The organism is Agrobacterium sp. H141, assembly GCF_057158725.1.
The window spans coordinates 3575431-3689184 of the sequence record NZ_CM169893.1 but is presented as its reverse complement, the minus strand read 5'-3'; the positions used below and the strand labels follow the sequence as shown (position 1 = coordinate 3689184).

Genomic DNA, 113754 nt, shown 5'->3' with positions numbered 1-113754 from the left:
ACATGCCATCTTCGGATGTCCGCTTTCGAGCGACTCAGCGGATCGCCTGAACATCCGACTTGACGGCGCAATCGCGGCGCTTGACGGTCAGGTCCACTTTCCCGCAAAATGCGGGACATGCTGTCCGGTCCTGCCGTCACCCATCGCTCACACCATGGCGCACCGCAAGGGGGTGCAACCCTCTTTGCTCCCATGCCTGGAACATATCGCTCTGCCACCCGTTTCTTATGGAGAGCGAATAGGCGCGGCGCGATGACGTGGACTGGACTTTCCCGGCATTTGACCGGATAGCAATGGCCACCGCGCCGCGTGGCTCTTCTCCTTGCAAAGACCGATATCGCCATGAAAACGCGACATCCGCTGATCCTCACCGCCCGCATTGCCGACGATGATCTGGCACCGTTCGACCGGCTGCGCAAAGCCCATTTTCCGCCGGAGCGGAATTTTCTGCATGCGCATCTGACCATGTTTCACCGGCTGCCCGGCGAATATGCGGGCCGCATCGTCGAGACACTCGAGCGGGTCGCAGCACTGCAAAAGCCGATCAGTGCACAGGTCACGGGTCTGCGTCATCTGGGCGCGGGCGTTGCCTTTACGATTGCCAGTCCTGAGCTTTATGAGGTCAGGCAGGCCTTGAGAGGCGCCTTCGTCGCCTGGCTGAATTCGCAGGACATGCATAAATGGCAGCCGCACATCACCATCCAGAACAAGGTTTCCAGAGGTGAGGCAGATCAGCTTTTCAAGGCGCTTCAGACACGTTTCGAACCGCGCCCAATCCGCATCGTCGGCCTCGACCTGCATGCCTATCTGGACGGCCCCTGGCGTCTGGACAAGTCCGTGACCTTTGGCGCTTAATCCTGAACTGGTCGCGGTCGGCTTGCCCTCAGTCGGCAAGAACCCGGGGTGAGGGGAAGGTGATTTCCACGAGCGTGCCTTCATTGGGCGTCGAGTGGATGGAGAATTGCGCGCGGTTGGCGTCGACCATGGCTTTGGTCAGCGGCAGGCCAAGGCCGGTTCCGTCGCCGCGGGCCTGCATGCCCGACGAGATCTGGCGAAACGGCTTCATCGCCTGTTCCAGTTCCGAGCGGGACATGCCGATGCCGGTATCGCGAATGCGCAGGCTCACGCTGCCATTCATCTCATAGGCCGTCGACACGATGATCTGCCCGCCCGACGGGGTGAAGCGGATCGCATTGGCGAGAACATTGAGCACGATCTGCTTGATCGAGCGCATGTCGGCCACCACCGACGGCACGGTCTGCGACAGCGAGGTGCGGATGATGACGCGCTGGCCATTGGCCTGCGGCTGCACGATGGAAACGGCCTGGGAGACCGTTTCGTTGAGGCCGACCGCGGTGAAATCGAGATCCATCTCGCCCGCCTCGATCTTGGAAATATCGAGAAGGTCGTTGACGATATCGAGCACATGGCGGCCGGAGCGGACGATATCGGTGGCATATTCGCTGTAGCGGGTATGGCCGATCGGTCCGAAATGCTCATTGGCCATCATGTCGGCAAAGCCGATGATCGCGTTGAGCGGCGTGCGGATTTCGTGGCTGACCCGGGCGAGGAAATCGCTCTTGTGGGAATTGGCGGTTTCGGCCGCGCGCTTGGCATTGCGCAGCTCTTCTTCGGTGCGCTTCCACTGGGTGATATCGCGGATCACCGCGCAGTAGCCGTTGGACGAGGTCAGCCTGCCGATGGTCATGAACAGCGGCAGGAAGCCGCCGGAAGCCTCGCGGCCGATCACTTCGCGCCCGTCGTTCAACACGCTGGCCACGCCATGACCGGCCAGGCCTGACAGGTAATCGAGAATGGCCTTCTGGCTTTCATGGGCAAACAGCATGACGAAGGGCTTGCCGCGCACTTCGGCATCTTCGTAATTGAACAAAGCGCCGGCCGAGCCGTTCATGGAGCGGATCTCGCCCTCGGACGAGAGGATCACCACGCCATCGGTGGCCGTCTCCAGGATCGAGCGCATCTCGTCCACTTCGACCTGGACCCGCGCCAGTTCGCTGGCCATGTCCTGCCTGCCCAGATCCTGGTTGGCAGCATCCGGCCTTGCGAGGTCGCTTGCAGGTATCGTCGTTTCCACGGGCACCAGCGACAGCATCAGCGCGCTTGCCCCATCCCAGCGGATCGATTGCAGCCTCGCCGAGACAGGCACCAGTTCGTCATCGGAGCGCACGGCCACGATGCGGCTTGCGGTCTCGGAGGCGCCTTCCAGATCCTGTCGCTGCAACAGCACATCCAGCCCGCCGGCCTTGCCGAGCGCCTCGACGCTGTCATAGCCCGAAAGTTTCAGGAATTCCGGATTGGCATGGATCAGCCGGTCGCCGACATGGACCAGCAGGGCCACCGGCATGGCATCCACCAGCTCGGCACTGAAGCCCACTTCCTTGCGGTTGACGGTGGAGGCAAAGACGGAGAAGGAGCGCGTATGCTCATCCTGCTCGTCTGGCGCCTGAATGGTCTCGTCGTGGTCTGCGTCGGACCTGCCTGCCTCGTCGGCTGGCGCGTCCACCGCGTCCGATGGAGCCTCCGTCGTCGCGGTGTCGTCGCGTTCATCGACGGTCGGTGTCTGGGCGGGAATGTCGTTGCGCTCGCTCGCCGCGTCGGCACTCTGGTCGCCTGTCATGACATCGTCTTCGGTCTGTTCGGCCGGTGCCTGTGTCCTGCTCGCGGCTGCCTGATCGCGAAGACCATGCGGATCGAGCTTGCGGGCGATCTCGCGGAAGGCGGCTTCCTCGCCGGGTGACAGACCGTCGCGGTTGCGGACACGATGATCCTGGAACCGGATGACCTTGTCGGACTGACGGCGGTTGGGCGTTTCAGCGAGCGTCAGGACCGGCGGTTCATCGCGCACGATCCCGGCGTCTGGCGCGTCCGCAGCCGGTGCGGTGTCGGTGTCGGTGTCGGGCTCGGCCTCTGCCGCGACATCAGTCTCGGTCTGCGCCGCAGTCTCGTCAGGCACTTCCTCGGCGTTCACCGCGGCGTCTTCGACATTCTGGTTGGCTGCAGGCTGGTTGGCTGCAGGCTGGTTGGCTGCAGGCATCTCGTCCGTCGCCGCTGCGGCGGAAGCCTCGGTTGGCTGAGCATTATCAGAGACGAAAGTCTTCGCCTCGGTCTCAGCCTCAACAATGCTGTCCGTCTCCTCTGCTGCGACCGTGTCCGCAGTGGCATTGCCGGCAAGCGTCAGGCCGGCGCCATCGGCATCGTCCACGGCATCGCTGATGCGCACGACGCCAAAGCCGCGGAAACCGTCGAAATCGCGGTTGCGGGTATAGGTGGGCAGGGCGGCAAGATCGACCGGCACGCGAAGGGCGGTTCCCTCGATCGGCCACAGGATGGTCTTGCCCGACCAGGTGTCGCGCTTGTTCAACAGGGCGCGCACCGTGCCTTCCGGGTCGAGATCGAGGCGTTCTGCCAGCTCGGCAAAGGACACGCCGTTAATGGCGGCCGCACGCGGCCCCACGGCTTCGGCAAATTCGTGGGAGACCTCGCTGAAACGGCCCTCGGCATCGATTTTCCAGACAAAGCGCGTGGCGCGGCTCTTCGGGTCGAACACGAAAGCCGGCACATCACCGGCGGCCTCCGCTTCGATGGCCTGCTCGGCCTTTGCGGCTTCCGGCTCGGCATCATCCGGCTCGACCGCAGTGGCAGGCGCATCCGCGACGGGGTCTTGCTCTGGCGCCGCGTTATCCTCATCGGCCGACATCATATCGACGACGGTGTCGATCAGCGACGAGGCAGGCTGCGCCGCGTTAACCATTTGGGCATCGGCATCTGTGGAAAACGTATCAAGATTAGCTTGCGGCGCAATCTCATTTTCGGACGAATCAATGTCATCCGGGCCGGCCTCGATGGTGTCGGAGCCGGTGTCGGTGTCGCGGTCATCGCCATCATCTGCGTCGAATGACGAGGCCGGTTCCAGCCTCTGATCGTCTGCGGGAGGTTGCGAGCTGTCGTCTTCGGCAAAGGCGGCGACGTCGTCGGTCTTGTCTTCCTCATCCGGCTCGACAGCTTCAGGCTTTGCCGCGAAAGGCGCGTCGCTTGGCACCTCCGGTGCCGCATCGGCCACGGCCGTGTCGGGCTGAGGGGCGGCACGCACTTCCGTTTCCAGCGCCTCGTCTGACGGGCCGAAATTGCCGAGGATGGTTTCCACCACGAACAACAGGTTGAGCGACGGTTCCTCGGAAATCTTGCCGATGGCAGCCGGCAGATAACCAAGCCGGGTCTGGATAGGACGCTTGAGCAGGCGGCTGCCCTCGCTATCGACCATGGTGACGAAACCGCGCGCGGTCTGGTCGGTAATGTCGAGCCTGGCAAAGCCCTCGGAGGCCGAAATCACCATGCCCTGATTGTCCAGCACCGCCATATGGGTATCGGGATCGTCAAAGCCCGACAACAGGCGGCGCGACAGTTGAAGCGGGCTCTGGGCGCTTTCGCCGGGCGGCAGCGAAAACAGGATGGCCGGTTCGCCGCGCCTGATCTCAATCATCTCCACCTGCGCCTGCACCGCCACACGCTGGAAGCCGGAGGGCACGCGCACGACCAGCGAGCGCGTGTCGCCGACAGCCTTGATCTGGCCGGCCGTCACGGCCAGCTGGCGGAAGGAGAGGTCGTTGCGGTTGGGGCCGTTCTCCAGGAATTCATAGATCAGCGGCGTGCCGAAAAAGGCAGCACCCGTGCCGTTTGCCCACAGCACACTGGCCATGTCCGGGGCAAAAAGCACCAGCGCCGAACCACGGGCAAGCTGGTCGCGAACCGCCGGGTGGACGGCAATATCGATGAATGGATACTGGGCAGCGGGCATGTTTGAACCTGTATTCGTAAAACAGCCTTATGGTGGCTTGTTAACAGATTTTTAATATCGACGCACGCCCTCCCGGTCCAGAACATGGGGCGTCATTTCAACGAACAGAGTTAATCGTGAAAATTTTAATTATTGTGCGATGCACAAAAGATGTTGCAATGCACAAATAATCGCCTATATTAGCGTCATGGACGATATATGGGGCGTCAACAGCGGCCCCGCAACCAATAGGAGATTTGATCCATGGCAGCGAAGACAGCAGACGTATTTTCCTTCTCCACCTTCGATCCGTCGAAGCTTCAGGAAAGCTTTCGTGACTACGCCGAAAAGGGCGCAGCCCAGTCGAAGGAAGCCTATGCCAAGATGAAGTCGGCAACCGAAGAAGCCACCAAGACCGTTGAAGCCACAATGCAGACCGCCCAGGCTGGCAGCGTTGAGCTCGGTCTGAAGGCCATCGACGCCATGCGCACCAATGCCGAGATGTCGCTCTCGCATATGGAAGCGCTGATGGGCGTGAAGTCGATTTCCGAATTCGTCGAATTGCAGTCCAATTTCTTCCGCAAGCAGGCCGAAACCACGGTCTCCCAGGCGAAGATGATGCAGGAAACAACCAAGAAGGTTGTCGAGACGACGGCACAGCCTGGCAAGAAAGCCGCCGAAAAGGCAATGGCGAGCATGAAGTCCGCCTGATACAGGCTCGATCCTCCCAAGGATGAATTGGGACCGGTGCATGATGTGCCGGTCCTTTTTTCTTGTCCTGAAGAAAGGGCTTGAAAATTCGTTCGTCACCCCGTATGTGACCCCTCACAAGCCGTTCGCGGCTTTTGTGCGGTTGTAGCTCAGTTGGTTAGAGCGCAGGTTTGTGGCACCTGAGGTCGGAGGTTCAATTCCCCCCAACCGTACCATTTTTCTCCCGAAATGTTCAAAACAGTAAATTCGCTCTGGTGCGAATAGGCTTCGCTTCGACGGCGGATTTCCGTGATCGGTGTGGCCAGTCGGATTAGTCGAATCCGCAGCAAGGCATTTACCCCACCTCACTCGCCCGAATAGGTTCCGCGCCGGATATAGGCGTCGGGGACGCAGCGGCGGGCGGTGTTGAGCACTGTCCTGGCCTCGGCCCTGGTTTCATAGGCGCCGAGCAGGAAGGTGTTGAAGCCGGGGCGGAAGCCGGAGAATTTGGCGGAAAAATCGTTGAACGGTTCGAACCCGCAGGCCCTGACCCGATTGCGGATCGCCTCGGAGGCGGTGTTGTCATAATCGGTTTCAAGCAGATTGCCGACGATCACCCAATAGCCGTCATCGCGGTCTGCGCTGGCGCCACCGGTGGTGGCGGCAAGCAGCAGGCTCGCAGAAAAGATGCGCTTCAACATCCTTGCCCCTTTCGATTCCCCTGAAAAATTTTTAGCCGATCAGGGCAGGGGGGTGAAGGCTTGGTCTATCAGAATAGAAGAAAATAGATGCCGCTTGCTGCAATCGCGCCGCCCAGAAGGCGCACCAGCTTGCCCTGCCAGATGCGGCCAAGGCCGTAACCGATGCCGATGCCGAGAATGTGGATGACGCCGGTGGAGACCACGAAGCCGACGGTAAAGGCGGCGGGATCGGCAGCGCGAAGCGTCATCTGTCCGTGCGGATAGCCGTGAAACAGCGCGAAAATGGCAACGATTAAAATGGCGGCCCAATCGGGCGCGCGCCATTGGGCGGCGATAGCGCCGCCCAGCACCATGACCGAAATGGCAATCACCGTGGTGATGACCGGATCGGGCACCAGACCCAGCATGCCGCCGACACCGCCCACGCACATGATGAGCGGAAAGGTGGCGGGCAGCATCCACACGGTGCGCCCGCCCATCTGCGCCCCCCACAGACCGACGGCCAGCATGGCCAGAAAATGATCGGCACCCGCCAGCGGATGGCCGAAGCCGCTGCCGAAACCGCCCATGGGGCCGCCAAGCACATGGGCAAAGGCAGGGGAAGGCAACATGCCCGTGGACACAAGCGCAAGGCCAAAGCCTGCCAGCCGGGCCAGAGCATGCTGAAGTCGGGATTGGCGTGTCATGGCAAGTCCTCGTTTTCCGCTCCGGGCATTAGGCAGCGATTTGGTCTACAAAGCGGCACAGTTCGGATATAGTCGAGCCGCATGCCTGAGCGCAATGTGGTTGGACAACCGCTTGTCCCGAACCCCATTGGCGAGAAGGCCTGACGAAATGGAGATCTGATCAATGGCTGTGTCGAAAGCCTCATCGCATATCGCTTGTCTGTCCCTTGCAAGTCTCATGGCGCTGGCCATGCTGCCCGGCACCGCAAATGCCCATATCCTGCAGGGTGAGACGGGCGGCTTTCTCCATGGTTTCGAGCATCCGCTCTCCGGCCTCGACCATCTGCTCGCCATGTTCTGCGTGGGCCTGTGGGGCGCGCAGATGGGCGGGCGCACCGTCTGGAGCCTGCCGATTGCCTTTCCGCTGATCATGGTCGCCGGGGGTATCATGGGCATTGCCGGCGTGCCGCTGCCGGCGGTGGAAAGCGGCATTGCCATGTCGATTATCGTGCTGGGCGCGGCCATTGCCTTTGTCTGGCGTCCGCCGGAATGGGTGGCGCTGGCCGTGATCGGCATTTTTGCGATTTTCCACGGCTACGCCCATGGAGCAGAATTGCCGACAGCCACCGATCCGGCCGATTTCGCCATCGGCTTCGTGGTGGCGACCGGCCTGATCCACATTGCCGGCATTGCCGTTGGCCTGGGCTTCCAGCGCATTCACGCCGGCAAGCTGTCGCGCGCGCTGGGCGGGCTGATCGGCATTGGCGGCCTTTATTTCCTGATCGCCTGACGGGCGTCTGGAACCGTGCCTTTATCCAAGCATGATGGACAATGGCGCCCTGTTGCCGGCACGAGCGCGCTGGCAATGGGGGCGCTTGTTCTCGTGGCATCGGCAGCACTGACCGCGCTTGCCGATGGCAGTCTCGATCACTGGCTGTTGTCGACGACGCTGACGGCGGAACGACTGCTGCCGCTGGCCGGGCTTGGGCTTTTTCTGGGGCAATGTCCGCAGACCCGGTTGAAGCCGGCAATCCTGCTGCTGCTTGCCGGTTTCGTCGGGGGCTATCTCGGCCACCAGCCGCTGATGCGGCTTTTGGCACCGTTGCCGTCAGCGCCGACCCATTATTTCCTGGTGGGCCCGATGGCCTGCCTGTTGACCGGCGCGCTGCTGGCGCTGCCACCTTCCATGCGCTTCCGGCCGGGCGTTTTCCTGCTGCCGGTGATCGGTGCAAGCCTTGCGCTGGCAATCCGGCTGTCGGATCCAAGCCTGCATGACTGGCGCTACCCGCCACTGGCCATGCTGCTGTCGGTCTGGCTGGTGTTTGCCATTGCCGGCCTGGCCCGTCTGGTCAACGCGCCCTGGAGCCTGATTGCCGCGCGCGTATTCGGAAGCTGGCTTCTCGCCATCGGCGCGCTCTATGGCGGGGCCTATATGGCGGCCAAGACGGTTGAACTGACGCCGCCGCCTTTCGTGCAGCCGGTTCGCGGCAGCGGCGACTATCCGGGCTTCGGCGCGGTGCTCCATGCCTTCGAACCTGCGGCGGGGGAGGGGCAATGATGCGGCCTGTCACGGCATTTCGAGGCTGGCGGAGAGCCGGATTGGCGGGCCTGATGCTGGCGCTAACGGCCATGCCGGCCGCCGCCCATCCCGATATCGCCGTGACCCTGCGCCTGCTCTTCAACCTGAACGGCGCCGCGCTGACCGGTATCGGCGAAAGCTGGACCTTCGACACGAGCTATAGCCGCGCCCTGATCGACCGCTTCGATCACGACCGCGATGGCGCCTTTGCCGAGGATGAAAAGCAGGCGCTGCGACAAAGACTGGTGGCGGATCTGGGCGGCGGTGCGTTCCTGAACACGCTGACGGCCGGCGATGAGACGGTGGCGCTTGGCGATCCCGCAGGATTCGATGCCGCAATTCATGGACCGGCTGTGACCGTGACCTTCGCCTTCAATCTCGACGCGCCGATCGGACTTGAGAACAGCCAGGCGAGCCTGATGGTGCGCGACGAGAGCTATATCGCTGCCTTTCGACTGGCAGACAGATACCCGGTCATGTTGCGCGGCGATCGAAATGGCAGTTGCCTTGTCAGGAGCGAGGCGGCACCCGACGCTGCCTATTTCGCCGGTCTGGTGGTGCCGGACCGTTTCATCCTTTCCTGCAAACCTGCCCGCTAGCCGCTGACGGTCGTGGTGAAGGTCGGATCGGAGCGGATGGTGTTGGAGACGGTGCAGACCTCGTTTTCGGCGCGCTCGGCAATCGCCTGTCGCGTCCGGTCATCGAGATCGCCGACAATGGTGAAGGCGATTTGGAAATGGCCGATCCGCGATGGCCCGTCCTCTGCCTTGTCGCCGGAAACGGCAGCGGTGATTTCGCTAATCCGATCCATGACGCCCAGTTCATGGGCGGCGATGCGCGCGCTCATGGCAAGGCAGGCGGCAAGCGAGGCATAGAGCAGATCGAGCGGGTTGAAGCCGGGCTGCGATGCGCCGGTGACAATGGCAAGCTCGCCTCCGGTTGCGGACGTGACCTGCGGAAAGCCCTGGCGCCCGAGAACGGCAGTGGCACCGACAGGGCGGGCTTTGAGTATGGCAGCAGTCATGGTGAGGGTCCTGACGGTCTGGGCGTGACGATGCCGGGGCGAGCCGGGTTACAGAAAAATTGCCCGTTCCGCATCGACGATCTCCTGCAGGAACTGGGCAACGGTGCGCACCCGCACAAGGGCGCGGGCATTCTCGTGATAGGTGGTCCAATAGGCGCGCGAGATTTCGATCTCCGGCAGAATGCGAATGAGATCGGGATATTGCCGGGCGATATATTTGTGCAGGATGCCGATCCCGGCACCCGAGCGCACGGCCTCGGTCTGGCCGGTGGCGCTGGAAATCTCGAAGCCGGCATTCCAGTTGCGCAGGATCTCGCCGGTATAATTGAGCGAGGCGGAAAAGATCAGGTCTTCCACATAGCCGATGCGCCGGTGTGCGGCGAGTTCGTCCACGGTGCCCGGCGCGCCATGGCGGTCAACATAATCGCGCGCGGCATAAAGGCAGAGCGCATAATCGGTAAGCTTGCCGGATATCAGCCGGCCATGCTCGGGCCGCTCGAGCGTGATGGCGATATCGGCCTCGCGGCTGGACAGCGAAAAGGCGCGCGGCACCGGCACCAGCTGGATTTTCAGCGCCGGATAACGCTCGGTCAGTTGCCCGAGGCGCGGTGCCAGGAAGGCCACACCGAAGCCGTCCGGCGCACCGATGCGCACGGTGCCGGCCACCGCATTATCGACATGGCCGATGCCGGATTGCGCCGCAAGCATTTCCATTTCCATGCGCTCGGCCGCATGCAGAAAGATCTCGCCCTCCGGCGTCAGCTCGCAGCCATTGGTGCGCCGGGTCAACAGCTTGGTCTTCAGCGTATCCTCAAGCGCCGTGACACGGCGCGACAGCGTGGCGTGATTGACGCCCAGCCGCTTTGCCGCTGCCAGAAACTGGCCTGCACGGGCCACGGCCAGGAATATGCGCACGTCATCCCAGTTCATGGGCAGTATCCGTTCGGGCGTGGGCAGGAAGGTTCGCGCGCAAATGCATCCCGTCCGTTTCAAGAAAATTGCACAACAATCGATAGTCTGATTGGCTCGCTTGTGCAATTGCCGCAATCAACACCGAGGCGTATCGCATGCGTCAGTCTCGATGCGGCGGGAGACCGAGCGCTGCCATGCGTTGCTCGAAATCGTCGGCGATATCGGAGAGGCGGATGCCGGCGAAGCGGTCGAGGAGGAGCGTCTCCGCCTCCAGCCGCGCCGATTGCAGCGCATCGTTGACGGCAATCTCGACCAGACAATTGGCATGATCGGAGGAGGGCACAAGGCAAAAGAGTTCGGGCCGGTCGAGGGCATTGTAGACATCGAGAAGCGTGATCGCGTTCAGGGGCTTCAGCAACGCCCAGCCGCCGCCATGGCCCTTGACGGACTGCACATATCCGCGCTCGCGCAGGCCCGCCATGGTGCGCCTGACCACGACCGGATTGGTGTTCAGCATCTTGCCGATCATCTCCGAGGTCATCGCTTGACCGCCGCGTTCCAGATGAATGAGCACATGCAGCATGCGCGATAGACGGCTGTCGCCTCGCATTTCGTTTTCCCGTCAGCTTTGAATTCCGGCCGTCACCCTAGCAACCGGAGGCTTTCGCAACAAGTGATGTTACGTGTATTGACGAGGGCAAAGATTCGTAACATAAAAAGATACATGAAAACGAACTGGAGCCATCGCATGTCGCAAACCCATGATGTCATCATTGTCGGCGGAAGCTTTGCCGGCCTTTCGGCGGCCCTGCAGCTGGTACGGGCGCGAAAACATGTGCTGCTGATCGATGCCGGTGCGCCGCGCAATCGCTTCGCCCCTGCCTCCCATGGTTTTCTGGGCCAGGATGGGTCAGCGCCGGCGCAGATTGTGGGCATCGCCCTTTCCCAGCTGCGTCGCTATCCGACCTTCGTCAAGATCGACGGCGAGGCGATGTCGGCGACTCCGGCGGAGAGGGGTTTCGAGGTGGAACTGTCCGACGGCCGGTGCGTGCAAGGCAAGCGGCTTGTTTTGGCCATCGGGGTTCGTGACCAGCTGCCGGAGATCGAGGGATTGGCGCCGCTCTGGGGCAAAAGCGTGCTGCACTGCCCCTATTGCCACGGTTATGAGATCGACGGCGGCCCCATAGGTCTGCTGGCCTCTTCGCCCCTTGCGCATCATCAGGGGGCACTTCTTCCCGATTGGGGCGCAACGACCGTATTTCTGCAGCCGGGTGTCGAATTTGCCGAGGAAGACACGGCCATGCTCATGAAACGCGGCGTGTCGATCCTGCAGGAGCCCGTGAGCCGGCTGATTTCTAAGGGCGAGGCGCTGCAAGCCGCAGAACTGGCCGATGGACGCCGCGTGCCGATCAAGGCCCTGTTCGTGCAGACCCGGGTCAAGCCGGCGTCGCCGCTGGCCGATCAGCTGGGCGCTGCCATGGAGGAGGGGCCGCAGGGCCCCTATATCAAGACGGACGAATGGGGTGCCACCAGCATTCCCGGTCTCTTTGCCGCCGGCGATGCCGCAACCCCCATGCACAATGCCACCTTCGCCAGTGCGGCTGGCGTGAAGGCAGGGATCATGGCGCATCGATCGCTGATCTGGCAGGGATGAGGGCAATTCCCGCAAACGGTTGCGCTCAGTTATCCCGTTCGGCGCGCGCCAGGCCATGGGCCACCAGGCGGTCGATGATATCGGCATAGCCGACGCCGCTTGCCGCCATGGCCTTGGAATACATGCTGATATTGGTGAAGCCCGGAATGGTGTTCACCTCGTTGACGAGGAACCGCATGTCCTCGGTCAGGAAGAAATCCACGCGCGCCATGCCGTCGCAGCCGAGCGCACGAAATGCCTTGGCGGCCATCTCGCGCATCGCCGCCTCGATCTCCGCTGGCACGTCTGCCGGAACCGTCAGGGCGGCACCGCCCTCATCGACATATTTGGCATTGTAGCTGTAAAATCCATGGCTTTCGGCGGGCGTAATCTCGCCGGGCCGCGAGACGAACAGACCGCCTGCCGGATCTTCCAGAACGCTGAATTCAATCTCGCGGCCGTCGATGAATTCTTCGGCGAGCAACGACCGGTCATATTGGAAACCTTCCGCAAGCGCGGGCAGAAACTCCTGACGTCCCGAGACCTTTCTGACGCCCACTGAAGACCCTTGCCGGGCCGGCTTGATGAAAAGCGGAAGCCCGATATCGTCTTCCAGTAAGGCAATATCGGCAGTCGCACTGTCGGTCAGCGTGGCGGATCGGGCAACCGGGATTCCGGCGGCGCGCAGCAACTGCTTGGCTATGACCTTGTCCAGGGCCGTTGCCGAGCCGAGAATGCCGCAACCCGCCAGCGGAACGCGTGCGACATCTGCCAGTCCCTGAACCGATCCGTCCTCGCCATAGGGTCCGTGCAGCACGGGAAAGAGGATGTCGATGATACCGGCTTGCGCCATTGCTCCGCTGCTGTCGATGGCGACCATGCGCCCGCGACCGCCGGGGATCAGGCAGACCTCCGTTCCGCTGTCGGGCTGCGACAGGGTGCCGTTTTCAAACCGGCTCATCAGCCAGCGCCCCTCGCGCGTCACGAAGATCGGGACCGGATCGTATGTGTCGGGGGCGAGGGCACTCATGACATTGGTGGCCGACAGGACGGAGACGTCATGCTCGGCTGAACGGCCGCCGAAAAGCACGGCAATTCGCAGCCTTTTGTTGGAAACTGTCATCTGGGGCTCCCGATCGGGGTGAGGAAAAGACGGTGGGAAAATATGGTGGCGTGGCGGGTTTCAAATCCGTGCTTGAAAGTGGATCGATAAAAATGCAATTTATTCCCGATTTGAAGGGCCACTTTGCATGCGGCGCCTGGGCCACTTGACGGGATGAGGCATGGATCTGAAGAGACGCCGGGAAAGTCCATCGGCTGGTTTTCACCCGAATATCGATCCCTCGTCGCCGGCCTCTCTGGCGCGGCAACTCTATCTCGATCTGCGGGGCGCGATCGCGAACGGACGTTTGAATGCCGGCCAGCGCCTGCCCTCCACCCGGCTGGCATCGACGGAATGGAGACTGTCGCGGGGGACGGTTGCCGAGGCCTATGACATCCTGATTGCGGAGGGCTATGCCGTCGCCCGCCACGGGTCCGGCACCTATGTCGTATCGGTCTCTCCGGAGACCTTTATCGGGACAGGCAAGCGCAAGGAACCGCCGCCGCATTCCACGCATCGCGGTTTGTCGCAGGGGGTGACACATGTGCTGCGGACTGGCCCCAGTCTGGAGCCGCAAAAGCCGTTGCCATTCGTGACCGGCCGGATTGCCCATGATGATAGAACGGCCGGCCTGCTCACCCGCATTGCAGGACGCCACATGAATTATGCCTTTGAAGGCTATGGCGATATTCAGGGCTTTCCCGAACTCCGGCAGGCCATCACCGCCCATCTGGCGGTATCGCGCGGCGTGACGTGCAAGGCCGATCAGGTCTTCATCACGGCTGGAACGCAGCAGGCGCTCGATCTGGCCTTTCGCGTTCTGGCCTCGCCCGGCGACACCGTTGTCGTTGAAGATCCCTGTTATCCGCCCGCCCGGCAGTGCTTGACGCTCAATGGCGCAAACATCATCGGCCTGCCCGTCGACCAGGACGGGGTGGTGACGGAAACGCTGGCAACAGGTGCCTTGCCGCCGCCCGCCTTGTTTTATGTCACGCCATCCAACCAGTATCCGGTCGGCTCCGTCCTATCCCTGCCGCGGCGGCTGGAGCTTCTGGCCTATGCAAGCGAGCATGGCTGCTGGATTGTCGAGGACGATTACGACAGCGAATTTCGCTATGACGGCCATCCGATTGCCTCTCTGCAGGGCCTCGATCAGGCCCGTCGCGTTCTCTATACGGGTACGTTCAGCAAGGCATTGCTGCCCAGCCTGCGGCTCGGCTATCTCGTCGTGCCGGCCGATCTCGTGCCGGTGTTCCGGGCCATTCGCCCGGCGCTCGACCGCTGTCCGCCCACCTTTCAGCAGCGCGTGGTCGCCGATTTTCTGAACGAGGGCTATTTCCCCTCGCACCTGCGCCGACTGAGGGAACGTCTGCGGGGTTCCAGAGATCTGCTGGCGGGTCTCCTGAAGGAGCGGGCCGGCGAACATCTTTCCGTCGTGCTTCCGGATCAGGGGATCAATCTGACCGTGCGCAGCACGGGCACCTGGGGGGATGACACAGCGGTCTCGGACGCCGCGTTGAAGCGCGGCGTTGTCGTCATGCCGCTCTCGCGCATGAATGTGGTCTCGCGCGACACCTCCAGATTGATGTTGGGTTTTTCCGGACTGTCTGAAGAGGAAGCGGATCGCGGCACGATGCTTCTGGCGGAGACATTCAGGCGAAGAGAGTTTTGAACACGGTCGGGCGAAAGAGGCACGTCTTGCGGCGACACTTTTGCGAAGGCGAAGCGGCTTGTTGGGGAGCGTTCACAGCGTGTTCAACGGGGCGGCTATGCCGCGATTGAGTGAGTTGGCGATGGTGCAACCCCCATGCACAATGCCACCTTCGCCAGTGTGGCTGGCGTGAAGGCAGGGATCATGGCGCATCGGTCGCTGATCAAGCCCGTGACCCAAAGTCCCGATTCGGAAAGGGTGCGCGGGGAAGGATGATTGGCGAGGCGCGTGGTCACGTCGTTTTCTGACTTTGATCAACGGCCATGGGGACTACCTGGTTCGCGAATGTCCGGGCTCGAGCGTTCCCCGATAATGCACGAGCAGGTCGCCTGTGATCGGTGCGGACAATTTTACGTCAAAATGAAAACGGCCATCGCGAACATATTCCTTTGCCTCGGAAACGGGCAGAAGCCATCGGGGCAGCGGGAGAGGGCCGAGCCTTCCTGATAAGACGGGGTAGTGCAATGCCTGGTCGCTTACTTCAAGTCCAAGCAGAAATGTGAACGGTCCGAAACGCTCGGTCATGCCCTTGCGCGTTGGCGTGAGTTTCGAGGTGAAGCGATAGTTTCCAAAGCAGCGGATCCAGATCTCGCCCGACGCTATGACGCGCTTAGTCACCTCGATGGTTGTCTGGTCAGAAGCCTTGGGAAAGCTGAAAATCCGAGCGATGAGGCGGCTCCACAGACTGGTGCCACGTTCGACACTGGCATGGCCGTTCCAGTAGGCGGTGTCCGCTGTCATGTGGGTGTTGCGGATGATCTGTGGAAGGGTCGCGAAACCTGACCCGAGCACTTTCGCAAAAATGGGCTCAAAAGTTTCGGACACGCGTTCGATTGAAACGTTGAGGTCGGACATCGCCGCCTCCGCTTCTTCCAATGTTATTGCACACAGTGCCGGGCCAGCGCCTACAGGGAGAATGTCACGGCGCAGCAAGGCCCGGGCGGCGATTGCCGGAATGAAAGGCCCATTGCCATCCTCTACCAACAGACGCCAGTAGCGCTTCTCTCCGCCGGAGATCACCATCACAGACATGCCGCCTGTTCCGCTGCCAAAGGGGGCCAGCAATTCGGCTGCATGTTTGACCGCATGCGCAATCGGTCCTGTCACGGGAAAGGGAAAAACGCGGCGAAACGCGGCGAAGAATGCGAGACCGTAGCGCATCACCGCCAGCTCGAGACCGGCACGGAAGAGTACCGTCCCTGCCTTAAAATAGCCGGGGAAGAGCACGATGTCTGGAACGGATATTTGCCAGCCTTGCCGGATTGTGCCGTCAGGTAACTTATAGTCTGCTGGATCCGACCAGCCGGTGGTTGTCAGCCACGAACCGCCGCGCCAGACCTGCATGGGGCTTCCCGCTTGCGTGAGAATGGAATGGATCACCGACAGCCCGCGCGGGCTGCGATTGCCGGGTAGGATGGCGGTGTCGATCATAATGGGAGCGTCGTTGGCCGCCAAGGCCCGGACGGCGGCGCTGGACAGCGCAGGCACAGTCGAAAGGCCAGACAGAACACAAATCCCGGCAGTGCGCGCCGCAGCGTCGAGTTCCGCAATGCCCGCGCAGAACCCGGCATCGTCGGACAGGTCGAGATAGTGCATTTGCGCTGTAATTGCGGCCTGCGCCAGCCGGTAGCGTTCGTCACCGTAGGAATGGAATGGACCGGCAGCATCGATCACCACCTGATGGCCCGCCAATTCCGTCAAATTGCCCTTGCGATCCATTTGGACGGCGGCACAGTCCAGTTCGGCAGCCAGACGTTTCGCCGCTCTGAGATCGCGTCCCGCAATGGTGACGGTATGACCATCGCGCACCAACAAGCGTGCGAGTCGCTCTCCGAAAACGCCATAGCCGCCTAGCAGGAGTACTTTCATCGCATAAGTCGTTTTTGCAGTCTGGGATCAGGAAGGGCACACAGGTCACTACGACCGAATATCGCATAGCGATTGCGCGCCAGCCAGTTATAGAGTTTGTGCCGCACACCTTTTGGAAACAGCCTCAAGATGGCGGTCATGTGCCCCCATCCTCCGAAGGTTCGACCTGCATGTATCACGGCTTCGAAATCCGTGTGTACAATGCCGTCATCGAGAAAGAGCCAGCTTGACGGGTCATCCGCTTTGAAGCCGTAATGGTGCAGCAATGCGGAACCCAAAGGTGACTGGATCGGGCATATCCGCACCGTACCCGAGCGGTCGAGCCGGTTGATCATGCGGGCGCCCCACGAACAGATTGCGCATTGGGCGTCCATCACAGCAACCGGCGCACTATCGTCGAAATCAGGAACTGTGGGGTCATCCCTGTAGGAAAAACGTTTGGTCATGGCAATTACGCTATCGATGTGGAAATGAGCGACTATAGCGGAGAGGTGGAGAAGGTCTAGCGCGCTGGAGAAAGCCGGCCCCATTCGGTGGGATGCGCCCGTCTCGACCGGGGAGACGGCTGCCGATGGGTGCAGTCGAGGCACGATGCTTCTGGCGGAGACATTCAGGCGACGAGAGTTTTGAACACGGTCGGGCGAAAGAGGCACGTCTTGCGGCGATACTTTTGCGAAGGCGAAGCGGCTTGTTAGGGAGCGTTCACAGCGTGTTCAACGGGGTGGATATGCCGCGATTGACTGAGTTGGCGATGGTGCACCCCCCATGCACAATGCGACCTTCGCCAGTGCGGCTGGCGTGAAGGCAGGGATCATGGCGCATCGATCGCTGATCTGGCAGGACTGACGATCATCGATGATGATGATGAGGGCGGCAGGCGTCCAAAGCTGCCTGTCCTGTCTCCTTCTATGTCGCGGCGTCGCCGGATCGATGCTAGTTTCCGCTGGGGAGGCAGCATGCAATCGTGCCCTCCCCAGCCGGGAGGAGGAGGCGGCCGGGCAGCCACCCGCCGCGTATGCGAGAGGAGCGCGAAAAAGATGGCAATGGCAAAGAACACGATTTGCCTCTGGTATGACAGGGACGCGGAGGACGCTGCCCGCTTTTATGCCGAGGTCTTTCCCGACAGTTCGGTCGGCACGGTATACCGCGCGCCGGCCGACTTTCCCTCCGGCAAGGCGGGCGATGTGCTGACCGTCGAATTCACGGTCGCCGGCGTGGCTTGCATGGGTCTCAATGGCGGCCCGGCCTTCGCCCCTGACGAGGCCTTTTCTTTCCAGATCTCGACCGAGGACCAGGCCGAGACCGACCGCTACTGGAACGCGATCGTCGAAAATGGCGGCAAGGAAAGCGCTTGTGGCTGGTGCAAGGACCGATGGGGCATTTCCTGGCAGATCACGCCGCGCGTGCTGATGGAAGCGCTGGCCGCCGGTGGCGACGAGGCCCGGCGCGCCTTCGCCGCGATGATGGAAATGGGCAAGATCGACGTGGCGAAGATCGAGGCGGCCAGACGCGGCTGATGCTGGGTGACGGGCGTGGCCCTGCGACCGCGCCCGCCGGCTCCGGCCTTATCGCGCCGTCACCGCAACGGCCGGCCGCAGGCCCATGACGACAAGCGCGCCGAGCGCATAGAAGCCGATCACCGACAGCCAGATCGCGCCCGGCCACTGGTCCCGGACGCTGAAATAGAGACCCGAAAAGATAAGCGGCGCTGCAATCGATGCCAGGCTGACCAGCGAGGCGAGCACGCCCTGGAACTGACCCTGTCGATCGGCGTCGACCTGGCGGGTGGCGAGCGATTGCAGCGCCGGCATTCCGACGCCGCCAAGGGCAAAGACCGGCATGACCGCGAAGATCACCCAGCCTTCGGTGGCGAAGGCCATGACGCCAAGCGCAAGGCAGACGCCGGCAGCACCGCCGAGCACCGCGCCGCGCTCGCCGAGCCGCTTGACCGCCAGGCCCGGAAGAAAGGCCTGGACAAGCGTCTGGCAGAGGCCAAAGGCGCCGAGCGACAGGCCGATATGCAGGCCGTCCCAATGAAAGCTGTCTGCACCCCAGAGCGCCCAGCAGGTGCCATAGGCCTCGCCGGTCGCGCTGAACAGCAGGAAGACGAGGATGAGCGGCAACAGGTGTTTCATGGCCAAGGCCCAGCGCAGCGGTGCCAATGGATTGAGGGCGGCAAGATCGATCTTGCGACGACCCGCTGTGCGCGATTCCGGCAGGGCAAAGACGGCGACGAGCAGGTTGGCGGCGTTCAGCAGCGCGGCGGCGATGAACGGCAGCCGCATCCAGATGTCGCCAAGCACGCCGCCGAGCACGGGACCGATGATGAAGCCCATGCCGAACATGGCATTGGTCAGGCCGAAGCGCCGGGCTCGCTCGTCTTCGCGCGAGATGTCGGTGATATAGGCCATCGAGACCGACATATTGGCGCTAGTCAGGCCGGCGATGGCGCGACCGACGAACAGCATCCAGAGGCTGGGCGCGAATGCCAGGACCAGATAATTGACCGCAGCCCCGGCAAGCGAAATCAGCAGGACCGGGCGGCGGCCGAGGCGGTCGGACAGGGCGCCCAGAACCGGGGCGCAGAGAAATTGCATGGCCGCGTAGAGCGCGGTCAACGTGCCGATCAGGGTGGCGACATTGCCGCCCTCGGCGACGTCTTTCAGCAGGGAAGGGAGGATCGGGAAGATCAGGCCGATGCCCACGGCATCGAGCAGGATTGCGGTGAAGATGACAAACAGGGGCTTGGTCATGACGGTGTGCTCCGGCCGATCGGCGCGGCACCGCAAAGCGTCCACGGCTTTGCTGCCCGCCCGAGCGGCGTGAAAGGGTTCAGGTTTTTTCGGAAGCGCTGGCCGATCCTGCGCCAGGGCAGGGCCGACGTGTACTTGACCGCCTGGACGCCAATTCGTCCACCGTCTTACTCCGCCATTGGCGGATCATGGGAAGCGGTCGCTTTTCGCGACGGCGGCTTTTTACGCCGGATCGGCAATCCTGGCAAGCCTTCGGTTATAGGATGCCGGTCGGATGCAATCCGGGCGCCATTGTCCCGCCTTGTGTTTGTTTTCGCACAACGGATGCGTAAAGCCTCGCGTTGCGTTGTGCGCGTGAAAGCGCATACTGGCCCCAACGAAATCCAAGGAGGGATCATTCATGTACGAGATCGGTCATTTTATCGGCGGCAAGAAGGTTGCCGGCACCAGCGGACGCACAGCCGACGTCTTCAATCCGGCAACGGGTGAAGTTCAGGCCAAGGTTTCTCTGGCAAGCGACGCGGAAATCCGGGCCGCCGTCGAAAATGCCAAGGCGGCGCAGCCGGCATGGGCCGCCACCAATCCGCAGCGCCGCGCGCGCGTGTTCATGAAATTCGTCGAGCTTTTGAACCAGAACATGGATGAACTGGCCGTGATGCTCTCCAAGGAGCACGGCAAGACGGTGGAAGACTCCAAGGGCGACGTCATTCGCGGCCTGGAAGTCTGTGAATTCGTGATCGGTATTCCGCATCTCTCCAAGAGCGAGTTCACCGAAGGTGCCGGTCCGAACATCGACATGTATTCGATCCGCCAGCCGGTTGGCATCGGTGCCGGCATCACCCCGTTCAACTTCCCCGCCATGATCCCGATGTGGATGTTTGCACCCGCCATCGCCTGCGGCAATGCCTTCATCCTGAAGCCGTCCGAGCGCGACCCGTCCGTGCCGATCCGCCTGGCCGAACTGATGATCGAGGCCGGTCTGCCGGAAGGTATTCTCAACGTCATCAACGGCGACAAGTCGGCTGTGGATGCGCTGCTGACGGACCCTGATGTCGGCGCGATCTCCTTTGTCGGCTCCACGCCGATTGCCCGCTATGTCTATGGTACCGCGGCGTCCAACGGCAAGCGTGCCCAGTGCTTCGGCGGCGCCAAGAACCACATGATCATCATGCCCGACGCCGATCTCGATCAGGCTGCAAACGCCCTGATGGGCGCCGGCTACGGTTCGGCCGGCGAGCGCTGCATGGCGATTTCGGTGGCGGTTCCCGTGGGCGAAGAGACAGCCAACCGGCTGATCGAAAAGCTGACCCCGATGGTCGAATCCCTGCGCATCGGCCCCTATACCGACGACAAGGCCGATCTCGGCCCTGTGGTCACCAAGGAAGCGCAAAAGCGCATCATGGGCCTGATCGACAAGGGCGTCGAGGAAGGCGCAAACCTCGTGGTCGACGGTCGCGATTTCAAGCTTCAGGGCTATGAAGACGGCTATTTCGTCGGCGGCTGCCTGTTCGACAATGTCACGCCCGACATGGACATCTACAAGACCGAGATCTTCGGTCCGGTCCTGTCGGTGGTGCGCGCCAAGAACTATGAAGAAGCGCTCGAACTGCCGATGAAGCATGAATATGGCAATGGCGTTGCCATCTACACCCGTGACGGCGATGCCGCCCGCGATTTCGCCAGCCGTATCAATATCGGCATGGTCGGCGTCAATGTGCCGATCCCGGTGCCGCTGGCCTACCACTCCTTCGGCGGCTGGAAGTCCTCCTCCTTCGGCGACCTGAACCAGCATGGCACGGATTCGATCAGGTTCTGGACCCGCACCAAGACGGTCACCAGCCGTTGGCCATCGGGCATCAAGGACGGTGCCGAATTCGTCATGCCGACGATGAAGTAAGGGTTCAGCCGCGCTTTCCATGGACGGACAGACAATGGACGGACAGGGCTCTCTCCCCGCATCGGGGCGAGGGCCTTTTCCGTGTCCGGCGTGAGGGGCGAGCCGGCCCGGGCCTTGATCGAGCGGCCAATGTGGCGTAGTCCTGGTTCTGAGGTACGTACATCATGTTGTTGGGCGGCTGTAGATGCTGACGGGAGCGCGGCCAGCCGGGAGGAGAATCCAATGGAGAAAATGACGCTCGATCCGGCGTTCGATATCGAGGATTTGCAGGCACTTGCCGGACTTTACGGGCCGACGCACGAGATGGCGCTTTTGAAGTGTCAGCCGACGCTCGGCACCCATGCGAGGGAATTCATTTCCCGCTCGCCCTTTTTATGCATCGGTACCCAGAGCGCCGAGGGCAAGGCCGATATCAGCCCGCGCGGCGATCCGGTGGGCTTCGTGCAGGTGCTGGACGACAAGACGCTGGCGATCCCCGACCGGCCCGGCAACAACCGCCTGGACACGCTGAGGAATATTCTTTCCAACCCGACTGTCGGGCTGCTCTTCATGGTGCCGGGTTTCGATGACACGCTGCGGGCAAACGGTCGTGCGCGCCTGAGCCGCGATCCGGCGCTTCTGGCAAGACTGCAGGTGAATGGCCGGCTGCCGACGCTGGCAATCGTGGTGGAGGTCGAGGAGGTCTTCATGCATTGCGCCAAGGCATTCCGGCGCTCGAACCTCTGGAACCCCGGGCATTATCAGGATCGCAAGTCGATGCCCTCGCTGATGAAGATCATTCTGGACGAGACGAAGGGCGCGCCGGCGGATGAGGGGCAGATGCGCAAGCTCGACGACGACCTGGAGGTCGAGTACCGCAACACGATGTATTGAACCTGGGCGGCGCCGGCGATCCGGGGGGTATCACATCCGGTCGGCGAGGCTGGTCTCGCTGAGCGGCTGCTTGTTGTGCCGGTGTTCGCGCCAGACGATGTAGAGACCGCTTGCCATGATGATGGCGGCTCCCACCAGCACCGCGAATCCGGGTTGTTCGCCCCAAAACAGCCAGCCGAGCAGGGTCGCCCAGAGAAGGGCGGTATAGTCGAAGGGCGCGATGATTGCCGATGGTGCGAAGCGGAAGGCCTGGGTGACCAGCGTCGTGCCGATCGTGCCTGTCAGGGCGAGGGCGGCAAAGAACGGCAGATCGCTGCTGGCGACCGGCTGCCAGACGAATGCCGATACGATGCCGCTAAACAAGGCGCCGAACATCACCAGATAGAGCATCAGCGTCCACACGCTGTCGCGCGGATCGACGAAGCGGGCGCCCACCATCAGGAAGGCATAGAAGAAGGCGGTGCCCAGCGACAGAAGCGAGGCGAGCTGGAAGGTGGCGCTGCCGGGCTGGACCGCGATCAGCACGCCGACAAAGCCGGCAATCACGGCGCTCCAGCGGCGCCAGCCCACCTGCTCGCCGAGGAAGAGTGCCGAAATGGCCGTGATGATGGCCGGCGCGATAAAGACCAGGGTCGTCGCCTCCGCGAGCCCGAGATAGCGCAGGCTGGTGATGAACTGGAAGGCGGCACCCAGCCAGAGCAGTCCGCGCAGAAGATGCGCCGAAGGACGGTGCGATATCAGCGCCGCCTTGCCGCCCAGACCGAAGGCGATGAGCAGCGCGAAGGGCAGGGCGATCATGTTGCGGATGAAGAGGATCTGAAAGACGGAGTAGCCGCTCGTCAGGTTTTTCGCCAGCGCATCGTTGACGGTCAGCAAGGCGATGCCGATGCACATCAGAAGAATGCCCTTGCCCGCTTCCGAACGTGTGTTCCCAGCTTCTGTCTGCATCACGCCTCCCCCTTATTCCTCGCCGGGACATTGAGCAGAAAGCGATCTTGCCGACAAGGCCGGCGACGGCAGAAGCCGTGCAAAGGAAGACACAAAAAAACCGGCCCGATTGGGCCGGCTGGTCACAGATGAAATCGTGTGAGCTGACGTCGATCGTCAGTCCTGTGGGCCGTCGTTCAGCCCCACCTTGTCCACCAGTTCGGAGGCAAGCTTGCGGTTGGCGGCGATTTCGGAAAGAGCCAGCGTATCGGGCTTGATCTTGCCGAAGGACTTCACGATCTCGGACGGTTCCACGCCCGGCATGACCGGATATTCGAACACCTGCTCGCCATACAGCTTCTGTGCCTCGCCCGATGACAGGAATTCCATCAGCTTGATGGCATTGTCCTTGTTGGGGGCATATTTGGCCAGCGACATGCCGGAGATGTTCACATGGGTTCCCCGGTCGCCGGAATTGGGAAACAGGATCTTCATCGCTGCGGCCCAGTCCTTTTCTTCCGGATCCTTGTCGTTGGTCATCATCAGGCCGACATAATAGGTGTTGCCCAGCGCAATATCGCATTCACCGGCATAGATGGCCTTGGCCTGGCTGCGGTCATTGCCATCGGGCTTGCGGGCCAGATTGTCGCGCACACCCTTCAGCCAAGTTTCGGTGTAGTCGGCATCATGATGGGCGATCATCGAGGCAATCAGGCCGATATTGTAGGAATGCTGGCCATCGCGCATGCAAAGCCGGCCCTTCCACTTGGGATCGGCGAGTTCTTCATAGGTGATTTCGGTTTCCGGAACGCGCTCCTTGGAGGCATAGACGACACGGCCACGGGTGGTCAGCCCGAACCAGTCCCCATCGGGATCGCGAAAGTGGGCCGGGATATCCTTGTTGACCAGCTCATCGACCAGAGGTTGTGTGACGCCGCCATCCTTGGCCTCGACCAGACGACCGATATCGACGGTGAGAATCACATCGGCCGGCGAGTTCTGCCCCTCGGCCGCCATGCGCTCGACCAGTCCCTTGTCGAGGAAGAGCACATTGGTCTCGATGCCGGTTTCCTTGGTAAAGGCATCCAGAAGCGGCTGGATCAGTTCCGGCTGGCGATAGGAATAGATGTTCACTTCGCCGTCAGCGAGCGCTGTGCCGGTACCTGCCAGCAAAGCGACAGGCACAAGAGCGGCACGAAGGGTGTTGATCGGGTTCATGGAAACCTCCGGGTAGAAAGCAATTCTTGAGTGTGGTTTTCATGAATTTATGCTAGGTGTCAACGACGACTCGGCGTCTCACGGAGACGTGATGTCAAAAGTTGAGTATTTTGGAATTGTTCAAAACTACAAAGCACGTTATATAAGTGCTCAACGGAATTAGGGAGTTCAGCATGCGTTTGACAAAGCAGACAAATTACGCGGTGCGCATGCTTATGTATTGCGCGGCCAATGATGGCAGTCTGAGCCGTATTCCCGAAATTGCCCGAGCCTATGGTGTGTCTGAACTGTTTCTCTTCAAGATTTTGCAGCCGCTCAACAAGGCCGGTCTGGTGGAAACCGTGCGGGGCCGTAACGGCGGCGTGCGCCTTGGGCGTGCAGCCGACAAGATCACCCTGTTCGATGTGGTCAAGGTCACCGAAGACAGTTTCGCCATGGCGGAATGCTTCGAAGACGACGGCGATGTGGAATGCCCGCTGATCGATAGCTGTGGTCTCAACTCGGCGCTGCGCAAGGCCTTGAACGCGTTTTTCGAGGTCCTGGCGCAATACACGATCGACGATCTGGTGAAGGCCCGTCCGCAGATCAATTTTCTGCTTGGCATTGACGAGCTTGCCCCGCGCACTGTATCGCCGGCTGCCTGATCTTAATTTTCGAAGAAGCCCGATACAGTCAATGTCTTCCCAATCCGTTCTTCGCCGCCCATGCGCGGTTATCGTCATGGGCGTCAGCGGTTGCGGAAAGTCATCCGTCGGTGCGGCAATTGCCGAACGTCTGGACCTGCCCTTCATCGAGGGCGATGTCCTGCATCCCCGGGCCAATGTGGAAAAGATGTCGCGCGGCGAGCCGCTGAACGACGATGATCGCTGGCCCTGGCTGGAAGAGATCGGCACGCGCATGGCAGACGCGCTCGACGCCAATGCCGGCATTGTGGTTTCCTGCTCGTCACTGAAGCGCATTTATCGCGACCGCCTGCGCGACGCCACCGGCAACCGCCTGACCTTCGTCTATCTCGACGGCAGCCGCGAACTTCTGACCGGCCGCATGGGCGCTCGCACCGGTCATTTCATGCCGCTGTCACTGCTCGACAGCCAGCTCGCCACGCTGGAAGTGCCGACCGGCGAACCCGGCGTGGTGACGGTCAGCATTGATCAGAGCGTGGATGCGATTGTCGAAGACGCGCTCAAGGGTTTGGCTGCGGTTGCCGAGTAAGGTCGATCTCGACTGATCCGCAGGCGAAACAGCGCAGGCCGGCTCATCCGCCTTCAGGAGCCAACACGCCACGAATACGCTCGAACGCGTGGGCAATTTTGCCCAACGCGGCTCTTTTCCAAGGTTCGCGGCTGCGATGCTTGGCTTGACGCTTTCCCTTATACGCCGAGCTTGTCGCGCATGCCGTACCACCAGGCACCGAGCATGGTGAGCGGTACGCGGAAGGTCTTGCCGCCGGGGAAGGGATAGGCCTGCAGCGAGGACCACACGTCGAAACGGCTGGCATGGCCGTTGACGGTTTCGCCGAGGATCTTGCCGAGCAGATGCGTGGTGGTGACGCCGTGACCGCTGTCGCCGTGGGAGAAGAACACATTATCGGCAAGCTTGCCCATATGCGGAATGCGCGTGAGCGTCAGCGCGAAATTGCCGGACCAGGCAAAATCGATCTTCACATCCTTCAATTGCGGGAATGTCTTCAGCATATTGGGGCGGATGACGCCGGTCAGATTGGCCGGGTCCTGGCCGCCGTAACCGATGCCGCCGCCATAAAGCAGGCGGTTGTCGGCGGTGCGGCGATAGTAATCGAGCACGTAATTGGCATCTTCCACGCAATAATTGGCCGGCAGAAGGTCCTGGATGAATTTGGCATCCAGCTGTTCGGTTGCCATGACCTGCGAGGACACCGGCATCATCTTGTCGGTGATCTTCGGCAACAGGCCGGTCATATAGGCATTGCCACAGACCAGCACATATTTGGCGGTGACCTGGCCCTTGTCGGTCTTGACCACCGGATTGGCGCCCATCTTCAGGTCAATCACGCGGGAGTTTTCAAAGATCCTGCCGCCGAGGCTTTCGACAGCGGCCGCTTCGCCCAGCACCAGATTGAGCGGATGGATATGGCCACCACGCTTGTCGATCATGCCGCCGGCATAGCGGTCGGACTTTGCATATTTGCCGACATCGGACTTCGACACCATTTCCAGTCCGTCATGGCCGTGCTTTTCCCAATGGGCTTTCACATGGGCCATTTCGCGGATCTGCTTGTCGGTGAAGGCGGCAAAGAAGCCGCCATCGACGAGATCGCATTGGATGCCGTATTTCGCCACGCGCTCGCGGATGATCGCGCCGCCTTCCAGTGACATCTTGCCCAGAGCATCGGCCTTGTCCTGGCCGTAGCGTCTGGCGATGGTTTCCAGATCGCGGCTATAGCCATTGACGATCTGCCCGCCATTGCGCCCTGACGCGCCATAGCCGACGCGTTCACCCTCGACAACGATGACGGAATAGCCGTTTTCGGCCAGCTGCAGGGCTGCCGAAATGCCGGTAAAGCCCGCACCGATGATGCAGACATCGGCCGACAATTCGCCAACCAGCGGATCGCGCACACGCTTGTCATTGGCCGAATGGGCATACCACGACGGCGCGTGGCCCGGATTGGTGGCAGAGGTTCTGTCAGTGCTCATGTCATACCGTCCTGATATAGGCGTCGTATTCGACGTCGGTCACGCGCAGGGAAAATTCGGAGATTTCCTGCTGTTTGCAGGCCGTGTAGAGGCCGCGATATTTCTGTCCGAGTGCCGCATAGGCAAAGCTCGATTTGGCGAAGCGCTGAACCGCATAATCCCAGTTGGTGGGAAGCGGCTCATGATTGATCGCATGGTCGTCACCGGTGATGGCGCCGCCGGGTGCAAGCTTTTCCTTCATCCCGGCAAGCGCTCCCGACAGGATCATGGCCAGAACCAGGTATGGGTTGGTGTCGGATCCGGCCACGCGGTGCTCGATACGGGTGGCCGGCTTGGGCGAGGGGATGACGCGCACCGCCGCCGAGCGGTTATCGATGCCCCAGGAGGCATAGGTGGGTGCGTGTTCGGAAGGGCGCAAACGCCGATAGGAATTCTGGTGCGGAGCAAACACGGCCATGCTCTCGCCCATGTTTTCCAGAAGGCCGCCGACCGCATGCATCAGCTTTTCCGACGGACCGTTGTCACCGGCAAAGATATTGTTGCCCTTCTCGTCGAGAATGGAAAAATGCACATGCATGCCGCTGCCGGCCTGCCGGCCATAAGGCTTGGCCATGAAAGTGGCATCCAGATCGCTGGCGCGCGCCACACCCTTGACGATGCGCTTCAAGAGAACTGCATAATCGGCAGCCGCAAGTGCATCGGGCACATGGTTGAGATTGATTTCATACTGGCCGGGGCCGTTTTCGCGCAGCGTCGTATCGGCGGGCACGCCTTGCGCGCGGGCCGCTGTCGAAATGCCGTGAAACACCTCCTGGAAATCCTGCAATTCGGAAATCGACAATACCTGCGTCTGGCCGGTATGCCAGCGACCGTCACGCGTATTGGGCGGACGCACCGGATCGAGCGCCGAACGCACCGGGTCGATCAGGTAGAATTCCAGTTCGGTTGCCACGACAGGCGTGAGCTTCAGTGCCTTGTAGCGGTCCAGCACATTGGCAAGCGCCCGGCGCGGATCGGCATAAAAGGGCTTGCCGTCCACTTCCATATGCAACAGCACCTGGGCAGTGGGGCGCGACAGCCAGGTGACACGTGACAATGTGCCGGGCACCGGGAAACACATGCCATCGGGATCGCCGGTCCCTTCGGCAAGGCCAGCGGCATTCACGTCGCGGCCCCAGACATCGAGCGCGAAGACCGAGCGCGGCATGGCCATGCCCTTGGTCAAAACGTCGAGTGCCCGTTCGCGCGGGATCCACTTGCCACGCGGCATGCCATTGACATCGATCACGAAGGCTTCAAGCACTTCGATATCGGGATTGGCATCTAAAAAGGCTTTGGCTTGGCTTTCAATGTCCATAAGGCACCGGGTCTTGAGTCAATGATCTGATTTGAAACGCAAATGAAGCGCAGGCGCAAGCAGCGCCGCTAACGGTCGGCAACGTCCGCGTTGTAAATCAGAAATCGACGCATGTCCCACATATCGCCCCGGAGAAAACTGGTCGAATGACCAGAAATGACGGTAGCATGGTGCCAGCCACTTTGCCAACCCGGGGCAGGACAGCCCGGCCATTCCGATTGCGCCGACCCACGAGTGACGCCTCTGGGTGTGCATTCGGCGCTTTGCAACCTCGGGCTTTACGGTTAAATACTGACACAATTGGGTCGGCATCAAAATTACTGTCGTTACGCGTCCTTTCGCACCAGCGGAGGACACCGGGGCCCGCCCGCTATGGCTGGAGCGCTTCAACGCCTTCGACGATGTCTTGCATGATCTGAACGAGAGGGAGAATTTCCGTGGGCGAGACGGATCATATGTCCAACGACAGACGCACGCATGTGGAGCGAGGGTACGATCACGACCTCTCCGTCACCCGCAGCTTCGATGCCCCGGTCAGGCGAGTGTTCGAGGCTTGGGTCGCACCGGCACTGTTCAAGCGCTGGTGGGCACCGAAATCTCTCGGCATGACGATCTTGTCCTGCGAGATGGATGTTCGAACCGGAGGCGGCTACCGGCTTGAATTCGGCCATCCGGACGGCGAGCAACCGATGGTCTTTTACGGCAAATATCGCGAGGTGGTCCCCGGGGTGCGCCTCGTCTGGACGAATGAAGAGAGCGAAGACGGTGCCGTGACGACCGTGACCTTTGAAGAAAAGGACGGCAAGACGCAGCTGGTTCTGCATGAACGCCACCGCACAAGGGAAGCGCTGGAGGAGTCCTTTCAAGGCATGGAAAGCTGCATGCCGGAGCAGTTCGACCAGCTGGACGCATTGCTGGCGAGCCTGAAGGCGGGCTGAGTGATGCGGCTGAAGCCGACGGACGGTTTTCACGCGCGGCGCGTGAACCATGCTCCCCAGAACAGGCTGGCGAAGAACCGCAAGGGCGGCTCGAAACCGGCTTCGGTCAGCAGGCCTGAAACGGCCTCCTCGGATTGCGGCGGCTCTGCCCCTTGCAGGATTTTCGCGCGCCGGGCTTCGACCTCGTCCGGCCCTGCGCCATGCATGCGCCAGCGATTGGCCCAGGCCGCCATCAACAGCGGCTCGGACGCGTAGGCGCGGTAATTGCCCGCCAACACGAGAGGCGCGCCCGGTTTCAGCCTGGCAGCGAGATCGCTGAGCAGGGCCTGCTTGGCGGCATCGCCGGGAATGTGGTGAAGAACGCCGATCATGATGGCGGCATCGAAGGTGGCATGCGCACCGATCCTTTCGAGATGCCCCTCGATCGTCTCCACCCGTGCGGACAGTCCCTCTTTATCGAGGGCGGCGCGGGCAAGTTCAAGCATCGGCGGCGATGGATCGACGGCGACGAAGCGCCAGCGATCTTCCAGCCTGGCCGCTGCGATGATCTCCCCTGCCGTGCCGCCGGCGCCGACGACCAGCACGCGCGCCCCGGATCCGGCGCCGAGCGCTGCCGAGAGCATGCAGGCCGAAAGCGCATGGCAGGCGTCGTAGCCGGCGAGCGCGATGCGGCTCTGCTCGGCATAATCTGCGGCGCGGGCCGGGTCGAATTTTGCAGCGGAGGAGGAGGTCATGTTCGGTTCCCGAGGTGGATTCGACGGCTGGCTTGAAGATGGGGTAAAGAATATGTGCTTTTGAGCGTTTTTTTGAGAAATTCCATAATCCAGATTCAAACATGACAGCAAAGCATGATCGCCTGACTGCATTTCTCGACGCTTTCCCGCTCGATGGCACCGAAACAGATTGCTGGGATGGAGTAGGATCTCAGGCCGGGGCAATTTGAGGGCCTTTAATCCTTTTTGGTGTGCTTCGCTGGTGATGTCTATATAATAGAGAAGTGTTAATTGTGGAGATAGGTCATGTCCAAGAAAGGGCAGCATGTTGTACCCAATGGCGCCAAATGGAGCGTAAGGTCTGCGGGGGCCGAGCGGGCGAGCAAAACCTTCGCGACCCAAAAGGAAGCCATCGATAACGCCAGACAAAAAGCGCAAAAACAAGGTACGGAACTCTATATCCATGGCAAGGACGGCCGCATCCGGGAGCGTAGTTCCTATGGCCGTGATCCCTTTCCGCCGAAGGGATGATGGTCGCGCCTGAGAACTTCGAGCAATCGGTCTTCGTCAATTGTCCCTTTGATGAGACGTATGCGCCATTGTTGGAAGCTGCGCTTTTTTGCATCACATATTTTGAATTCGTTCCGCGCCTTGCGAACGAGAGTTTGGAAGCTGGAGAAAACCGTCTCGACAAGATTGTCGGGATGATACGTGGTGCGAGATACTCCATCCATGACCTGTCGCGATGCAGAGCGGACGAGCAGGGCGAATATTTCCGAATGAACATGCCGTTTGAATACGGTATCGACGTTGGTTTTCGCCGCAGCGAGGATCCCGGGCTTCAGCAGAAGAAATTTCTGATTTTTGAGCGCAAGCCGTATGATTTGAAGCGCGCGTTATCCGATATCGCAGGGCAAGATGTTGTTAGCCATGGCGACAGTTTCGAGGCTGTCATAAAACACGTCAGGGAGTTTTTCCGGGTGGAAGTCGGTGTCAATGCTCCCGGACCTGCGAGACTCGAAGCAGATTATGCGACCTTCCAGGGGTGGATGATCGAAAAGAAGATTGCAGAAGGCCATGCGGAGGCCGAGGCTTTGAAGCTGCCGACCAGAGAGCGCCTGGATGAGATGAAGGCTTGGGTCGCTCAAGGCAAGCCAAGCCTGTTCAAGTAAAGCTCTCGCCAATCGCTCATGTCCTGTACCGGAACGTTCGGAGCGGTAAAAAGCGCTGAAGACCTCCGGTCCTGGCCTTAAGCCTTGAAACGTTCCGGCCGCCATGCGCTGATGTCGAGGAAGGGTGTCTCACCGGTCATCGCTTCTGCGATCAGGCGGCCGGTGACCGGTCCAAGCGTGAGCCCGTGATGGGCGTGGCCGAAGGCGAACCACAGGCCGTCATGGCGCGGGGCCTTGCCGATGATCGGCATCATGTCGGGCGTGCAGGGGCGCGACCCCATCCACGGCTCGTCGTCCAGCCGGTGGCCGAGCGGAAAGATGGTGCGGGCCACGCGTTCGGCGCGTTCCACCTGAACCGGGGATTTCGGCGCATCGCGGTCGGCGAATTCGGCGCCGGTGGTCAGCCGAATGCCCTTGACCATGGGGGCGAGGAAATAGCCGCGCTCCTTGTCCATGGTCCAGTTGTTGAGGACGGCATTGCCGGCCGGCGAATAATGCATGTGATAGCCGCGCTTGACGCCGACGATGAAGGAATAGCCGAGCTTGCGGGTGACATCTTCCGACCAGGGACCGAGCGCCAGAACCACCTTTTCCGCCTGGACCAGGCCATCTTCGGTGGTGACCTGCCAGCCCTTGCCGCTGGCGCTCTGGCCAAGCGTGGTCGCATCGCCGGTGACGAACTGGCCGCCCAGCGACTGGAAATAGGCCAGATAGGCTTTGGTCAGCCCATGCGGATCGGTGACCGACCAGGGGTCGTTCCACTTCAACCCGCCGACGAACTTGTCTTTGAGATGCGGCTCGGCTTTGGCAAGGTCTGCCGGGGTAAGCACGGTGTAGTTGATCTTCGCCACCTTTGACAGACGCTCGGCCTCGGCCAGTTCGTCGTCGCGCACTTTCTCGGTGCGGAACACTTCCATCCAGCCATCCTTGCGGATCAGGTCGCCGGCACCGGATGCCTGGATCAGATCGTCATGTTCGGAGACGGAGTTCTCGATCAGCGGCGCATAGGCATTGGCAATGGCGTTGTGCCGCACCTTGTTGGAATGCCACCAGTAGCGCGACAGAAACGGCACCAGCTTGGGCATGGCGGCAATGTGGTAATGCGCGTCGATCCGGTTGTTGAGACCGTAGCGCATCAGCGTGGAGACTTCCTGCGGAAAACCGTAAGGCACGATGCCTTCGCGCTGGATCAGTCCGGCATTGCCGAAAGAGGTTTCCTCGCCGGCGCCGCGCCGGTCGACCAGAACCACGGACTTGCCGCGCCGCTGGAGGTGGATGGCGGTGGACACGCCGACAATGCCGGCACCGAGCACGAGGATATCTGCAGTCATCTGAAAGCTATTCCGTTGAGAATGTGAACAGATCCGATGATTGCAGGTGGCATGGGTGCAGTGCAAACGAAAAAAGGCAAGTGCCCTTAATTTCACAGGGATCGCGCGAAAATGTCGCTGGCAGATGCTGTGTGTCGTTCAGCAGGTGTCCGGTGTGGGACCGCAATTTGATCAATGGCAGTGCACGCGACCGACGCTGTTGTCCATATGGCAGCATTGTCCCGGCGGTGAACTCTTGCGGCAGCCTCCGCCATGGGCAAAGGCCTGTGCCGCAAACGTCGTTATGGCAATCGTCAGCAGGATTTGTCTGATCATGACCTGGGTCTCCCTATGCGGCAAGGGTGGCGATCAGGGCGGTGAAAAGCAACCAGGAATGGCGATTATGGTTACTGGTGCGCCTCGACGGAAGGCAATTCGATCATGGACGCTCCCCGCCCAGCAACAATTCGATCTGCATCGCCAGTTCCTCCGGTCCGGCGTCGAGCGTTTTCAGATGCAGTTCCGGCGCAAGGGGTGGTTCGTAAGGCGAGGTGATGCCGGTGAAATTCTGGATCTCGCCGTTCATGGCCTTCTTGTAGAGGCCTTTCGGATCGCGTCTGGCACATTCCTCCAGCGGCGTGTCGATGAACACTTCCATGAATTCGCCGGGCACCATCATCTCGCGGGCAAGGCGTCGTTCGGAGCGGAAGGGCGAGATGAAGGAGACGATGACGATCAGTCCGGCATCGGCCATCAGCTTGGCCACTTCCGCCACCCGGCGTATGTTCTCCACCCGGTCCGCATCGGTAAAGCCGAGGTCGCGGTTCAGCCCATGGCGCACATTGTCGCCGTCCAGCATATAGGTGTGATGCCCGCGCGCGTGCAGCAGCTTTTCCAGCCGGTTGGCGATGGTGGATTTGCCCGAGCCCGACAGTCCGGTAAACCAGATGACGGCCGGCTTTTGATGTTTGAGCGCAGCGCGTGCGTCGCGGTTCACCTCCAGCGCCTGCCAATGCACATTGGCAGCACGCCGGAGCGGATAGTCGATCAGACCGGCGCCGACTGTGCGGTCGGTCAGCCGGTCGATCAGGATGAAGTGCCCCGTGACGCGGTTGTCGTCATAGGCATCGAAGGCAAGCGGCGCCTGGGTGGAAAGATTGCAGACACCGATATCGTTCATCTGCAGAGACTTGGCAGCGATATGGGCAAAACTGTTGATGTCGACCCTGTGTTTCAGCGTGGTCACCGTGGCCGTCACACTGTCGGTTTCGGTGCGCAGGACATAGCTGCGACCCGGGATCAGAGGGTCGGCGTCGAACCAGATGATGCGCGCCTGAAACTGATCGGCAATATGGGGCCGGTTGTCGGGCGCCACCAGCATATTGCCGCGCGACACATCTATCTCGTCCTGCAGCACCAGCGTGACCGCCTGACCTTCGATGGCGCGGGCAAGCGCTCCGTCGAAGGTGACGATGTCGCGGACGATTGATGTCTGGCCCGATTTGGCAACAGCGACAGCATCGCCGACGACAATGCTGCCAGAAGCAATCTGACCGGCAAAACCGCGGAAATCGGCATTGGGGCGCGATACATATTGTACCGGAAAGCGGAACGGCTTTTCGCAAGGCCGCGGTTCGACATCGACCGTCTCCAGATGCTCAAGCAGCGACGGGCTGTCATACCAGGGCGTTTTCGGTGAGCGTCCGCTGACATTGTCGCCGTGCCGTGCCGACATCGGAATGGCGCAGAGGCTTTCAAAGGAGAGCCCCTCGGCAAACTCGCGGAAGTCTTCGACTATGCGGCAAAAGGCCTGATCATCATAGCCAACCAGATCGATCTTGTTGACGGCCAGCACCATGTGGCGAATGCCAAGCAGGCTTGCGATCGTGCTGTGCCGGCGCGTTTGCGCGAGAATGCCGCAGCGGGCATCGGCCAGAACGATGGCAAGATCGGCGGTCGAGGCACCGGTTGCCATATTGCGGGTATACTCCTCGTGACCCGGTGTATCGGCCACGATGAACTTGCGCCTTTCGGTCGAAAAATACCGGTAGGCCACATCGATGGTGATACCCTGTTCGCGCTCGGCCTGAAGCCCGTCGACCAGAAGGGCGAAATCGACCGCGTCACCCGCCGTGCCATGTCGGGTGCTGTCTCGCGCCAGCGTTTCCATCTGGTCATCGGGGATCTGGCCGGTGTCGTGAAGCAGCCGCCCGATCAGTGTCGACTTGCCATCGTCAACCGATCCGCAGGTGAGAAACCGCAGCAGTGTCCTGGGTTGTGCGCCCGATCCGTCTGCGCTGTGGCTGAGGGCTGTTTCGATATCGCGGTTCGCCATCAGAAATAGCCCTCGCGCTTCTTCTTCTCCATGGAACCGGCCTCGTCGCGATCGATCATCCGGCCCTGACGCTCGGAGGCCCTGAAGGTCAGCATTTCGCCAATGATGTCTTCGACCGTTGCGGCAGTGGAGGCGATTGCGCCAGTGAGGGGATAGCAGCCCAGCGTGCGAAACCGCACCAGCCGCTCGGTCACTGTTTCATCTGAGGCAATCGGCATGCGCCCGTCATCCACCATGATCAGCATGCCGTCGCGCTCCACCACGGGCCGGGGGGCGGCGAAATAGAGCGGAACCACCGGAATGGCCTCACGCTCGATATACTGCCAGACGTCGAGTTCGGTCCAGTTGGAGAGCGGAAAGACGCGAATGCTCTCGCCGGGCCTGACCCTTGTATTATAGGTCTTCCACATTTCCGGGCGCTGGTTCTTGGGGTCCCAGCCATGGCCCTCGCTGCGGAAGGAGAAGATCCGCTCCTTGGCTCTGGACGCTTCTTCGTCCCGGCGTGCGCCGCCGAAGGCTGCGTCGAAACCGTAATGGTCAAGCGCCTGTCTGAGGGCTACCGTCTTCATCACATGGGTATGGGTGGACGAACCATGGGTGAAGGGCGAGATCTTCTCGGCAAGGCCATCCGGATTGACATGGATGAGAAGCTCAAAGCCGAGTTCTCCAGCCATGCGGTCGCGAAAGGCGATCATCTCCTTGAACTTCCAGCCCGTGTCGACATGCAGAAGCGGGAAGGGCAGTTTGCCCGGATAAAAGGCCTTGCGCGCAAGATGCAGCATGACGGCGGAATCCTTGCCCACCGAATAGAGCATGACCGGCCTGGTAAAACTGGCCGCGACCTCGCGGAAAATGTGGATTGATTCCGCTTCCAGACGGTCGAGATGGCTAAGAGACATGGGCACGCGCAATACTTCGTCTTCGAGTAAAGCATCTTTTATAGCACAGGCGGACTTGCGCGAGGCAAAAGGGATAAGGCGCGATCACTGGACATGAAAAGGCCATCGCCGCGATCCCTCACGGCAATGGCCTCATTCTGTAGCGGCAGTCTCTGGTATCAGGCAGCCAATGCGCCGGGCAATTTGCTCCAATCGGCATACCAGCTGTTGAACAGCGTGAACTGGGCCTCGACATAGCCGCGCTGGCTTGGGCTCAATTCGTCTGTCTCATAGAAGTTCAGGCTGTATTCGCTCTCGCCCTTCAGCACCAGCATATGCTTGAAATAGAGAACCAGATCCGGGCCTTCGTCGAAGGACGACAGCACGCCGAGGGCCGCTTCCAGTTCCAGCGCCCGCGTGCGGGCCTGGGCATCGCCCTTGGCAGCGGCTTCGCAAAGCGCCACCAGGTTCAGCACTTCCTTCGGCAGCACATTGCCGATGCCGGTGATGGCGCCGGTTGCGCCGCAATTGACGAAACCGTGGAAGACGGCCGTATCGACGCCGACCATCAAAGACACATCGTCATCCTGGCTGGTGATGTTTTCAGCTGCATAACGCATGTCGGACGGGCCGCCGAATTCCTTGAAGCCCACCAGATTGGGATGCTCTGCGCGCAGGGCGAAGAACAGGTCGGCGCGGGTGGCAAAGCCGTAATAGGGGCTGTTGTAGATGACCGCCGGCAGATCCGGAGCGGCAGACAGGATGGCCTTGAAATGGGCCTTTTGCGCCGCCATCGACGGACCACGCGACAGAACCCGCGGAATGACCATCAGGCCCTTGGCGCCAACCTTCTGGGCGTGCGCTGCATGGGCAACAGCGAGCCTGGAATTGACCGCACCGGTGCCAACGATCACCGGAATACCGGCTTCGACCAGGCGTTCCACGCCCTGCATGCGCTCGGCATCGGTCAGAAGCGGCCAGTCGCCCATGGAGCCGCAATACACAACCGCCGACATGCCCGCCGCCATCAGTGCCTTGGCCTTGGTCACCAGCGCGTCGAAATCAGGGGTGCGGTCAGCCTTGCAGGGCGTCATCAGTGCCGGAATGCAGCCGGAAAAAATTGCGGAAGTCATGTCTTGCTCCTTGAGGGCGGATCTTTCGCGGGCCTGGTCCTCTTGACCGATCATGCCCGTTTCAGTGTTCCGTTTGATCGGCGTTATCGTTGTATATTATTTGTCGACAAGAATTTCAAGCCGTGTTTTGCGTCCGCCGAAAATGGCGCAGCTGCGCGGCGTCGGCAAACGGGCGAAATGGGAATCAGGTTGCTAAAGCGGGATCGTCACCCGTTCGTCGCGGGCAATCATCGCCTGGATCTGGCGGACGATCTGGTCGGCATGGGCAGAGGCGATCCGGTCGCAGGCGTCGATATCCCGTGCGGCGATGGCCGAAATCATGTCCTCATGCTCGGTGACATATTGCCGGGGAAGGCTGTCGTTGAACGAGCGATAGTAAAACCTGAGGATACGACGGCCTTCATCCAGCAGCCGGCAAAAGAGCGTGGTGAAATAGGGATTGCGCCCGGCTTCGGCGATGGCCGCATGGAATTCCCGGTTGGTGGCAATCATCTCCAATGCGTCGCGTGCCTCAACGGCCCTGGTGAAATCGGCCTGATGTTTGCGGATAATCTCCAGATCGGTCGGCACATGGTATTGAGCCGCAAGGCGCGTGGTCACCCGGTACATCAGCGTCATGGCATCGAAGAAGGTGTGCAAATTGAGGAAGTCGATATTGGAGACCACGGTCGAGCGGTTGGGAAGTGTCGTCACCAAACCGTCCGAGGCGAGCCGCACCAGAGCTTCGCGGATCGGCGTGCGCGACATGGCAAACCGCTCGGCAAGATGAATTTCGTCGATCGGGCTACCCGGCGGCAGGACCATGTTCAGGATATCGGTGCGCAGCACGTCATAGACATGCTTGACGCCAGATCCGCGCTTGCGCTCCGCCTTGTCGATTGCCTGCTCGTCGTCCATTTCGAATATCCTCTCGTCGCATGAGGAACCGCAGCATCCCATACAGTCTGCAATTCCGGTTTTCGGCCGCCCATTCCGCTGAATTGCGGCCCTATGCACGGCCAGGCGCAATGCCGGATCGTTATGCCCGTGTTGCGAGTGGCGCAAGTAGGCGGGCCGTTTTCGCGACAATGACCTTTTGTATTTTTTATGTCGACAAGAAAAATTTTAATGGTAGTCTTTGGCCTGCGACGGCGACGGCCGGGTGGTTCCGCGTCAAAGCGAGATGCCATTAACGGTCGCGAAACGCGCCAAAGGGAAACGACTTAACTGGAAGGTTCTGACGATGAAACATCTGAAAATGCTGGCGCTTGCGCTGCCTCTGGCGCTCTCCGCCTTTCCGCTTGCTGCTCAGGAAGTGACCTGGCGCGTACCGACATCGGTTCCCGAAGGCTCGCCATTCTACGTGAACTTCCTTGAACGCTTCGAGAAGAATGTCGACATGATGACCGGTGGTCGCGTCGACATTGAACCCTTCGGCGCTGGCGTTCTGGTGCCGGCACTGAAAGTCTATGACGGCGTGAAGGACGGCATTGTCGAGGCAGGCCATTCCAGCCCGAGCTATCTGGTCAACCAGGACCCGATCAACGCGATCTTCGCCGGTTTTCCAGGCGGCATGGGTCCTGAAGCCTTCATCACATGGATCTATGAGGGCGGCGGCAAGGAAAAGCTCACCGAACTGCGCGCCAAGGACGGCCTGAAGAGCCTGATCGTCGGTATCGGTTCGTCTGAAATCATGGCCCATTCGAATGTGCCGATCAAAACCGCTGCCGATCTGAAGGGTCTGAAATACCGCACCTCCGGCCCATGGGCAGAAGTGATGCGCGATTATTTCGGCGCCGTGCCGACAGTCGTGCCGCCGGGTGAAATCTACACCCTGCTCGAGCGCAAGGGCGTGGACCTGATCGAATGGGGTCCGCCGTCGGCCAACCTTCCCGAAGGTTTCCATCAGGCAGCCCGTTACGTCATCGTTCCAGGCGTCCACCAGCCGACCTTCCTGTGGGAAGTGGTCGTCAAGCAGGAAACCTGGGATGCGCTGCCCGACGACATCAAGCCGATGATGGAAACGGCTGCCGAACTGACCACCATGCAGGCGCTCTATAACTTCTACGATCTGGACATGAAGGCGATGGAAACCTACCGTTCCGGCAAGAACGAGGTCATCTCGCTCGATCCGGCCTTCATCAAGGAATTGTCGGACGCGGGCGTCGACTGGATCAGCAAGAAGGCGGAAGCCCAGAAGGCCGAAGGCAAGGGCGATATGTCCGAAGTGCTGGCCGACTACACAGCCTACCAGAAGCGCTGGTCCGCCGAGAGCGATTATCTCATCCGCAACAAGGATTGATCGCAATTAACTGGAGGCTGCCGGAATGACCTTTCTTTATCGCTTGGCCGATGGACTGTCGTCCGCTCTGGCCCGGCTGGCCGAGGCTATCGTCCTCATCCTGGTGGCCTCCATGATCTACGAAGTGGTGGCGCGTTATGTCTTTGACGCGCCAACCGTCTGGGCCTTCGATATTGCCTATATGGCAACGGGGGTTCTCTTCATCTTGGGTGCCGCCCAGGCCCTTCGGGAAAACGCCCATATCCGCATCGACTTTCTGGCGTCGCGCATGCCAAAGCGGCTGCAGGGCATGATCGAAGGCGCGATCATGCTCCTGGGTGTTACGCCGCTATTTGCCGCACTTGCCTTCGTCGCAACCACGCGGGCCCTGCGCGCCTATTCGTCTGGCGAAGTCGAGACGGTCAGTCCCTGGGCACCGCTGATGTGGCCGTTCTATGCCTTTCTGGCCCTTGGCCTTGCGGCGCTGGCGCTGCAGATTTTCGCCAATGGCCTGCGTGACCTTCTCGGCCATCATTCGCACAAACAGTCGGGAGAAATCTGAGCGATGCTGATTGCCGGATTGATGTTTCCAGCGCTCTTCGCGCTCATTCTGCTTGGCCTTCCGATTGCATTTTCTCTGGCGCTGGTCTCGGCCGTTGCCGGCTGGATGGCATTCGGGTCCAGTGCCATCGCGCAGCTTTACGGCGCGTTTTATTCCGCCGCGACCAATTTCATCCTCTCCGCCATTCCGATGTTCATCCTGATGGGGGCATTGCTGGAGCGCTCGGGCATCGCCGAGCGGCTGTTTCGGGTGATGAATATCTGGCTTGGCCGGCTGCCCGGCGGTCTGGCGATCGCAACGATCGCCATGGGCGCGATCTTTGCGGCTGCCGCCGGTGTGGTCGGTGCGGTCGAGGTGATGATCGGCATGATGGCCATCCCCGCCATGCAGCGCGCCGGTTATCCCAACAGTCTGACGGCCGGGACGATCTGCGCCGGCGGCTCGCTGGGCACCATGATCCCGCCATCGGTGATCGCGGTCATGTATGCCGCACTGGCACAGCTTTCCATTGGCGAAGTATTGGCCGCCATGGTCCTGCCGGGCCTGCTCATGGTCGGTCTTTTCATTCTGTACCTGATCGTCTACGGCGCGACCTTCAAGATTTCGGAGCGCGCTGCCGACGATCCGGATCGCAATTTGCCGCTGTCACAAAAACTGCGGCTTACGGTCACCTCCCTGCTGCCCGTCATGGCACTGATCGTGGCGGTTCTGGGCTCGCTGCTGAAAGGCATTGCCTCGCCCACAGAGGCGGCTGCCGTGGGCGCGATGGGCGCACTGATCCTCTGCTTTGCCTATGGCCGATTCAGCATCGGCATGCTGCGGGAATCGCTGCGCATCACTGTGCGGATCTCGGCCATGATCCTGCTGATCGTCGCTGCCGGCACCATGTTCATGGGCGCCTTTGCCGCCAATGGCGGTGCCAAGATCGTGCGCGCCTTCGTGGAAAGTGCCGGCCTTGGCCCCTGGGGCATGATTGCCTTCTTCCTGCTGGTGGTCTTCATTCTCGGCTTCGTGCTCGACTGGACGGCCAATGTACTGATCTGCGTGCCGCTGTTTACGCCCTTTATCCGTTCAGCCGGCATCGATCCGATCTGGTTTGCGACCATGGTGATCATCGTCATCCAGACCGGCTATCTGACGCCGCCAATGGCCTCGTCGATCTTCTACCTCAAATCCATCGCCCCGCCCGACATGACCTATGGGCAAATGTGCCGCGGCGTCCTGCCCTTTATCGGTCTGCAGATTGTCACGCTGCTGCTGGTGATGTTCTGGCCGGAACTCGCCACATGGCTACCGGGACAGATCGTCGGCTTTTAGCGGGGCTGCCAAAAACAGCGAAGGGGGCCTTTCTTTGGCCCCCAACGTCATCGGTCCTGTTTGCATGCCTGTCCGTTCAGCCTTGCGCGGCTTTCAGGATGGTCTTCAGGCCGTCCTCGTCCAGCAGGACCGGATTGCCACCGGCACAGGGGTCGGCGACGCCCATGCGCGCGACCGTGTCGGTGTCGATATCGACAAGGCCGATCTCTTTCAGTGTCGCGGGAATGTTCAGGCTATCGCGCAGTTCCCCGACCCATTCGATCACGCCGGCTGCATTGGGCATTGGCAGACCGAGGAAGCGCGCAAGCACATCGAGCTTGTCTTCGACCGCAGGCGCATTGAATTCCAGAACATAGGGCATCAAGACTGCATTCAGCAGACCGTGATGGGCGTCGTAGAGGGCGCCCAGCGGATGGGCCAGTGCGTGGATGGCCCCAAGGCCCTTTTGCAGGGCAACGCAACCCATGCCGGATGCGATCAGCATCTGTCCGCGGGCTTCCAGGTTATCGCCTTCCAGCGTTGCCACAGGAAGCCAGGTCTTGATGAGACGCATGGCATTCAGTGCCACGCCTTCGGCCATCGGATGGAAGGAGGGTGCGCAAAAGGCCTCCAGGGCATGCGAAAGCGCGTCCATGCCGGTGGCAGCGGTTATGTGGGCTGGAAGGCCAGTCGTCAGTTCCGGGTCCATGATCACGACATTGGGCATCATCTTCGGATGGAAGACGATCACCTTGCGCTTGTCGGCCTCATGGGTGATGACCGATGAACGGCCAAGCTCGGAGCCTGTCCCCGCCGTCGTCGGAATGGCGATCACCGGCACCAGACGGGAGGTGTCGGCGCGCTTGAAGTTGTCGCCGATATCTTCCAGATCCCACATCGGTATCGTCTGGCCGGCCATCAGGGCGATGGCCTTGGCCGCATCGAGCGCACTGCCGCCGCCAAGCGCGACAACCAGATCGTGGTTGCCCGCGCGCAAGGCGTCGACGCCGTCTTCGACATTGGTGCCGGTGGGGTTCGGCTTGACGTTGTGAAACAGGCCGGCATCAAGGCCGGACGCGCGCAGCATCTCCAGCGCGCGCTGCACGGGATAGAGATCCTTCAAGCCGTTATCGGTCACCACCAGCGGGCGGCTCGCGCCGAGGTCGCGCACAATGGCAGGCAGTTCCGCTATCCGGCCATTGCCGAAGCGGACTGCGGTTGGAAAGCTCCAGTTGCTGGAGACAGCTTTGGTATCGAAAGACATGGTCATTGCCTTCTGGGTGGGATGTCACGAAGTGGGATTGGGCGCGCTCAGCCGTTTCAACGCTCTGCGGCGCAGGAATTCGGCCAGTCCGACCAGCACGATTGCGGGTATGAAATTGAGGGTCGCCAGCGCCGGATAGATCGGCGAGGACCCGACTGCGATGCCGCTATAGACGAAGACCGGCAATGTGCGGGCGGTTCCGGCCAGCGAATAGGACACATAGAAATTGCCCCAGGACAGCAGGAAGGCGAAGGTGGCGGCGGAAAAGATGCCGGGCCACAACAACGGGAATGTCACCTCGCGGAAGACCTCCCATCCGTTGGCGCCGGCATCGCGGGCAGCGTCTTCAAGGGTTTCGTCGAAGCCATAGACCTGCACGGCAACGATCACCAGGGCAAAGGGCGTGATGTAGACGACGTGGCCGATGATGACGGTGGTGAGGCCCGTGGAAAAACCGAGCCAGTTGCCGAGAACCGAAAACCACAACAGCATGACCACGCCAAGCAGCAGCTGCGGGAAGAGCAGTGGCGCAAAGGTTATGGCGCGAAACAGGTTCTGAAAGCGGAACCGGTAGCGGATCCAGGCCACGGCGCCTGCCGTTCCGAGCACGGATGCAAAGATCGTCGAGATGGCGGCAACCGTTGCGGAATTGATCACGGCCGGGAAGAAGTCCGGCTTGCGCACCAGTTCGCCATACCATTCGAGCGAAAAGCCATCGATGGGCAAGGTCAGCACCCGGCTCGAGGTGAAGGAAAAGGCGACCAGCGTCATGATCGGCGCATAGAAGAACAACAGAAGCAGAACCACACTGCCCACGAGAGCCACATCGACGACGGCATTCTTGAAGCGTTGCGACATCATGCAGGCGTCCTCTCGCTTGTGGCCTGGCGGCGCAACACCAGGGCAGAAGCCAGCGCCAGAGTGAGCGCGCCAATGGCAATCAGGACGATGGTGAGCGCAGCACCCAGCGGCCAGTTGACCCGGGTTTCGAAGCTCTGGCGGATCAGTTCGGAAGCAAGCGGCGAGGTGCCGCCGCCCAGAACCTTGGGTTCCAGAAAGGCACCCAGGCTAAGGACGAAGACCAGAACCGCACCGGAATAAAGTCCCGGTCGCGACAGCGGCAATGTCACCTCGAAAAAGGTGCGAAGGCGCGATGCGCCGGCATCGTAAGAGGCAAGGATCAGATCGCGATCGATCCTCGCCAGCGACAGATAGATGGTGAACATGGGATAGACGGCGAGATTGTAGATCATGCCGATCATCGTTCCGGTTGGCGTAAACAGGATATTCGTCGCCTCCGGTCCCATGCCGAGATAAGACAGCATCCAGTTGGCCACGCCGTTCTTGTCGAGCACCAGGATCCAGCCGAAGGTCTTCAGCACGGCGTCGGTGAGAAAGGCAAAGATGATCAGGATCTGGATCTGCGCGTTATAGGTCTTCAACCGTGTGGTCAGCGCATAGGCAACGGGAAAGGCGATCAGCACAGAGATCACCACGCAGACCGCCGCCATCCACACCGTGCGCAGCATGATGGTCCAGTAATGCGGTTTGGAAAAGATCTCGGTCCAGATCTTCAGATCCCAGGTCCAGTGCAGCCGATAATATTGGGTTGTCTGGAATGTCAGCAGCACCGTCATGACAAGCGGAATAAGAAAGAACACCACCATGACGATGGCCAGCGGCGCGACTGCGGCCACCAGCACCGGATCTTTCCATGTCTTTGCTTCGGTCTTCATGGTCACTCCGACAACAGGAAGGCGCGTGACGGTTCGAACCCGATCCGCACCTGATCCCCGACACGAGCCGGCAGTTCGAGCGAGCCGGGCAGATCCATGACGACAGGTGCATCGAGACCCGCGACACGAATACGGTACTGCGTCGATGATCCCTTGATGAAATATTCCTCGACCGTGCCAGACAATGTCCATTGGCCCGGTTCGGGCTCGCCCGATACGAAGCCGATCGTCTCCGGCCGGATCAAAAGCGCCGTTTTTCCCTCGCCGAGGAATTCCGACACATTTGCAGGTGCCATGGCCGTGGGGCTGCCCGTGACCAGTGCGCAATGGACATGAAGTGCGCCGTCGGCTGAACGGATGACATCCACAGGCAGGAAATTCGTCTCGCCGATGAAGCCCGCGACAAACATATTGGCCGGACGATAATAGATGTCCGACGGCGTGCCGATCTGCACAACCCGGCCGGCGCGCATGACACAGATCCGGTCGGCCAGCATCATCGCCTCTTCAAGGTCGTGGGTCACCAGCACGAAGCTGGTGCCGATTTCGCGGTGGAGCTTCTTCAGCTCCGCCTGCAGCGATTTTTTAAGCTTGGCGTCGAGCGCGCTCATCGGCTCGTCGAGCAGCAGAACGCTTGGCTGCGAGACCAGCGCGCGCGCAAGCGCCACACGCTGCTGTTCGCCACCGGACAATTGCGCCGGGTAGCGATCCAGATATTCCGGCTTCAGATGCATCAGTTCCAGCATGGCGGCGACGCGATTGTCGATCTTCGCCTTCTCCACCTTCTGCAGCTTCAGCGGAAAGCCGATATTCTGGGCAACGGTCTTGTGCGGAAACAGGGCGAGCTTCTGGAACACCATGCGCGTCGGGCGACTGGCTGCGGGAACACCGTGCATGTCCTTGCCCTGGATTTCCAGCCGACCGTCTGTGGCGTCCTCGAAACCCGCCAGGATTTTCAGGAGTGTGGTCTTGCCGCAGCCCGAGGGCCCGACCAGAGCGACGAATTCGCCGGCTCCAACCTCCAGGGAGACGCCATGAAGCGCACGCGCCTGACCGTAGTCCTTGATGATTGCGGACGCATCAATGATCGGAGTTGCCACTGCCAGCATTCCTCGCTCTGCTCGATAAATCAATTACGGTCCCGTCCGCTTGCATGCGGACGGGTTGTTTTAGCATGATATCCCGGATCAGCGGGCTGCGAGTTCTTCCTGCCAGATCGCCAGCATGTCATCGATATTCGGCGCGACCGTGTGGAACTGGCTGTTGTCCCAGGCCGTCCACATATAGTCCATCTGCAGCGCCTTCTTCTCTTCGTCGGAAAACAGCGCTTCGGCCTTCTGGTTTGGCACCAGATTGCAGGTGGCTTCGGTGATGGCCAGTTCCTTGGCGACGTCCGGAGATACGATGTATTTCAGGAAGTCGGCGGCAATGGCGGAATCCTTGCCATTGTCGATGAGGCCGGTTGCCTCCATCCAGATGATGCCCTGCTTGAGGCCGTTCTTCGGCTCAGGCACGATCGACTGGATATAGTCGTGACCCTTGAGACGAAGCGATGAGGTGCAATAGGTTCCGCCACCGATGAGCGCGCGGAAGGAGCCGTCCAGCAGACCCTTCTGTGCGATTGCCAGATCGCCGACAATGGCGCGGGTATTCTTGAAGGCCGCGCGAAGAACCTTGCGAACTTCGCCAAGGGCAGCCTCGTCGAGTTCCTCATAGGGATTGACGCCGGCATAAAGAGCGAGCGGCATGATGGGCCAGTCACCCCAGTCCAGCAGGCAGATCTTGTCCTTGTAGGCGCTGTCGAAGACCGGCGCATAGCTGGACCAGGTCTCCAGCTTGTCGAATTTGGTGTTGACGGTCGGGCCAACCCAGCCCCAACGCGTCGGCAGGCCTGTTGCCTTGCCGTCATATTGCAAGGGCTCGAAAGGGGCGCGGAACTGCGGATAGAAGTCGGCATACTGATCGGCGAAATCGGCCTCGTCGATATAGCGGCAGAAGCCGGCAGGCCCCATACGCTGAATCCACGGGCTGTCGGACGAGACGAGATCGAAATCGCGCGAGGCACCGGCGGCAAGCTTGGCAAAGCCACCGGCAGAATCGGTGATCAGGTCGATGGAAATGTTCACGTCCTTGGACTTCTGGAAAGGATCGAGGATCGAAGGCGCGTTGTAGCCTTCCCAGCACATGTAGTTCAGGCTCTCGGTTGCCGACGCGCTACGCGGCGCGCCCAGAAAACCGGCGCCGGCGGCTGCCAGTCCCATGCCGCCCATGCCCTTCAGCACCGAGCGACGGTTCATGCCGTCCATAAATCTGCTCATATTGACTGTTCCCTTTTTCATTGTTCGGTCCTTCCTGTCGTCAAACACAAGGCATGAGGCGCATCAGACGATGCCGAGATAGCGTCTGAGTTCCCACTCGCTCACATGCTTTTGATATTCTGCGTATTCGAACTGCCGTGCGCCCACGAACCACTCGATGAAGTCTTCGCCGAAGATCTCACGGGCGACAGCGCTGCGGTCGAGCCGCGTCGCGGCCTCGCCCAGATCGCGCGGAAATGCTGTTTGTGCCGATGGTGTGGCAGCATAGAAATTCTCGTCGCTGCCGGCCGGCGGCTCGATCTCGTTGCGGATTCCGTAAAGCCCGGCGCCAAGGCACAGGGCCAGCGCCAGATAGGGATTGGTATCAGCCGATGGCACGCGGAATTCCACGCGGGTGGCTTCCGCGACATCGTTGATGACACGAACCGCTGCGGTGCGGTTCTGCACGCCCCATGTGGACGATGTCGGTGCCCATGCACCCGGAACCAGCCGCTTATAGGCGTTGACCGTGGATGCGCACAGCGCCAGCAGTTCCGGCATCAGCTTGATCATGCCGCCAATGAAATGCCGCGCCGTCCGGCTCAAGCCATCTGCCGCATCGGGGTCGGAGAACACGGGATTGCCCTGGCGATCACGCATCGACACATGCAGATGCCCGGACTGGCCGGACAGTGCCGGAGACAGCTTCGACATGAAGCTTGCCGTCAGGTCATGCCGGGAAAAATATGCCTTGGCGAAATTTTTAAACAGCATGGCATCATCGGGCGATTTCATCCCCTTGGCATAGGTGAGGGGGGCCTCGAAGCAGCCGGGACCAAGCTCGGTGTGGATCGCATCCAGCCCGATGCCCATGGTCTTCATGGTGTCATCGAGCCCCTCGAGCAGATCGCCGTGCAGGGCCGATGTCTGCAAGGAATAGGTACGATTGCCCTGGGCAAAATGGGTGAGATCGCGGTAATCCTTGGCGCGCAGGCTTTCCGGTGTCTCGTCGAAGACGAAGAACTCGAATTCGAAGGCCGAAAACACGTCGAAGCCCATCTCGGCAGCCTCGGCGATCAGCGCCATGCACACATTGCGCGGCGAACGCTTGCCGAAAGCGCCGGTGAAATCGGCAAGACACAAGGCCTCACCCTCGGCAAAGGGATAGGGGCGTACCGTGTCGGAAAAGAGAGCGGCCGGACGGTCGATGAAGGCGCCATCGCGATAGGTCTTTTCGGCAATGTCCCAGAAATACAGGACCTCGCAAAACGGATAGCCAGTCTTGCCAAGCTTGACGGCCTTGTCGGCCGAGATCAGCTTGTCGCGAAACTCACCCTCCGGATCAACCAGGCCGATATGGACCGATCTGGCATTGATTTCCTGAAGTGCGGCTTGCAGACTAGCGGTCATGTTGCTTGATCTCGGCATGGCTTTTATTGCAATTACCAGCGAAGACTAGGCGCGCATCTGGGGCAATGAAATATCCCGATGGGGATAGACCGACAGATTTAATATTTGGCCAGCGATGGACTGGCCGGCATGGAAGGACGGGTGTTGGACAACAGGTTTTCCGCGTGGAACGGAGCGATTGCAGAGACAATCGACGCGGTGGGGAAGAGCAATTTCGCCAACCGGATCGAAGCCGCGCTGAAAACGATCGTCGATTTCGACATCCTGATGGTCTTTGCCTATTCGGGTAAGGAAAAGCCGGTCTGCTGTTATCACAACATGGTGGCGGCGCGGGCACGCACCGTGATCGATGCCTATACTTCCGGTCCTTATCTTCTGGACCCTTTCTATGGTGCTGCCACCGACCCGTATGTGACAGGCGTCATACGCTTGCGTGAAATGGCACCGGATCAGTTCCGCAACTCGGAATATTACCGGAGGCATTACGTGCTGACCGGCATCCGCGACGAAATCGGCATCGTTTGCAGACCGGCGGGCTGCACCGGTCTTGTCATCAGCTTTACCCGACCGGTCTCCGGGCCTGCCTTCGGACGTCGCGATCTGGCCACGGTTCGAGCCGCAGAACCGATGATTGGAACACTTGCCAGACGGCACTGGCACAATGGCGTGGAGACGAACCTGCCGGACGAACGGGCGGTCGAGAAATCCGGCGATGCCATCAACGAGACGCTCAACCGCATGACCGATGGTATCTTGACCCCCCGCGAAATCGAAATCACCTCCCTTGTATTGCGCGGCCATTCCAGCGGATCGATTTCAAGGCGCCTCAGCATCGCCGAAGGCACCGTCAAGATCCACCGCAAGAACATCTATCAAAAGCTCGACATTTCCAGCCAATCCGAATTGTTTGCCCGGTTTATCACGCAACTGTCGGGACGCTGATGGCGAAGGCTTGTGAAGCCGAAACGGCAGAGGTGGCCCGAAGAATGGATGCAACAGCTTCACATGCGATCCCCGCACCAGTTCTGATGCCAAGAAGACAAGCTTAACAACGGTTTACCGTCTCAACTGACAAAATATTAAAGCATCTCCCTTACAAGATCCTGGAAGCTGCAGGTCTGCGACAGGTCGCCGATTCTTATGAACCAGGAGGTTGATGTGCGAGACAGAGAGACCGACGAGGTGTTCAAGACGCTGGTGTCGGAACTGACCTCGACGATCACCCCGACAACGATCATGAGCCTGACGATACTGGCCGTCGGTCTGTTTGCATATGAGAACCTGGGCAGCGCTGGACTGATGCTGGCCACGATCAGCGGAAGCCTTGCATCCCTTGCCAAGCTTGTCGTGACGATGGCTCATCGGCACTCGAATGCGACCAAGAGCGTAACCGTTGAGGATGCCGCCCGCTGGGAGATGGTACATGGGTTGCTCACCTTCGTCATTGCCGCCTCGGTCGGTTCACTGGTCACCGTGGTCTTCACCTATCGCGATCTGTCGGTCCAGGTTCTCGCAACAGCGCTCCTTTTTGGATATTCCGCCGGTGTGGCCGTGCGCGTTTCCGTTCGGCCATGGATTGCCGCGACTGCAATTCTGATTGCAGGCCTGCCAACGACAATCGCGATCATGCTTTACGGCGATACGGCCCACTGGATATTGGCCGGGATGTGTGTGGCCTTCCTTGTGGCGGCAATGCAGAGCGTCCGGCATGTCTATAGCACGGCTACCAGACAAATCTGCCTGCGTCTGGAGATGGAACATCAGGCCCGCCACGATCCGTTGACGGGTCTTCGTAATCGCACGGCGCTGAGTGAGGCATTCAAGACGGTCAGCCGCGCTGAAGATACTCTGACCTGCGTGCATTGCTTCGACCTCGACGGTTTCAAGAGTGTCAATGACCGCTTTGGTCACGCAGTCGGGGATGAGCTGCTGGCGGCCATCGGACTGCGGCTCAGGGAGAACCTGGACCAACCGAATATCGCCGTGCGTGTTGGCGGCGATGAATTTGTCATTCTTCAGCCGGGTGTTCGGCAGACCGTTGAAGCAGACGTCCTTGCCAGCAAGATCGTCGATGTTCTGAGCCAGCCCTACGGCATTTCCGGTGAAGAGATCGCCATCGGCATCAGCCTGGGCTACACGATGGCCCTCTCAGGCTCTGCAAAACTGGAAGCCATGATGGCGATTGCGGATAAGGCCTCATACCGCGTGAAGCGGAACGGCGGCGGTATCGATCGCGAAATCCCCGCAACCCTTGACCTCGGCCCCTTCTCATTCGCAGCGTGAGCGCAGCTTTGGCAAGTCAGAGCCTTGGCCATGGCCTTCCGCTGCTGGTTCCAGGTGGCCGCGTGATACCGGAAAACCGGGTTCGCGGGCCATAGTTGCCGAATGATCGGCCGCGTTCAGCGCTCTGTTCAGGACACCGCCGAGGCGGGGTGAGGCCCGGTGACATGCACCGATTGGTGCTGCCTGATGAAATTCAGCGTCTCGTGAGCAGGCATGGCCTTGCCGAAAAGGTAGCCCTGGCCAATATCGCAGCCCTGCTGAAGGAAATAGGCGAGTTGGGCGTTTTCCTCGATACCCTCGACGGTGGTCTTCAGTTTGAGATTTCGGGTGAGTCCCAGGACAGCCTGCAGGATCTTTTTCTGCGATTCATCCTTGTCGAGATCTGCCACAAAACTCTTGTCGATCTTGATCTTGTCGAACTTGTAGCGCGTCAATTGCGACAGGCTGGAATAGCCGGTGCCGAAGTCGTCCAGGGCCACCTGTATGCCCGAGTGGCGAAACTTGTCCAGGATTTCGACGGCCAGATCGGGATCCTGAATCAGGGCATTTTCGGTGATCTCGACTTCGAAACGGTGAGAGGGAAGGTTCGCTTCCGCCAGCACATCGAGGATGCGGGTGACCAGCAGCCTGTCTTCCATCTGTACCGGCGACACGTTGAAGGACAGTACCACGTCATCCGGCCACATCATGGCGTCAAGGCAGGAGCGGCTCAGCAATTGCTGAAACAGGGCCGTGATCAGGCCGGTCTCTTCAGCGACGCCGATAAACACCTGTGGCGGGATCGGGACCCCGTTTTCGTCCGTCCAGCGTGCGAGGGCCTCAAACCCGCAGACATCGCCGGTCTTCAAGTCGATGAGAGGCTGGTAGTAAGGCTCGATAACCTTGCGCTCGATGGCCTTTCGCAGCTTGTCCTCCAGCAAGGCCCGCTGTGCCACCTTTTCCTGCATTTCAGAGGTAAACAGCAAAGCGCCGTTTCGCCGGGTCGACTTGGCTTCGTAAAGGGCAATATCGGATTTGTGAGAGACCTGCTCCAGCGTGGCACCGTGATCGGGCCACCGCGCATAGCCGACGCTGGCGCCAACCTCGGTCCAGATCTCCTCAATCTGGATCGGGCGCGTGATCGACTGGATCAGGAGCTGGGCAAATTGCTGCTCTTTTTTGTGATCGAGATTGAGCGCCAGCACGATGAATTCATCGCCGCCGAACCGGAAAACCTCGGAAGAGCCGGCGAATTGGCAGAGCCGGCGAGCAACCTGCTTCAGCAGTTGATCGCCTCCGCCATGACCCATCAGGTCATTGACCTTTTTGAAGCCGTCGAGATCGAGTGAAAACACGGTAACGGAGGGTTTGCTGATCTCGACACCGTTGCAGTCGGACTCTCCGGAAAATGCCGTGGCATCGACCCGTTCGAACGCATAGCGATTGGGCAGCTGGGTCAGGTGATCATGGGTCGCGATCCAGTCGGCCTTGTGCTCGGCCTGCCGCCGGATGACCATCTCCTTGCGCAGGTCATAGATACGCAGGACCGAGTAGACGGAACCGACCATGCCGGCGATCAGCAAGGCCAGAAGAATATTGGCGGCATTGCCGCCCACGACATTGACCAGCAACGCGAAAAAGTTGGCCTGCAGTGCCACGCCGCACGCCCACACACCAAGCGCGAAGGCGCTCAAAAGCAACAGCTGCTTGCCCGCGCGACTGCGAAAGAACTCCCACATCTTACATCCCTCCATCGCCATTATGGACCGAGGGACTTTAAATTTACCTTAAGCGGTTGAAAGGCGAATCCGAAATTGCGCGTAAAAATTGAGATCTTCTGGCCGCGAAATCTTCCCGCTGTCGTCAAGCCTGCCACCATCGATAGGCCGATTGCGGTCCCTCGAACGCCTCTGCGGACACCACCATGGCTGCAAGCAGGGGCTCGACGTGGTCAGAGACGTCGACAGGCTTTACAACCCCGAAGCGCAAACGGGTCCGAAATCCAGGGCCGCCGCCCGCAGAGCCAAAAACGCGGCATAAGACATGGCCCGACAGTGTCAACGAGCGCGCGCCTGTTCAGGAAGAGCTGGCGGAAACGATGGCGACGGCACAAAGGACGACGCGAAAATCGGGATGTTGCCGCCCATCCGGCAGTTTGATCGATGCATGCCCAACATCGCAGTGTCTCAGGAACAATTCGGATGGAGGGCGGTTTCTTGTCGCGCACTCAAGCGCTTCGAGGAGCAACGGATGTCGGACCTTTCACTGCATGACCTGTCGAAGAAAATGGCGAAACTCGACTTCGCCATGCTGAACACGGCGGCCGCCCACGGAGGCCTGAATTCCAGGCCGATGAGCAATAACGGCGACGTGGAATACGATGGCGACAGTTATTTCTTTGCCTACGAGCAGTCGCGCAAGATCTCCGAAATTCGCGCTGACAGCAAAGTTAGTCTGACCTATACCGGGGCTGTCGGCATGTTGGGCGGCCCGCCCTTGTTCGTGTGTGTCGAGGGATCGGCATCGCTGATCGAGGACAGGTCAGCATTCGAAGATCACTGGACCAAAGATCTCGATCATTACTTCCCGGATGGCATGGACACCCCCGGCGTGGTGATGATCAAGGTCCAGGCGAAAACAATCCGCTACTGGGATGGCGGCGACGAAGGGCAGATCTCGCTGTAAGCTGCAACGCGGCGGTGGGCGTTTTGCGCCTACCGGCTTTCGCGTGGACGCGATCAGTTCGCCTGTTTTGCCGTCGTAAGCGATGAGGTCGTCAGATTGAACTCCGCCATCTCCTGCGGCGTCAGGTAGTAAAGCCTGTCCGGTGGCGTTTCCAGCGCGTGGATCCATAGCCCGCTGCCGATGCCCATCTCGTCCAGATGGCGGGCGATGCGTGCCGTCGTGCTCTGGGCACCGGACATGGCCTGTTCAGGAGAAGGCTTCTTCTCGCCAGCATTGAAGACCTGATGGACGCCGAGAATGGCGTCCTTTTCAGCCGTGCGCGCGACCCCGCCGGCAAAGACCAGGGGACAGGACGAGGCGCAGAGCGCCTTCGTCGCCACCATGGTATTCAGGCCCTTTTCGCGGATCAGTTTCGACATTGCGAGCGCGTCCTCGACGGAGCCGCCCGGCGAATTCAAGGACACGGCCTTCACATACTCGCCGCGCGCGGCGATTTCCGCGTTAAAGCGATCGGCGGCACCCAGATCGATCGAGCCTTCTGCCTTCAAAAGGCCGCCGGGCTGCAGGTCGAAGCGCATGGGCTGGCGCAAGACTTCGGGCGAGCTCTCCGGTTCTGCAGCAGGTGCCTGCGGAACGCCATCGGTAAGGGCAGGCGGTAGCACAGGCGCATCGGTGGTCATCGGGTCATAGACGGGAAGCGATGCGTCCGCGACACGCATTTCGCGCAGGTCCACAAAAAGGAAGGCGCCTGCCGCCGCCAGAAGCGCGAAGAAGGCGCCCCGCATCAAAACGCCATCGTCGGCGCGCAAAATACCGGTCTTCAGGCTGAGGGCGAGCGACGACGGTTTCACGCGGGCGGGCCCTTTCGCGGCGTCTTCGTCGATATGTCGAGGCTGGTGATGTTGGAATCCGCCCGACTGCGCTCATCTTCTGTTTCAGCGGTTTGCAAAGCCTGTTCCACGTCGATCCCTTGCCGGCCGAGCGCTCGCTGCACCTCCAGCGCCTCCAGAAGTTCTGCCGCCGTGATCCGCTGCGCAAAGGGCAGATGCTCCTCCTCCCGCCGGATCGCCCCATGAACGACGGCCAGGATGAAGACGAGGACGGCAGGCAAAAGGTCGATGGAGATGGCGCCTGCCCAGGCCGGAATGAAATCGGCCGCATAGCGCAGAACGGCTTCGGCCGAAGACAGCGGCACGAAGCGGCGTTCGGCCACCGGCGCACGCGCCAGAATATCGTCGGCGGCTTGCGACAGCACCTGTGACTGGGCGGATACCGAAGCGCGGATCGTCTGCATGACCTCGTCCTGCCGGTTGGCGAGATCGGCAGCCCGGCCATCGGCGACCGGCGCGATGAAGCCAAGCGACAGATCTTCGGCCGCGCGCTTCACCGAGGGCGCAATCGAGGTCTGTTCCAGCGAGGTGATGACGCCGGAGAGCGCCACGACCTCGGCCGAGAATTCATCGCTGCGGGGGGCTATAGCCCCTGGCGCGGAGACCAGCGTGCGCATGGTTGCCAGATGCGCCCGCCCCTGGTCGAAGAGTGTCGTGACCCGTTCGCGCGAGGCAATGATACCGGCTTCGAGTTCGCTCAATTGCGAGGACATCTGCGACAGCAGCTGGACGACACTGCCGGAACCAGTCGTTCCCGTCAGTGCCCCGTTCTGGCGCTCGTCTTCTGCTAGCCTCGAAAAGCGCTCGGATGTGCGCTGGATATCGGGCAGCAGGCTTTGGGCGGCGAGCGCGTTTTGATGGGCCTGGTCGAGATCGGCGGTATAATCCTGCACCGTCTCCGCCAGATGCTGCTCGAGCGCGGCCGAACCGGCAAGCGCTGCCGCATTCAGCCAGCTCGACATGGCGATGATCATGGCGCAACCGAGCGCCATCACGCCGATCAGGGCGCCGCGGGAGGCTGCACCGCTGACATGGGGATAGAAGCGCGCCATGTAGGACCAGAACGCGTAGATCGCCACCGAGACGGAAGCCGAGTAGATGATGGCGGCAAAGAAGACCGATGTTGCTGAACCGTCGAGGAGACTGCGAACGCCGAGATAGGTATAGACACCGGACGCGAGAGCCAGAACAGCAAGCGCAAAGCGGGTCATGGTTTCGACGGCAATGACGCCATCCTGCAAACGATGCGATGCGCCAAGCGCCATGAAGACCTCCGAAAGAATTGTTTCTTAACACGCTCTGAAGAAGGGGGCAAAATGAAGGCCGTGGCCCGGCTTCTGCATCTTCGCGGTCTGCTTCAGATACTTGCCCGGCGACCCATATGAGGGACGCTCCGGGAGACTGCTGATTGCGCTCCTGCCGGCTTTCACCCTATTGCTGGGCTTGCCACCCGCTGGCGTTGGTGGGCTGCTGGCAAACGCGCTTCACGGGAATTCGCGCCAGGCCAACGCCCTTGCTTGCGCCGGCGATCTAAGAGGTTTTCTTCATCGCATTGTCCTTTTCAATATTCTGTGGCCCTGCTTTTTGTAAGCAGGGCCTTATCGGTGGACGGGATCAGGCGGCGGCGCGGCTTGTCGCAAGGCGGAGCGCGGGCAGCATGTCTTCCGGCTCGGGACGGCGGGTGTAGTCCGGGTTCACCTCGGCATAGAGGATCACGCCATCCTGACCGACGACAAAGCGAGCGGGCATCGGCAGGGTCCAGCTCGCATCGCCATTGAAGGCTGGCAGATCATTCTTCAGCGACGTGTAGAGCCGGATCAGGTAGTCAGGCATCTCGAAGCGCAGGCCGAAATCCATGGCGACCCTATTCTGAGGATCGGACAGGATCGGGAAGGTCAGGTTGTTTTGCCGGACGGATTTGCGACTGTTGACCGGGTTCTGCGGCGAGATCGCCACCAGTTTTGCGCCGAGTGCCTCGAATTGCGGCAGGGTTTCCTGAAGCGCCTGGAGCTCCATGTTGCAATAGGGGCACCAGACACCCCGATAGAAGCTGATGACCAGCGGACCGTGCGCGAGCAGATCGGCGGACGAGACGGCCTTTCCTTCCGGGTCAAAGAGCGTGAAGGCAGGCAGGTGGTCGCCGGCCTTCAGCGCATGCTGGGCCGCACCTGATGCGATCAGCTCCGCAGTAGCCCGGTGCATCGTGTCGATGACGGATTGGGGAACGTTGTAGGGCGGTTTACCGGCTTCGAAATCGGCCTTGAAGGCATCGAGCTTGGATTGCAGTGTCATGATCTTGATCCTTCGAAAGGTGACTGCGCTTCAGGATGAAGTCTGAAACGCAGTGATTGGTGAGGGACAGGTCAGCCCTGGGCTGCCATCGAGCGGGCGACCTCGGCGGCGCTGATGCCTTCGAGCGCCAGGCCGTAGCCGGCACCTTCGTCGACGATGCGGCGCAGTTTTTGGGTGAGCGCGATGCGGGTGTAGCGGCTGGTGAGCGGCGGCAATGCTGCTATACCCTCGGCAATCTCGTGGGCTCGGGCGAGCAACGTGTCGGCCGGCACGATCTCGTTGACGACGCCCCAGTCCTTGGCGGTGGCTGCATCCAGCAGCTGACGGGTCAGGATAAAGTAGCGACCGCGGATCGAGCCGATCACTTCCGGCCAGAGCAGGTTGACGCCGTCGCCGGGCACGATGCCGAAATCGAAATGCGGCTTGTCCTGGAAGACGGTTTCCGGCGTGGCGAGGACGATGTCGGTCAGCAGCGCATATTCCGAATGCAGCAGGACAGGTCCATTCAAGGCCGTGATCATGGGCACCTCGATATCGAGGATGTTCATCAGCACCTTCTTGCCCTCCCGCAGGATCTTGTCATAGCCGACGGGCGAGAAGAAATCGAAGCCTTCCGGGCTGATTGCATCCATGAAGGCGTCGCCCGAGCCGGTCAGGATGACGACACGGTTCTCGGCGTCGGAGCCGATCTGGTGGAAGAGGTCGACGAACTGCTCATGGGTATGGCCGTTGAAGACGAGCTTGCCACCGTCTGTGTGCAGCGCGACTTCAAGGACGCCGCTTGGCGAGCGGGTCAGGCGGGCATTCGCAAAGCTGTTCTTGTAGGTATCGAAACGGGACATGGCTGTTCTCCTTTGAACTGGGATGGAAGTGGTATGGTTGTGGGAGGGGATCAGGCGGCGGGCACGAGGGCTTCGACGCGGGCGATAGCGCGCTGGACGGCCGGGCGTGCAGCCACCGTGTCGTACCAGCGGGAAAGGTTGGGCCGGTCGTCGAGCGTCACGCCTGGGAACTGCCGACGCCACAACCAGCCGAAATGGGCGATGTCGGCGATGGTGAAGTCCTCGCCGGCCATGAAGGCCTGACCCGCAAGCTTGTCGTCGAGGAGACCGAGGATGCGTTCGGCTTCGCCCGAGAAACGCGCTTCGGCGATAGGCTGTGGCTCCGGCGAGGAGCGCTTGAAGAAGCCGGCATTGCCGAAGGCTGGGCTCAAGGCGGAGGCGTGAAAGAAGAGCTGTTCGAAGACGCGGGCGCGGGCTTCGCCGTCACGTGGCAGAAGCTTGCCGGTCTTCTCAGCCAGGTAAACCAGGATGGCGGCGCTTTCCGTAAGGACCAGGGCTTCATCGACCAGCACCGGCACCTTGGCGTTCGCGTTGAGCGCCACGAAGGCCTCTGCCTTCTGCTCGCCCTTACGGACATTGACCGGCTTCAGCTCGTAGGAAAGGCCCAGTTCCTCAAGGGCAATCGGCACCTTGACGCTGTTGGGGGTGGCAAAGGCGTAAACCTCGATCATTGCTCGTCTCCATGAGATCGTGTTGGCTGAAGAGAGTTATGGCCATTCCTGGATACTTGCGGCAGGCAGCTTGAAGCGATAATGCTTATTCCAAATAGGAATGAGCGATGGACAGGCTGCAGGCGATGACCGCCTTCGTGCGGGTGGTGGAAACGGGATCCTTCTCTCAGGCCGCCCGGCAGATCGGCGTCGGGCAGCCGGCGATCTCGAAAACGGTCGCGCAACTGGAGGAGCGCCTGCAGGTGCGCCTGCTCATCCGCTCGACGCATGGCCTGACGCCCACGGATGCCGGGATGCGGTTTTACGAACGCGCCAAGGCCGCGATCCATGAAGCGGACGAGGCGGAGCTGGAGGCAAAGGGCGCAGGATCGGGATTGTCGGGACGTCTTCGCGTCTGTGCCGCGACCACATTCGCGCGGTTGATGGTCATTCCGCACCTGCCTGCGTTCATGGCGGATCACCCGGATCTGGACGTCGATATCGTTCTCGACGATCGGGTAATCGATCTGGTCTCCGAAGGCATCGACATCGGCTTGCGCATGGGAGAGCTGGCGGACTCGTCTGCCGTCGCGCGACGACTTGCAGCCGGACGGCGATCGGTGGTGGCGACGCCGGCCTATCTTGAAAAGCACGGCACGCCGAACGTGCCTGCCGATCTGTCTCTCCATCAGGCCGTGGTTTATACCCAGCTCGGCAAGACATGGACCTTCAACAAGGATGGCACCGAAGCGTCTGTGGCCGTTTCCGGGCGGGCTCAGTTCACCGCCGCTGAAGGCATTCGCGCAGCGGTCATGGCGAATATGGGACTGGCCGTGACGTCGGACTGGATGTTCTGGCCCGAGCTGCAGCGAGGCGAAGTGCGTCGCGTGCTCGAAGATTGGGCGCTGCCCGATGTCGACCTCTGGGCGGTCTTTCCAACCGGACGGCTGGCAAGCGCCAAGGCGCGCGCATTCGCGGACTTCGTGCAGGCTGTCTTATGATGTGACGGCGGTGAGCGATGGCCATTTCGATGCGAGGCATCGTGACGGTCCGATAGCAGCGGACGCTGCCATCCCCGTATTCTTCAATCGGTTTGGATTGCGCAACCTTTCCCCTTCAGTCGCGGAGACTTCAGCAAATGCCCGGTCGCAAGGCCGATGACTGGCGTCTTGTCGCCGCTCCGGCGGGGCGCCACCCACAATTTACTTGCGGGCAGCGCCTGCTCCAGGACGTGCCGGAGACCGGCAACATGGATATTCCAAAATCCGGCTGCGGCAGATTTTGCGATGCTTGGAGGGCGGTTAGACGTCGATGATCAGCTTGCCCTTGGCGTCCCCTGCTTCCAGCTTGCGATGGGCGTCAGCAGCATCTTCGAGGGCGAAGCGCTGCGGATCGATCCGCGGCGTGAGCTTGCCTTCCTCGACGAGCAGGGCGATCTTTTCGAGTATTTCGCCCTGTTGCGGTCGTGCCGTGCCGAACATGATCGGAACGAGGACCAGAACCATGTGCAGATTGGCACCCTTCAGATAGAGCGGCGCAAGGTTGTGGCTTGCAGCCCCGACCACGGTCACCACATCACCTGTCGGCTTGATCATCTGGAAGGCCGCGTCGAGCGTGGCGCCACCGACCGTATCGAAGATCACGTCGAAGCCCTGGCCATCCGTGTGGTTCTCGACAATTTCCTGCGCTGTGGTGACAGCCAGATCGACGCAGGCGCGGGCACCGGCAAAGATCGCCGCTTCGGCACTCTCGGCGGACCGCGTGACGGCAACGACGTGTGCGCCGGCGGCATGGGCGAGTTGTACGGCCGGATACCCGACGCCACCCGCGCCACCCGTGATCAACACCCGGCTGGCGGGCGTGATCCTCACCTTGTCAAACAGCGCCATCCAGGCAGTGGTTGCCGTGAGTGGCAGGGCAGCAGCGGTGCGGAAATCGACATTGCCGGGCTTGCGGGCAATGAGATCCGCGTCGACCACGGCATAGTCTGCAAGCGCTCCGGGAAGATCGCCGTTCGGGCCGCGGAAGCCGCCGGCAAAGCCATAGACGTCATCCTGCGCAGAAAAGCGCGTAACGCCGGGACCGACAGCCTCGACCGTTCCGGCAAAATCGGTGCCGAGCACGGCGGGAAACGAGGCCGGCGTCATCGGCAGCTTTGCCTTTCGCACCTTGGTATCGATCGGATTGACGCTCGTCGCCCGGATCCGCACGAGCACCTCTCCGGGGCCGGGTGTCGGTTTCGGTAAATCGGTGAGACGAAGCACGTCCGCGCTTCCCTGTTCGGTCGCGATCACAGCTTTCATGGGTTTAGTCCTTTTTGTTGTAGATGGCGGCAGGGTATTCATCTACGCATAAATAACAATTCGATCAGAATTCAGGAGACTTGTTCCCCATGGTCAGCAATCGGCGTTTGCAGCACAAGGCCGCCGGGATGGAGGAATTCCTGCGCGTCGCGGAAGCGTTGAGCTTCAGCCGGGCGGCGGAATCGCTTGGTCAGGCATCCTCGGCCACGTCCAAATCGATCGCCCGCTTGGAGGACAGGCTGGGCGTGCGCCTGTTTCACCGCACCACGCGCAGCGTAAAACTGACGGAGGAGGGGAGCCTGCTTTATGCGCGGGCCAGCAGGTGGGCGGATGAACTGGACGACATGCAGAGCGCGCTTCTGAAAGACCCGGACGAACTCAGTGGCGTGATCCGCCTCGAAATGCCGGTCTCGCTCGGGCGCGCGCTCATCCTGCCCTTGCTCGGTCGCTTTCTTGCGGATCATCCGAAGCTCAAGGTCGAGGTTCGCATGAATGACCATCATGTGAACCTTATCGCGGAAGGCGCCGATCTGGCTTTGCGCGTGGGCCATCTCTCAAACGAGGATCTGGTCGCAAAACCGCTCGGATTTCTGCGTCAGGGAACCTATGCATGCCCGGACTGCCTGATCCGCCATGGTCGTCCGCAGGTGCCGAACGACCTTCTTTCGCATCGGCTGATCGCCTACCTGCCGCCCTCTGGCCGGCACCGACCCATGGTCTACGCGGCTGCCGGACGCGATATTGCAATCGACACCCGCGGGGCCGTCGCCACCTTCACCAATGGCGAGGCGCTGGTTGATGCTGCGATCGCAGGCATCGGTATCGCGCAAGCCCCGGAGATCTACGCGCGCCAGGCTGTGCGCGCCGGCGCTCTGGTCCAGGTCTTGAGCGGCCAGGACGCGCCCGGCACCCCGGTCCATCTCGTCCATCCTCCCCGCCGTCAACTCCCGCGGCGTGTCCGCGCCTTCAGGGATTATATCGGCGAGGCCCTCTTGAGCGAAAGCGCACTGGGTCGAGACAGGGCATCGGTCACGGGGCTTTCCCGCCTGCGATAGCAGATGCAATGCCTACGGCGTGAGCATAGCGGGCGACCGTGGATGCCATCTTTGTGCCCTGGCTTTGGGCATCAGGCAATACGAGCGGCCGAGCGGCAATAATTTTCGCTTTCGGGCTAAGTTTCACCTTCCTGCGGTCGCCGCGCGGATGGTCGCTATGCGCTCCCATTTCGGCCATTGAAGGTGGTCGCTTGGATACCGGAAAGCAGTCGATCAGCTCGCCCTGTCAGCAATGCGGTGCGAGCGAGCGTGGATTTATCGTTAGGCCCCGGATTTGACCTGACGTGAACATGGCACCAGAGCGGCAATTATTTCCGCATCCACGCCAGCGCAAGGAGTGTGAATCGCGACGACAGATTTTGTGGATCGCTCTAGCCGCGCCGCTCAGGTTAAAGACATGCCGCAGCAGGCCATCTCTTCTTTGAAGGCAGCCGTTAAGGAGAGTTTATTCGTGCCGGAATGACGCGCGGCACTGACCATATGACAATGGCGACCTCGATTACGCCCTATGGATGTTTTTCGAAGGCTCTTGCAAGTTCTGATAAGCGAGCCCATATTCACTGAAGTGGCAGCCATTGAACGGGCACTGCCACTTTCTGGGCGGCACTCACCCTGGCCCCAATAAAGGAGGACGTCATGTCTTCCGACCTTCATCAGCCGATTAGCAGCTTCGACATCAGCATCGTCAGAAACGCGCTCCGGCATACCGGGTTTCGCTATGAAGAACCACTCTGCGAGCTGGACCGTGGCGCGGCGCGCCATGCGACGACCCTCTACCAGAAGGGCGTCCGCTACTCCGGCGATCTGGTTCCCGCCGTGAACCTCTGGGCAGACAAGGCCGTCCTCGCGCGGCTAAAGAGCGGCAGTCGGGTCACTAGCCTGTGACCCTTTCCTTCCCCAATCCGACCCGTGCCTATGACGAGGCACGCGGTTTCATTCGTTTCATCGGGCATGATGGTCTGAACCAGGTTCTGTTTCTATTGCCTGTCGCACTCTTTGACCGTGAGGGGGCGACCAGCCGCCGGAAAGAGCGCGACTATCTCCTGGCATTCGATCGCCTGCGGGAACGCATCCTGACGACAGCGAAGAAAGCCTATCAGTCTCGGCGACGAAAAACGATCGAACTCGATCTCAGTGCATTCGGGTCGTCCCTCCAGTCGGCGACCTGACGACGCCAATCACAACGCTTGGCGAACTTGGAACAGGAACACGTCATGGTCGATCGTCAGCAATCCACTGCAGTGATCGTCCATGACGACCGCCTCGGGCAGACACTTGGTCTTCGACAATGCTGAAAAAAGATCCTCCAGAGTGTGAGCCAACCCTGGCTGAGGAGGCGCTTCTGCGTCCGCTTCTCCACCGCTCAAGCTACTCGAGCGCGGGACTCCAGGCGCAGTCAGGTGGCAACTACGCAAGAGAGGTCGTGATCATCGACCGCCTTCGCAAGGGAATGGTCATGAGCGATATGCAGGCAGCCATCTGGGAGACTGTCGTCTTCAGTCACGCTGCGGCTCTGTCGCGCTGGGAGGGCGAGGGCGGGAGTCCGTGCGGTGGCGATCAGGCCGTTACGCCCGAGAAGCGAGGCATCTGATGGAGCCTTCGGACAAGGTGATCATACTGGCTGACATCCGTAAAAAGCGGATCGCGTCTGCGACGTGTCGGCCGAACGTCTTCGACATCAGGTCAGGGGCCGGGAAGCGGCCGGATTGCAGAATCCATCCGTTTACACAGCCCTTAGTCCCGGCTCTGGAATGCCGAACTCCGCCAGGGTCGCGTCGCCCTGGAACGGGACCTGGAGGCTACGGGACCCGCGTAATCCCGACGCGCGTGAATCCACCATGCGGCCGCGCTGTGCGTCCCTGGCCAATTTGGCGAGACCTCGCCACCATGTTCTGGAGGGAACGCAGATGAGCAGACCGATACGCATCGCCTTCATTGGCAATTCTCTTCCCCGCCAATGCGGGATAGCGACTTTTACCGGCGACCTCTCCCAGGCACTGGTCGACGCGGTCGAGCCCGTGCAGGCGAGCATTGTCGCCGTGACGGATGCCAGGCAGAGTTACTCCTATCCTGACGATGTGATCTTCGAGATCCGTGAGGAAGAAGTCGAAGACTATGTGACGGCCGCGCAGGTTCTGAACGAAGGTCGGTTCGATGTGGTTTCGCTGCAGCACGAATTCGGCATCTTCGGCGGTGACGACGGCGAGTTTATCCTCACGCTACTGGAAAATCTGCGCATTCCGCTCGTCACCACCTGCCACACCATCCTTGCCGAACCGACACCGTCCCAACACCGCATCCTGCAGAAGGTCGCGGCGCAGTCCAGCCGTGTCGTCGTGATGGCCGAGAAGGGACGCACGCTGCTTACGGAAATCTATGGCATCGCCCCCCAGAAGATCGATGTCATCGCCCATGGCATACCCGATCGTCCCTTTCATGATCCGGATCTTGCCAAGATCGGGCGGGGTTATGCGGGACGCCCGGTCATCCTGACCTTTGGCCTCCTCTCTCCCAACAAGGGCATCGAGGTTGTCATCGATGCCATGCCAGACATTCTGAAAGAGAGCCCCGAGGCTTTGTACGTCGTCCTCGGCGCCACACATCCGACGCTTCTGCGCCAGCAAGGCGAGGCCTATCGCGACAGTTTGCGCCAGCGCACTGAGCGGCTGGGCGTCGATCATGCCGTGCAATTTCTAAATGACTTCGTCGATCTGCCGACGCTTCTCGACTTCATTGCCTTATGCGACGTTTACGTGACGCCCTATCTGGATGAAGCGCAGATGACGTCAGGAACGCTCTCCTACAGTTTTGGCATGGGAAGTGCTGTGGTCTCTACGCCCTATTGGCACGCCTGCGATCTATTAGGCGACGGCCGAGGCATTTTGGTTCCTTTCGGCGACGCGTCGGCCACGGGTAAGGCAATCTCTACCTTGCTCGGCGATGACGAGGCCCGAACGGCCATGCGCGAGAGGGCCTACGAGGCTGGGCGCGCGATGATTTGGTCGCATGTTGCCACGCTCTACCTCGACAGCATGGCGAAGGCGCGAACTTCCTTTCGACCGAAGCTCGTCAGCGACCTCGTCTCCTTGCGGATCAAGCGCCCACCGCAGCAGACGGCTTTGAAGCTCGGCCATTTGCACACAATGTGCGACGACACGGGCATTACGCAGCACGCGGTATTCTCCGTGCCCGACAGGTCGCATGGCTACTGCGTCGACGACAACGCGCGAGCCCTACTTCTGTCCTCACTCCTCTCGGCCATCGGCGAAACTGGCATCGCTGACCGCATGACGGCCTCCTTCGCAGCCTTCGTCGAACACGCCTGGAACCCCGACACCGGTCGCTTCAGAAACTTCATGAGCTACGACCGCCGCTGGCTCGAAGACGAGGGCTCCGAAGATAGTCATGGTCGAACCCTCTGGGCGCTCGGAGCCTGCGCCCTGTCCGATACGGATGCACCGCGCCGTCGGTGGGCAAGTGCCCTTTTCGCCCGCGCGATGTCCGTCACACTCGACTTTCGTTCCCCGCGTGCCTGGGCTTTCACGCTTCTCGGCCTCGACGATTACTGCACGGCCAATCCCAACGACGCTAGCGCACGCATGCTGCGCATACGGCTCGCTGAAAATCTCATGGATCTGGAGCGTCGTGTGTCGACGGACGGGCGCCGTTGGTTCGAGCAGGGGCTTTCCTATGAAAACGCCCGCCTGAGCCAGGCCTTGATCCTGACTGGCCTGTCGACCAAGGTTCCGGCTTTCGTCAAGACGGGTGTTGCGACGCTTGAATGGCTTATGCCTCAGCAGACAGGTGAGAAAGGCCATTTTCGTCCCGTCGGCACCGACGGCTTCTTCGAGGTCGGGCAGCCGCCGAGGCCGTTCGACCAACAGCCGGTCGAAGCGACGGCAACCGTGGCCGCGTGCCTTGCCGCTTACGAGGCGACCTCGGACAAAAGCTGGATAGAGGCCGCCAACAGGGCCTTCGACTGGTTCACCGGCAGCAATGATCACGGCATTTCCCTCATCGACCCGGAAACCGGCAGTTGCCGCGACGGCCTGCATGTGGACCGCCCGAACGAGAACCGGGGTGCCGAATCCGTGCTCTGCTACCTGATCTCCTGCGTCGAACTCGGGCGTGCCAACCAGATGCTGCGCCCGATGCTTCCAAGGGTTGGCGTCAGGCAATCGTCATGAGCCGCTCCACCCACAGCAAAAACTCCGAAAGACCAACATTGCCCCAATCCAGCCTCCTCAACCGGCAGGCCCTCTATCTGAAGCCGGATCCGACACGGGTGATCGTGCGCCCGTTCAAACCATCAACCGAACCGCGGCATCTCAATCCACGCGACAAGACAAGGGCGAATGAAATCGTCGATCGAGTTCTGTCGCTGGACCCCACCTCGACCGCCAACCAGTTGCGCGACATCCTCGACAATTTCGATGGTCGGCATCGCAATCTGTTGCGACAGTTCGAGCTGCGGGCGGATGCGATGGAGGATGCCTTTATCCACCATCAACAGTTCACCCAGCAGCAGAGGCAGTTGGTCGGGGCCTATTTCATGAACGAATACTCGTTCGAGTCCGCCGCTCTGTTCAATCCGAGCATCGTGCCGCATCCCGACCAGTCCGGTATTGGTGAGGGAAGCCGGAGGGTGATCCTCAGTCTGAGGGCCGTAGGCGAAGGACATATCTCCTCGCTTACCTTCCGCTCTGGCGTGATCGACCCGGAGGGGGCCGTCACCATCGATGCGCCGACGCAAATGGCGGTGTTGCCCCACATTCATGCGAATGACGGCCTCGCTCCCGCCGGCTGCATCGGGATTAGCTTCAAGGAGGAAAGCGATCTCAGCGAGCGGGTCATATTCCCGGTGACCGAGGCCCAAGCGAACGGCATAGAAGATGCCCGCTTCGTCGCCTTCGAAGACGAAGGCAAGACCATCTACTTCGCCACCTATACTGCCTATAGCGGTTCTTCGATCCGCTCGGAACTCCTGGAAACGACCGATTTCCTCAACTTCACGCTGACGCCGCTGCGGGGACCTGCCGCCCGCAACAAGGGCATGGCGCTCTTTCCCCGCCGCATCGACGGTCGTTATGCAATGATCGCCCGGCAGGACAGCGAAAACCTTTTCTTGCTCTATTCCGGCGACCTGCATCAATGGGACGAAGGACGTCTCCTGATGAAGCCGGAATTCGCCTGGCAGTTCGTCCAGATCGGCAATTGTGGTTCACCGGTCGAAATCGACGAGGGATGGTTGCTGTTCACCCACGGGGTGGGGCCGATGCGGCGCTATGCAATCGGCGTGACGCTGCTCGACAAGAGCGACCCCAGCATCATCCTGTCGCGGACGGTCGAGCCGCTACTGCAGCCGGAACCGACGGAGCGGGAAGGCTATGTACCGAACGTCGTCTATTCCTGCGGTGCCATGCGGCATGGCGATCTGATTGCCCTGCCATATGCGGTCTCGGACACCTATTCCAACTTCACCACGATGAAGATCAGCAGGCTTCTGGAAACGATGCAACCCACTGGGATGACATGGTGAATGCGGGGGGTACGAGGGGCGCGCCACCAGGCATTCGGCGATGAGCTTCATGCAATTGAAACGGGTCTTCCTCGAAGATATTCTGCCGACCTGGAGCAGGTGCGGCTTCGATGAGACCTGCGGCCAATTCGTCGAATACCTGGAGCTGGATGGATCGCCCCAGAAGGCAGGTGAGGTGCGGACCCGGACGGTAGCCCGCCAGATCTATGTCCACGCCCATGCAGCCCATCTCGGCGTTGCCCCTTCGGCTTCGCTCGATTTGGCCGAACTGGCTTTCGCTAACCTGCACCGGATCGCCTGGGTGAGCGGGAAGCGGGGAGGCTACGTGAGAAGCTTCAATCGCCACACCGATAGCATTACCGATCCCGTTCGCGATCTCTACGACAATGCCTGCGTGCTGCTCGCTCTCTCCTGGCTGCTGACGGCGACCGGCAAGGATGTCTACAGACACCAGATCGACGAGACGATCCAGGCGGTCGACAATACCTTGGGAAATCTCTTTGGCGGCTGGGACGAAGACAGCGATGGCACCCTTCCTCGCCGTCAGAACCCGCATATGCACTACCTCGAGGCTACACTGGCCTTGTGCGAGAACAACCGGACTTCCGCCCATATGAGGTCGGAAGGCAGGGCCTTCGCGCTGCTGCGCGCGCATTTCTTCGTCCGACCGAAGGGGCCGCTGCACGAATTCTTCGGCCCCCAATGGGAGCTTGCCGACCGATATGGATCCGATCGGCTAGAGCCAGGCCATATGTGCGAGTGGGTCTGGTTGACAACTCGTCACGATACGCTCGCTCACAGCGACAACACCAAGACATGCCTGGACTTGTTCTCGACTGCGCTGGCAGTTGGGCGCATGCAGGGCTCGCTTTTCTTGGTCGATACCGTTTCGGCAGATAAGGCGATCAGCCCGTCACGGCGCCTGTGGCCGCAGGTGGAGATGCTCAAGGCTTTCATGGCGCTCCATAAGCGACTTGGCATTCCGGGATATCAGACAGAGGCGGACGACGTCGCCTCTGCAATCCTTGCTGCCTACATGACACGCGTACCGCATGGCTGCTGGCACGACCGTCTCGACCTGAACGGCGCACCCATGGGCAGCACGATCCCGGCAAGCTCGCTGTATCACCTCTGGACGGCGATTGCTGCTTCGGCAGGGGATTTACGGTTAACCTGCTCCACCTGAAACGCAGATTGCTGAAAAGTAGGTGGTGTGGTCTGACTTCCAGAGTCTGGATGGGAGAGCTCAGCCATGGCGACGAAGAACCCTTCTGCCAGCTTTGGGCCGAGATCGACCAAGCTGCCAGACTTTTGAATGTCGGCTCCGGCTTGCGGCACCTCAACTTCAGACAGTCTGCTTGCGGCCCCACAGGGACAATCGCCCTATGCTCCCAAGGCAAGCGCGCCGAGATGTTGGCGGACCCAACTTGCCTCTTGCGAAGCGGTGCGGCGGAAGTGCCGTTTGAAGTCGCGGCTGAATTGAGCGGGGCTGACATAGCCAACCGAGAGAGCCACTTCCGCGATCGTCATGTCCTGTCGTGCGATCATTAATCTGGCCTCATGAAGCCGCATGGCCTTGACGTATTGCATCGGGCTACTGCCGGTCAGCGCCTTGAAATGGGTGTGATAGGATGGAATGCTCATGCCCGCGTCGCTTGCCAGAGCCGAGACGGAGATGTCTGAGCGGTACGTTTCGCGCAGCCGGGCAAGGCTTTGCACGATTTTGCCGGATGTACCTCTCTGCTGTAGCGCCGATATCATCGCCCCACCCTGGGGGCCCACAAGAACCCGATAATGCAGTTCGCGCAAGACGCCTGCGCCCAGCACCGCAGTCTCCACTGGATTGGTCAGGGCTTTCAACAGACGCAGCAACACGTCCAAGATATCGGGTCCCATCTTGCTCGATACGAGACTTTTTGCCTTGGCGGCCGACGTCCCGGATGACCGCTTTTCGATTTCCGAGGCGATCTCGGCGGCTAGCTGCATATCGAATTCCAAATAAACCGCAAGCAGCGGCCGATCCACGCTCGCGACAGATTCCATACGGAACGGAACGGGCACCGAGACAGATAGATAGTGCTCCTCGTCGTAGAGATACACGTCGCCTTCCAGCATGCCTTGCTTTTTTCCCTGCAACACGAAGACGGCCCCGGGCTTGTAGAGCACCGGGACGTCATGAAGCACCGTCTCCGTCCTCAAAATGCGAATGCCTGGAAGTCCCGTCAGGTTGTATCCCTCATCTGCGGCGAGCAGTCCGGCCAGCTCCAACAGCCGCTCACGCACAACCTGTCGGCTTTCGATACTCATAGGATTTGGCAAGGAAGTCATAGAAATTGGTCTCATCAGATCGCGGACAGGAGAGTATCAGTCAAAGACAACAATCAAACAAGGAGAGGAAGTCACCTATGTCCAAGAAGACCTTTTTCATTACAGGTGCCAATTCGGGCTTCGGTCTGGCCATAGCTACGGCAGCCAGCAAACAGGGCCACACGGTTGTCGGCACCATCCGCTCCGAAGCGTCGCGGGCAAGCCTTGCAGAATGCTTGCCTGCCGTCCGCTCTGTTTTGTGCGATGTTACAGAATTTGACCGGATAGCCGATATCGTCGAACAGGCAGAGGCAGACTACGGGCCGGTGGACGTCCTGATCAACAATGCCGGCTACGGCCATGAGGGTATCCTTGAAGAGTCGCCGCTCGAAGAGATGCGGCGCCAGTTCGATGTGAACGTTTTCGGTGCGGTTGCAGTGGCGAAGGCCTTCCTGCCGCGTTTCCGCGAAAGACGTCACGGCTTCATCGTCAACGTCACCTCAATGGGCGGAATGATCACCATGCCGGGCATTGGCTACTACTGCGGCAGCAAGTTCGCCCTCCAGGGCATCTCCGAGGTCATGCGCGCCGAAATGGCGCCATTTGGTGTAAACGTCACCGCGCTCTGCCCAGGCTCGTTCCGAACAGACTGGGCCGGACGTTCGATGATCCGCACGGAAAGATCTATTGCGGACTACGATGCGCTGTTTGGTCCGATTAGGGAGGCACGACAAGAAAAGAACGGTAAGCAACTCGGCGATCCTGCGAAACTTGCAGAGGCAGTCATGGCTCTGATCGAGTCCGACAATTCACCGCCGCAGCTCTTGCTTGGTAGCGACGCGCTCAACCTCGTCTCTGACAAGATTGAGCAACTGCAGCAGGAAATCGAAACCTGGAAACCCGTCACGGTCTCGACTGACGGCTGATAGACGCTGCAACGACTACGGCAGACCGCGCCACCATCCGTGCGTGCGGTTTGCGGCTGAATTGCATATGGCGCTATCCGGTCTCGGTCGATTTATGCTACGGCGCAAGCAGGCTCAGACGACTGCAATCGGCCGGGTCCGGATTTCAGTTTCGTTCAAAGAAGTCGCCGTTGGTGAGGTTCAGTGAATAGGGTCAGATATGCAAGCTGATGCGCGTAGCCGTCACGTTATACTTTCAGGATGTTCGGGAGGCGGAAAGTCTACGCTTCTTGCTGAATTGCACGAGCGAGGCTTTGGAACCATAGAAGAACCGGGCCGCAGAATTGTTCTGGAAGAGCAGGCGAACGGGGGAGGAGCGTTGCCATGGGTTGATCTTGAAGCCTTTGCGCGTCGCGCCATCGAGATGGCCTCAGTCGATCGAACTCGCGCATCTGTTTCGAACGATTGGATCTTCTTTGACCGCGGCCTAGTCGATGCGGCATTGGCATTGGAGCATGCTTCCAGCATCTGCGCAGATGAAATTTTGAGGCAATCGCCACGGTACCACCGTCTGGTATTTCTCACGCCTCCTTGGCCTGAAATCTTCATCCAGGATCGTGAGAGGCGGCACGCCTTCAAAGAAGGTGTTGAGGAATATGAGCGACTGCTCTCAGGATACAGAAGACTGGGATACGGCCCAATCATCCTCCCGAAAATCGATGTCAAAGCGAGAGCTGACTTCGTACTCGAGCGTCTTGGAGTTTGCGGCCAAGTCCGCAACTGACGTGACGGCCGTCCAATCGCGTCGCCTTTGCGCCTTCATTTGAGACGTTCGTCCCCATGCTCTCTTCGCCTACAAGCGGACATAGCTAAGTTTTTGCGGCGATGCGCAGTTCTCCCAGGTGACGACAACCGGTGGGGTGGATCTTCAGCGATGGACGTCTCGCGCTGGGATTGCTAAGTTAGAAATAGATAAATCTGCACGGGGAATTTCGCGATGACGACGATCCGAGTGCTTGTGGCTTTGGCGAGTGTGGCTGGTGTCATGGGAGCCGGGCCAGCGCGCGCGACAAGTGGTCCGGGCTGTCTCGTGGTCGCCCATGTTTCCGATAACGACGCTCTCAATATGCGTGCCCGCCCCTCGGCACAGTCGCGGATCGTAGACGGTCTGGTGCCAGGCGAGCACGGGATCATCCATCTTGACGGTCCTTGCATTCCGCTGTCGCGGCAGTGGGCCAGTCGCTGGTGTCCCATCACGCATTACAATGGCGACCGAACAACTAAGGGCTGGGTGAAGGCCCGCTATGTGCACGATAGCGACTGTCCCTGACATTCGGCGAACGGTTGATTTCACGATGAGTGGGAGGGTAGATGACCAGTCTTTCAAGTGGCCTATCCCGGCGATTGCTTTTGCAGGGCATCGGCCTGGGCCTTGCCTTCATGCCGTTCACGGCGCGGGCTGCCAGCAACGGGATGAAGGAGATCCAGGCGCTTCGGCCCGGTGAATTCACATGGCATCCGGAGCGATCGCCCAACGGCCCCCTGGCGGTGATCGTGTCCCTGCCACGCCAGCGGGTCCACGTCCACCGCAATGGCGTTCGCATTGCCGTATCGACCTGCTCCAGCGGAAAACCCGGTCACGAGACACCCACCGGGGTCTTTGTCATTCTAGAGAAAGACCGCGACCATCACTCCAGCACCTATGACAATGCTCCGATGCCCAATATGAACCGGCTGACCTGGTCGGGTATTGCCCTTCATGCCGGCAATCTTCCGGGCTATCCCGCCTCCCATGGCTGCATTCGCCTCCCGACAGCGTTTTCCGAGAAGCTCTTCGGTGTGACCCATCTGGGCACGCCGGTCATCATTGCCGGGGCACCGGGCGATGCAAGCGAGCTGATCGATCCGGGCCTCGTGCTCGGGGGGCTGGCTGCCGGACAGATGCAGCAGCTTGTCTCCGCCCAGAAGGGGCGAAAGCACCCATCAGACTGGACGGGCAGCGGCGCGCAACCTGTCGTCTCGGTTATAGCATCTTCGTCTGACAGAGTGATCATGTTGACCGAAAACGGCCGTGTCCGGGCACAGGCGCCACTCTATATCAGCGGATCCAGCGCGCTTGGCAGTCACGTCTATATGTTTCAGTCGGCCGATGCGACCGGGGCCCAGTGGATAGACATCACGCGCAGCGTCTCGTCGGGTGCCAATTTCCGCGGCGCGTCCTCACCCCTTGAGCGGTTGACCACCACGCCCGAATTTGCAGCAAACCTGCAGGCTTTACTTCATCCCGGAGCCGTTCTGGTGCTGACGGATGCGCCTCTGCATCCCGATACCCGTTCGGGCCGAGATTTCGTGATCATGTCGTGAGGCAGAGTTTGGTTGTGGGATATTGCCGATCAAGCGTGCCTAACCGAAGACCGCAAAACCCTGCATGATTCGTCCGATGACGCCGAAAAGCATCGCAAGCAGACACAGAGAGATCAGGGCAAAGGCGACCGCGAGATAGGCGACAAGGCGGTTGGCCAGAGCCCGCTGGTCGGTCTGGCCGCGCGCCTCAGTCAGTTTGTGACGCAGTGTCGACGCTGAATATCCAATGCCCACTATCAGTGCGCCGGCAACGAGGAAGACCAATCCGACGATAGCGCTGATACCAAGACTGTCCATCATCTGCCCCGACTTGTCTGCAAGCGGCACGCTCGCCACAATCAGGAACGCAAGTGTTGCCACCAGAAGAGCGCAGACAGTGAAAACGAGCCGGAAGATCGTGCTCAGCATGCCGGTCCCTGTCTGACCATGACCGATCTTTTCGCCTCCTCGGCAAGCGCGTCGGTCACTTGCTCACCGTGCATTGCTCCGCCGCGCCATATGGGTCTGTCAGGGTTGCCGCGGCATCCTCAAATGACACGGATCCACTGCTGCGAAGATAAAAGGTCCCCGGATCTTCAGTCGATAGCAAGGCGCCGACATAGACACTGTCACCGCGCTCCAACCTGACGGCCGGCAGAGGCGTGGCAAATCGATAAGTGACGAATTCGCCACCAGACGAGGCGTCGCATTGAAAGGTCTGGACGGTCGCGGGTTCCTCCAGCAGAAACTCCGCGACCAGCTCTGCCTCCCGGCGTAGATAGGCTTCTTCCACACAGCTGCGCAAATCGTCTTCCTTCCAGCATTCGTCCCGTCCGGAAATCCAGCCGCGCTGCATGGCGCGCAATGTCTTTGTCGCTTGCTCACTGCCCACGTCCAACCCGCTTGCCACCGTTTCGGCGGCCGCAAAACGAACGGCCAGACGCTGATCGAGTTCGGCAAGCGCCGGATCTGTACAGACGAGCTTTTCGGCCGAACTTTCTGCTTTGCCACAATCGAAAGTGGGGCCATCCTGCGCGGCGGCAGCGACGGGCAGGATGCATGGAATGGAGACGATCATGGAAAGGAAATGGCGAGACATTCGAACTCCTTGCTCCAGTCGGAACGGCGATTGTCGACAAGTTTCCAAAAGCTGGAAGGCAATTTCGTTGCCTTCCACATCCGATAAGCCGCTTCCGCGCCTGAGGTATGCGTCTATTCTAATTTTCATTTATGATTGAATAAACGCGTGACTGCAATCATGATGTGTCATTCCACCGCAGGCGTGAGACCAAGGAGGGGACAATGCGCGACACAATATCTGCCGGCGATCAGTCTATTGGACGCGAAGCGCGTTGGTCTTGGCGACGCGACGTCGTCGGGTGGCTCATGTCGGTCCTGCTTCTTTTTGCGGCATCCAGTGCCTATGCCCAGATGGGACCCGACTATTGGCAGGTCACCGGTGTGGCGGCCAACGATCATCTGAATGTGCGCAGTGGTCCGAGTGCGCAGCATCCGATCGTCACCACGGCGCCGAACGGTTTTCGCTTCCGCAACCTCGGCTGCCGGGGAAGCGGGAACAGCCGGTGGTGCCATGTGGAAACGCCAAATGGGCAGATTTCCGGCTGGGTTGCCGGTCGTTATTTGCGGGAGCCTGGTGCGCCCGTCGCTGCGCAAAAACAGAGGGATGATGTTCCGGAATTGCATCTGCGTAACAGCGGTGAGATCGAGGTTCGGTTCAGAAGCGGTTGCACGACACTCTACAATCCGGCCGGTCGGCGAGTTGCGGCTGGATCGTCCTGTTCACGCCAGCAGCTCGGCCATGCGCACGACGCTGTCGACAGCTACATGCGGGAGAACTCTCCGTCCGTCACGCATGGACCGGACCGGACATCTGCCAATGTGAACCTGTCGGGACGAGGAACCTTCTATGGCGGCGACTCCGCCAATGGCTCGATTGTCGGGCATAGGGAAGGTGCCTACGCGCTGATCGTTCAAGCTGACGGCGGCTCGCCTTTGTGCACGGGTCTCATCAAACATGTCCCGGGAAGTGTGGCAAGCGAGGCGGCCTCCGTTCATTGCACGGACGGTGCTCACGGAACTGCCGTGCTCGTCAGGAACCGTTCAGGCCACGGGCTGACCATGACCTTTACGCTCAGCGACCGGTCCGGCGGATATGTTCTCTTCCAATAACGAATCGGACGTTACGGGCGCTGCGGAAGGTTGTCCGCGCCCTTGCACATAGATGCTTGGCATAAGCCATGGAGAGGGGAACGGAATGCTGAAACGAACGACGACACAATTGGCGATCGCCGCCTTGTTTTCCGTTTGCGCCTCTATGGCCTGCGCGGAAGACCACCCGGAAGCCCTGTGGCTTCGCTACCCGGCGATATCCCCTGATGGCGGTCGCATCGCCTTTTCCTATGGCGGACAGATCTGGACCGTTGCAGCATCCGGCGGCGAGGCCTCGCCTTTGACGGGAGGCCCATGGCATGCCACGCATCCAGTATGGTCACCGGACGGCAAATCCATCGCCTTTGCCGCCGATCGCCACGGTCAGGATGATGTCTTCATCATGCCAGCGGCGGGAGGGCCAATCACACGCCTGACTTACCATTCGGCCAATGATCGGCCGATGAGCTTCACGCCGGATGGCAAGGATGTCGTGTTTTCATCGGCGCGCCTTGGAGATCCAAAGGCAGACGCCACCAATGCCGTTTATGGACTGGCTGGCCTCTATCAGCGGCCCTATGCGGTGCCGGCCACGGGTGGACGGGAAAAGCAACTCCTGCCGACCACCGCGCTCAACCTCAGCTATGGCCCGGATGGCAGGATCCTGTATGAGGACGACCCGTCAATCGTGGAGAATACCTGGCGCAAGCACCATGTCTCAGACGCCAGTCATGATGTCTGGCTCTATGATCCCAAGACCGATCACCATCAGGAATTGACGAATTTTCGCGGAGAAGACCGCGATCCCACTTGGAGCGCCGACGGCAGCCAGTTCTACTGGCTCAGCGAACAGGCTGGCAATTTCAATGTCTGGCGCAAGGGCTTCGACCAGACCGAGCCGCAGCAGGTGACATTCCATGAGCGCTGGCCCGTGCGCTTCCTCTCTTCAGCATCGAACGGGACACTCGCCTATGCCTGGAACGGCGCCATATGGCGGCTTGATCCCGGCGCGGGGGAACCTGTCCGTCTCTCGGTCACGATCGGTCAAGGCAACCTCTATGACACCACGTCCATTCGCGACGTGACCAGTGAGGTGACCCAGATGGCGATTGCCCCGGGCGGCAAGGAGATCGCCTTTGTGGCGCGTGGCGAAATCTTCGTCACCGGCTGGGACAGCAAGGTCACCCACCGCATTACCGACACGGCAGCCCAGGAGCGTGATCCGACATTTTCCGCCGATGGTCGCAGGCTTGCCTATGCCAGCGAGCGGACTGGCAGTTGGGACATTTACGAGACTGCGCTGAAAGAGGGCGACACCGGTGGTTTGTCGGCTCCGGTGGCGCTCGAGGAACACGCCCTGGTCGAGGACGGCGCAGATCTCTTCGCGCCAGCTTACGACCCCGAGGGAAAACGGATCGCCTATCTGCGCAATCGCACCGAATTGCGCGTTCAGGATCTTGCCACGGGCCAATCGCTCACCGTCCAGGCAGGCGACCAGACCTATTCCTACGATGATGGCGATCTTTCGCTGGAATGGAGCCCGGACGGACAGTGGCTCTTATCGCGAACCGGATATTTCAATACCTCGGAGATCGCGCTCATCGCAGCGGACGGCTTGGCAAGCCATAACCTCAGCCAGAACGGCTTCGTCGATCTCCAGCCGCACTTCAGTGATGATGGTTCAGCCGTGCTTTGGGTTTCGGATCGCTATGGCCTGCGCTCTACCGAGGGAAAATCTCAGGAAATGGATGTCATGGGGGTCTTTCTCACCCGCGATGGCTGGGAAAATCTTCATCAGACAGCGGCCGAGCGGAGCCGGTCTACCGGTCGCAGTGAAGCAACGGGCGATCAAAGGATCGTGCCGGAGCTGGATGGCATCCGCGAGCGGACGACAAGGTTGACGCCGCGCTCCGGAGATTATCCGAGCTACCGCCTCCTGAGCGACAACACATCCTTTGTCACGATCTCGCCGACACCCACTGGAACCGCCGAGGCACGGGTGCGCGACCTCACCAGCGGCGCTGACCGGAAGATATTCGAGATCCCGGCAGCCAATGTCTTTGCAGCAGAGATCGATCCGGAAGGAAAGGCGATCTTCGTCATGACGCCCGGCACGATCACGCGCTATGATCTGGCCAGCGGCGCATCGCAGGCGGTCGCCTATCACGCCGAAATCGACCGCAGCATCCGGTCCGAGGTCGATTACATCATTCGCTCCAACTGGCGTGCGACGGACCAGACCTTTTACCGGGACGACATGCAGGGCACCGACTGGAACGGGGTGCGCGATCACTATCTTGCCTTTGCACCCTATATTTCCCATTGGGAAGATCTCGCCGAACTGCTGGGCGAGATGGACGGCGAACTGAATGCCTCGCATCAGAATCCCAGCTATGCGGCAACCAACCCGCTGGCGGACGCAACGGGTGTGCTCGGGCTTTATTATGACGCCGACCATAGTGGCGAAGGCATGAAAATCCTTGAAGTCATGCCGGGCGGACCTTCAGATCGCAAGAACAGCCCTCTGGTCCCCGGGGCGACCATACTCGCAGTCGACGGCGCGCCCATCGCCGCCGACATGGGCATCGAGCGGCTGCTCAATCGCAAGGCCGGCAAGGAGGTTCGGCTCACTGTCGAGGCTGCAGATGGTGGCCAAAAGGTAGAGACGATCGTGACGCCGATCACGACTGCTGAGGAGTTTTCGCTGGCCTACCAACGCTGGGTCAACAAGCGCCGGTCCATGGTTCAGGAACTGTCCGGCGGGCGGTTGGGCTATATTCATCTCAGCCTGATGATGACCGATCCCTATCGCGCTGCCTTTGGCGACCTGTTCGGTCTTCATCCCGACGCTGAGGCCGTGGTCGTCGACATCAGGGCGAATGGCGGCGGCAACCTCCATGATGAGCTCATCATCATGCTCACGGGCTCGGCTGACGCCGTCAACAGGGCGCGCGACGGCCATGTGGTGACGCACTATCCGCTGGGACGGTGGGCAAAGCCCAGCATTCTGCTGCAGAATGCCGGCAGCTATTCGGACGCCTCGGTCTTTCCCATGCTCTACAAGAAGAAAGGTATCGGCAAGATCGTCGGCGATCGCACGCCCGGCACGGGCACGGCTGTCAGTGAAGTGCAGCAACTGCAATCAGGACTGCGCTACCGGGTGCCCGAACTCGGCTTTCAGCTTAATGATGGCACCTGGTTCGAGAACACCGAGATCGAGCCTGACATTCTGGTTCACAACGATCCCAATAGTGTTGCCGAAGGGCGCGACTCGCAGCTCGAAGCCGCTGTGAAGGCCATGCTGGAACAGTTGAAATAGTAAGGGGCGCACAAGGAGGAGATCGCGCGTGCTGGAAGACAAGACGGCCTCTGACACGAGCACCCGCATCATCCTGTCCCTGGTCACGCTCGTCCTCTGGACAGGCGTGACATTCTTCGGTGCCCAGCTTCTCTATCCGCCTGAGATTTCACTGGATGAGTTGATCTCGAGAAACATTGCCTGGCATATCCTGTTTGCCTGCATTCTGCTTTTGCTCGTGATCGTTTGGCGCGGATGGCGTGATATGGGTTTTCGCCATTCCAGACCCGGGACACTGCGGCTGCTCTGGCTACCCGCTGTTCTGATTGGTATTCTACTTGCCGCGGCCGTCCTCATCGGGCTTCCGCCTGTTGGCGTCATTGCGCTGCTCCTGGCAAATGCGCTTCTCGTTGGCTTTTCAGAAGAGGTGATGTTCCGGGGCATTCTCTATCGAGCCCTGCTCACGCGGTTTTCCATCTGGCCCGCAATTATCCTGACCACGGCCGGGTTCGGGGCTGTCCACGTCTTGAACGGTCTCATTACCGGAGATTTTGGAGCATCGACGATCCAGGCGCTGACCGCCGCGAGCACCGGCATTCTCCTGATCGCGATCCTGATCCGGACCGGCTCCATCTGGCCCTCGATCATCGTCCATGCGCTCTGGGATTGGGCCACTTTTCTTCTTATGCTGGCGGTCAAGGCCCAGGCGCCGATCACAGGCATGGAGCAGACGACGGAGGCCACCAGCCAATCGTCGCTCATCGGCCAGGTCGTCATTCCCGTCGCGGTGGTTCTGCCGGGCTTGCTCTATGGATTGTGGCTCCTGCGGGGAGTTCGAGGCACCGAACGTGGGAGTCTCTGATACAGTGACCGCTTTCCTCTCCCGGAATAGAGTTGTGGCTCGCCCTATCGCTGCTCAGCCATAAATCGAGAGTGGCGCGTTCTCTCTGTGGCCAATGTGGCCATAGGAGAACTGAAATGGGGATCTCACAATATGATCCTGGCGCACTGGGCCGACCGGCCTGGAACGCGGGCAAACAAGTTGGCGTAAAGAAGCCCTTGAAGCAGCGCCAAATCTGGGCAGTCCGCTTCTTCCTCGACCGTGAAGGAAGGATGCGAGATCGAGAGCTGTTCGATCTTGCCATCGACAGCAAGCTACGCGGTTGTGATCTGGTAAAGCTGAAAATCGGGACACTGGTCACAGGGCACGACGTTCGAACTCGTGCGATGGTCGTTCCGCAGAAGACTGGACGTCCCGTGCAGTTCGAAATTACGGCAGAGGTCAGAGCTAGTCTGCTTGCCGGGCATCAACAACGGGGCGGAACTGTCGATGACTATGCCCTTCCCAGTCGCGTCGACCAGGCTGACCATCTCAGCACTCGGCAATACGCCCGGCTGGTCGACGAGTGGGTGACGGCGATCGGGCTTCGTCGGGAGGATTACGGCATGCATTCCCTGCGGCGAACAAAGGCTGCGATGATCTACAAGGCCACCGGCAACCTTCGAGCGATCCAGATCCTGCTTGGCCACACCAAGATCGAGAACACAGTCGGATACCTCGGCGTCGACATTGAGGACGCACTGGAACTGGCCGAGCGGACTGAAATCTGACAGGCGTCTCACGTTCAGACTAAGGGCCGCTTCTGAGGGGCCAGATGTGATATGTCCGCTTCTGTTCCTCGCGCGGCAGAATCGGACAGTCTCCCCACGGCCCCCTTGTGGCCATCGATCGCGGGTCCCAGCCAGTTTTCTCCGCCTTCTGCGAACAGGACAGGTCGCATAGATAACAGCGACCGAGATCGTCCACGTTGTTGAGAAGACGCCACTTTTTCGTGCGGGAGATGGTCGCAGATTTGGATTGGAAAATCGGTCAAAGATGAATTTGGCTGGGGAACCTGGATTCGAACCAAGATTAACGGAGTCAGAGTCCGTCGTTCTACCGTTGAACTATTCCCCAGCAGGGGATCGCGGAAGCCGCGATCTGTCGGTGAGCGGGCTTATAAACAAAAAAAGATGCAGTTGCAAATAGCTGAAATCAAAAAAATGCGGTCTTTTTATCGAGCCCTCGATCGCGGCATGGGCGGCTGGGCGCCACGCGGAAAAACAGGTTGGCGAAAATCGCCTGCGCTGGTATGGTTTGCCCAACGAAAGCAATGGATCGCCAGCAGCATGCCTCAATGGCCTTGCGCGGCGAATAAGGACTTGAAAAGTGACAGACCCCGATCGCGGCCCGGTGCCGCAAGTCGAGGGGGCGTCGGCGGAAAAGCGTGCAAAGGGCCAGTCCCGACGCCGCAAGAAGGCCAAGCGGAAGGGGGCAATGCCGCCCGCCGCTCAGCCGCATTCCGTGGAGAATCGGGCTCAAGCGCCCGACTCGTCCGGACGTTCCGAAGCCGGTGACCACCGTGCAACCCGCAAGCGAAAGCGGCGTCGCAAGGGCGGTGCGGCCAAACTCAACCCATCATCGACGGAAGGCCAGGCTCAGTCTGCCGCGACAGCGCCAGCCCATGGTGACACGTCGAAACCGGAACAGAGCCCGGGCAAGAAGCGTCGCCGCAGTCGTAATCGCAAAAACCGCCATGTCCGGCCGCTGGCACCGGCAGGCGTCTCGCAGACCTCTGCAAGGTCGGGCGATGTCGCTGTAAAGGAGACACCGCAAGCACCAGACAGGGCGGAGCTGCCGGCAAGACGTCCATCCAGCCAGACTGCCGCACCGTTCCAAAGCGACCAGGATCTCTATGCCGCACTTGACCTGGGCACCAATAATTGCCGCCTGTTGATTGCAGCGCCCACCCGCCCGGGGCAGTTCCGTGTGGTCGATGCCTTTTCGCGTATCGTGCGCCTGGGTGAGGGGCTTGGCACATCGAGCAGGCTATCCGACGAGGCCATGGACCGTTCGGTCGAGGCGCTCAAGGTCTGTGCCGGCAAACTGGCAGGCCGCCCGATCCGCCGCATGCGCTTGATCGCAACAGAGGCCTGCCGCGCGGCAGAAAACGGCGAGCTGTTCCTCACCCGCGTGACCGAAGAAACCGGGCTCGAGCTTGAAATCATCAATCGCGAAACCGAGGCGCGTCTGGCCGTGTCCGGTTGTTCTTCGCTGGTTGGTCGTGAAGCGCGCTCTGTCGTGCTCTTCGATATCGGCGGCGGCTCGTCCGAGATCGCTGTTATTCGGATCGGCGACAATCGCTCCAGCCGGCTTGCCAATCACATTACCCACTGGACCTCGTTGCCGGTCGGTGTGGTCACGCTGTCGGAACGCCATGGCGGGCGAGACGTGACGCCCACGGTCTTCGAGGCCATGGTCTCGGAAGTGGCCGGCATGCTGGGCAAGTTCGAATCCCCGTCACCGCAAGACGATCCCCATCATGCGTCCGGTTTTCATTTGATCGGCACCTCCGGCACGGTGACGACACTTGCAGGCGTCCATCTCGATCTGCCGCGCTACGATCGCCGCCGGGTGGACGGGCTGTGGCTGTCGGATGACGAAGTCTCGGCCATGCAGGCAAAGCTTCTGTCCTGGGATTATGCCGGCCGTGCCGCCAATCCGTGCATCGGGCCGGATCGCGCCGATCTGGTGCTGGCCGGCTGTGCCATTCTGGAAGCCATCCGCAGGCGCTGGCCGTCGACCCGCATGCGGGTGGCCGACCGTGGCTTGCGTGAGGGTCTGCTGACCGACATGATGGCCGATGATGGAGTGTGGCGGCGCAATCGCCACCGCGTCAGACAATTCCGCGAGCGGGAGCATTGAGATGACCAAACCACCAGTGGCCAACAGCCGCACAGGCCGCAAGCTTGGCCAGCGGGTCAAGAAGGGCAAGCTCAAGGCCTCGTCCAGACGCTGGATCGAACGCCACATCAACGATCCCTATGTGCAGCGCGCCAAGCTCGAGGGCTACCGCGCCCGTGCCGCCTTCAAGCTGCTCGAAATTGACGAGAAGCACCAGATTTTGAAAGGTGCCAAGCGCATCATCGATCTGGGGGCGGCACCCGGCAGCTGGTCGCAGATCGCCGCCAAGGTCACCGATTCCACCGATGAGGATATCCGTGTCGCCGCCATCGACTTTCTGGAAATGGCACCGCTTCCCGGCGTCACCATCCTGCAGCTCGACTTTCTCGATGACGATGCGCCTAACCAGTTGAAGACGGCCATCGGTGGCGCACCCAACCTGGTGCTGTCGGATATGGCGGCCCCCACCACGGGTCACCACAAGACCGACCATTTGCGCACCATGCATCTGTGCGAGGTCGCCGCCTATTTCGCCATCGATGTTCTGGCGGTGGGTGGCCACTTCCTCGCCAAGACCTTCCAGGGCGGGACCGAGAAGGACCTGCTGGATCTGTTGAAGAAGAATTTCAAGCAGGTCATTCACGTGAAGCCCGGTGCCTCGCGGGCGGAATCGGTGGAGATGTTCCTGCTCGCCAAGGGCTTCAAGGGACGTCATCCCCATGCTGTCGAAGGTGAAGCCAGTGAAGAGGGAGCCTGAGGGGCAAGGGCGGGGGGCGACGACACGGCATGCTGTTATACATCACCCTTGGCACCAACGATCTGGAGCGGGCACGCCGGTTTTATGATCCGCTGTTGGCAACGCTTGGCTACAGCTTCATCCGGGGCGACGATACCGAGATCGGTTATGCCGGTGAAGGCGATACCCGCTGTCGGCTTTGGGTGACGAAACCCTTCGACGGCAAAGCGGCCACTTTCGGAAACGGCACTTCTATTGCGCTCGATGCGCCTGACCGCGCGGCCGTCGATGCCTTCTATGCAGCGGGCCTTGCCCATGGCGGAACGGATGAGGGGGCGCCGGGTCTGAGACCGTTTCACGCGCATTTCTACGCCTGTTATCTCCGCGATCCCGATGGCAACAAGCTGTCGGCGGTGTGCGAACGGTCGGTTTGAGCTTGCCGTCACCGGGCTATTTTATTTGACGGCGGTGTTGTCCTCAAGGGGATCGCGCAGATGACCGGAGACGGCCGAGCCTGCATTGCGGGCCAGCCCCAGCACCGGAATTGCAGCCAGCAGCGAAAGCCCCGCCACCACGGCAAAGGCCATATGGAAATCTCCCAGCTGAAGTTCGCCGCCGCGCAGATGCGTGCTGGTTTCCAGAATGGCTGCCGCCAGCGCCACGCCGAGCGCCAGACTGACCTGCTGCAAGACCGATGATGTCGATGTCGCCTGGCTTGCATCGTCGTCGCGCACATCGGCATAGCCAAGCGCATTGATGCCGGTAAAGAAGAACGAGCGGCAAAAGCCGGCGACCAGAAGGAAGGTCATGATCACGGCATAGGATGTGCCCGGCATGAAGAAGGCATTGGCCGCCGTGGTTGCAGCGCCCATGACGGCGGCCATCAGCAGAGTGGTTCGAAAACCGGCAGCCGCAAAGACGCGTTTGGCCATGAACTTGGTGGTGATTGCGCCGATCGCCCCGATAAAGGTGGTCATGCCCGACTGGAAGGGCGTGAGGCCAAACCCGATCTGCAGCATCAGCGGCATCAGGAAGGGAATGGCGCCGCCGGCGGTGCGGAAGATCGCGCCTGCCACCACGGCTGTGCGGAAGGTGGCATTGGAAAACAGGCTGAGCGCCAGAAGCGGCGCAGGGTGGCGCCGCGCATGCGCAACGTAAAGAAAGGCCGCCAGGAGACCGATCAGGGTCGCGCCGATACCGATGGCGGGCGGCAGCGCTGGCAGGCTGACGACAGACAGGCCAAAGACGATGCCGGATGCTGCGACACTGACATAGAAGAAGCCCAGGAGATCGATCGGCGGCGTTGCCCTTGACGGCACGTCCGGCAGGTAAAGCGATGCGAGCCAGATGCCGGCAAAGCCGATGGGCACATTGATCAGGAAAATCCAGTGCCAGCTGAAATAGGTGGTGATGAAACCGCCGATCGGCGGACCGGTCAGCGGCCCGACAAGGGCCGGGATGGTCAATAGCGCCATGGCCGACACCAGCTCGGAGCGCTGCGTCGTGCGCAAGAGAACCAGTCGCCCGACAGGCGTCATCATCGCCCCGCCCATGCCCTGCAGGAAGCGCGACAGGACGAAGAACAACAGCGAGCCAGACACCGCGCACAACACGGACCCGATGATGAACACCATGATGGCCAGACGGAAAATGCGTTTGGCGCCATACCTGTCCGCCATCCATCCGCTGACGGGAATGAAGATCGCCAGCGCCACCATATAGGCCGTCAGCGCCAGCTTCAGCGTGATCGGCCCCACCTGAAGATCGGCGGCAATGGCCGGCAAGGCAGTGGCGATCACGGTCGAGTCCATCTGCTCCATGAAAAGTGCGACGGCAAGAATGAGTGGAACAATGCGGTTCATGGATGAAGGCAAAACCATTTGCGGGCGGATCGTTGCGACCTTCTAGACCCAAGCTGTCCTTCTGCCAATGCGGGATCTCTCATTTGAGGCGTTGCTGAATATGTGTCCCGCGCGGCCGCATCTATGCCGTTGATCAAAACGTGATCGGGCAACCATCACGTCTGTGTGAGACGCGGCAAAAGCGGTCTTGCGGTTGGAACGGCTTTGAAGCTCTGATCGTTACCCATGGATTGAATCAAGAACGGAGGACGCGATGTTTACATTGAACCGCAGAACGATGCTCGGTGGAGCGGGGCTTGCAGCACTGTCTGCGCCCATGCTGATGACCCGGGCAGCCTTTGCGCAAGGGGCCACGAGTTCCGCCAATATCGACCACGCCATGCCGCCCGAAACCCATAGGTTCAAGGTCGGCACTTTCGATATCGTCGTGGTCAAGGATGGGGCAAAAGCGTTTGAAGACCCGGGCAAGACCTTCGGCACCGACCAGCCTGAGGAAAAGGTCGCCGAGTTGCTGGAAGCCAATTTCCTGCCCACGGACCAGTTCGTCAACAGCTTCTCGCCCGTGCTGGTCAATACCGGCTCGGAGGTCGTTCTGTTTGACACAGGTCTCGGTGAAGGTGCCCGCGCAGGCGGGATGGGCCGTCTGACCGAAGGGTTGATGGCCGCGGGCTATGCGCCGGAGGATGTCTCCATCGTCGTCATTACCCACATGCATGGCGACCATATCGGAGGCCTGATGGAGAAGGGCGCGCCCGCTTTCCCCAATGCGCGCTACGTGACCGGCCAGAAGGAATATGATTTCTGGGTCGATCCGGCCCGCGAGGGAACCGCTGCCGAAGGTGGTCACAAGTCTGTGCTGGAAAAGGTAAAGCCGCTCGCCGAGAAGATGACCTTCATCAAGGGCGGAGACGATGTCGTCACCGGCATATCCGGCATGGATGCCTTTGGCCACACGCCGGGTCACATGATCTATCGGCTGGAATCGGATGGGCGTCAGCTGTTGCTGACGGCAGACACGGCCAACCATTTCGTGCTGTCGTTACAGCGTCCCGATTGGGAGGTGCGCTTCGATATGGACAAGACAGCCGCTGCCGAAAGCCGCAAGAACGTGTTCGATATGGTCGCCAATGACCGGATGGCCTTCCTGGGCTACCACATGCCGTTCCCGGCTGCGGGCTATGTCGAGCCGCTCGACACCGGTTACCGTTTTGTGCCGAAGAGCTATCAGTTCGAAATCTGATCGCGAAGGGAGCCCGGTCGTCAGCGGCCGGGCTCGACGCCTGTCAGGCGAGGAGTTCTTCTGTCGCCTTGTGAAGGAGTTCGTCCAGCCGGGTTGTGATTTCCTGATCATCGACCAGCACGCCGGCGGCGGCCAGATCGCGCTGCAGCTTTTCCAGCAGCCGGCGCGGTTCATTGACCTGATATGTCGCGAGATCGCGGGCATAGGTGTCGGCATCATTGAGCCCGATGACATTGGCAGCCCAGCGGCCCATCATCGCATTGCGACGCGCATGCGCCTTGAACATGAGTTCCTGTTGATGTGCAAATTGGTTTTCGAGCGCTTTGGCGCGCTTTCTCAGTGCAGTCATAACCAGTCCCCGTTTCTTGTTGTCGTTATCGGTCCCCTTTGATCGACCGTACGCAAAGCCTAGCCGAGACCCATTCAGGCTCCGTCTATTCGATCCCTAAAATTTTAGCGATAAGGCACGGTTCTCAGGCCTTTTTTGGTATCTGGGGATGGTGGCGCCCAGCAAGCGGTGGAAAGCGTTTTGCTATTCCCTTCCTGTCATAGACGTGTTACCAGCCCTCGCCAACTTCCAAGCAAAATGCAGGAAAGTGAACCGGACGATCAGTCGCGGAGCGGACCCTGCATTTCCCAAGACGAGGAATTTTGGCATGGCACGCATAGTAGAGACTGCAACAGGCGCAGAAGCGCTGACCTTCGACGATGTTCTCCTTCAACCGGGACATTCGGAAGTCATGCCGGGCCAGACCGACATCTCCACCCGCGTTGCAAAAGACATCGACCTTTCCCTGCCGATCATCTCGTCTGCGATGGACACGGTCACTGAAAGCCGGCTTGCGATTGCCATGGCGCAATCGGGTGGCATGGGCGTTATCCACCGTAACCTGACACCAGCCGAACAGGCCGAGGAAGTTCGCCAGGTCAAGAAGTTCGAAAGCGGCATGGTGGTCAATCCCGTCACCATCGGTCCGAATGCGACGCTGGCTGAAGCGCTGTCGCTGATGAAGGCGCATGGCATTTCCGGTATTCCTGTCGTCGAAGGTGACAGCCGTCCCGGCAAGCTCGTCGGCATTCTCACCAACCGCGATGTGCGCTTTGCCTCCAATCCGGATCAGAAGATCTATGAACTGATGACAAAGGAGAACCTGATCACGGTCAACGAAAGCGTTGATCAGCAGGAGGCCAAGCGTCTGCTCCATACCCATCGCATCGAAAAGCTGGTGGTGATCGACAGTGAACGCCGTTGCATCGGCCTGATCACCGTCAAGGACATTGAAAAGAGCCAGCTCAACCCCAACGCCGCCAAGGATGCCCAGGGCCGCCTTCGCGTTGCTGCCGCCATTTCCACGGGCGACGACGGCCGCGAACGCGCCGAGCGCCTGATCGATGCCGGTGTGGACGTGATCGTTGTCGATACCGCCCACGGTCATTCGCAAAAGGTTCTGGATGCCGTTCTGGCAACCAAGCGCATGTCGAACGCCGTGCGCATCATCGCCGGCAATGTGGCAACGGCAGAAGGCACAAGAGCTTTGATCGATGCCGGTGCAGATTGCATCAAGGTCGGCATCGGCCCCGGCTCGATCTGCACCACACGCGTGGTTGCAGGCGTTGGCGTTCCGCAGCTGGCAGCCGTCATGGCTGCTGCGGAAGAAGGTGCAAAGCACGGTATTCCGGTGATCGCCGATGGCGGTATCAAATTCTCCGGCGACATGGCCAAGGCGATCGCTGCCGGCGCATCCGCCGTCATGGTCGGTTCGCTTCTGGCCGGCACCGATGAAAGCCCGGGCGAAGTCTATCTCTATCAGGGCCGTTCGTTCAAAGCCTATCGCGGCATGGGCTCCGTCGGTGCCATGGCACGCGGCTCCGCTGACCGCTACTTCCAGGCCGAAGTGCGCGATACGTTGAAGCTGGTGCCGGAAGGCATTGAAGGTCAGGTCCCCTACAAGGGACCTGTATCGGCTGTTCTGCATCAGCTCGCCGGCGGTCTGAAGGCTGCCATGGGCTATGTCGGCGGCAAGGACATCAAGGACTTCCAGGAGAAGGCCACCTTCGTTCGCATTTCCGGTGCTGGCCTGCGCGAAAGCCATCCGCATGGCGTGACCATCACCCGCGAAAGCCCCAACTATCCGGGCGCATGATCCTCTGATATTGACAAGGCCCGTCTGCACGCGTTGCAGGCGGGCCTTTTTGCGTCTTCAGTTTGAGTTGGGTATTTTCAATGACCGGATTTGAGATTTTCTGGCCGATCCTGGCCCAGGTGTTTCTCGTCTACACGCTCTACGGACTGCTGCGCCTGCGCCGGGTCAAGCTGCGCGGCGATGGCAAGCTTACCGAGGAGGCCACCGGTTCAGGCGCGGGCGAACCGCCCGAAAGCCAGAATGTGAAGCGGTGTATCGCCAATCAATTCGAAGCGCCGGTTCTGTTTTATCTGTGTTGTGTGCTGCTTTATATCGCCGAGGCGGATTCCCTGCCCGCCGTTGTGCTTGCCTGGGTCTTCGTGGCGACCCGCTATGCGCATGCCTTCGTCATGGTCACCAGCAACCGGCAGTCGCTGCGCTATCCGGCCTTTCTGGTCGGCTTTGCAACCATGGGCCTGATGTGGATCTGGCTTGGTGTCTGGATGGTCAATTCGTAAGCTGGCCGCATCCCGGTCATGGAGCCTTGGTCTGCGGGGGCGGTTTGATAGCCGCATAAGACTGCTGGCACGCGGCATGAAAGACGGTAACGGGAAATTGTAGGATCGGGCTGCGCAACTGTCATAATGTAGGGTCAGAATGGTTCAGGGTCGTTCGGACACCACAGGGAGGATATCATGGACAAGCCGAAGGTCACTCAGGCGATGATTGCCGCCTATGACGAATACACGCATCTGACGCTGGATAGGCGCGGGTTCATGGAAAAGCTGACCATGCTGGCAGGGTCAGGTGCGGCAGCTGCCGCCGTTGCCCCATTGCTGGCCGCCAGCAAGGCCAAGGCGGCCATGGTCTCCGAGGGCGATGACCGGCTGACGGCTGACAATATCACCTGGCCCGGTGCCGATGGTGTCGAGATGAAGGGCTATCTGGTAATGCCGAAGGATCGGATAGCACCGATGCCCGGCGTCATGGTCATTCACGAAAACCGTGGGCTCAACCCGCATATTCGCGATGTGGCCCGTCGTCTGGCGCTGGAGGGGTTCGTGGCGCTGGCTCCGGACTTCCTGTCGCCCAATGGCGGCACGCCCGAGAACGAAGATCAGGCCCGCGAAATGTTCTCCACGCTCGACATGGGCGTGACCGTCGACAATGCCACCGCCACCCGCGCCTTTCTGGCGAAGAACGATGCGGTCAACGGCAAGGTCGGTGCCATCGGTTTTTGCTGGGGCGGCGGCATGGTCAACCGGCTGGCGGTTGCCGATCCTGATCTGGGTGCCGGCGTTGCCTATTACGGCGCACAGCCCACGGGAGCGGATGTGGCCAAGATCGAGGCGCCATTATTGCTGCACTATGCCGGCCTCGACGACCGCATCAATGCCGGTATCGACGCTTACAAGGCAGCGTTGGATAGCAATCAGAAAACCTATGAAATCTTTGTCTATGACGGTGTCAATCACGCGTTCAACAATGACACCTCGTCGGCCCGCTATGACAAGGCGGCAAGCGATTTGGCATGGTCGCGCACGGTTGAGTTCCTGAAGTCCAATCTCGATTAGGCAGGGTCTGGCCGGCACCGTGCCGGCTGCAGATGGTCTTTCGGATCCGGTTGAAAGGGTGGCGAGATTGTTTCGCCACCTTTTTTGTTTTTGCCCAAACGCCGATGGACGAAATTTAATCTGAAGATCGCGCGATTAAACTAGAGAAGTGACGGATCGGGACCCATATATGTTGCAGTGCCGCATGGAGTTGTCCGATGTCAGAACGTCCAGAACAGAATGTCTTCGTCCTGCAAGGTGGTGGTGCACTGGGCGCTTATCAGGCCGGTGCCTTCGAAGCTCTCCATCAACAGGGTGTCGAACCCTCCTGGCTGGCGGGCATCTCGATCGGGGCGATCAATTCCGCAATCATAGCCGGTAGCCCCTACGAAAAACGGGTCGAGAACCTCAGGTCTTTCTGGGACATGGTATCGTCCGGCATCAGCTCGACCTTTGCTCCACATGATCCGGCAATGCGCCGTCAGTTCAATTCTCAGTCCGCATTGATGTCAGCGGTCACCGGCGTGCCCGGTTTCTTTTCACCCAGGCTCTATACACCGTATCAGCTGGCGCTGAACCCTGACAGCCTGATCAGCTTTTACGATACCGAGCCTTTGCTGCAAACGCTGGAAAATCTCGTCGACTTCGATCTGCTGAATGATGGAAAAACGCGTGTCAGCTTAGGAGCTGTGAATGTGACATCGGGCAATTTTGCCTATTTCGACACGATGCGCACCCAGATCACGGCACGCCATATTGCTGCCTCCGGTGCCTTGCCACCCGGCTTTCCGCCGATCGAGATCGACGGCCATCATTATTGGGATGGCGGCCTCGTCTCCAACACGCCGCTTCAATATGTGCTGGCAGCGACCGGCATCGAAACGGATCTCTGCATTTTCCAGGTTGATCTGTTCAGTGCGCGTGGTGCCATGCCGAAGGATCAGCTCGAGGTCGAGAGCCGCACCAAGGAAATTCGTTATTCCTCGCGGACGCGCATGAATACCAACGAGTTTGCCAAGAAACAGCTGGCCCGGCGCGCCGCCAATCGCCTCCTCGACAAGCTTCCGGCTGAATTCGAGGACGATGACGATGTGCGTCTGCTGCGTTCTCTCGGTATCGACTACGACGTGACGATTGTCCATCTCATCCACCGCCGTGCGGCGGCGTCATTTCACGCCAGCGACGCCGAGTTTTCCCGCGCCTCCATCACCGATCACTGGAAGGCCGGCTACGACAATGTGATGACCACGCTCAAGCATCCTCGCTGGAAGGGAAGAGGCCGTCCCAAAGACGGCATCCAGATTTTCGATCTTGCCGGACATGACGAAGACCGGCACTAACTGCCGGACGCAAGACGCTGCCAGCGCTCGATGCGCCGACCGTCCTGCCATCCGGCGCCAAAGGAGCATGACGATGAAACTGCAAGGAAAAGTCTGCCTCATCACCGGGGCCGCAAGCGGCATCGGAGCCGCTATCGCCAAGCGTTACGTGGAGGAGGGTGCCAAGGTCGTGATCGCCGACCTCAAGGCCGATGCCGCGAACGCCAAGGCCAGGGAACTGACCGATATGGGCCCGGGCGAGGCCATGGGCGTGGTGATGGATGTCACCGATGAAGACGCCGTCAATGCCGGTATCGCCAAGACGGTCGAGACCTGGGGCTCAATCGACGTTCTCGTGTCCAATGCCGGAATTCAGATCGTCTATCCAATCGAGGATTTCCCCTTTTCCGACTGGAAGAAGATGCTCGCCATTCATCTCGATGGTGCCTTTCTGACCACCAAGGCCTGCATGCCGCATATGAAGAAGCAGGGCGGCGGCGCCGTCATCTATATGGGCTCGGTTCACTCCCACGAGGCTTCGCCACTGAAATCGGCCTATGTCACGGCCAAGCATGGCCTGTTGGGGCTTGCCCGCGTGGTCGCCAAGGAAGGCGGCAAATACGGCGTGCGTTCCAATGTCATCTGCCCTGGCTTTGTGCGCACTCCGCTCGTTGAAAAGCAGATCCCCGAACAGGCCAAGGAACTCGGCATTTCCGAGGACGAAGTCGTCAAGAAGGTGATGCTGGGCGAAACGGTCGATGGTGAATTCACCACCGTCGAGGATGTCGCCGAGGTCGCGCTGATGTTTGCCGATTTCAAGACCAACGCCCTGACCGGTCAGTCACTGCCTGTCAGCCACGGCTGGTTCATGCAGTAACGGCAGGCATGGCGTCCACCTGAGTGCGGGCAGACGCGCAAAGCGTCGCAGCGCTGCGGATGATCGCCTTTGCCAGTGCATCCATATCCTGGCGTCGCGTATTGGAGCGACGCCAGATCAATCCAATCTCACGGGTCGGTTCCGGATCTGCAAAGGGCACAATGCGGATCGCATTACGCGGTGTTTCCGTTTTCAACGCAATTTCCGGGATCAGCGTCATGCCCATGTCGTGCGATACCATCTGCAACAGCGTGGTCATCGACGTTGCCCCGAAATTGACAAGGCTGCGTTTGCTGGCTGTCTGGCAGACCGCAAGCGCCTGATCTCGCAGGCAATGGCCCTCTTCAAGCAATAGCAGCCGGTTCGGATCGACCTGCGCTTCGGTAAGCGGCGACATCAGCACATCCTCTTCATTGCTGGCGACGGCCATGAAAAAGCGGTCTGTGAACAAAGGCCTTGCTTGCAGCGTATCGCCCTCCAGCGGCAGGGCGGCGACGACCGCATCAAGCCGGCCCTCCAGAAGATCTTCGCGCAGTCTGTCGGTGACCGTTTCCTTCAATTCGATCTCGATGCCGGGATAATGCGCCTTCAGATGCGGAACCAGTTGCGGCACCAGATAGGGGGCGACGGTCGGGATGACGCCGAGACGGATCAAGCCCTCCAGAATGCCGCTCTGCTGGCGCGCGGCTTCCTCGAGCCTGTCAATCCCTCCCAGCACCGTTCGCACATGCTGCAACACTTCAAGCCCCTTGGCCGTCAGCAAGGTATTGTTGCGCGTGCGCTCCACGAGCACAACGCCCAGATGCCGCTCCATTTCCTGAATTTGCGCCGACAGGGCCGGTTGGCTGACATGGGCAAGCGCTGCCGCCTTGCCGAAGTGCAGGGTGGTCGCCAGGGCATCGAAATAGCGCATTTGACGAATGGTAAGCATGATAGGAATATCTTATCGATATTCCCATTAAATACAATTGGAGATTATGGATGTGCTGGAGGATAGTGCTGACCAAGCCTCATGAAGGCGGCAGCGACTGGAGGAAAAAATGGACGCGAAGCTCAAAGAAATTAACGACAGTGTAGCCACCTGTCCCGTAGCGCATGTCAGCAATGGCGGTCGCTCCAACCGCGACTGGTGGCCCAACCAGCTTAATCTCAAGGTTCTGCACCAGCATTCGGCGCTGTCCGATCCGATGGGCGAGGACTTCAATTACGCCGAAGAATTCAAGAAACTCGACCTGCAGGCGCTGAAGCAGGATCTCTACGCGTTGATGACCGACAGCCAGGAATGGTGGCCCGCCGATTTCGGCCACTATGGACCGCTGTTCATCCGCATGGCCTGGCACAGTGCCGGCACCTATCGCACCGGCGATGGACGTGGAGGCGCCGGAGGCGGCCAACAGCGTTTTGCCCCACTCAACAGCTGGCCGGATAACGCCAATCTCGATAAGGCCCGCCGGCTGCTATGGCCGATCAAGCAGAAATACGGCAACCAGATCTCCTGGGCCGATCTGATGATCCTCACCGGCAATTGCGCGCTGGAATCGATGGGTTTCAAGACCTTCGGCTTTGCCGGCGGACGTCCCGATACCTGGGAGCCGGAAGAAGATGTTTACTGGGGCAAGGAAGACACCTGGCTCGGCGACAAGCGCTATTCCGGCGAGCGCGATCTGGAAAACCCGCTGGCCGCCGTGCAGATGGGCCTCATCTACGTGAACCCGGAAGGCCCGAACGGCAATCCCGATCCGCTGGCCGCAGCACGTGATATCCGCGATACATTTGCCCGTATGGCCATGAATGACGAAGAGACCGTCGCGCTGATCGCCGGCGGCCACACCTTCGGCAAAACCCATGGCGCGGGCGATGCGGCTCTGGTTGGCATTGAACCGGAAGGTGCCGATGTCGGCGAGATGGGTCTTGGCTGGCGCAGCAGCTATGGTACCGGGAAAGGTGGCGATGCCATCACCAGTGGTCTCGAAGTCATCTGGACCACGACGCCGACCAAATGGAGCAACAACTTCTTCGAAAATCTGTTCGGCTTTGACTGGGAACTGACCAAGAGCCCGGCCGGGGCCCATCAGTGGACACCCAAGCAGGGGGGCGGGGCGGGAACCGTTCCGGATGCGCACAACCCCACCAAGAGCCACGCGCCGGCCATGTTGACCACCGACCTCGCACTGCGCTTCGATCCCGACTACGAAAAGGTATCGCGCCGCTTCTTCGAGAACCCGGATCTGTTTGCCGATGCATTTGCGCGCGCCTGGTTCAAGCTCACCCACCGCGATATGGGGCCAAAAGCCCGTTATCTCGGCCCGGAAGTGCCGGCTGAAGACCTGATCTGGCAGGATCCGATCCCGGCCGTCGATCACCCGCTGATCGATGCCACGGATGTCGCCGATCTCAAGGCGAAGATACTGGCGACCGGTTTGACCGTGTCGGAACTCGTTTCCACCGCCTGGGCATCTGCCTCGACATTCCGCGGCTCCGACAAGCGCGGTGGTGCCAATGGTGCGCGTATTCGTCTGGCACCGCAAAAGGACTGGGAAGCAAACCAGCCGGAACAACTCGCCAGGGTGCTGGCCAAGCTGGAAGAGGTCCAGACTGCCTTCAACAGCGCACAGACGGGCGGAAAGAAGGTCTCTCTGGCCGATCTCATCGTTTTGGGTGGCGGTGCTGCGATCGAACAGGCAGCGCGAGACGGCGGCCACAACCTGTCGGTGCCGTTTGCGCCGGGCAGGGCCGATGCAAGTCAGGAGCAGACGGATATCGAGGCTTTCGATGTTCTTGAGCCAGTCGCCGACGGCTTCCGCAACTATCAGCCTGAAAAATACACTATCCCGTCCGAGGCACTGCTGGTCGACAAGGCACAGCTTCTGACGCTCACAGCACCGGAAATGACGGCCCTTCTGGGCGGTCTGCGAGCGCTGGGCAATACGGTGGGCGGCGATACACGCGGCGTTCTGACGAGCCGTCCAGGTGTTCTCAGCAATGACTTCTTCGTCAACCTTCTGGATATGTCCGTCGAGTGGAAGCCATTGTCTTCGGACCAGACCGAGTTCGAAGCCCGCGACCGCAAGACGGGTGAGGTGAAGTGGAAGGGAACGCGCGCCGATCTCGTCTTCGGGTCCAACTCTCAACTGCGCGCCATCGCCGAAGTCTATGGTCAGGCAGACGCGCAGTCGCGCTTTGCCAAGGACTTTGTTGCTGCCTGGGCCAAGGTTATGAACGCCGATCGTTTCGATCTGGCCTGATCCGCCTCAGGCCGGGAATGGGTGGCAGCGCGAACCTTAAGGTCACGCGCTGCCACTTGTTGATCGCAGCATGGATCTCGATCCGGCAAGCCGGGGCAAACGCCCCGGTTTTTTGCGATTCGGAATAGGAAAAAATAGAACGAATTTTTTCAGAGATCGTGAAAGATCAGGGGCTTATGGTCCGCGCCATGAAATCGGACAGGTTCGTTGTGGCCTGGGGAGAGTGATGGCTGAACAGGGCAAGGAGGCAAATCGCCTCCGTCAACGCAAGACACCGAGGCAGGAGCGCAGCATCCAGCGACTGGAGGCTATCCTCGATGCTGTGCGCCGTCTGATCGTCGCCAACGGGATTGGCAACCTCAAGATGACGGAGATTGCCGCCGAGGCCGGCATCCCGATCGGCTCGCTTTATCAGTTCTTTCCTGAAAAAGCCGCGGTCATCAGGGCACTGCACGATGATCTGACCACGCGCGTTGAAAGAGGAACGGAACAGACATTCGCCGAAATTCGCTCGATCGATGCGGCGGAAAACCTGATCACACAGAGCGTCGACAGGTTCTATGAGAGCTTCCGTGAAAACGCGATCTATCTGAGTGTCTGGCGCGCTGCCGTGTCGGATCGGGATCTCGAGCCGCTGAACCGTCTGCATTTCGAACGCATGGCGGCGATCCTCAGCAGGGTCCTCCTGCCATTGCTGCCCCCCGGTTTTCAAGGGGATTTCGAGATGCGCCTGACACAGATGGTCCACCTGTCCGGCAGCGTGGTGCGCTTCGCCCTGTCGGCCGATGAGGCAACAGCGCGTCGCGCACTTCAAGAGTGGAAACGCACGGTAAAGCTCACCTTGTTCACGCTTTAAAAGGGCCAGACCGGGCCTTACCAGCCCGGCTGCATCTGACTTGGTCTCTGCCGAGCCTGCTGGCGCGGATAGGTTCTGACATCCGCATCCAGTTCGTCATCCACCACATCTGCCGGCGTAATATTGTCGAGACAGGCGGTAATGTGATCGGTAATCGCATTGGCCAGCGATGGCAGGAGACCTGGCCGCTTCATCAGACCGATCTGGACCGGTGGCAGCGGTGGAAAACCATCGCTGGATGTCAGCACTTTCATGCCGGAGCGCAGCGCCGATTCTGGCAGAACAGAGACGGCCAGCCCGGCCAGAACAGCCGCTGCCACCACGGTCGACGACCAGCTGGTAAAGAGGATCTGGTAATCGCGCCCGTCGGCATCGAGCGACGAGCAGGCGAGCTGGCGCCAGTTGCAGTCACGCCGTCCCACGGCCAGCGGAACCGGCGCATCATCCTTTAAAGGATGGTTGGCGGAGGCGACCCAGCAAAGCGGCTCGGTGCGCACCACATCGGATGTGCGTGCCTGCGGATTGTGGGTCACAAGGGCGATATCCAGCTCGCCGCGCGCCATCTTCTCGGCCAGATCCACCGAAGGCTCGCAGGCGATATAGAGTTCCACATTGGGATTGGTCTTGGCAAAGCGTCCGATGATTTCGGGCATGTAGCGGTCGGCATAATCGTCGGGTGTGCCGATCCTGAGCGTACCTTCCAGTCGATTGTCGTCAAAGGCGGCAATCGCTTCGGAGTTCAGCCGGATAATGCGTCGGGCGTAGTTCAGGAGCTTTTCACCTTCGGATGTCAGCCGGTTGCCGCGTCCGTCCTTCTGGAACAGCTGCTTGCCGATCCGCTCCTCAAGCCGGCGCATCTGCATCGACACCGCCGATTGGGTCTTGAACACACGGCCAGCGGCCTTGGTGAAGCTACCGGTATCTACAATGGCAACGAAGGTATGAAGCTGGTCGATATCGAGCGGATTGGCCATGGCGAATATCCATCAGATTGTTTGATAATTACTATTAAAAACATTCGTTGGACTGATCAATGACTTTTTGAGACCTTCTGCGTGCAAACAGCACAACGCAGAACCCCTGCACCCGCCGCCGGTTCGAGGCACCTTTCCCATGTCGGGCAAGGGGTGAAGCCTTGCGCCTGAGGACAAGGAATTAAGCCATGACCATGAATGTAAGAGCAATCGATTATGATCTGCCAAAGCAGGTCCGCCCGTCGCTTTTCGCAAGCATCGGCGCGCTGGTATCCACGTTCCGGCGTCTGATCGAAAACCGCAGCGCGGTGATGCAACTGTCGGAACTTGATGATGCTCATCTCGCCGACATCGGCCTGACACGGCAGGACCTGAAGCGGGTCATCAACACGGCCGGTCTCTTGGACGACCCTTCGCGCATGCTCGCCAATGCGGCATGCACAAGCGGGCGCCATATCCGTCGCAGCTGAACAGATTTCTTTCCATCCCCGCAGGGTGATGTTTAACGCCCTGCCGCTTGCCCGATGAAACCGTCTTTCATCGGGCATTTTTTATGCGCGGAGAGAAATCGTCAGTCCTTGGAAGGCTTCGCCTTGCCGGCTTTTGAAGGTGAGGACCCAGCCTTGCCTTCCCCGACCTTCATATAGGTGTCGAGGATCTGCTCCATGTTCTTCTGGTAGCTTTTCTGCACTTCCAGGCCGCTATCGAACATCGAGTTCATCATCTCCGAGAACGGATTGGCAGCAGCACCGTCCTGCGGCTCGGCGTCCCCTGGCGCTGCATCCGGTGTCGAGGGCTCGGCAGGCTTTGCGCCATTGGCTGGCATCATGTCCTGGAAAGCTTTCATGAACGGATTGTCCATGAACGGGTTTGCACCTGCCTGTGGCTTGGTGCTGCCAGCCATCATGTCCTGAAACGCCTTGGTAAAGGGATTGTCGAAGAAATTGGCGGGCTCCGGAGCCTTTGCCTTGGGCGAAAAGCCGGTGCTTTCCAGCCATTGCTGCATCATCTGGCCCATTGGCGAATTGGTGAAGGCGTCGGAGCCGTTTTGCATCTGGCCTGTGGCCTGCTTGAACAGGCCGCCCATGATCGCATCGGCCATTGCCGGCATCATCTGTTTCAGCACGTCCTGGCCAATTCCCGTCATCTGCGCGGCCTGAGCGGCAATGGCGCGAGAGACCTCCTTTGATCCGAACAGGGTTTCCAGCACATTGTTGCCATCGGCCATACCCTGCGGCGTGAAGGCCTTGTTCATGTCCTCGAAATATTTGGCATAATTGCCGGAGGTCATGGATGACAGCAGGGCGGAGAAATCCATCGGGTTGGAAGCATTGCGCTTGAAGCCGGAAGAAAAGGCCGGCATCAGCGCTGCCATGGCCTTGGTTGTCTGTTCCTGCGCAAGATTGAATTGCTTGGCCATGGCTTCCATGGCGGTGCCGTTCTGCGCACGCATCATCATTTCGAATAGTGGCAGCATCGGCTTTCCTTCCCGGTCAGTGCAAGTCGTCTAACGACCACTATATCCGGAAAAAGCGTAACGCAAACCGCTTTCTAGCGAGAATGGACAACGCCGGGTGGTAATCCCCGATTCATCGGGGAAACGGCGGTTTCGATATGCCTAATATTGATATTCGGCAAAAACAGGCTCGACCGACTGGTTCCAGCGACCGTTATAGAGCATCAGCAGATCGTCGGCGAGAGTGGCCTTCTTGGCAATGATCTCGTCCAGCGAGGCCAGGAAAACGCTTTCATCCTCGCCTTCGCTGTTGAGCCGTGCTCGTGCCTTCAGACCGGCCCGTGAAATGCCGATGACTTCACGGGCAAGATCGAACAGACCACGACCGGCGATCTCTGCGTGAAGACCCTTGGCCGGCACGGCATTGCGAAGCGCAATCACGTCGGCATGCGTCCAGTCCTTTGTGAGCGCATCGGCTGCATCGAGAGCGGTCTGGTTATAAAGCAGCCCCACCCAGAAGGCAGACAGCGCACAGATGCGCCGCCAGGGGCCGCCATCGGCCCCGCGCATTTCCAGGAAGCGCTTCAGGCGCACATCCGGAAACAGGGTGGAGAGATGGTTGGTCCAGTCACCCATTGTGGGTTCCCAAGCGGCAAGCTCGCCCTTCAGCGCGCCGTTCATGAACTGGCGGAAGGTCACATGGGTACAGTCGTGATATTTGCCGTCGCGCACGACGAAATACATCGGAATGTCGAGTGCCCATTCCACATAGTCGGCAAAGCCGAAATCGTCATTCAGCGTAAAGGGCGGAATGCCGGCGCGGGCATTGTCGGTATCGCGCCAGATCTCGCCACGCCAGGACACCAGTCCGTTGGGCTTGCCTTCCGTAAACGGCGAGGAGGCAAACAGCGCGGTCGCCAGCGCTTGCAGCTTCATCGAAACGCGCATCTTGCGGCGCATATCGGCTTCAGAGGAAAAGTCGAGATTCACCTGGATCGTGCAGGTGCGATACATCATGTCCAGCCCCATGCTACCGACCTTCGGCATGAAGCGGGTCATGATCTCGTAGCGCGACTTCGGCATGCGCGGCGTTTCGTCGAACGTCCACTTGGGGCTGCCGCCGATGCCGAGGAAGCGGATGCCCATGGGCTCTGCCACTTCCCGCAGCATGGCCAGATGCTGGTTGGATTCCTTGCAGGTCTCGTGCAGCGTTTCCACCGGCGCGCCGGAAAGCTCGAACTGTCCGCCAGGCTCGATCGAGATCGCGCCCTGTCCATGGGTTTCGGCAAGCCCGATGATATTGGCGCCGTCCATGATCGGATCCCAGCCGAGACGCTGGCCCATGCCGCTCAAAAGCGCGGAAATGCTGTCGTTGCCGTAATAGGGGACCGGCGAGTTGTCGGCTGTGAAAAACGCGAATTTCTCATGCTCGGTGCCGATGCGGAACTGAGCTTCAGGCTTGCAGCCTTCGGCCAGATATTCGCTCAGGTCCTGGACGGAGCCAATCGGCGTATCGTCGGTGGTGTCACGAGCCATGAGGTAAACCTTGTATTGAATGCCGTCGGATTGTCGCCAGGATTGGCAGGCTGATTGGACCGGATTTACGTGGTGCGCAAGTCAATTTGTTTCAAGCGCAGATCAATGTTGCGAATACGAGCGCAGTTTCAACGGACTGTTACGGAGAAAAATCTAGCGCCAGTCGCCAATTGCGGCCTGCACGACGGCAAGGGCTGCCACGGCTGCGGTATCTGCGCGCAGGATGCGCGGACCGAGCGGAATGGGTGTTACATAGTCGAGATCGCGCAATATCTGCCGCTCCTCATCCGAAAAACCACCCTCCGGGCCAACCAGGAGCGCAATGGACTGAGCCTGGATGGTGGAAAGGGCAGGAAGCGGGTTTTGGGTGCTGCTGTCCTCGTCGCAGAAGATCAGCTGCCGATCGGCGGGCCAGCCATCGAGAACGTCTCTGAGCTTGCGCACCGGCTCCACCGTCGGAATGGAGAGAATGCCGCATTGCTCGGCTGCCTCTATGGCGTTGGCCTGAAGGCGCTCGATACTGTTGATCTTGCCCTGCACATGTTGCGTCATGACCGGCTGCAGCACACCGGCACCCATTTCAACGGCCTTTTGTACCAGATAGTCGAGCCGCCCGACCTTGAGCGGCGCAAACAGGAAATGCAATGCGCTGTCTTCCGGCTGCGGTCGCGTCTGCGTCTCGGCAACCAGGGTGATCTTCTTGCGCGAGGGAAATGTCAGGCGCGCCGACCATTCGCCGTCGCGACCGTTAAACAGCAGGATCTCTGCCCCTTCGGTCATCCGCAACACATTGGCGAGATAATTATATTGCTCGCCGCTGGCCTCGATCCCAGCGCCGCTGGCAAGCGTGCCGGAGACGTAAAGCCTCTGCATTTTGTAATTCGCACGCATATCGTCGAACCCCGTCTTTGCAGGTCTGTCTTAGGGGATGAGCAGCACCATTGCGCCATAAAGCAGCGCGGCCAGTGCAGCAGCAGCCGGAACGGTAATGATCCATGCGGCCACGATGGTCATGAAATGCGAGCGCCGCACCAGATAGCGGCGACGCATCTCGTCCGGATTGGCAGGCCGTGTATCTTCCCGTTCCCAGCGGCCGGCCTTCATGCGCATATATTCAAGGCGACGCTTGGAGTTGCGGGTATACCATTCGCGGTAGAAGCCGACACCGAACACGGCACCCACGGCGATATGCGTGGAGCTCACGGGCAGGCCGAGGCCGGAAGCCACGATCACGGTCAGTGCTGCAGACAGCGCCACGCAAAAGGCGCGCATGGGGTTGAGCTTGGTGATCTGCTCGCCAACCAGCTTGATCAGCCGAGGGCCGAACAGCCACAGACCGAGCGAGATGCCGGCAGCACCGATGACCATCACCCAGAGCGGAATTTCCACATTGGCGGCAATCTCGTCGGCCTGGGCTGCATGCACGATGGCCGATAGCGGGCCGATGGCATTGGCTACGTCGTTCGCACCGTGGGCGAACGACAGCAATGCGGCCGAAATGATCAGCGGCATCTGGAACAGTTTGCGCAGCGACTGGTTGCGGTTTTCAAGACCGGCCGATTGCCGTTTGATCAGCGGTACGGACAGGAGCCAGATCACGAAGCCTGCGCCCACACCGATGGCTGCAGCCGTGGGGAGCGAAATATGCGTCACATGGCTCAGCCCCTTCAGCGCCAGATAGGCGATAAAGGCACCGGCCATGATGCCGATCAGGATCGGCACCCAGAAGCGGGCGGCATCGATCTTGTCTTCGCGGTAGATAATGAAGGTCTTGATGAAGGCAAGGAACAGGGCTGCGATAATACCGCCCATCAAGGGCGATATCACCCAGCTGGCGGCAATCCCGACCATCGCGCCCCAGTTGACCGCACCGAAGCCGCTCGCGGCAATGCCGGCCCCGACCACGCCACCAACCACTGCATGGGTGGTCGAAACGGGGGCACCAAGCCAGGTGGCCAGATTGACCCACAGGGCAGATGACAAAAGGGCGGCCATCATGGCAGTGGCAAAGATGTTGGCCGATGGCATTTGTGCAGGGTCGATGATGCCCTTGGAGATTGTGGATACCACATCGCCGCCGGCAATCAGCGCGCCGGCTGTCTCGAACACGGCGGCCAGAATGAGCGCGGTTACCATGGTCATGGCGCGCGATCCGACCGCAGGGCCGACATTGTTGGTCACATCGTTTGCGCCGATATTCATCGCCATATAGGCGCCGATACCCGCAGCCGCGATCACCATGGCAGCACCCGGCTGGCCTGCCACATAGGCACCGGCAAAAACGGTGGCGAGAACCAGGAAGATGAAACCGAAGCCGAGAGGCGCTATTCCGCGCGAGACATTCTGAGCGGCTTCCTCGACATAGGCGATCTTGTCCAGATCCTTGTCGAGGGTCGGCTTGTAGAGTTTGGGCGTTTGCTTGGCCATGGTATCACTCTTCTTGCGCCGTGGTCAGGCTTTGCACCCTTGGGGCTTAAACGGGCAGCGAATGGACATTCGGCGGCTTCAGCCGCCCTTTCCGGGCACGCGTATGTATGGGAAATGCGCCGACGTCAAATCGAATCCCGGTCTTTCGGCAATTATTGCGCCGCAGCCGACCGTGGTGCGTCCGCGCCATTGGCCATCAACTGGCCGAAACGATGGAAGAGATCCTTGAGTTCGGGCTCCTGAACGCGCGAGGCCGCAAGTTCGCAATTGACCCATTCGAGACGGCGGGAGCGCTTCTCGGGGAAGTCCTTGATCATGTCCTTCACTTCCAGCAGATGCACCTGAACCTTGCAGTTCACCTTCAGCCCGTTGTCCAGACCCTTCGGATAATGGAAATAGCCAAAGGGATTGCGGTCAACCTTGCCCTTGACGCCCGCTTCCTCATAGGCCTCGCGCTCGGCAACGGCGTGGGATTTCTTGCCCATCATCGGCCAGCCCTTGGGGATCACCCAGCGTCCGGTGTCACGGCTGGTAACCAGCAGAACCTCGATAGCGCGGTTCTTCTTCTTGCGCCGATAGCACAGCGCAGCATATTGCTGGCGCGGCGGTCTGCGCAGCATGAGTTGAACTTCACTGGCGATGCGGCTGACAATGGTCACGTCTCGGACAAACCTCCTGCATGCTCAAATTGGGGATATACGCGCGATTCGTGACAGTATCGTCCCGTTGGCTTGCGCGGGCAATGACACGAAGGATCGGTATACACTGCTATGTGGCCATATACCCTTATAAGGTCAACCATGGCGCACCAGAAGCGGCGCGTCGTCGGCCATTTGCGCGCCGACAAAGGGATCACGATCGCTTGATCCCTCTTCGTTCGGTTCGCCTAGCGTAAAGTAGAAGATGGAACCTTGTCCCACCTCGGACTCCACCCAGATCCGTCCATTGTGGCGCTGGATGATCTTCTTGACGAAGGTAAGCCCTGCACCTGCACCCTCCACGCCTTCTTTGACATTCAGGCGTTTGAAGATGAGGAACACATCCTCGTAATGTTCCTCCGCAATGCCGATACCGTTATCCTTGACGTAGAACACGCGCTCGCTATCGCGTATGAAGTGGCCGATCTCGATCCATTTGTTGTCCTGGTCGTTATAACGGATGGCGTTGACGATCAGGTTGCGAAAGACTTCAAGGATCCGCGGCCGATCGCAGACCACGTAAGGCAAAGGGTTTGGCACCGAGATGATGGCATTTTCCTGCTTCAGGGTTACATCCAGCAGGGCCTCGATATCGGCGATGACCGAATAGAGATCGGTTTTCTGGGACGACAGCTTGTTGCTTCCAAGCCGTGAGAAATGCAGCAGGTCGTCAATCAGGCGCTCCAGTCGTTGTGACAGGAAGGTCATGCGTTTCAACCTGCGCTCGCCATCCGGCTCCAGTCTGCCTTCATATTCAGCCTGCAGCACCTGGGCATGATTGCTGAGACTGCTGAGCGGTTCCTGCAGGTCATGCGAGGCGATATAGGCAAATTCGTCCAGTTCCTTGTTGCTCGCCTTGAGCGCCGCCATATGCTTCTGGATATTTCGCTCCGTTTGCTCCCGTTCGGAGATATCACGGATCGTGCCGACAAAGGATTTGCGGTTCCTGTCTCTGATTTCCGACACGCCAAGGTCGATGGGAAACACGGAGCCGTCCTTGCGGCGTGCAGAGACACTACGCCCGGTGCCGATGATGTGTCGCTCATTGGTGACCATGAACCGGCGCAGATAGGAGTCATGCGCGGAATGATAGGGCTCCGGCATCAGCATATTGACGTTCTTGCCGATCACGTCCTCTGCCGCATAACCCAGCATTTTTGCCGCCGCACTATTGAATTTTTCGATCATGCCGTGACTGTCGATCGTGATCATCCCGTCCAGAGCCGCCTCGAAGATGGCGTTCAAGTGCCGGTCGCTTTCCTCCCGTGCGAGGCGATCATGCTGGCTGATATAGACGACGATCGCGGTAAACCAGATCGCCCCTATGCTGAGCAGTCTGTTCATCAAGACCGTCCATGCTGGCGCGATTGCCGGGGGCGAGGCTGCATAGCCGGCGACGATCAATCCGGTGGCGACGGCTGCGAGGACGAAAGTCATCCGGGGTGCGCGAGCCCAAAGGCTCATGACGACAAGCGGGACATAGGCAATGCCGGTAGCAACGCCGAGCGGCGTTGCCAGGTCAAACCAGAACACGAACATGGAATAGATTGCTGCTATCCACCATCGTGGAATGCGAGCAAGGCGTGCCCGCTCTGTTCCCATCGTATGGGTCAACAGACCAACGGTTATGAACAGGAAGCCAAGTGCCGTCTGCGGCGAAATCTGGGTGGACGTGCCCCAGGTGTAGGCAATCGGCAGGCCGGAAAAATAGCCGCCAAGAGAACTGATGGACACGAACAGCACAAGCAATTGCGGCACAATGGCCAGCGTCTGCCATTTATAGTGATCCAGAAGCGTCAGGAGAAAGAGAGTCAAGGATGTCAGCAGGAAGCAGGCGATGCTGTTTAGAGACATGCGACCGGGAAATGCCGCGTCGGGATGCCAATTGTCGTCGACAAAGGCCTGATCGAGCCCCAGATCCATGTCCAGCATGTATTCCAGCAGCGTCAAAAAAGCGATTGCAGCCATGATCGCTGCCGCGGTGCGCGCCAGGTTTACTCTCTTGAGGTTGATCGCAATAACGGCAATTCCGCCGAGTGTGAGCCCAAGTGCGGTGTTGAACTTACAGGCATAGAGTAGCGGGATATTGGCCTCGATCCATCGAACCTGGATGAGCCATATCATCATGACAAGAATGCCTGTCGCACATGCGATAGAGGCTGAATACAGCGACAAGATTGAAAAGATCAGGCTGTCGCGTCTCCCCGTACGTTCCTCCGACGGCTCGGACGGTTCGATGTGGTCATCCCGCGCGGCAACTCCGCTATAGTTTTCCATATATTCCCCGAGGCATCCGTCGGACCGGAAGAGAGGGTTGCTCACTGCAATATCTGTCGAAGTCGCCCAACCGCAGGGTGTTGTCCAAGATCGTTGCGGAAACCCCTCGAATCACTTCCACATCATTGAAGCATAAGATCCTAATATAAGGATTGATGCAATCACGAGTGGTGTCGACAGAAAATATGCTCTTGCCGGCCCGGAGCGGTGTCTCGGGGGATGTCTTAGCTGCGGATGGGGGAGGGGACGCGGAAGTGCAGGAGACCTTCAATCACGCCATCGGCTTCTGCACGGCTGGCATGGTAGAAGAAGTCGGGATCGTCAAAACGGGCTTTCAATTCGTCCAGCCCGTTGCGCGGAATAATCCCGCGAATGCCCGGCAGCACGAACATGCCGCCGTCATTGCCGGTGTCGCCGGCAACAATGGCTTCATCCGGGCCAAAGCCCAGTCGGTCGCAAAGCCATGTCAGTGCTTGCCCCTTGTCGGCATTGGCAGGCAGGATATCGAGATCGCGATTGCTGGAATAGACCACCTTGACGGTCAGTCCCTCGGCTTCCAGACGTTTCTCCAGATCGCTCAGGCTTTCATTGCTTGCATCATGGAAATACCAGCTGGATTTGTGCTGGTGCTGATAGCGGGCGGGCTGACGCTCGATCCCGTCCATCGCGTCCAGCACGGCACCGATGGCGTCGACGTCGTAGCCCTCGCTTAAGGAGCGGGAATAGGCTGTGGAAAGTTCAGGCTGGTTTTCGGCCACCATCATCGTACCGACACCGCCAATGACGAAATCGGCTTGCGGCAAGCCTTCGCCAGCGGTGAATTCCAGAATGTCATCCACCAGCCGACCGCTGTTATAGACCAGCAGCGGTCGGGTGTCGGGCTCAAGCTCATGCCAGAAGGTGGAGAAGCGTGCGCTCGCCTCCCGGTCTCCCGCCAGAGTGCCGTCGATATCCGATGAGATCAGCCGAACAGGCTTCAGTCCCCGTCGTTCCATGGTTCTGCCCAATCGCTTTCGTCCAGGGCCTGCGCAACGGGCCGTCCTTCGACAAGCGCGATCAACTGCTGTGCAATCCCTGTCCAGGTGAACAGACTGCGTGCCTTGTGCGCACCCATGCGCGACAGACGGCCATAAAGGCGTGCATGCTTGAATGGCTTCATCATGGTGATGCCGAGGTCTTCCTTGTCGAACGTATCGGCAAAGAGCGCATGTCGGCCGTAGCTGATGGCACGGAACAGGCCGCCGTGAACGGTCACCACCGTCGGCGTGCCGCTGGCCATGGCCTCTATCGCCGTCATGCCGAAGGGTTCGTAGCGCGACGACAGCACGAACATGTCGGCGGCGCGGTAATAATCCGGCAGCTCCTCATCCGAGATAAAGCCGGAGAAACGAACCTGATCCTCGAGGCCGAGCTCTTTCACCTTGGCCGTAAGCTCGTCATAGATCTTCTGCTCGTGCTCATCCATGTTCTCGCCGCCCACGGCCAGATGCAGTCGCGCATCCGGAACGCGCTTGGCCATCACCGAAAAACCGTCGATCAGGAGGTCGTAGCCCTTGTTGGTCGCAAGCCGGCCGAGTGCCAGCACGACCTTGCCTTCAAAGCCAAGCTGGTTGCGGATCATCTGGCGCGATGCATTGGAGACCGGATAGAAGCGGTTGTCGTCATAACCCGGCGGGATCATGTGAACGCGGTTGCGCGGAACTTCGTAGTCTTCCATCAGCATATCGAGCTGGATCGGCGTGGTGGCCACAACCAGCTGACAGGTCCGGTAGATGATCGTCTCGTGCTGGATGCGTTCCTTGAAGTTGAACTCTTCTTCGAACTTGTCCGCCTTTTCGGGATAGTCCGTCTCCATCTGCCGTTTCTTCCAGAGGCCGACGGAGTGAGGCGTGTGGATGTGCGGAATGTTCAGCGCTTCAGACACGCGCTGACCGGCAACGCCGGCGTCCCAGTAGTGGCTGTTGATGAACATGTAATTCAGCTCTTCGCGCTTGATATAGCGCAGAGCCTTTTCACACCATTCGCCCAGATAGCGGTGCAGATATTCTTTCGGAATGAAATCCTTGCCGCCGCAGGGAATGCGGATGACGCGAACCAGCTCATCGACTTCATCGATTTCCGGCTGGTCTTCAAAGCGGCGGGTATAGATGTCGACCTTGTGGCCGAGCTGGGCAATTTTCTTTGCGAGTTCCAGAACGTACACCACTTGTCCGCCAGTATCTGCGGCGCCAAGGGGTGGATGAGCGGCAACATAGCCGTGCGTGGAGATGAGCGCGACGCGCGGCATCTCATTCAAGTCATTGTTGTGCAACATGATTTTCCCAAATTAGAAAATTCCTCCCGGGGAGGCAAGCCAGAAACGCAAAAAAGAAGGATTGGTTCCGTCTTTTGAGAATTTATTTGTTCGCATCTGCGAAGACACGACTGCTGTGCAAAGTCTGGCAAAGCCTTGTGACGCGGGAATGACGACCCGCGGGAGGCAATACTTCCCGTATTCGAACGCTATATTAGGCGCTTGTTATCGACGGGCGATCATGGGCTGAATGTGCATGCCGATGCAAGCCCGGACGGAGACTTAAGCTTTTGACTTGCTGAGAGACGGCGTCGCTGCCGCCCGCTCAGGCCAGAATGACGATATGCAGCGCGCGCGGTCCGTGGGCCCCCAGAAGAAGCGTCTGTTCGATATCGGCAGACCGCGACGGGCCGGTGACGAAATTGAGCGTGCGCGGCATGACGGCTTTGCCGTAGCGTTGGCGAAGTCGTGCGAATAGCGTCTCCATGTCACCGGCAATATCCTCAGCCTTCAGCGCCACGATGTGATGCTCGGGCAGGAAGGTGACGGTCACCGGATTGTCCGGCCCGGATAGAAGCGCCAGCGTTCCGGTCTCCGCAATCGCACCGAAGGCCAGACTGACACCGGCGAGGTCCTCGCCGTCCGATGCACCCTGTTTCACCTCTAGCGTCTTCTCCGTCGCCCAGTCCGCACGGGCCAACAGGCTATCGTCCCCGAGACGGATCGAGGCTGGAAGATTGTGGGATTTCAGGTAGTCGACGACATGGGCGGCCAAGGCCTCGATGCCGTCGATCCGCGCCGTGCTGGCATTGTATTTTTCCGCCATGGCAACAAACAGAGCAATGCGCTCATCTGTCGGCAATTGCCCGCGTTTGGGAATGACGCCAACGGGAGCCGATTGCAGACGCTCGGCCACGGCAGCGGCACGTGTCTCGTCATCGACCGTTGTGCGCAAGGATGAGCGGATCTTGGTGAGGATTGCCGATCTGCCATTCATGTCCGTCACTCCGTCTTGCCGTTGCGCGCCGCCCATTGCGCCAGGAAGGTACTGCCCTCCGGTGCCGGCAGGTCCCGATATTTCGTCCAGCCACCGGCAAGTGGCAGGCTGCGAAGCCGTTTGCTGGCGCCGCCCAGTGTAGACAGTGCCAGGGCGGCCATGGACGCTGCTGTGCGGTATAGCTTCGGATGCCGCGCCACAAAGGCCCAGGCCTTGATCCCGTAGCGGGCCGTGGCCGGCGTCAGATGCCGCTCGAATTCCTTTTCGCGCCAATGCCGCATCATCTTCGGCAGCGGAATATGCATCGGACACACGCTTTCGCAGCGCCCACAGAAGGTGGATGCATTGGGCAGATGCGCCGACTGCTCGATGCCGAACAGAGCTGGCGTCAGAACGGCACCCATGGGGCCGGGATAGACCGAGCCATAGGCGTGGCCGCCAACGGCATGATAGACGGGACAGTGGTTCATGCAGGCGCCGCAACGGATACAGCGCAGCATTTCCTGGAACTCGGTGCCGAGCATGGCGCTGCGGCCATTGTCGAGCAGGACCACGTGATATTCGCCGGGACCGTCCGGATCCGCCTCCCGCTTCGGCCCGGTGGAAAAGGTGGTATAGACCGACATGTCCTGGCCGGTGGCAGATCGCGCCAGCACCCGCAGGATCTGTGCGCAGTCTTCCAGCGTCGGTACGATCTTCTCGATCGAGGCCACCACCACATGCACCTTGCCCAGCGTTTGCGTCAGATCGCCATTGCCCTCATTGGTGACGATTACCGAGGATCCCGTTTCGGCGACCAGAAAATTGGCCCCGGTAATGCCGACATCGGCCTGGAAATAGCGCTTGCGCAGCACCCCGCGCGCTTCCGACAGCAGCGTTTCCGGAGCCGTCAGGTCGCGGTTCGGATCGAGATCCGTGTGGAACTTGCGGAAGTCTGCTTCCACCTGGTCCTTGTTGAGATGCACCGCCGGCGCGATGATGTGGCTTGGATGCTCGTGGCGCAGCTGGATGATATATTCGCCAAGATCGGTCTCCACCGGCTCGACGCCATTGCTTTCGAGGAATTCGTTGAGATTGATCTCCTCGGTGATCATCGACTTGCCCTTGGTGACAGTGCGGGCATTGGCCTTGCGGCAGATGTCGAGAATGATTTGGCGCGCGTCTTCTGCCGTCTCCGCCCAGTGCACATGGCCACCGGAGGCCGTCACCTTCTGCTCATAGGCTTCCAGATAGAGATCGAGATGGTCGAGCGTGTGGTTCTTGATGTCGCGACCGCGGTCGCGCAATTCATCGAATTCATCCAGCGCAGCGGCGGCCTTGGCCCGTTTTTCGATAAAACCGACCTCGACATTCTTGAGCGCCTTTTGCAGCTGCGGATCGTTCAGCGCGTTGACCGCATTGGCCTTGAAACTGGGTGAGGTGAATTCCATCGTGTCAGCCTCGCTTTCCCGAACCGGCAATCGGCGCATTGTCGGTCATCCCGGCCAGCACCTCGGCCACATGGCGCACAGCAATGGTCTTGCCCTCACGCTTCAGCTTGCCGGCCATGTTCATCAGACAGCCCATGTCGCCAGCCAGAAGCATATCCGCGCCGGTGTCTGTGATCGCCGTGGTTTTCTTCTCCACGATGGTGTTGGAAATGTCGGAATATTTGACGCAGAACGTGCCGCCAAAGCCACAGCAGACATCGCTGCCGGCCATTTCCTTCAGTTCCAGCCCCTCGACGGAAGAGAGCAGCTTGCGTGGCTGCTTCTGGATGCCGAGTTCGCGAAGCCCCGAACAGCTGTCGTGATAGGTCACGCTGCCATCGAGCTTTGCCTCGACATTGGAGATGAACATCACGTCGGTGAGGAAAGACACGAGTTCATGCACCTTGTTCGAAAAGCGCCGACAGCGTTCTTCCCATTTCACGTCGCCGGCAAATAGCTCGGGATAGTGTTTCTTCAGCATGCCGGCGCACGAGCCAGACGGTGCCACCACATAGTCGAACCCCTCGAACAGTTCGATCACCTGCTCGGCAATGGCGCGTGTATCGGCCTTGTCGCCGGTATTGTAGGCCGGCTGCCCGCAACAGGTCTGCGCCATCGGTACATGCACTTCACAGCCCGCCTGCTCGATCAGTTTGGCAGCGGCAAAGCCGACCGACGGGCGAAACAAATCCACCAGACAGGTGGCAAACAGGCCGACGCGGGGCTTGGTGACGGTGGTCGGGGCATTCATCGTTTGCTATTCCTTGTCTCTTCGGTCGGGTCATCCGCGCTGGCCATCTTGGGCCTTGACGACCCGCCCTGCCGGTTCAGCAGTCTCAGTTCAGCGATGCGGTCGCGCTGTCCGGCCCGCTCACTGTCTTCCGTTGCACGCATCACGAAGTCGATATGGGCTTGCGCTGCCGCCTTGGCGCGCTTGCCGTCGCCGGACAGGATCGCAGCATAGATGGCCTCATGCTGCTCCAGCAGAGCCTCGCCTGAATTGGAATGAGCGAATACGGCCTTGCGGTTGAAGAAGATCCCCTCGCTCAAGAGCCGGTAGCAGGCACGCAAGGTGTGCAAGAGGATGATGTTATGGGCGGCCTCGCCAATGGCGTTGTGAAATTCCACATCCGATGCCAGTTCCCGCTCGGCTTCGCCTGCCGCATGGGCTGCGCGCATATCGGCAATGATCCGCGAAAGCTGGGCCTTGTCGCCCTCTGTCGCGCGGGCGGCTGCAAGTTCGGCGGTCATGCCTTCCAGCTCGCGTCGGTATTCCAGATAATCGCGTGTCGCACGCGAATGGCGTGAGATGAGTGCGGTCACCGGCTCGGAAAAGATCTGCCCGATGATATCGGCGACATAGGTGCCGCCGCCATGCTGGCTGATCAGAAGGCCGCGGCTTTCGAGTGCCTTCAACGCCTCGCGCAGGATCGGGCGCGAGACGTCGAGCTGAAGGGCCAGATCCCGCTCGCCCGGCAGTCGGTCGCCATCGCGCAGCACACCGTCGAGGATCAGTTCCTCGATCTGCCGCACCACCTCGTCGGCTGTGCGGCTGTGGCTGACTTGCGTAAAAATCCCGCTTTGGCCCTGTTCCACCTGCTCCTCCATCGGCAAATGTCTAGCAACAGTCTCCACAACTGGTCAAATTAATTATCCAGTCTTGATCTGCCGGCAAGGCCCGCATCGGGGCGCTATGAGCGCGATACCCGCACTCACTCTTCCGGTTGCGGTTGTTTGCCTTTATGTCGTAACGGAATAGTCGCTTCCGCATCGCTATCTGAGGCGATCTCCAAAAACACCGATAAGGCAGGGTTCCACGCCGCCGATGGCAAAACAAAAGCGCGCAAAACTCGACAAGAACGGCCTCACCACTCTTGGCATCGACAAGCTGATCGAGATTCTTTTGGAAGAGGCCGGTGCCAACAAGGCGTTGAAGGCGAGGCTGCAGACGGCGCTGGCCGGCGAGAGCAGCCCTGAGGAAATGGCACGGCTGATCGACAAGCGCCTTGACCTGCAGGAGCAGGCGAAGACGCGGATATCGTCGGCCCGCGCCAAGGATCTGGCCGTCGAGTTTTCCGGTCTTGTCCGCAATATTCTATCGGAGCTCGGCAGTGTCGATGGTGCAGCTGCCGGTGAGCGCATCCTGCGGTTCCTCTCTCTGCGCTTCCGTATCTCCGCGCGGCTGGTCAATGACAGCGCCCGCCTTTGGAAAGTGTTTGACGATGCCGAGGGAAACGCGGTTCAACTGATCCACGGCCTGACAGCGGAGCAGCAGGCAGAACTCGTGCCCAGCATTGAAAAACTGCGAAGGCGCGATCGCTATGGCGAACATACCGGCTTTCACCGACAATTGGCCAAGGGCCTCGCAACGTCTGCGGCCGATCGATGGAAAGCCACGCTGTCGGAGGTCGTGGCCAAGGAGCCGGCAAAGCTCGGTGCGCTCGATATCCTGCAACTGATCGCCCTCAACACAGATGACGTCGATGGATATCTCGCGCTCGAACAGACCAAAGCCGAGAACCGTCGCGATACGCTGGTGGTTGCCCGCATGCTGCATCAGGCCGGTCGCCATGCGGAGGCGCTGGAATGGATCCGCATTCGCCCGCCGCAGATGCGGCTGTTGATGGTGCAGGGCATCGTCGCCAATGTCGGCCCCGAATATGAAGCCAGAGAGCGTCGGCTGCTGGAGGCCGATATTCTTGAGAGCCTCAAGCGACGCAGCGATGCTCAGGAGGTTCGCTGGAAGGAATTTGCCGAAACCTTCGATCCCGAGGTTCTGAAACTCTATCTGTCAAAACTGGATGATTTCGCCGAGTTCGAAGAGCTCGACAAGGCCCTGGCTGTGGTCACGTCCGGCGACGACATCTATTCGGCACTCGACTTTCTGGTGTCGTGGCCGCGCCTCGATCTGGCCGCCGATCTGGTCGTGCGCCACGCCGCGCGCTGGGATGGTCGCCATGACGATGTGCTGGCTCCGGCTGCCGAAGCACTGAGCGACCATAACCCGCTGGCCTCAACGCTTCTTTACCGCGAACTGGTCACCTATATCCTCAGGCGCGGCCTCGGCGACGCCTATGACGACGGCGCCAGTCATCTGATCCAGCTGGCGCGGATCGCGCCGCAACTGCCGCAAGACCTGTCGATCAAAAGCCATGGCGCGTTCCTCGAGGAACTGAGGCGTATCCACGTCAGAAAATACGAGTTCTGGAAGCTGGTGCCGCCGTTCCTGGCGTGAAACGGCGGCGACCTTTGATCCCGATCTTGGGTTAGTGCGACCGCTGCGCCGTATGACGGCGCCCCTTGCCGAGATCCGGCAGCAACACAGTCAGCAAACCCAGCAGCGGCAGGTATGAGCACAGATTGTAGACGAAGATGATGCCCTTGCTGTCGGCGACCACGCCCAGCACGGCCGCGCCGATTCCGCCGATGCCGAAGGCGAAGCCGAAAAACAGCCCGGCAATCATGCCGACCCGGCCCGGCACCAGTTCCTGGGCAAAGACGACGATGGCCGAAAAGGCAGAGGCGAGGATCAGCCCGATGATCACCGTCAGCATGATCGTTGGCCAGTAGCCGGCATAAGGTAGAGCCAGCGTGAAGGGCAGGGTGCCGAGAATGGAAAACCAGATGACGAATTTGGTGCCGAACCAGTCCACAATCGGTCCGCCTGCCACGGTGCCAACGGCGACAGCACCGAGGAACACGAACAACAAAATCTGCGCCTGCTGCACCGAAATGTCGAAACGTTCGATCAGGTAGAAGGTGTAGTAGCTCGACAGGCTGGTCATATAGACATATTTCGAGAAGATCAGCAGGGCCAGAACGGCAATGGCCTTGATGATCGTCTTGCGCGGAAGAACGAGTGGCGGCGTCGCGGCCGAGCGCTTTGCAATCGCAACCCGGTGATGGGAATACCACAGGCCCACGCGCCACAACACGATCATGCCGGTCAGGGCCGCCAGCGAAAACCAGGCGACGCTTTCCTGCCCGTTGGGCAAGACGATGAAGGCTGCAAGCAGCGGGCCGATTGCCGAGCCGAAATTGCCGCCCACCTGAAAGATGGATTGTGCCAGCCCGTGCCGTCCACCGGAGGCGAGCCGGGCAACACGTGAGGATTCCGGATGAAAGATCGCCGATCCGAGACCGACGGTCCCGGCGCCCAACAGCAGCACCCAATAGGAATGCGCGTAGGCCAACAGGACGAGGCCGATCAGCGTGCAGGCCATTCCGGCTGACAGGGAATAGGGCAAGGGCCGCTTGTCGGTATAGATGCCGATCAGCGGCTGGAGCAGCGAGGCCGTCACCTGAAAGACAAGGCCGAGCAAACCGATCTGGGCGAAATCGAGCGCGTAGCCGTCCTTGATCATTGGATAGAGGGCGGGGATCAGCGACTGCATCGTATCGTTCAGCATATGGCCGAAGCTGGTGGCCAGAATGATGCCGAAGACTATATTTTCGGGCTGATGGTCGTGATCTGTTGCGGTGTTCGCCATGTCGATGCTCCCTAGTAACGGCGATTGTCTATAACGGGATTTGCGTGCGACAACTTTCGTGTTTTGGTCTATCTTTTTCGCAAGTGGGCCAATTGCATGTGGGGGGAGATGTATGGTGACGAAGACGGTCGAGACCAGTGTATTTCGCGAGCGTCTGTCCGGCGTCGTTGGGCCATGGGGACTGACCCCGCCAGATCCGAAAACCTATGTCGCCGGCGAGCGGATTGCCCTGCATCGCCACGACTGCCCGCAGCTTCTCTATGCCCGTCAGGGCGTGCTGATCGCGGCAGTCGACAAGGCGCGCTGGATGGTGCCGGCCGGGCATGCCCTGTGGATCCCGGAAGGGGCCGAACACGCAGTCGAAATGCTGGTCAATG

Annotated in this window: 105 protein-coding genes and 2 tRNA genes (1 of these 107 only partly in view); 52 read left to right on the top strand and 55 right to left on the bottom strand. The window is 60.2% G+C overall.

Going from position 1 to position 113754, the window contains the following annotated elements:
• Nucleotides 1-309 precede the first annotated feature (309 nt).
• Nucleotides 310-855 carry a 2'-5' RNA ligase family protein gene (locus ACWPM9_RS17350; protein ID WP_484755972.1) on the top strand — a complete coding sequence of 182 codons (546 nt, stop codon included), beginning with the start codon at nt 310-312 and terminating at the stop codon, nt 853-855.
• Between the two features lie 28 nt (nt 856-883).
• Here the strand turns inward: ACWPM9_RS17350 and ACWPM9_RS17345 are convergent, their stop codons facing one another.
• The gene (locus tag ACWPM9_RS17345; protein ID WP_484755971.1) at nt 884-4816 is read right to left on the bottom strand and encodes an ATP-binding protein; all 3933 of its coding nucleotides are present in this window, start codon (nt 4814-4816) and stop codon (nt 884-886) included.
• A 243-nt stretch (nt 4817-5059) separates the two neighbouring features.
• Here ACWPM9_RS17345 and ACWPM9_RS17340 point away from each other — a divergent pair, with 243 nt between their 5' ends.
• Both ACWPM9_RS17340 and ACWPM9_RS17335 read left to right on the top strand, forming a co-directional pair.
• Nucleotides 5060-5506: a phasin gene (locus tag ACWPM9_RS17340; protein ID WP_428185892.1), complete on the top strand. Its 447-nt coding sequence runs from the start codon at nt 5060-5062 to the stop codon at nt 5504-5506.
• A gap of 138 nt (nt 5507-5644) precedes the next feature.
• Nucleotides 5645-5721 (top strand) — tRNA-His (locus ACWPM9_RS17335).
• 129 nt (nt 5722-5850) lie between these two features.
• On the opposite strand, the gene ACWPM9_RS17330 is transcribed toward ACWPM9_RS17335, so the two are convergent.
• Both ACWPM9_RS17330 and ACWPM9_RS17325 read right to left on the bottom strand, forming a co-directional pair.
• Nucleotides 5851-6186: an SPOR domain-containing protein gene (locus ACWPM9_RS17330; protein ID WP_428185867.1), complete on the bottom strand. Its 336-nt coding sequence runs from the start codon at nt 6184-6186 to the stop codon at nt 5851-5853.
• Nucleotides 6187-6254: 68 nt separating this feature from the next.
• On the bottom strand, nt 6255-6872 hold the full coding sequence (locus tag ACWPM9_RS17325) for a HupE/UreJ family protein (protein ID WP_484755970.1): 618 nt from the start codon (nt 6870-6872) through the stop codon (nt 6255-6257).
• A gap of 163 nt (nt 6873-7035) precedes the next feature.
• Between ACWPM9_RS17325 and ACWPM9_RS17320 the strand changes: the two genes are divergently transcribed.
• From ACWPM9_RS17320 to ACWPM9_RS17310, 3 genes are read left to right on the top strand one after another with little or no spacing between them, the layout of a single operon-like run.
• Entirely contained in the window at nt 7036-7641 is a 606-nt protein-coding gene (locus ACWPM9_RS17320) for a HupE/UreJ family protein (RefSeq protein WP_484755969.1), read from the top strand.
• A 15-nt stretch (nt 7642-7656) separates the two neighbouring features.
• Complete coding sequence (locus tag ACWPM9_RS17315; RefSeq protein WP_484755968.1) at nt 7657-8409, top strand: hypothetical protein; 753 nt, start codon at nt 7657-7659, stop codon at nt 8407-8409.
• Complete coding sequence (locus tag ACWPM9_RS17310; protein ID WP_484755967.1) at nt 8406-9029, top strand: DUF1007 family protein; 624 nt, start codon at nt 8406-8408, stop codon at nt 9027-9029. Before ACWPM9_RS17315 ends, ACWPM9_RS17310 begins: the two co-directional genes overlap by 4 nt.
• On the opposite strand, the gene ACWPM9_RS17305 is transcribed toward ACWPM9_RS17310, so the two are convergent.
• The 3 genes from ACWPM9_RS17305 to ACWPM9_RS17295 all read right to left on the bottom strand — a co-directional run bounded on the left by ACWPM9_RS17305 (nt 9026) and on the right by ACWPM9_RS17295 (nt 10976).
• Nucleotides 9026-9454 (bottom strand): OsmC family protein, encoded by a 429-nt coding sequence (locus tag ACWPM9_RS17305; RefSeq protein ID WP_484755966.1) that lies wholly within the window; start codon nt 9452-9454, stop codon nt 9026-9028. The two genes, ACWPM9_RS17310 and ACWPM9_RS17305, sit on opposite strands and share 4 nt — an antisense overlap.
• Nucleotides 9455-9502: 48 nt before the next feature.
• Nucleotides 9503-10384: a LysR family transcriptional regulator gene (locus tag ACWPM9_RS17300; RefSeq protein ID WP_428185861.1), complete on the bottom strand. Its 882-nt coding sequence runs from the start codon at nt 10382-10384 to the stop codon at nt 9503-9505.
• A 142-nt stretch (nt 10385-10526) separates the two neighbouring features.
• Complete coding sequence (locus tag ACWPM9_RS17295) at nt 10527-10976, bottom strand: Rrf2 family transcriptional regulator (RefSeq protein ID WP_484755965.1); 450 nt, start codon at nt 10974-10976, stop codon at nt 10527-10529.
• 138 nt (nt 10977-11114) lie between these two features.
• Here ACWPM9_RS17295 and ACWPM9_RS17290 point away from each other — a divergent pair, with 138 nt between their 5' ends.
• Nucleotides 11115-12020: an NAD(P)/FAD-dependent oxidoreductase gene (locus tag ACWPM9_RS17290; protein WP_484755964.1), complete on the top strand. Its 906-nt coding sequence runs from the start codon at nt 11115-11117 to the stop codon at nt 12018-12020.
• A 25-nt stretch (nt 12021-12045) separates the two neighbouring features.
• On the opposite strand, the gene ACWPM9_RS17285 is transcribed toward ACWPM9_RS17290, so the two are convergent.
• Nucleotides 12046-13122 carry a D-alanine--D-alanine ligase family protein gene (locus ACWPM9_RS17285; protein ID WP_484755963.1) on the bottom strand — a complete coding sequence of 359 codons (1077 nt, stop codon included), beginning with the start codon at nt 13120-13122 and terminating at the stop codon, nt 12046-12048.
• A 160-nt stretch (nt 13123-13282) separates the two neighbouring features.
• On the opposite strand from ACWPM9_RS17285, the gene pdxR reads away from it, so the two are divergent.
• Nucleotides 13283-14773 carry a MocR-like pyridoxine biosynthesis transcription factor PdxR gene (gene pdxR / locus ACWPM9_RS17280; RefSeq protein WP_484755962.1) on the top strand — a complete coding sequence of 497 codons (1491 nt, stop codon included), beginning with the start codon at nt 13283-13285 and terminating at the stop codon, nt 14771-14773.
• Between the two features lie 309 nt (nt 14774-15082).
• On the opposite strand, the gene ACWPM9_RS17275 is transcribed toward pdxR, so the two are convergent.
• Nucleotides 15083-16681, bottom strand: coding sequence for a DUF4166 domain-containing protein (locus tag ACWPM9_RS17275; protein WP_484755961.1), 1599 nt, complete (start codon nt 16679-16681; stop codon nt 15083-15085).
• Nucleotides 16678-17127, bottom strand: coding sequence for a thiol-disulfide oxidoreductase DCC family protein (locus ACWPM9_RS17270; protein WP_484755960.1), 450 nt, complete (start codon nt 17125-17127; stop codon nt 16678-16680). Before ACWPM9_RS17270 ends, ACWPM9_RS17275 begins: the two co-directional genes overlap by 4 nt.
• A 597-nt stretch (nt 17128-17724) precedes the next feature.
• Between ACWPM9_RS17270 and ACWPM9_RS17265 the strand changes: the two genes are divergently transcribed.
• Nucleotides 17725-18198 (top strand): VOC family protein, encoded by a 474-nt coding sequence (locus tag ACWPM9_RS17265; protein ID WP_428186481.1) that lies wholly within the window; start codon nt 17725-17727, stop codon nt 18196-18198.
• 48 nt (nt 18199-18246) lie between these two features.
• Here the strand turns inward: ACWPM9_RS17265 and ACWPM9_RS17260 are convergent, their stop codons facing one another.
• Nucleotides 18247-19434, bottom strand: a complete 1188-nt coding sequence (locus tag ACWPM9_RS17260) for a TCR/Tet family MFS transporter (RefSeq protein WP_484755959.1) — start codon at nt 19432-19434, stop codon at nt 18247-18249.
• Nucleotides 19435-19834: 400 nt separating this feature from the next.
• Here ACWPM9_RS17260 and ACWPM9_RS17255 point away from each other — a divergent pair, with 400 nt between their 5' ends.
• Nucleotides 19835-21331 (top strand): CoA-acylating methylmalonate-semialdehyde dehydrogenase, encoded by a 1497-nt coding sequence (locus ACWPM9_RS17255; protein ID WP_428185853.1) that lies wholly within the window; start codon nt 19835-19837, stop codon nt 21329-21331.
• 222 nt (nt 21332-21553) lie between these two features.
• Entirely contained in the window at nt 21554-22204 is a 651-nt protein-coding gene (locus tag ACWPM9_RS17250; RefSeq protein ID WP_484755958.1) for a pyridoxamine 5'-phosphate oxidase family protein, read from the top strand.
• Nucleotides 22205-22234: 30 nt separating this feature from the next.
• On the opposite strand, the gene ACWPM9_RS17245 is transcribed toward ACWPM9_RS17250, so the two are convergent.
• On the bottom strand, nt 22235-23152 hold the full coding sequence (locus ACWPM9_RS17245) for a DMT family transporter (RefSeq protein ID WP_428185851.1): 918 nt from the start codon (nt 23150-23152) through the stop codon (nt 22235-22237).
• 156 nt (nt 23153-23308) lie between these two features.
• Nucleotides 23309-24349: a Fe(3+) ABC transporter substrate-binding protein gene (locus ACWPM9_RS17240; protein WP_484755957.1), complete on the bottom strand. Its 1041-nt coding sequence runs from the start codon at nt 24347-24349 to the stop codon at nt 23309-23311.
• A 173-nt stretch (nt 24350-24522) separates the two neighbouring features.
• Between ACWPM9_RS17240 and rirA the strand changes: the two genes are divergently transcribed.
• Nucleotides 24523-24993, top strand: coding sequence for an iron-responsive transcriptional regulator RirA (gene rirA / locus ACWPM9_RS17235; RefSeq protein ID WP_428185849.1), 471 nt, complete (start codon nt 24523-24525; stop codon nt 24991-24993).
• A gap of 31 nt (nt 24994-25024) precedes the next feature.
• On the top strand, nt 25025-25561 hold the full coding sequence (locus ACWPM9_RS17230) for a gluconokinase (RefSeq protein ID WP_484755956.1): 537 nt from the start codon (nt 25025-25027) through the stop codon (nt 25559-25561).
• A gap of 158 nt (nt 25562-25719) precedes the next feature.
• Here ACWPM9_RS17230 and ACWPM9_RS17225 read toward each other — a convergent pair whose 3' ends face one another.
• The gene (locus ACWPM9_RS17225; protein ID WP_428185847.1) at nt 25720-27024 is read right to left on the bottom strand and encodes an NAD(P)/FAD-dependent oxidoreductase; all 1305 of its coding nucleotides are present in this window, start codon (nt 27022-27024) and stop codon (nt 25720-25722) included.
• Nucleotide 27025: 1 nt separating this feature from the next.
• Complete coding sequence (locus tag ACWPM9_RS17220; protein WP_428185846.1) at nt 27026-28381, bottom strand: glutamine synthetase family protein; 1356 nt, start codon at nt 28379-28381, stop codon at nt 27026-27028.
• Between the two features lie 455 nt (nt 28382-28836).
• Between ACWPM9_RS17220 and ACWPM9_RS17215 the strand changes: the two genes are divergently transcribed.
• Nucleotides 28837-29319, top strand: a complete 483-nt coding sequence (locus ACWPM9_RS17215) for an SRPBCC family protein (protein ID WP_484757673.1) — start codon at nt 28837-28839, stop codon at nt 29317-29319.
• Between the two features lie 29 nt (nt 29320-29348).
• Here the strand turns inward: ACWPM9_RS17215 and ACWPM9_RS17210 are convergent, their stop codons facing one another.
• Complete coding sequence (locus tag ACWPM9_RS17210) at nt 29349-30053, bottom strand: SAM-dependent methyltransferase (RefSeq protein WP_484755955.1); 705 nt, start codon at nt 30051-30053, stop codon at nt 29349-29351.
• 285 nt (nt 30054-30338) lie between these two features.
• Between ACWPM9_RS17210 and ACWPM9_RS17205 the strand changes: the two genes are divergently transcribed.
• Nucleotides 30339-30563, top strand: coding sequence for a DUF2188 domain-containing protein (locus tag ACWPM9_RS17205; protein ID WP_428185844.1), 225 nt, complete (start codon nt 30339-30341; stop codon nt 30561-30563).
• Nucleotides 30564-30811: 248 nt separating this feature from the next.
• Nucleotides 30812-31204 carry a hypothetical protein gene (locus tag ACWPM9_RS17200; RefSeq protein ID WP_484755954.1) on the top strand — a complete coding sequence of 131 codons (393 nt, stop codon included), beginning with the start codon at nt 30812-30814 and terminating at the stop codon, nt 31202-31204.
• 77 nt (nt 31205-31281) lie between these two features.
• Here ACWPM9_RS17200 and ACWPM9_RS17195 read toward each other — a convergent pair whose 3' ends face one another.
• The 6 genes from ACWPM9_RS17195 to ACWPM9_RS17170 form a co-directional block, all read right to left on the bottom strand.
• On the bottom strand, nt 31282-32535 hold the full coding sequence (locus ACWPM9_RS17195) for an NAD(P)/FAD-dependent oxidoreductase (protein WP_484755953.1): 1254 nt from the start codon (nt 32533-32535) through the stop codon (nt 31282-31284).
• A gap of 171 nt (nt 32536-32706) precedes the next feature.
• Nucleotides 32707-32850, bottom strand: coding sequence for a hypothetical protein (locus ACWPM9_RS17190; protein ID WP_428185841.1), 144 nt, complete (start codon nt 32848-32850; stop codon nt 32707-32709).
• Between the two features lie 103 nt (nt 32851-32953).
• The gene (nodQ, locus tag ACWPM9_RS17185; protein WP_484755952.1) at nt 32954-34849 is read right to left on the bottom strand and encodes a bifunctional sulfate adenylyltransferase/adenylyl-sulfate kinase NodQ; all 1896 of its coding nucleotides are present in this window, start codon (nt 34847-34849) and stop codon (nt 32954-32956) included.
• Nucleotides 34849-35748 (bottom strand): sulfate adenylyltransferase subunit CysD, encoded by a 900-nt coding sequence (gene cysD / locus ACWPM9_RS17180; RefSeq protein ID WP_484757672.1) that lies wholly within the window; start codon nt 35746-35748, stop codon nt 34849-34851. Before cysD ends, nodQ begins: the two co-directional genes overlap by 1 nt.
• A gap of 158 nt (nt 35749-35906) precedes the next feature.
• Nucleotides 35907-36860, bottom strand: a complete 954-nt coding sequence (locus ACWPM9_RS17175) for a dihydrodipicolinate synthase family protein (RefSeq protein WP_428185839.1) — start codon at nt 36858-36860, stop codon at nt 35907-35909.
• A 192-nt stretch (nt 36861-37052) separates the two neighbouring features.
• Nucleotides 37053-37757, bottom strand: a complete 705-nt coding sequence (locus tag ACWPM9_RS17170) for a GntR family transcriptional regulator (protein ID WP_484755951.1) — start codon at nt 37755-37757, stop codon at nt 37053-37055.
• Nucleotides 37758-38082: 325 nt separating this feature from the next.
• Between ACWPM9_RS17170 and dctP the strand changes: the two genes are divergently transcribed.
• Genes dctP through ACWPM9_RS17155 form a run of 3 tightly spaced genes read left to right on the top strand, consistent with a single transcriptional unit; the run spans nt 38083 to nt 40999 of the window.
• Nucleotides 38083-39141 (top strand): TRAP transporter substrate-binding protein DctP, encoded by a 1059-nt coding sequence (dctP, locus tag ACWPM9_RS17165; protein WP_484755950.1) that lies wholly within the window; start codon nt 38083-38085, stop codon nt 39139-39141.
• A 25-nt stretch (nt 39142-39166) separates the two neighbouring features.
• Nucleotides 39167-39682: a TRAP transporter small permease subunit gene (locus ACWPM9_RS17160; protein WP_428185836.1), complete on the top strand. Its 516-nt coding sequence runs from the start codon at nt 39167-39169 to the stop codon at nt 39680-39682.
• Between the two features lie 3 nt (nt 39683-39685).
• Nucleotides 39686-40999 (top strand): TRAP transporter large permease, encoded by a 1314-nt coding sequence (locus tag ACWPM9_RS17155; RefSeq protein WP_428185835.1) that lies wholly within the window; start codon nt 39686-39688, stop codon nt 40997-40999.
• A 76-nt stretch (nt 41000-41075) separates the two neighbouring features.
• On the opposite strand, the gene ACWPM9_RS17150 is transcribed toward ACWPM9_RS17155, so the two are convergent.
• The 6 genes from ACWPM9_RS17150 to ACWPM9_RS17125 all read right to left on the bottom strand — a co-directional run bounded on the left by ACWPM9_RS17150 (nt 41076) and on the right by ACWPM9_RS17125 (nt 47685).
• Nucleotides 41076-42242 (bottom strand): iron-containing alcohol dehydrogenase, encoded by a 1167-nt coding sequence (locus ACWPM9_RS17150; RefSeq protein WP_484755949.1) that lies wholly within the window; start codon nt 42240-42242, stop codon nt 41076-41078.
• A 24-nt stretch (nt 42243-42266) separates the two neighbouring features.
• On the bottom strand, nt 42267-43103 hold the full coding sequence (locus ACWPM9_RS17145) for an ABC transporter permease (RefSeq protein ID WP_428185833.1): 837 nt from the start codon (nt 43101-43103) through the stop codon (nt 42267-42269).
• A complete protein-coding gene (locus ACWPM9_RS17140) occupies nt 43100-43978 on the bottom strand; it encodes an ABC transporter permease (protein ID WP_484755948.1) in 879 nt (292 codons plus the stop codon). Before ACWPM9_RS17140 ends, ACWPM9_RS17145 begins: the two co-directional genes overlap by 4 nt.
• 2 nt (nt 43979-43980) lie before the next feature.
• Entirely contained in the window at nt 43981-45078 is a 1098-nt protein-coding gene (locus ACWPM9_RS17135) for an ABC transporter ATP-binding protein (protein WP_428185831.1), read from the bottom strand.
• 87 nt (nt 45079-45165) lie between these two features.
• The gene (locus tag ACWPM9_RS17130) at nt 45166-46296 is read right to left on the bottom strand and encodes an ABC transporter substrate-binding protein (RefSeq protein ID WP_484755947.1); all 1131 of its coding nucleotides are present in this window, start codon (nt 46294-46296) and stop codon (nt 45166-45168) included.
• Between the two features lie 63 nt (nt 46297-46359).
• On the bottom strand, nt 46360-47685 hold the full coding sequence (locus ACWPM9_RS17125) for a glutamine synthetase family protein (RefSeq protein WP_484755946.1): 1326 nt from the start codon (nt 47683-47685) through the stop codon (nt 46360-46362).
• A 105-nt stretch (nt 47686-47790) separates the two neighbouring features.
• Here ACWPM9_RS17125 and ACWPM9_RS17120 point away from each other — a divergent pair, with 105 nt between their 5' ends.
• Both ACWPM9_RS17120 and ACWPM9_RS17115 read left to right on the top strand, forming a co-directional pair.
• A complete protein-coding gene (locus ACWPM9_RS17120) occupies nt 47791-48627 on the top strand; it encodes a helix-turn-helix transcriptional regulator (protein ID WP_484755945.1) in 837 nt (278 codons plus the stop codon).
• Nucleotides 48628-48843: 216 nt separating this feature from the next.
• Entirely contained in the window at nt 48844-49968 is a 1125-nt protein-coding gene (locus ACWPM9_RS17115) for a diguanylate cyclase domain-containing protein (protein ID WP_484755944.1), read from the top strand.
• Nucleotides 49969-50096: 128 nt separating this feature from the next.
• Here the strand turns inward: ACWPM9_RS17115 and ACWPM9_RS17110 are convergent, their stop codons facing one another.
• Nucleotides 50097-51686, bottom strand: coding sequence for a putative bifunctional diguanylate cyclase/phosphodiesterase (locus tag ACWPM9_RS17110; protein WP_484755943.1), 1590 nt, complete (start codon nt 51684-51686; stop codon nt 50097-50099).
• A 511-nt stretch (nt 51687-52197) separates the two neighbouring features.
• On the opposite strand from ACWPM9_RS17110, the gene ACWPM9_RS17105 reads away from it, so the two are divergent.
• Nucleotides 52198-52632: a pyridoxamine 5'-phosphate oxidase family protein gene (locus ACWPM9_RS17105; protein WP_484755942.1), complete on the top strand. Its 435-nt coding sequence runs from the start codon at nt 52198-52200 to the stop codon at nt 52630-52632.
• Nucleotides 52633-52685: 53 nt separating this feature from the next.
• On the opposite strand, the gene ACWPM9_RS17100 is transcribed toward ACWPM9_RS17105, so the two are convergent.
• The 5 genes from ACWPM9_RS17100 to ACWPM9_RS17080 form a co-directional block, all read right to left on the bottom strand.
• Complete coding sequence (locus tag ACWPM9_RS17100) at nt 52686-53417, bottom strand: COG3904 family protein (RefSeq protein ID WP_484757671.1); 732 nt, start codon at nt 53415-53417, stop codon at nt 52686-52688.
• A 62-nt stretch (nt 53418-53479) separates the two neighbouring features.
• Nucleotides 53480-54787, bottom strand: coding sequence for a hypothetical protein (locus tag ACWPM9_RS17095; RefSeq protein WP_428185824.1), 1308 nt, complete (start codon nt 54785-54787; stop codon nt 53480-53482).
• 349 nt (nt 54788-55136) lie between these two features.
• Nucleotides 55137-55814 (bottom strand): peroxiredoxin-like family protein, encoded by a 678-nt coding sequence (locus ACWPM9_RS17090; protein ID WP_484755941.1) that lies wholly within the window; start codon nt 55812-55814, stop codon nt 55137-55139.
• Nucleotides 55815-55885: 71 nt separating this feature from the next.
• Complete coding sequence (locus ACWPM9_RS17085) at nt 55886-56656, bottom strand: enoyl-CoA hydratase/isomerase family protein (RefSeq protein WP_484755940.1); 771 nt, start codon at nt 56654-56656, stop codon at nt 55886-55888.
• Between the two features lie 50 nt (nt 56657-56706).
• Nucleotides 56707-57327: a glutathione S-transferase family protein gene (locus ACWPM9_RS17080; RefSeq protein ID WP_484755939.1), complete on the bottom strand. Its 621-nt coding sequence runs from the start codon at nt 57325-57327 to the stop codon at nt 56707-56709.
• A gap of 107 nt (nt 57328-57434) precedes the next feature.
• Here ACWPM9_RS17080 and ACWPM9_RS17075 point away from each other — a divergent pair, with 107 nt between their 5' ends.
• Complete coding sequence (locus ACWPM9_RS17075; protein WP_484755938.1) at nt 57435-58307, top strand: LysR substrate-binding domain-containing protein; 873 nt, start codon at nt 57435-57437, stop codon at nt 58305-58307.
• A gap of 300 nt (nt 58308-58607) precedes the next feature.
• Here ACWPM9_RS17075 and ACWPM9_RS17070 read toward each other — a convergent pair whose 3' ends face one another.
• Nucleotides 58608-59609, bottom strand: a complete 1002-nt coding sequence (locus ACWPM9_RS17070; protein ID WP_484755937.1) for a zinc-dependent alcohol dehydrogenase family protein — start codon at nt 59607-59609, stop codon at nt 58608-58610.
• 89 nt (nt 59610-59698) lie between these two features.
• Between ACWPM9_RS17070 and ACWPM9_RS17065 the strand changes: the two genes are divergently transcribed.
• From ACWPM9_RS17065 to ACWPM9_RS17035, 7 genes are all read left to right on the top strand, one after another.
• Entirely contained in the window at nt 59699-60664 is a 966-nt protein-coding gene (locus ACWPM9_RS17065) for a LysR substrate-binding domain-containing protein (RefSeq protein WP_484755936.1), read from the top strand.
• A 636-nt stretch (nt 60665-61300) separates the two neighbouring features.
• Complete coding sequence (locus ACWPM9_RS17060; protein WP_484755935.1) at nt 61301-61549, top strand: hypothetical protein; 249 nt, start codon at nt 61301-61303, stop codon at nt 61547-61549.
• Entirely contained in the window at nt 61546-61833 is a 288-nt protein-coding gene (locus ACWPM9_RS17055; protein ID WP_484755934.1) for a DUF1488 family protein, read from the top strand. Before ACWPM9_RS17060 ends, ACWPM9_RS17055 begins: the two co-directional genes overlap by 4 nt.
• Before the next feature lie 254 nt (nt 61834-62087).
• On the top strand, nt 62088-62255 hold the full coding sequence (locus ACWPM9_RS17050) for a hypothetical protein (RefSeq protein WP_484755933.1): 168 nt from the start codon (nt 62088-62090) through the stop codon (nt 62253-62255).
• A gap of 316 nt (nt 62256-62571) precedes the next feature.
• Nucleotides 62572-64851, top strand: a complete 2280-nt coding sequence (locus ACWPM9_RS17045; RefSeq protein ID WP_484755932.1) for a glycosyltransferase family 4 protein — start codon at nt 62572-62574, stop codon at nt 64849-64851.
• Nucleotides 64848-66203, top strand: a complete 1356-nt coding sequence (locus ACWPM9_RS17040) for a glycoside hydrolase family 130 protein (protein ID WP_484755931.1) — start codon at nt 64848-64850, stop codon at nt 66201-66203. The genes ACWPM9_RS17045 and ACWPM9_RS17040 overlap by 4 nt, the downstream gene beginning before the upstream one ends.
• Before the next feature lie 40 nt (nt 66204-66243).
• Nucleotides 66244-67389, top strand: coding sequence for an AGE family epimerase/isomerase (locus ACWPM9_RS17035; RefSeq protein WP_484755930.1), 1146 nt, complete (start codon nt 66244-66246; stop codon nt 67387-67389).
• A gap of 197 nt (nt 67390-67586) precedes the next feature.
• Here ACWPM9_RS17035 and ACWPM9_RS17030 read toward each other — a convergent pair whose 3' ends face one another.
• Nucleotides 67587-68531 (bottom strand): AraC family transcriptional regulator, encoded by a 945-nt coding sequence (locus ACWPM9_RS17030; RefSeq protein WP_484755929.1) that lies wholly within the window; start codon nt 68529-68531, stop codon nt 67587-67589.
• Nucleotides 68532-68608: 77 nt separating this feature from the next.
• On the opposite strand from ACWPM9_RS17030, the gene ACWPM9_RS17025 reads away from it, so the two are divergent.
• The 4 genes from ACWPM9_RS17025 (at nt 68609) to ACWPM9_RS17010 (ending at nt 71779) form a co-directional block, all read left to right on the top strand.
• A complete protein-coding gene (locus tag ACWPM9_RS17025; protein ID WP_484755928.1) occupies nt 68609-69436 on the top strand; it encodes an oxidoreductase in 828 nt (275 codons plus the stop codon).
• 199 nt (nt 69437-69635) lie between these two features.
• Nucleotides 69636-70199 carry an AAA family ATPase gene (locus ACWPM9_RS17020; RefSeq protein WP_484755927.1) on the top strand — a complete coding sequence of 188 codons (564 nt, stop codon included), beginning with the start codon at nt 69636-69638 and terminating at the stop codon, nt 70197-70199.
• A gap of 213 nt (nt 70200-70412) precedes the next feature.
• On the top strand, nt 70413-70745 hold the full coding sequence (locus ACWPM9_RS17015; protein ID WP_484755926.1) for an SH3 domain-containing protein: 333 nt from the start codon (nt 70413-70415) through the stop codon (nt 70743-70745).
• A gap of 41 nt (nt 70746-70786) precedes the next feature.
• Nucleotides 70787-71779, top strand: coding sequence for a L,D-transpeptidase (locus ACWPM9_RS17010; protein ID WP_484755925.1), 993 nt, complete (start codon nt 70787-70789; stop codon nt 71777-71779).
• A 39-nt stretch (nt 71780-71818) separates the two neighbouring features.
• Here the strand turns inward: ACWPM9_RS17010 and ACWPM9_RS17005 are convergent, their stop codons facing one another.
• Together ACWPM9_RS17005 and ACWPM9_RS17000 are read right to left on the bottom strand one after the other, a co-directional pair.
• A complete protein-coding gene (locus ACWPM9_RS17005) occupies nt 71819-72187 on the bottom strand; it encodes a hypothetical protein (protein ID WP_484755924.1) in 369 nt (122 codons plus the stop codon).
• 55 nt (nt 72188-72242) lie between these two features.
• Nucleotides 72243-72857, bottom strand: coding sequence for a lysozyme inhibitor LprI family protein (locus ACWPM9_RS17000; protein ID WP_484755923.1), 615 nt, complete (start codon nt 72855-72857; stop codon nt 72243-72245).
• Between the two features lie 203 nt (nt 72858-73060).
• On the opposite strand from ACWPM9_RS17000, the gene ACWPM9_RS16995 reads away from it, so the two are divergent.
• The 4 genes from ACWPM9_RS16995 to ACWPM9_RS16980 all read left to right on the top strand — a co-directional run bounded on the left by ACWPM9_RS16995 (nt 73061) and on the right by ACWPM9_RS16980 (nt 78836).
• Entirely contained in the window at nt 73061-73948 is an 888-nt protein-coding gene (locus ACWPM9_RS16995; protein WP_484755922.1) for an SH3 domain-containing protein, read from the top strand.
• Between the two features lie 85 nt (nt 73949-74033).
• Nucleotides 74034-77246, top strand: a complete 3213-nt coding sequence (locus ACWPM9_RS16990) for a S41 family peptidase (protein WP_484755921.1) — start codon at nt 74034-74036, stop codon at nt 77244-77246.
• A 28-nt stretch (nt 77247-77274) separates the two neighbouring features.
• On the top strand, nt 77275-78087 hold the full coding sequence (locus tag ACWPM9_RS16985; RefSeq protein WP_484755920.1) for a CPBP family intramembrane glutamic endopeptidase: 813 nt from the start codon (nt 77275-77277) through the stop codon (nt 78085-78087).
• A 116-nt stretch (nt 78088-78203) separates the two neighbouring features.
• Complete coding sequence (locus ACWPM9_RS16980) at nt 78204-78836, top strand: tyrosine-type recombinase/integrase (RefSeq protein WP_484755919.1); 633 nt, start codon at nt 78204-78206, stop codon at nt 78834-78836.
• A 272-nt stretch (nt 78837-79108) separates the two neighbouring features.
• On the opposite strand, the gene ACWPM9_RS16975 is transcribed toward ACWPM9_RS16980, so the two are convergent.
• A tRNA-Gln gene (locus tag ACWPM9_RS16975) sits at nt 79109-79182 on the bottom strand.
• A 252-nt stretch (nt 79183-79434) separates the two neighbouring features.
• Here ACWPM9_RS16975 and ACWPM9_RS16970 point away from each other — a divergent pair.
• Genes ACWPM9_RS16970 through ACWPM9_RS16960 form a run of 3 tightly spaced genes read left to right on the top strand, consistent with a single transcriptional unit; the run spans nt 79435 to nt 82119 of the window.
• Complete coding sequence (locus ACWPM9_RS16970; RefSeq protein ID WP_484755918.1) at nt 79435-80970, top strand: Ppx/GppA phosphatase family protein; 1536 nt, start codon at nt 79435-79437, stop codon at nt 80968-80970.
• 1 nt (nt 80971) lies between these two features.
• A complete protein-coding gene (locus ACWPM9_RS16965) occupies nt 80972-81706 on the top strand; it encodes an RlmE family RNA methyltransferase (RefSeq protein WP_428185780.1) in 735 nt (244 codons plus the stop codon).
• Nucleotides 81707-81735: 29 nt separating this feature from the next.
• On the top strand, nt 81736-82119 hold the full coding sequence (locus ACWPM9_RS16960) for a VOC family protein (protein WP_428185779.1): 384 nt from the start codon (nt 81736-81738) through the stop codon (nt 82117-82119).
• 21 nt (nt 82120-82140) lie between these two features.
• Here ACWPM9_RS16960 and ACWPM9_RS16955 read toward each other — a convergent pair whose 3' ends face one another.
• Nucleotides 82141-83547 carry an MFS transporter gene (locus tag ACWPM9_RS16955; protein WP_484755917.1) on the bottom strand — a complete coding sequence of 469 codons (1407 nt, stop codon included), beginning with the start codon at nt 83545-83547 and terminating at the stop codon, nt 82141-82143.
• A gap of 253 nt (nt 83548-83800) precedes the next feature.
• Between ACWPM9_RS16955 and ACWPM9_RS16950 the strand changes: the two genes are divergently transcribed.
• On the top strand, nt 83801-84787 hold the full coding sequence (locus ACWPM9_RS16950) for an MBL fold metallo-hydrolase (protein ID WP_484755916.1): 987 nt from the start codon (nt 83801-83803) through the stop codon (nt 84785-84787).
• Between the two features lie 43 nt (nt 84788-84830).
• Here ACWPM9_RS16950 and ACWPM9_RS16945 read toward each other — a convergent pair whose 3' ends face one another.
• A complete protein-coding gene (locus ACWPM9_RS16945) occupies nt 84831-85136 on the bottom strand; it encodes a DUF1476 domain-containing protein (RefSeq protein WP_428185776.1) in 306 nt (101 codons plus the stop codon).
• 307 nt (nt 85137-85443) lie between these two features.
• Here ACWPM9_RS16945 and guaB point away from each other — a divergent pair, with 307 nt between their 5' ends.
• The 5 genes from guaB (at nt 85444) to ACWPM9_RS16920 (ending at nt 90659) form a co-directional block, all read left to right on the top strand.
• Nucleotides 85444-86931 (top strand): IMP dehydrogenase, encoded by a 1488-nt coding sequence (gene guaB, locus ACWPM9_RS16940; protein WP_428185775.1) that lies wholly within the window; start codon nt 85444-85446, stop codon nt 86929-86931.
• A gap of 80 nt (nt 86932-87011) precedes the next feature.
• Complete coding sequence (locus tag ACWPM9_RS16935; protein WP_484755915.1) at nt 87012-87428, top strand: MAPEG family protein; 417 nt, start codon at nt 87012-87014, stop codon at nt 87426-87428.
• Nucleotides 87429-87605: 177 nt separating this feature from the next.
• Complete coding sequence (locus ACWPM9_RS16930) at nt 87606-88484, top strand: dienelactone hydrolase family protein (protein WP_484755914.1); 879 nt, start codon at nt 87606-87608, stop codon at nt 88482-88484.
• 197 nt (nt 88485-88681) lie between these two features.
• Nucleotides 88682-89803 carry a DUF3734 domain-containing protein gene (locus ACWPM9_RS16925; protein WP_484755913.1) on the top strand — a complete coding sequence of 374 codons (1122 nt, stop codon included), beginning with the start codon at nt 88682-88684 and terminating at the stop codon, nt 89801-89803.
• A 73-nt stretch (nt 89804-89876) separates the two neighbouring features.
• On the top strand, nt 89877-90659 hold the full coding sequence (locus ACWPM9_RS16920; protein WP_484755912.1) for a 3-hydroxybutyrate dehydrogenase: 783 nt from the start codon (nt 89877-89879) through the stop codon (nt 90657-90659).
• Here the strand turns inward: ACWPM9_RS16920 and ACWPM9_RS16915 are convergent.
• On the bottom strand, nt 90649-91590 hold the full coding sequence (locus ACWPM9_RS16915) for a hydrogen peroxide-inducible genes activator (RefSeq protein ID WP_428185770.1): 942 nt from the start codon (nt 91588-91590) through the stop codon (nt 90649-90651). The two genes, ACWPM9_RS16920 and ACWPM9_RS16915, sit on opposite strands and share 11 nt — an antisense overlap.
• 109 nt (nt 91591-91699) lie before the next feature.
• Here ACWPM9_RS16915 and katG point away from each other — a divergent pair, with 109 nt between their 5' ends.
• Nucleotides 91700-93904 (top strand): catalase/peroxidase HPI, encoded by a 2205-nt coding sequence (gene katG / locus ACWPM9_RS16910; RefSeq protein WP_484755911.1) that lies wholly within the window; start codon nt 91700-91702, stop codon nt 93902-93904.
• 226 nt (nt 93905-94130) lie between these two features.
• Entirely contained in the window at nt 94131-94760 is a 630-nt protein-coding gene (locus ACWPM9_RS16905; RefSeq protein WP_484755910.1) for a TetR/AcrR family transcriptional regulator, read from the top strand.
• A gap of 17 nt (nt 94761-94777) precedes the next feature.
• On the opposite strand, the gene ACWPM9_RS16900 is transcribed toward ACWPM9_RS16905, so the two are convergent.
• Entirely contained in the window at nt 94778-95734 is a 957-nt protein-coding gene (locus ACWPM9_RS16900) for a LysR substrate-binding domain-containing protein (RefSeq protein ID WP_428185767.1), read from the bottom strand.
• Nucleotides 95735-95922: 188 nt separating this feature from the next.
• Here ACWPM9_RS16900 and ACWPM9_RS16895 point away from each other — a divergent pair, with 188 nt between their 5' ends.
• Nucleotides 95923-96204 (top strand): DUF1127 domain-containing protein, encoded by a 282-nt coding sequence (locus ACWPM9_RS16895; RefSeq protein ID WP_484755909.1) that lies wholly within the window; start codon nt 95923-95925, stop codon nt 96202-96204.
• Nucleotides 96205-96305: 101 nt separating this feature from the next.
• On the opposite strand, the gene ACWPM9_RS16890 is transcribed toward ACWPM9_RS16895, so the two are convergent.
• The 12 genes from ACWPM9_RS16890 to ACWPM9_RS16835 form a co-directional block, all read right to left on the bottom strand.
• Nucleotides 96306-97211: a DUF937 domain-containing protein gene (locus tag ACWPM9_RS16890; RefSeq protein WP_484755908.1), complete on the bottom strand. Its 906-nt coding sequence runs from the start codon at nt 97209-97211 to the stop codon at nt 96306-96308.
• A 141-nt stretch (nt 97212-97352) separates the two neighbouring features.
• Nucleotides 97353-98726: a glutamate--cysteine ligase gene (locus tag ACWPM9_RS16885; protein ID WP_428185764.1), complete on the bottom strand. Its 1374-nt coding sequence runs from the start codon at nt 98724-98726 to the stop codon at nt 97353-97355.
• Nucleotides 98727-98879: 153 nt separating this feature from the next.
• Nucleotides 98880-99617 (bottom strand): 16S rRNA (uracil(1498)-N(3))-methyltransferase, encoded by a 738-nt coding sequence (locus ACWPM9_RS16880; RefSeq protein ID WP_428185763.1) that lies wholly within the window; start codon nt 99615-99617, stop codon nt 98880-98882.
• Nucleotides 99618-99647: 30 nt separating this feature from the next.
• The gene (locus ACWPM9_RS16875) at nt 99648-101153 is read right to left on the bottom strand and encodes an inorganic phosphate transporter (protein WP_484755907.1); all 1506 of its coding nucleotides are present in this window, start codon (nt 101151-101153) and stop codon (nt 99648-99650) included.
• Nucleotides 101154-101305: 152 nt separating this feature from the next.
• Nucleotides 101306-101812 (bottom strand): NUDIX hydrolase, encoded by a 507-nt coding sequence (locus ACWPM9_RS16870; RefSeq protein WP_484755906.1) that lies wholly within the window; start codon nt 101810-101812, stop codon nt 101306-101308.
• A 135-nt stretch (nt 101813-101947) separates the two neighbouring features.
• Nucleotides 101948-103978 carry a sensor histidine kinase gene (locus ACWPM9_RS16865; protein ID WP_484755905.1) on the bottom strand — a complete coding sequence of 677 codons (2031 nt, stop codon included), beginning with the start codon at nt 103976-103978 and terminating at the stop codon, nt 101948-101950.
• A gap of 374 nt (nt 103979-104352) precedes the next feature.
• Nucleotides 104353-105123, bottom strand: a complete 771-nt coding sequence (locus ACWPM9_RS16860) for an HAD-IIB family hydrolase (protein WP_484755904.1) — start codon at nt 105121-105123, stop codon at nt 104353-104355.
• Nucleotides 105105-106442, bottom strand: coding sequence for a glycosyltransferase family 4 protein (locus ACWPM9_RS16855; RefSeq protein ID WP_484755903.1), 1338 nt, complete (start codon nt 106440-106442; stop codon nt 105105-105107). The genes ACWPM9_RS16860 and ACWPM9_RS16855 overlap by 19 nt, the downstream gene beginning before the upstream one ends.
• A 304-nt stretch (nt 106443-106746) precedes the next feature.
• Complete coding sequence (locus ACWPM9_RS16850) at nt 106747-107418, bottom strand: LutC/YkgG family protein (RefSeq protein WP_484755902.1); 672 nt, start codon at nt 107416-107418, stop codon at nt 106747-106749.
• A gap of 5 nt (nt 107419-107423) precedes the next feature.
• Complete coding sequence (locus tag ACWPM9_RS16845) at nt 107424-108848, bottom strand: LutB/LldF family L-lactate oxidation iron-sulfur protein (protein ID WP_484757670.1); 1425 nt, start codon at nt 108846-108848, stop codon at nt 107424-107426.
• A gap of 4 nt (nt 108849-108852) precedes the next feature.
• The gene (locus ACWPM9_RS16840) at nt 108853-109638 is read right to left on the bottom strand and encodes a (Fe-S)-binding protein (protein ID WP_428185756.1); all 786 of its coding nucleotides are present in this window, start codon (nt 109636-109638) and stop codon (nt 108853-108855) included.
• Entirely contained in the window at nt 109635-110483 is an 849-nt protein-coding gene (locus ACWPM9_RS16835; protein WP_428185755.1) for a FadR/GntR family transcriptional regulator, read from the bottom strand. Before ACWPM9_RS16835 ends, ACWPM9_RS16840 begins: the two co-directional genes overlap by 4 nt.
• Before the next feature lie 229 nt (nt 110484-110712).
• Between ACWPM9_RS16835 and ACWPM9_RS16830 the strand changes: the two genes are divergently transcribed.
• Complete coding sequence (locus ACWPM9_RS16830) at nt 110713-112122, top strand: DUF6880 family protein (RefSeq protein ID WP_484755901.1); 1410 nt, start codon at nt 110713-110715, stop codon at nt 112120-112122.
• 31 nt (nt 112123-112153) lie between these two features.
• Here ACWPM9_RS16830 and ACWPM9_RS16825 read toward each other — a convergent pair whose 3' ends face one another.
• On the bottom strand, nt 112154-113377 hold the full coding sequence (locus tag ACWPM9_RS16825; protein ID WP_484755900.1) for an MFS transporter: 1224 nt from the start codon (nt 113375-113377) through the stop codon (nt 112154-112156).
• 112 nt (nt 113378-113489) lie between these two features.
• On the opposite strand from ACWPM9_RS16825, the gene ACWPM9_RS16820 reads away from it, so the two are divergent.
• Nucleotides 113490-113754, top strand: partial view of an AraC family transcriptional regulator gene (locus ACWPM9_RS16820; protein ID WP_484755899.1) — the 5' portion only. The gene runs 545 nt beyond the window's last position; the window shows 265 of its 810 coding nt (coding positions 1-265); it begins with the start codon at nt 113490-113492; its stop codon lies beyond the right edge, outside the window.

Coding starts and splice junctions, on each gene's coding strand:
- katG (WP_484755911.1), top strand. CDS start 91,700: ATGGACGCGAAGCTCAAAGAAATTAACGACAGTGTAGCCACCTGTCCC.
- ACWPM9_RS17075 (WP_484755938.1), top strand. CDS start 57,435: ATGGACAGGCTGCAGGCGATGACCGCCTTCGTGCGGGTGGTGGAAACG.
- ACWPM9_RS16925 (WP_484755913.1), top strand. CDS start 88,682: ATGTCAGAACGTCCAGAACAGAATGTCTTCGTCCTGCAAGGTGGTGGT.
- ACWPM9_RS17325 (WP_484755970.1), bottom strand. CDS start 6,872: ATGACACGCCAATCCCGACTTCAGCATGCTCTGGCCCGGCTGGCAGGC.
- cysD (WP_484757672.1), bottom strand. CDS start 35,748: ATGTCTCTTAGCCATCTCGACCGTCTGGAAGCGGAATCAATCCACATT.
- ACWPM9_RS16850 (WP_484755902.1), bottom strand. CDS start 107,418: ATGAATGGCAGATCGGCAATCCTCACCAAGATCCGCTCATCCTTGCGC.
- nodQ (WP_484755952.1), bottom strand. CDS start 34,849: ATGGCGAACCGCGATATCGAAACAGCCCTCAGCCACAGCGCAGACGGA.
- ACWPM9_RS17320 (WP_484755969.1), top strand. CDS start 7,036: ATGGCTGTGTCGAAAGCCTCATCGCATATCGCTTGTCTGTCCCTTGCA.
- ACWPM9_RS17270 (WP_484755960.1), bottom strand. CDS start 17,127: ATGACCAAACGTTTTTCCTACAGGGATGACCCCACAGTTCCTGATTTC.
- ACWPM9_RS17070 (WP_484755937.1), bottom strand. CDS start 59,609: ATGAAAGCTGTGATCGCGACCGAACAGGGAAGCGCGGACGTGCTTCGT.
- ACWPM9_RS17010 (WP_484755925.1), top strand. CDS start 70,787: ATGACCAGTCTTTCAAGTGGCCTATCCCGGCGATTGCTTTTGCAGGGC.
- ACWPM9_RS17145 (WP_428185833.1), bottom strand. CDS start 43,103: ATGATGTCGCAACGCTTCAAGAATGCCGTCGTCGATGTGGCTCTCGTG.
- ACWPM9_RS17250 (WP_484755958.1), top strand. CDS start 21,554: ATGGAGAAAATGACGCTCGATCCGGCGTTCGATATCGAGGATTTGCAG.
- ACWPM9_RS17110 (WP_484755943.1), bottom strand. CDS start 51,686: ATGTGGGAGTTCTTTCGCAGTCGCGCGGGCAAGCAGCTGTTGCTTTTG.
- ACWPM9_RS16860 (WP_484755904.1), bottom strand. CDS start 105,123: ATGGAACGACGGGGACTGAAGCCTGTTCGGCTGATCTCATCGGATATC.
- ACWPM9_RS17125 (WP_484755946.1), bottom strand. CDS start 47,685: ATGACCGCTAGTCTGCAAGCCGCACTTCAGGAAATCAATGCCAGATCG.
- ACWPM9_RS17330 (WP_428185867.1), bottom strand. CDS start 6,186: ATGTTGAAGCGCATCTTTTCTGCGAGCCTGCTGCTTGCCGCCACCACC.
- ACWPM9_RS17215 (WP_484757673.1), top strand. CDS start 28,837: ATGTCCAACGACAGACGCACGCATGTGGAGCGAGGGTACGATCACGAC.
- ACWPM9_RS17090 (WP_484755941.1), bottom strand. CDS start 55,814: ATGACACTGCAATCCAAGCTCGATGCCTTCAAGGCCGATTTCGAAGCC.
- ACWPM9_RS17100 (WP_484757671.1), bottom strand. CDS start 53,417: ATGCGGGGCGCCTTCTTCGCGCTTCTGGCGGCGGCAGGCGCCTTCCTT.
- ACWPM9_RS16965 (WP_428185780.1), top strand. CDS start 80,972: ATGACCAAACCACCAGTGGCCAACAGCCGCACAGGCCGCAAGCTTGGC.
- ACWPM9_RS17195 (WP_484755953.1), bottom strand. CDS start 32,535: ATGACTGCAGATATCCTCGTGCTCGGTGCCGGCATTGTCGGCGTGTCC.
- ACWPM9_RS16905 (WP_484755910.1), top strand. CDS start 94,131: ATGGCTGAACAGGGCAAGGAGGCAAATCGCCTCCGTCAACGCAAGACA.
- ACWPM9_RS17205 (WP_428185844.1), top strand. CDS start 30,339: ATGTCCAAGAAAGGGCAGCATGTTGTACCCAATGGCGCCAAATGGAGC.
- rirA (WP_428185849.1), top strand. CDS start 24,523: ATGCGTTTGACAAAGCAGACAAATTACGCGGTGCGCATGCTTATGTAT.
- ACWPM9_RS17155 (WP_428185835.1), top strand. CDS start 39,686: ATGCTGATTGCCGGATTGATGTTTCCAGCGCTCTTCGCGCTCATTCTG.
- ACWPM9_RS17140 (WP_484755948.1), bottom strand. CDS start 43,978: ATGAAGACCGAAGCAAAGACATGGAAAGATCCGGTGCTGGTGGCCGCA.
- ACWPM9_RS17160 (WP_428185836.1), top strand. CDS start 39,167: ATGACCTTTCTTTATCGCTTGGCCGATGGACTGTCGTCCGCTCTGGCC.
- ACWPM9_RS17170 (WP_484755951.1), bottom strand. CDS start 37,757: ATGGACGACGAGCAGGCAATCGACAAGGCGGAGCGCAAGCGCGGATCT.
- ACWPM9_RS16950 (WP_484755916.1), top strand. CDS start 83,801: ATGTTTACATTGAACCGCAGAACGATGCTCGGTGGAGCGGGGCTTGCA.
- ACWPM9_RS17105 (WP_484755942.1), top strand. CDS start 52,198: ATGTCGGACCTTTCACTGCATGACCTGTCGAAGAAAATGGCGAAACTC.
- ACWPM9_RS17005 (WP_484755924.1), bottom strand. CDS start 72,187: ATGCTGAGCACGATCTTCCGGCTCGTTTTCACTGTCTGCGCTCTTCTG.
- ACWPM9_RS16880 (WP_428185763.1), bottom strand. CDS start 99,617: ATGCGTGCGAATTACAAAATGCAGAGGCTTTACGTCTCCGGCACGCTT.
- ACWPM9_RS17310 (WP_484755967.1), top strand. CDS start 8,406: ATGATGCGGCCTGTCACGGCATTTCGAGGCTGGCGGAGAGCCGGATTG.
- ACWPM9_RS16865 (WP_484755905.1), bottom strand. CDS start 103,978: ATGATGATATGGCTCATCCAGGTTCGATGGATCGAGGCCAATATCCCG.
- pdxR (WP_484755962.1), top strand. CDS start 13,283: ATGGATCTGAAGAGACGCCGGGAAAGTCCATCGGCTGGTTTTCACCCG.
- ACWPM9_RS17015 (WP_484755926.1), top strand. CDS start 70,413: ATGACGACGATCCGAGTGCTTGTGGCTTTGGCGAGTGTGGCTGGTGTC.
- ACWPM9_RS16855 (WP_484755903.1), bottom strand. CDS start 106,442: ATGTTGCACAACAATGACTTGAATGAGATGCCGCGCGTCGCGCTCATC.
- ACWPM9_RS16955 (WP_484755917.1), bottom strand. CDS start 83,547: ATGAACCGCATTGTTCCACTCATTCTTGCCGTCGCACTTTTCATGGAG.
- ACWPM9_RS17300 (WP_428185861.1), bottom strand. CDS start 10,384: ATGAACTGGGATGACGTGCGCATATTCCTGGCCGTGGCCCGTGCAGGC.
- ACWPM9_RS17245 (WP_428185851.1), bottom strand. CDS start 23,152: ATGCAGACAGAAGCTGGGAACACACGTTCGGAAGCGGGCAAGGGCATT.
- ACWPM9_RS16995 (WP_484755922.1), top strand. CDS start 73,061: ATGCGCGACACAATATCTGCCGGCGATCAGTCTATTGGACGCGAAGCG.
- ACWPM9_RS17265 (WP_428186481.1), top strand. CDS start 17,725: ATGGCAAAGAACACGATTTGCCTCTGGTATGACAGGGACGCGGAGGAC.
- ACWPM9_RS17190 (WP_428185841.1), bottom strand. CDS start 32,850: ATGATCAGACAAATCCTGCTGACGATTGCCATAACGACGTTTGCGGCA.
- ACWPM9_RS16830 (WP_484755901.1), top strand. CDS start 110,713: ATGGCAAAACAAAAGCGCGCAAAACTCGACAAGAACGGCCTCACCACT.
- ACWPM9_RS16980 (WP_484755919.1), top strand. CDS start 78,204: ATGGGGATCTCACAATATGATCCTGGCGCACTGGGCCGACCGGCCTGG.
- ACWPM9_RS17085 (WP_484755940.1), bottom strand. CDS start 56,656: ATGTCCCGTTTCGATACCTACAAGAACAGCTTTGCGAATGCCCGCCTG.
- ACWPM9_RS17295 (WP_484755965.1), bottom strand. CDS start 10,976: ATGCGAGGCGACAGCCGTCTATCGCGCATGCTGCATGTGCTCATTCAT.
- ACWPM9_RS17240 (WP_484755957.1), bottom strand. CDS start 24,349: ATGAACCCGATCAACACCCTTCGTGCCGCTCTTGTGCCTGTCGCTTTG.
- ACWPM9_RS17255 (WP_428185853.1), top strand. CDS start 19,835: ATGTACGAGATCGGTCATTTTATCGGCGGCAAGAAGGTTGCCGGCACC.
- ACWPM9_RS16920 (WP_484755912.1), top strand. CDS start 89,877: ATGAAACTGCAAGGAAAAGTCTGCCTCATCACCGGGGCCGCAAGCGGC.
- ACWPM9_RS17210 (WP_484755955.1), bottom strand. CDS start 30,053: ATGACCTCCTCCTCCGCTGCAAAATTCGACCCGGCCCGCGCCGCAGAT.
- ACWPM9_RS17200 (WP_484755954.1), top strand. CDS start 30,812: ATGAACATGCCGTTTGAATACGGTATCGACGTTGGTTTTCGCCGCAGC.
- ACWPM9_RS16935 (WP_484755915.1), top strand. CDS start 87,012: ATGACCGGATTTGAGATTTTCTGGCCGATCCTGGCCCAGGTGTTTCTC.
- ACWPM9_RS17025 (WP_484755928.1), top strand. CDS start 68,609: ATGTCCAAGAAGACCTTTTTCATTACAGGTGCCAATTCGGGCTTCGGT.
- ACWPM9_RS17095 (WP_428185824.1), bottom strand. CDS start 54,787: ATGGCGCTTGGCGCATCGCATCGTTTGCAGGATGGCGTCATTGCCGTC.
- ACWPM9_RS16890 (WP_484755908.1), bottom strand. CDS start 97,211: ATGCTGCCACTATTCGAAATGATGATGCGTGCGCAGAACGGCACCGCC.
- ACWPM9_RS17275 (WP_484755961.1), bottom strand. CDS start 16,681: ATGAAAGTACTCCTGCTAGGCGGCTATGGCGTTTTCGGAGAGCGACTC.
- ACWPM9_RS17035 (WP_484755930.1), top strand. CDS start 66,244: ATGAGCTTCATGCAATTGAAACGGGTCTTCCTCGAAGATATTCTGCCG.
- ACWPM9_RS16885 (WP_428185764.1), bottom strand. CDS start 98,726: ATGGCTCGTGACACCACCGACGATACGCCGATTGGCTCCGTCCAGGAC.
- ACWPM9_RS17000 (WP_484755923.1), bottom strand. CDS start 72,857: ATGTCTCGCCATTTCCTTTCCATGATCGTCTCCATTCCATGCATCCTG.
- ACWPM9_RS16990 (WP_484755921.1), top strand. CDS start 74,034: ATGCTGAAACGAACGACGACACAATTGGCGATCGCCGCCTTGTTTTCC.
- ACWPM9_RS17285 (WP_484755963.1), bottom strand. CDS start 13,122: ATGACAGTTTCCAACAAAAGGCTGCGAATTGCCGTGCTTTTCGGCGGC.
- ACWPM9_RS17080 (WP_484755939.1), bottom strand. CDS start 57,327: ATGATCGAGGTTTACGCCTTTGCCACCCCCAACAGCGTCAAGGTGCCG.
- ACWPM9_RS16825 (WP_484755900.1), bottom strand. CDS start 113,377: ATGGCGAACACCGCAACAGATCACGACCATCAGCCCGAAAATATAGTC.
- ACWPM9_RS17065 (WP_484755936.1), top strand. CDS start 59,699: ATGGTCAGCAATCGGCGTTTGCAGCACAAGGCCGCCGGGATGGAGGAA.
- ACWPM9_RS17345 (WP_484755971.1), bottom strand. CDS start 4,816: ATGCCCGCTGCCCAGTATCCATTCATCGATATTGCCGTCCACCCGGCG.
- ACWPM9_RS17045 (WP_484755932.1), top strand. CDS start 62,572: ATGAGCAGACCGATACGCATCGCCTTCATTGGCAATTCTCTTCCCCGC.
- ACWPM9_RS17130 (WP_484755947.1), bottom strand. CDS start 46,296: ATGAGCAGATTTATGGACGGCATGAACCGTCGCTCGGTGCTGAAGGGC.
- ACWPM9_RS16845 (WP_484757670.1), bottom strand. CDS start 108,848: ATGGAATTCACCTCACCCAGTTTCAAGGCCAATGCGGTCAACGCGCTG.
- ACWPM9_RS17340 (WP_428185892.1), top strand. CDS start 5,060: ATGGCAGCGAAGACAGCAGACGTATTTTCCTTCTCCACCTTCGATCCG.
- ACWPM9_RS17220 (WP_428185846.1), bottom strand. CDS start 28,381: ATGGACATTGAAAGCCAAGCCAAAGCCTTTTTAGATGCCAATCCCGAT.
- ACWPM9_RS16915 (WP_428185770.1), bottom strand. CDS start 91,590: ATGCTTACCATTCGTCAAATGCGCTATTTCGATGCCCTGGCGACCACC.
- ACWPM9_RS16840 (WP_428185756.1), bottom strand. CDS start 109,638: ATGAATGCCCCGACCACCGTCACCAAGCCCCGCGTCGGCCTGTTTGCC.
- ACWPM9_RS17030 (WP_484755929.1), bottom strand. CDS start 68,531: ATGACTTCCTTGCCAAATCCTATGAGTATCGAAAGCCGACAGGTTGTG.
- ACWPM9_RS17260 (WP_484755959.1), bottom strand. CDS start 19,434: ATGACCAAGCCCCTGTTTGTCATCTTCACCGCAATCCTGCTCGATGCC.
- ACWPM9_RS16900 (WP_428185767.1), bottom strand. CDS start 95,734: ATGGCCAATCCGCTCGATATCGACCAGCTTCATACCTTCGTTGCCATT.
- ACWPM9_RS16875 (WP_484755907.1), bottom strand. CDS start 101,153: ATGGCCAAGCAAACGCCCAAACTCTACAAGCCGACCCTCGACAAGGAT.
- ACWPM9_RS17305 (WP_484755966.1), bottom strand. CDS start 9,454: ATGACTGCTGCCATACTCAAAGCCCGCCCTGTCGGTGCCACTGCCGTT.
- ACWPM9_RS16930 (WP_484755914.1), top strand. CDS start 87,606: ATGGACAAGCCGAAGGTCACTCAGGCGATGATTGCCGCCTATGACGAA.
- ACWPM9_RS17040 (WP_484755931.1), top strand. CDS start 64,848: ATGAGCCGCTCCACCCACAGCAAAAACTCCGAAAGACCAACATTGCCC.
- ACWPM9_RS17060 (WP_484755935.1), top strand. CDS start 61,301: ATGTCTTCCGACCTTCATCAGCCGATTAGCAGCTTCGACATCAGCATC.
- ACWPM9_RS17150 (WP_484755949.1), bottom strand. CDS start 42,242: ATGTCTTTCGATACCAAAGCTGTCTCCAGCAACTGGAGCTTTCCAACC.
- ACWPM9_RS16960 (WP_428185779.1), top strand. CDS start 81,736: ATGCTGTTATACATCACCCTTGGCACCAACGATCTGGAGCGGGCACGC.
- guaB (WP_428185775.1), top strand. CDS start 85,444: ATGGCACGCATAGTAGAGACTGCAACAGGCGCAGAAGCGCTGACCTTC.
- dctP (WP_484755950.1), top strand. CDS start 38,083: ATGAAACATCTGAAAATGCTGGCGCTTGCGCTGCCTCTGGCGCTCTCC.
- ACWPM9_RS17175 (WP_428185839.1), bottom strand. CDS start 36,860: ATGACTTCCGCAATTTTTTCCGGCTGCATTCCGGCACTGATGACGCCC.
- ACWPM9_RS17290 (WP_484755964.1), top strand. CDS start 11,115: ATGTCGCAAACCCATGATGTCATCATTGTCGGCGGAAGCTTTGCCGGC.
- ACWPM9_RS16895 (WP_484755909.1), top strand. CDS start 95,923: ATGACCATGAATGTAAGAGCAATCGATTATGATCTGCCAAAGCAGGTC.
- ACWPM9_RS16945 (WP_428185776.1), bottom strand. CDS start 85,136: ATGACTGCACTGAGAAAGCGCGCCAAAGCGCTCGAAAACCAATTTGCA.
- ACWPM9_RS17225 (WP_428185847.1), bottom strand. CDS start 27,024: ATGAGCACTGACAGAACCTCTGCCACCAATCCGGGCCACGCGCCGTCG.
- ACWPM9_RS17020 (WP_484755927.1), top strand. CDS start 69,636: ATGCAAGCTGATGCGCGTAGCCGTCACGTTATACTTTCAGGATGTTCG.
- ACWPM9_RS17230 (WP_484755956.1), top strand. CDS start 25,025: ATGTCTTCCCAATCCGTTCTTCGCCGCCCATGCGCGGTTATCGTCATG.